Origin of the sequence: Streptomyces sp. NBC_00178 (assembly GCF_036206005.1) — a bacterium.
Lineage (GTDB): Bacteria > Actinomycetota > Actinomycetes > Streptomycetales > Streptomycetaceae > Streptomyces.
Map to the genome: position 1 here is coordinate 6949093 of NZ_CP108143.1, position 112746 is coordinate 7061838.

Below are 112746 nucleotides of genomic sequence, written 5' to 3' on the forward strand. Positions count from 1 at the left end.
ACGGACACCGGGCGCGTGGGCTCAGGTCCACGACGCGGAACAGGTGGCCGTCCGGGTCCGGGAGGACGCCGAAGCCGGGATCGGCAGGGCGGGAGTCCCGCTCGACCGCTCGCGCACCGAGCCGGACCAGCCGGGCGGCCTCGATCCGCTGCTCCGCCGTCGTGTCCGCGTACAGGTCCAGATGAATCCGGGGCCGGTCCTCCGGAGGCGACCTGTTGCGTGAACCTGTGCACCGTGCCGTCACGGCGCCTCACAGCCGTGCTCGCGACGGCCGTCGGCCACGCCTACGGACCGGGCGGCGATCGGACGGTGCCGGGGACGGATCCGGGCGGTCGCGCAGCCCGGCTGTTCCCGTCAGGGGTGCAGGCCGTCTCTCGGGCGCTGCGGGGAAGGGGCCGAGCGGACCGTGGTCCCACCCGGCCCGCGGAGCCTGTACCGGGTGGTCCGGAGCATCCCGCGCCGATCCGCCGCACCCATGTGAACCCGGCCGCGCCACTGCTTTTGCTCCGGCGAGGGGCACCGGCGCCTGAACGGACAGTGTGCGGGTGTGTTCCGAGGGCATCCGGGCACGAGGAACGGACGGCCTCACGGCAGACGGACGACACGCCGACAATCGCCGAAGGCTTGACGATGCCGCCTTCCGGTGCAGCGCAGCGGGGGGTGCGGTTGACGGTCCCTCAGATCGATGTGAGAGATTGTCAATCCTCTTGTGAAGAACCGATCGCCGGATCGGTTGCGAGAGGGGCGGCGGATGGCAATTGCGGGGCCGAAGGGGCATGTCAACCTGCGGCTGCGGCAGCTGTGTTGGCAGTGCGGGACGTCGTGACGGGCGTCCGGCGGGGCGAAGCTCCGGTGATAGCATCCCGGCATCTGTGATCTTGATCCACTTGACGCAGATGCTGATTTGCGATCGGCGGCACGCTCTCCGCGTAACAGCGGGTGAGCCGTGCCGATCGGCTGTGCTGCGGATCCTTGCGAGGTGTATCCGCAGCCGTCCGCATGCCATGCGCCGGGAAAGGTTTCCATGAATCGAGACGCACTTGTGTGGTGCTTGGTTGCGGTGGCGGCGATAGCCGTTGTCGTGATCGGGGCACTCGTCGCCCGCAACAGAGCACTGGGGGCGAAGAAGAAGCATACCGAGGCCGAACTCAGGCACCAGCTGCTCACGGCGGACAGCCACCTGCACGCCTCGCGCGCTGAGCTGCAGAGGTTCCGGAACGAGCAGGAAGCCACACTCCGCGAGGCCAAGGAGGCCGCGGAGGAGAACACCAAGTCCGTCCTCAAGGGTGCGGCGAGCTTCCTGCAGAGCCTCGCCGCCGAGCAGACGACACTGCTGGACGGCATTCAGCGCACGTACGGCGGACACGCGGTCCTCAGCGATCTCCTCGACGTCAACCACGCCAACGCGCAGATGGCGCGCAAGGCTCAGGGCATCGCGGTCATGTGCGGTGCGCCCCTCGGCCGCCGTAACCGGCCGGCCAGCGTCTACGACGTGGTGCGCAGCGCCCAGGGCCAGATCCGCAACTTCAACCGCGTCGCGATCATGCAGCAGACCGGTCTCGCCCTGAAGGCGTCCGCCGTCGCTCCGGTCGCGCTCGCCGTGGCCGAACTGCTCGACAACGCTGCCAGCTTCTCGCAGCAGGACGCACCGATCGAGGTGACGTTCCAGCGCGTGCAGAACAACCTGTGCATCGTCATCGACGACGCGGGTGTCAGCATGAACGACGAGGAGCGGCAGCGGGCCACCGCGCTGCTGTCCGGAGAGGTGGCCCCCCGCCTGTCCCAGCTCGGGACGCAGCCCAAGTTCGGTTTCCCGGTCGTCGGCCTGATCGCACGTCAGCACGGCTTCAAGGTCGATGTCACCGGAGTCTCCCGATACGGCGGCGTCAGGGCTGTCGTCCTCTTGCCCGAGGAGCTGTGGACCATGGAGGAGATACCGCCCGCCCAGGAGGCTCCGGTCAGCAACATCCGGCGCACCTCCGACAGCCGGCCCCAGAGCGCGACGTCGCGCACGATGCACGGCCTGCCCAAGCGCGGAGCGCGCCAGGCGCCCATCGCGAGCGTTCCCGATCCCGACGCCACCTCGCCGGCGCCGCGGGCCCAGGGGGAGACGGGCCGTACTTCCGGGCGCAGCCTGGGGGCCTTCCAGCGCGGCACCCTCTCCGGCCGCAACCTTGACGCCACCTCGCTCGAAGGGTCCGAAGACGCATGACCGCAGACCTGTCGTGGATGCTCGAGGACATCGTGCACAACGTGCCCCGCGCACGGCACGCGGTCCTGCTGTCCGCGGACGGCCTTCCCCGCGGTGCGACGGAAGGCCTGGCCGAGAAGGACGTGCGCACCATCTCCGCCGCCATGGCCGGGATGCAGTCGCTGAGCCGGGCGACGGCCCACTTCGCCGGACCGGAGGAGGACCGGCAGTGGAACCAGACCATCATCGAGTTCTCGCACGGCTGGAGTTTCCTCATCGGGGCGGGGCAGGGCGCCTACCTCGCCGCGGCGGCGGCACCCGACGTGGACATGCAGCAGATCTCCTTCCGGATGCACCGCCTCGTCGCCCGGCTCGGCAACAACCTCACCTCGCCGCCCAGGCTGAGCAACGAGGATGCCGGAGGGCCCCGGGAGAACGCCCCCGCGCGGCAGGGTTCGGGTGACACGGGATTCACCCTCGGCGAGCTCGACCAGGTGATGTCCGAGGTCAAGGGTGCCCGCCACGCGGTGCTGCTGGGCGCCGACGGTCTTCCCCGCGGCGCTACCAACGGAATGAGCCGTGACCTCGCGGACACGATCTCCGCGGCCATGACCGGCATCCACGCCTACAGCCGGGTCACCTCCCAGTTCGCGGGGGTCCTGGAGGACGCGGAGTGGCGTCAGACGGTCATCGAGTTCCAGCACGGATGGATCTTCCTGATGGCGGCCGGCCCCGGTGCCTTCCTCGCCGCAGCCGCCGAACACGACTGTGACATAGAGGAGTTCACCACGCGGCTGCACGAGGTGGTTCCGAAACTCACCGCGGCGACACCGGCGAAGGGGACAGGCCATGCCTGACGGGCCCGAGCAGGACGAGGAGCTGGAGCTGACGTCACCGTTAGTCCCGCTCTTCGTGATCACGAATGGACGAGCGCTCCCTCCGGACCACGAGTACGAGCACACGACGCTCGTGACGGCGGCCGCGGAGGACGGACCGGTCGCGGCGCACACGCTGTCCCCGGAGGCGGGGCAGGTCATGGACCTGGTCGCCGACGGCTTCCTGTCCGTGGCGGAGGTGGCGGGGCACACGCACCTGCCCCTGGGCATCGTCCGCATCCTGCTGGCGCAGTTGGAGGAGGACGGTCTCATCCTTGTGAGGAGGCCTATTCCACGCGCCGAACGTGTCGACAGAGAACTGGTCAGCGCCGTGCTCGAAGGCCTGAAGAATCGATTCGGAGCGTAACGCGTGTACCTGGATCCAGACGTCTCCCACGCGGTGAAGATCCTCATAGTGGGGCACTTCGGGGTCGGCAAGACCACCTGCATCGGCAGTCTCTCCGAGATCGAACCCCTGCGCACCGAGGAGGAGATCACCGAGGCCAGCGTGGGCTTCGATGACCTGTCGGGCGTGCCCGACAAGAAGACCACCACGGTTGCCATGGACTTCGGACGGCTCACCCTCAGCGACACCCTGGTCCTCTATCTCTTCGGCACGCCCGGCCAGGAGCGCTTCAAGGAGATGTGGGAAGAGCTCTCCCGGGGCGCCCTGGGCGCGCTGGTCCTCGTCGACCCGGAGCGTCTGCACGAGTCCTTCCCCGTCCTCGACCTCGTCGAGCGCTTCGGTCTGACGTACGCCATCGCCGTGAACCACTTCGAAGGCACCACGGACTACCCGCTCGAAGAGGTGAGTGAGGCCCTGAACCTCTCCGCCGACACCCCGGTCGTGAAATGCGACGTGCGGGACGAGACCTCCTCGGCGCAGGCCCTCATCACCCTCGTGCAACACCTCATGTCCCAACTCGCCTAGGAGCGCAGGAATGCAACAGCCACTCGACTCACAGATACCCCCCGGCTGCCCCGCGCACGGGAACGTCCAGATGTACGGTCCCTCGTTCGGAGCCGACCCCGAGGGCCACTACGCCCAGCTCCGGACGTTCGGTCCCAGTGCACCCGTGGACATCGCCCCCGACGTCCAGGCCGAGCTCGTCACCAGCTACGACGCCGCACTGTACGTCCTGCAGAACCCCGCCTCCTTCGTGCGCGACTCACGCCGCTGGAACGCCCTCAACGAGGGACGCGTCCCGGCCGACAGCCCCGCGCTGCCCATGATGGGTTACCGCCCCAACGCGCTCTTCAGCGACGGCGCGGCACACGCCCGTCTGCGCCAGGCCGTCACGGACAGTCTCGCCACGGTCAACGAGCACCAGCTCATCAGGCAGACCCAGCAGTCCGCCAACTACCTGATCAGCCAGTTCAGTACGGACATCCGCGGCCAGGCCGAGCTCATGGCCGAGTACGCGCAGCCGCTGCCCCTGCTGGTCTTCAGCGACCTGTTCGGCTGCCCGCCCGAGATCGGTGACCGCGTCATCGCCGGCATCAGCGGCATCTTCGAGGGCACGCCCGGGGCCGACGAGGTCCTCGGCGGAGCGCTCACCGAGCTGATCGCCCTCAAGCGGCGCAGGCCCGCGGCCGACCTGACGACACGTCTGATGGAGCACCCGGCGCAGCTGAGCGACGAGGAGGTGCTGCACCAGCTCGTGACCCTGCTCTCCGGCGGCACCGCACCGCTGGCCGCGGCCATCGGCACCAGCAGCGCGCTGTACCTCGGTGAGGACTGGCAGGTCGGCCTTCCGGTCGAGGACGCCGTCTCGCAGACCCTCTGGAACTACGCACCGATCGCCAACTACGCGGCGCACTACCCGACTCACGACGTCGAACTCGGCGGCAGGGTGGTCCGGGCCAACGACCCGATCCTGGTCTCGTTCGCCGCGGCCAACACCGATCCCAAGCTGACCGAGCACCGCGAACAGCTCAGCGCGAAGGCACACTTGGCATTCGGCGCCGGGCCGCACGCCTGCCCCGCCAAGGACCCTGCGTTCATGATCGCGGTGACCGCGGTCGAAGCGCTGCTCAACCGGCTTCCCGACGTCGAGATGCGCGTCCCGTTCAAGGCGCTCACCTGGGCACCCAGCCCGTGGAGCCGCACGCTGGTGACCCTGCCGATCCGCTTCTCCCCGCGGGCGGTTCCCCAGGCGGCCGAGCCGGCCGCACCGAACCCGGGCCCGGCGCCGCAGCAGCAGGCGACGCCCTCCTCACCCCCCGCCACCGGACCTTCGCGTACCGGCCGAAGCTCCGCATCGCAGTCCAAGGGCGGCCTCTTCACCCGCTTCCTCGCCTGGACCAGGGGCGAGTGAGGCAGGAGTGATATTAGTAACCTCCTGAGTACTCAGTGGTAGTGGATGCTTTAACGATCATGTGGGTATGCATGGCGGCTGGTTCTCAGAAAGGAGCCGCCATATGGGGGTTGCCACATCTCCTTCGTACGACCGCCGGGCGTCCGCCTCCCTCTTCTCCCGTCTGCGGACGGCCAGAGGGCAGGCAGACCCCTTCCCGATATACGCCGAACTCCTCGCGCGGGGAGAAGTGGTGCCAGCACCCTGGGGCGGCTCGCTGGTCACGGGCTACGCCGCCTGCGACCAGGTCCTGCGCAGCCGGCAGTGGCTGGAGCCCGACCGGAGCTGGCGTGAGCGCCAGGGGCCCGGGACCCGCTGGAACGCGCCCTCCTCGCGCGAGATGAGCAACACGCTCGCCGCGCTCAACCCGCCGGACCACACCAGGGTCCGACGGGCCGCGGGAACCTTCGACAGGGCCACCGTGGAGCGCATCGGCAGCACCGTGGGCCGGACCGCGAATCAACTGCTCGACGCCTTCACGGAGCGAATACGCACCGGCGAGGCGGACTTCTCGGAGCTGGTCTGCGAGGAGCTGCCGGTCGCCACCATAGGGGGCTGGCTCGGACTGCCGCGGGCCGACTGGCCCCGGCTGCGACAGCTGACCCACGATCAGGTGTTCACCCAGGAACTTCTGCCCTCGGCCAGCCAGCTGGCCCTGTCCGACGCGGCCACGGCCGAACTCCGCACCTACTTCACGGAGATGGTGCGGGACCGGCGCCTCCACCCGGGTGATGATCCCGTGACCCGGTGGATCCGGGCATGGGACGCGATCGAGCCCGACCGGGACAAGGCGGACGAGGCGGTCTACTTCCTGGTGCTGTTCGTCGTGCTGGCAGCCCTGGAGACCACCGCGACCCTCCTCTCGACGATGACGCTCCGGCTCGTCGAGAGCCCGGACCGATGGAACATGATCGCCGACAACCCCGGCCTCGTGGCCGGCTTCGTGGAGGAGACCCTCCGCCACGACCCGCCCACCCACGTGATCAGCAGGGTCGCCCCGCAGGACACCGTGCTGGGAGGCGTCGAGGTGCGCCGCGACGAGATGGTCCACCTCATGATCGGGGCGGCGCACCGGGACCCGGCCAGGCACGCCGACCCGGACCGGTTCGACCCCGCACGCCCCCCGGGCCACCTCGCGTTCAGCGGCGGAATCCACTACTGCCTCGGTGCTCCGCTGGCCCGTCTCGAAGCCCAGACCCTTCTCCGCCAGCTGATCCGGCGCCTTCCCCGCCTCACTCTCGTACGCCCCCCGTCGATGGCGCCCCGCGTGGCGTTCCGGCGCCTGCTGAACCTGGACGTAGCCCTCGCATGACCGAAACCGGCCCCACCCCCACGCCCGCACAGGACCCCACGCCCGCACACACCCCCACCCCCACACGCGCCCGGACCGTCCCCAAGGCGGTACTCGCCGAGCACGATGGTCCCGTGCTGCACGTCCGCCTCAACCCCTGGGGGCAGGACGACACACTGGACGCCGTGGTACTCGACGACCTCGTCGCCCTGCTCGACGACCTCCACGAGAGACCCGACATCCGGATCCTGACGCTGTCCTCACTGGGTACGGACTTCAGCCTCGGTGCCGACCGCGCCGAATACCAGGAGGCGCTGGCCGCCGATCCGTCCGGCGTGGCGCTGCGCCGCATCGCCGACAAGGCCCACCGCCTGTGCCAGGCGCTGGAGAACACGCACGCGGTCACCATCGCCCGGCTGCACGGGCGTGTCATCGGCGCCGGCCTCGCGCTCGCCTCCTTCTGCGATCTGCGCGCCGGTGCCGACACCAGCCGCTTCCGCATGCCGGAGGTCGGCATCGGCCTGCCGCCGGCATGGGGCGGTGCGATGGGACGCCTGGTCTCCGAGGCGGGCGCCGCGAGGATCCGCGAACTGATGCTCACCTGCGAGGTCTTCGACGCCGGCACGGCCCAGCGCATCGGTCTGCTGCACCGGACCGCGCCCTTGGACCAGTTGGACAAGGCGGTCGAATCCTGGATCAGACCCCTCGTCCGACGCTCGCCGGAAGCGCTCGTCCTGACCAAGCGCATGCTGGCGGGCTTCGCGCGGGCGGACCGGACGGCGGACGTCTCCCTGCTCGACTCCCACCTGCTGGCGGCCTCTCTCCACCAGCGCGCGAGAGGCTGATCGCGGACCGGCGTGGGCGTCCGGCGCGCGCGCCGGTCATCGAGGCGGGGGGCGCAGCCGAGGGCCCCGGCACATCCATCGGCACCGCGACGAGGCGCCCGACCGCGCAGGACGGGGCCGGGCGCCTCGCGCCGTGCTTCCGGCGGCTGCTAGCCGGCGTCCACGAGGAGGCGGCCGGCGGCCGGGGACCGCGAGGTGAGGCCGTTGGCGTAGGCGGACTCCACGCGGCTCTGCTCGGAGGCGTTGGGTACCGCGTTACGGCACGCGGTGCCTGCGCTGGAGCCCGACATCAGCTGGGAGCACGGTCCGGGTTTGGTGTCCGGCAGGCCGAGGCTGTGCCCGATCTCGTGAGCGGCGATGCGCGTCCTGTCGTATCCCTGTGACACCGCTTGGCTTCCCAGCTCGACGCGCACCTGGCCGCCCACGCGCACGGGACCGAGGGTCGCCTGCGGCCAGCCGCTGGTGGCGACGATCACGATCTCGGCCCGGGCGCCGGGCGCGGCCTCGACCAGCTTCACGTTGTCGACGTTCAGGTTCCACGACGCGACTCCGGCGCTGATCGCCGCTTCCCAGCCGGCGGCGCGGCTGTCGTCGTAGCGGAGCGTCACCACCGCCGCCGCATCCGAGGAGGCGGCCTGCTGGGGTGCCGGAGCGGCGTGTGACGCCGTTGCTGCGGCCAGGGTGAGTGCTGCGGCGGTACCGGCTGCCTTCAGCCATAAGGGGTGCGTCATTACTGTCCCTTCACTTGTGGGGGCCCGGTTCCAGGGAGCCGGGAGCGCGGGAGCCGGGCACACCGGTGGGGTCGGCCGGCGCCCGGTCTCCCGAGATCCCCCGAACTATGCCCGGGCCGCAGGGTTGGTCATGCCCCTGTCACCCAGAAGGGCCTGAAAAGGGCACTCCGCCGCCGGCGCCACCGCCACGCCCGGGGAGCCGGGACCCGGACGGCTCAGAGCCGCACCGCGACTCCGGGGCGGCTCGGCGCTCCTCGGTCGCCCGCGATGCCGGGCCCTCGGGCGTGACGATTCGCCTCCTGGATGGCAGTTGGGGTACCGGGTCACCCGACTGGACGCGTGCGTCGTGTTGTTGCTCCCTGGTGGGGGCCGGTTCCGCGATGTAGCGTCTCTGCCAGATGTCGTGGTCCGCTTCGCTTGCCCGCGCTTTGGTGCGGGCGTTTTGCTGTGTCGGCGCGGACCACGGCACCCCGGGACCGCGAGGTGCGGGTCCGGATATGAACAGGAAGGCACAAGCATGGCCAGCGGGACTGTGAAGTGGTTCAACGCCGAGAAGGGCTTCGGTTTCATCCAGCAGGACGGCGGTGGACCGGACGTCTTCGCGCACTACTCCGCCATCAACGCCACCGGCTTCCGGGAGCTCCAGGAAGGCCAGGCCGTCACCTTTGACATCGCGCAGGGCCAGAAGGGCCCGCAGGCGGAGAACATCACTTCTGCCTGACCTCGCCGGGCGCAGCACGCCCAGGGCCCCCCGGACGAGCGCCGGGGGGCCCGGTGACCGGATCCGGCCCGCGCCGCCGGTCCGCGAACCCGTACCTTCCGGCACGGGCCGGTACGCGCGTACCGGCCCGTACGGGCCATCGGGCCGTACCGCCGGGCCATCCAGTGAAGCCGCGGCGACCCGAGCGCACCCGTCGGCAGTGATCCGACCGGCCACAGGACCTCGGACACGGCCCCGCGGGGCGTCCGTCGGCGAAGCGGCAGCGCCGGCCCCACCGTGGCGCCTCGGGGTCCCGGTGCCAGGGCCGAGCAGCGCCGTAGCGTGTGCGTGACACGACCGTCAGGGCCTGTCCTCCTCGTCGCGCAGGGCGTCCGGCCTGTGCACGGCGGAGCGGCCGGCTTGTCGCTCTCACCTCGTACCGGGGGGCTCGTCGCGTGAGGCGTCGACGGTCCGGCCCGGCGCCTCCGGACCTCCTGGACCCTGCTCCCGGGGCCCGGCCTCGTCTCCCCAGCCGCAGGTTGCACCAGTCTTCAGCCGGGGGGATCGTGAGATGACGGGTCGGGCCCGAGGTAAGGGCCGCCGCGCTCCACGTCCGGATCACCGCGCGGCACGGGCCACGACGATGCCGGTCCGGGAAGGGCGCGCTCGCCATGGAAGAGCTAGGTCTGCCGGCTCGCATACAGGCTTGTCTTTTCGACATGGACGGTGTGATCACGAAAACCGCCGTGGTCCACGCCGCCGCATGGAAACAGGCCTTCGACGAATTCCTGGAGCGGCGCTACGGCGCCGGCTTCACACCGTTCGACTCCGAGCACGACTACAACGAGTACGTGGACGGCAAACCGCGGGCGGACGGCGTCCGGAGTTTCCTGGAGTCCCGGGACATCAGGCTCCCCGAAGGATCGCCGGAGGATACCGGCGAGCAGGAGACGGTCCAGGGCCTGGGGAACAGAAAGAACGCCCTGCTGCTCGAAAAGATACGTACGACCGGCGTCGAGGCCTACCCGAGCACCCTGCGCTACGTCAGGGCGGCGAGGCAGCGGGGGATCAGGACGGCGGTCGTGTCCTCCAGCGTCAACTGCCGGGCGATTCTCCAGTCCGTGCAGGCGGAGGACCTGTTCGACGTCCGCGTCGACGGGCTGATCGCCGCTGAACGCGGACTCGCCGGCAAACCGCATCCGGACACCTTCCTCGCAGCGGCCGACGAACTCGGTGTGAAGGCCTCCGCGTCAGCGGTCTTCGAGGACGCGCTGGCCGGCATGGACGCGGGGCGCTCGGGCCACTTCGGATACGTCGTGGGTCTGGACAGGGTCGGACAGGCAGACGCCCTGCGGGCGCACGGCGCGGACATCGTGGTGCCGGACCTGGCGGACCTTGGAGACCTGGCGGACCAGGGGGGCCGGACATGATCACCGCCAACTGCTTCGCGGTGGACCCCTGGATCCTGCGGGAGGCGCCGCTGAACATGGACCTGCTGCCGCAGAGCGAATCCGTCTTCGCCCTGTCCAACGGACACGTCGGCTGGCGCGGGAACCTCGACGAGGGCGAGCCGCACGGCCTGCCCGGCTCCTACCTCAACGGAGTGCACGAGGTGCACCCCCTGCCGTACGCGGAGGGAGCCTACGGCAACCCCGAGTCCGGCCAGACGGCGATCAACGTGACCAATGGGAAGGTCATCCGACTCCTCGTCGACGACGAGCCGTTCGACCTGCGCTACGGCCGCCTGCGCAGTCACGAGCGGGTCCTCGACCTCCGGGCCGGGGTGCTGAGGCGTACCTGTGAATGGACCTCGCCCGCGGGCTGCAGCGTGCGGGTCCGGTCGACCCGCATGGTCTCCTTCACGCAGCGCTCGATAGCCGCGATCGCCTACGAGGTCGAAGCGGTCGACACCACGGTGCGTGTCGTGGTGCAGTCGGAACTCATCGCCAACGAGCAACTGCCCACGCCCAAAGGGGATCCCCGCGCCGCCGTCGCCCTGCAGTCGCCGCTGGACGCCGAAGAGGCCGCGGCCTCGGGGACGCGCCTGAGGCTGATCCACTGCACCCACAACAGCGGGCTGAGGGTGGCGGCGGCGGCCGACCACACCGTGGACGGGCCCGCGATGACCCGCACCAGCAGTGAGAGCAACGCCGATGTCGCCCGGCTCACCGTCACGTCGGAACTCGCCCCGGGCGACAAGCTCCGCATAGAGAAGACGGTCGGCTACGGCTGGTCGGGCGTCAGGTCGCTTCCAGCCGTGCGGGACCAGGTCGAAGCCGCGCTCGCCGCGGCCGCCACCACGGGCTGGCAGGGGCTGATCGACGAACAGCGGGAGTACCTGGACGACTTCTGGGCCAGGTCGGATGTCGAAGTGCAGGGCGACGAGGAACTGCAACAGGCCGTGCGCTTCGCCCTGTTCCACGTACTCCAGGCCGGCGCTCGCGCCGAGCAGCGTGCCATTCCCAGCAAGGGACTGACCGGCACGGGGTACGACGGCCACTCCTTCTGGGACACCGAGACCTTCGTGCTGCCCCTGCTCACCTACACCTCGCCCAACGCGGTCGTCGAGGCGCTGAACTGGCGGCACAGTACCCTGCCCCAGGCGCGCGAGCGTGCACGGCAACTCGGCCTGCGCGGGGCGGCTTTCCCCTGGCGGACCATCGAGGGTTCGGAATGCAGCGCCTACTGGCCGGCGGGGACCGCCGCCTTCCACGTCAACGCCGACATCGCCGACGCCGTGATCCGCTACGTCTCCGCCACCGGTGACGCGGAGTTCGAGCGCGGATGCGGACTGGAACTCCTGGTGGAGACGGCCCGGCTGTGGATGTCCCTCGGTCACCACGACAGCGGGGGAACGTTCCACATCGACGGAGTGACCGGGCCGGACGAGTACAGTGCGATCGCCGACGACAACACCTATACGAACCTCATGGCGGCCAGGAACCTGCGCTGGGGTGCCGAGATCGCCGAACGCAACCCGCGGGAGGCGGCAGCCCTGGGGGTGGACCACGAGGAGACCGCGTCGTGGCGGGAGGCCGCCGCGGAGATGCACCTGCCGTACGACGACGAGCTGAAGGTGCACGAGCAGCACGCGGGGTTCACACGTCACCAGCCGTGGGACTTCGCCTCCACCCGCATCGACCAGTACCCCCTGCTGCTGCACTTCCCCTACTTCGACATCTACCGCAAGCAGGTGGTGAAGCAGGCTGACCTGGTGCTGGCGATGTACACGTGCGGTGAGTCCTTCGACGCGGAGCACAAGGCACGCAACTTCGCCTACTACGAGCCGTGCACGGTGCGCGACTCCTCGCTGTCCGCCTGCTGCCAGGCCGTGATCGCGGCGGAGGTCGGTCACGCGCAGCTCGCCTACGACTACGCCGTCGAAGCGGCGATGATGGACCTGAACGACCTGGAGAACAACACCCGCGACGGACTGCACATCGCGTCCCTCGCCGGCACCTGGATGGCCCTCGTCTGCGGGTTCGGCGGAATGCGCCATGACGGGGACCACCTGTCGTTCATGCCACGGCTGCCGGAGCGGCTCAGCCGGCTCGCCTTCCGCGTCAGGATCTGGGGCCGCAGTGTCCGCGTCGAGATCGATGCCCGGTCGGCCACCTACACGTTGCTCGACGGTGAGTCGATGACGATCCGTCACCACGGCGAGGAGCTCACCCTCACCAGCGGATCGGCCACGAGCCGGCCCGTGCCCGACGGTCACCGCCGCCGCGCACCCGAGCAGCCGCCGGGCCGCTATCCGGGGCGTCCCGGGCAGCAGCAGGCCGACGAAGAACCCTGACACGGCCGTCGGCGGCAGCGCACCGCCCTCGCCGCCCGTCGTTGCCGCCTCGTGCCTCGTGCCGCGCGCCATCGCCGCCCGCCCTCGTGCCGCCCGTCGTCGACGGCGGGCGGCACGAGGCGGCAACGCAGACAGCCGACAACGCAGACAGCCGACAGCGAAGCGGCAACGCAGACAGCCGACAGCACGGAGCGAGGCAGCCGACCCTGGCCCGGCCGACTGCCTCGCTCGCTCGAGGTCACCCCTGTCCCGCCCGACGTCACGCGTGGCGTCGGGTCACGGTGTCACCTGCCGGGGAGGCGCTCCGTGATCTCCTGCACCGTCCAGCCGTTGCCGTCCGGGTCGGTGAACGAGAGGAACGATCCGTAGCTCGCCCGCTCGGGTGCCGTGCCGGGCAGCCGGGCCTTCGTGCCCGCGTGGTGGAAGACTCCGCCGGCGTCGTGGAAGATCTCGCTGACCGCGACACCGTTCCCGGCCAGATCCGCACGTGCCGCCTCGATGTCCGATACGACGAGGTGCAGGCCCTCGACCGAGCCTGGTGCTGCGGTGCTGACGCCGTCGCCGAAGATCACCGAGCAGGGCGAGCCAGGAGGCGTCACCTGCACCACCCGGAAGCCGTCGTCGCCGGCGACGTCGGCGTCCAGCCGCCACCCCAGTCCTGAGTAGAAGCTCTTCGCCCGGTCGACGTCCGCAACCGGGATCACTACGACTTCGAGTTTCATGTCCACGGTGGAGCCTTTCTGTCCCGCCTGCGAGTATTCCCCCACGAGTATTCCCCCTGCGGTCGGCCGGACGCATCCGCACATCGCTGCGCGGCGCTCTGAAGCGCCGACCGTGCAATGGCGTCGGTCGACTGCGAATTACCACGATACTGCCCGGCCATAACCCCGCCACTCGTACGCCGAGTTACGGCAGCCCAGGTGAAAGAGCGTGATCCCGAGGAATTCTTTTCCCCTGCACCGGAAACGGATCCGTCAGGTCGACAGGAGCTGCTGGCCGCCGTCGATGTCGTAGGTGGCGCCCGTCAGTGCTTCGTTGCACATGAGGTGCACGGCGAGAGAGGCGACGTCCTGCGGGCCGACGACCCGGCGGATCGGGAGCGAGGCACGAAGCTCCGCCCGTCGAGCCTCGATCCGATCGCCGAGGAGTGAAGCTGACAAGGGTGTGTCGACGAAGCCGGCGGCGATGAGGTTGACCCGGACCGGTGCCAGCTCCAGCGCCAGGTTCGCGGTGAGGGCCGGCAGCGCCGCGGTCATGGCCGCGGTCACCGACCTGCCGATCCCCGGCCTCCGGCCGCCTGTGCCACCGACGAACAACAGCGTTCCGCCGTCGCGCACTTTGCCCCGGCCGTACTTCGCGATGGCGAGGGTCATGGCCAGACGCTCGCCGAAGTGCCGACTGGTATCGGTCACGTCCATGTCGTCCAGGGGGGCGTACGACGGTCCGCCCGCCGTCGACAGGACGTGGTCGACCGTATGGGGCAGATCTCCGAAGAACCGCTGGACACGGTCCGTGTCACCGGCGTCGAACGCTGCCGTGCTCAAGGGCCGGATCTCGGCCGCGGCCCTGTCCAGCCGTTGCCGGTCGCGTCCGACCATCACCACCTGGCCTCCGGCTGCCCGCACTTGGCGCGCGGTCTCGAGGCCCATCCCCGAACTCGCGCCGATCACCACGACGATCTGGTCGACGAGCTCCTGGGACCGGTCCGGCTTGCTGCCCATCAATGCCTCCGGATGATCGAGGCGGCAACGAGGTGGGGAGCCGATCCGGGTGGGACGGCGTCCCCGCGGGGGCCGTCACCGCAACCCTGTCGGGGCGGGCCGCCACCCGGCTGCCCTCCAGCCCTCGCATCCACCACCGGTGCAGCCGACTTGTCGAGCGTCGGCGGAACCCTCGCGAACCGCACTGCCGCCGGGCCCGCCACGGCGTGTCCGGCTTTCCTCGAACGTACCTCGCGAGGCGATGCGCCACCAGCGGGAGCGGTGTCACCTCGTACGCGCCGGGAGCCGAAATCGTCTACCCACCGCCGCCGCGCGGGACATGTCCGTCAACCCGGTCAGGGAATTCAGGGGTTGTCTTTGCCGGGGGGAACACGACCCTCGGGCCGTATCTGTTGCCCGCAGGATCATGCGGTGGTGGGATGGAGATGCTTTGTTTCGAAGCTCTCGTTCCGAAGCTCCGGTTTCGAATCCGAAGGACCGGGCGAGCCGAGGCGGTGGCCCGCACCGTATTCGCCGGTGGTCGAGAGCGACAGCGGCCGGATGAGAATCCGGACCGCCTTCCCATCATCGGCCTGCGGTCGCCCGTGGGTCGCCGCTCCGGGAGTTCGGAGACACTCATGAACACCTACCGGGCCGCGCAGGTCGCCACCCCGAACGGCAATTTCGAGGTCGTGGAGCGCGAAATTCCCCATCCAGGCCCCCGGCACGTGCGGCTGGCCGTCGAGGCCTGCGGGATCTGCCACAGCGACGACGTGTTCGTCACCGCCGGGCTCCCCGGCGTGCGGTTCCCGCTGGTCCCGGGGCACGAGGTCGCCGGTCGCATCGAGGAGCTGGGGGAGGGGGCGCAGGAACATCAGTGGAACGTGGGAGACCGCGTGACGGTGGGGTGGTTCGGAGGGAGCTGCGGATACTGCGTTCCGTGCCGACAGGGCGACTTCATGGTCTGCGAGAACATCAAGATCCCCGGATGGGCATACGACGGGGGGTACGCCGAGAGCATGATCGCGCCGATCGACGCCCTGGCGCGCATCCCCGACGCCCTGACGGCCGCCGAAGCGGGGCCCATGGCCTGCGCGGGCGTCACGACCTTCGACGGACTGCGGCGTAGTTCCGCCGGCCCCGGCGACCTGGTGGCGGTGCTGGGACTCGGCGGGCTCGGCCATCTCGGTGTGCAGTTCGCACGGGCCATGGGCTTCGAGACGGTGGCCATCGCCCGTGGTGCCGAGAAGGGTGAACTGGCCAGGGAACTGGGGGCCCATCACTACATCGACAGCACGGCCGGTACGCCCGTCGCCGAAGCGCTGCAGGCTCTGGGGGGCGCGAAGGCCGTCCTCGCCACTGCCGGCAGTTCGGAGGCCATCTCGGCGACGGTGGACGGCCTGCGCCCCCGAGGCGAACTCACGGTCATCGGAGTCTCGCCCGAGAACTTCGACATCAGTCCGCTGCAGATCATCCTGAGCGGACGCGTCCTGCGGGGACACCCCTCCGGGACCGCACGAGCGGTGCAGGACACCATGGAGTTCAGCGCACTGCACGGCATTCGCCCCGTGGTCGAGACGATGCCACTCGCCGAGACCGGCACGGCCTACCGCAAGATGCTCTCGGGTTCCGCCCGCTTCCGGATGGTCCTGACCACCGGCTGACCCTCTCCCTCGGACCCTCTTCCTTGCGAGGATGCCCCGTCAGTCCCGCGTCTGCGCCGGGAGCCGTGAGACGTGGTACTGACGGATCTTCCAGCCCTCGTCGTCTCGCTGTACCACCAGCGACATACGCATCCGCACCTCGGGTCGCGCTCCGCCGGTGACGGTGACATCGGCGAAACCGCAGGTGACGCCCGGCCCGATCGTGTAGCTGTGGAGAGGGACGACATCGGCACGCCGACCGTCCGCGACGGCCCGGTAGTACGAGCGCACAGCATCGCGGCCGGTGGTGACGGACGGCCCGAAGCCCTGGAACAGGGCGTCCTGGGTGAAGAGGTCCGCCATCTCGTCCGGCCGGTGGCTGTCGAAGGCGTGCTTCCAGCGTGCGAGGACTTCCTCGAGGGCATCGGTCACGGCCCGACTCCCGTCGGCCGCGCGGTGTACGCGCCTTCGTACAGGGTGGCGGTCGCCGTGTGCACGAGGAACTCCTCTGCGCGGTCCCACGACCAGCCGTTGTCGACCACCAGCGAGCGCCAGCCGCCGGGCCCGAACCAGAACCACAGGAGGTCCGCGGTCTCCTGCTCGGTGCCGGCCGGTGCGGGGGTGAGCGCGTGGAGGTGGCGCGCGCCGGCGCGGAGGGCGTCACGGTACGCGGCCGTGGCGCGCTGCCGCAGGGCGTCGCCGTTCTCGTGGACGGGCAGAGCCTTGTGGATCGCCTCGTGCACGCAGAAGTGCCCCTCGTTGCCGGCGCGGGTGCCGTGGGCCAGGGTCTCGATCACCGCCTTCGGCGAGCTTTGGCCGAGTACCTCCTGAACGGCGTCTTCGTACCCGGACGCCGCCACACCCTGATCGACGATCCGGTCCAGGATGTCGCCCTTGCTGCCCGTGCTCGCGAACACCGTCTTGGGGGAGACTCCGGCGGCGGAGGCGATGTCCGCGACGGTCACCAGGCCGTATCCGCGTTCTGCGAACAGCTCTGTGGCCCGCAGCAGAATCTGCTCGCGCGTACGTGCAGCCGCCTGTTCCCTCAGGGGAGAGGCGTAGGGGCGCTTGTGAGGCATTGGGGCATTCTATGCCGGGCCGCGCATTCCTCATCGGGCACGGGCTGACCGGCAATCCCGGGACGGAGGGCACCGGGCCTTCGGGTGCTGAGGACCGGACCGTAACGGAACGCCCCCCTGTGATGCTGCTCCGTCAGATGCCGGATCCGACGGGAATGCTCCAGATGAATATATTTGACTGGGCAAGCATGTCGCGTTACGTTTCACGCCGAAGCGCGTTGCACAATGCGTTTCTGCAATGATCCACGAAGGGATTTCGCATGGTCAAGATCGGTATCATCCTTGGTAGCACCCGCCCGGGCCGTAATGGTGAGGCGGTGGCGCGTTGGGTGTACGACGTCGCTTCGCAGCGCACGGACGTCGAGTTCGAGCTGGTTGATCTGCTGGACTACAACCTGCCGCACCTCGACGAGATGATGCCGCCGTCGATGGGTCAGTACGCGCAGCCGCACACGCAGGCGTGGGCGAGCAAGATCGCTTCGTTCGACGGTTTCGTCATGGTGACGCCGGAGTACAACCACTCGACGTCGGGTGCGCTGAAGAACGCGATCGACTTCCTGTACGGGGAGTGGAACAACAAGGCTGTCGGGTTCGTGGGTTACGGCTCGGTGGGTGGTACGCGTGCGGTGGAGCACCTGCGTCTGATCGCGGCGGAGCTGCAGATGGCGGACGTGCGTGCGCAGGTGGCGCTGTCGCTGTTCACGGACTTCGAGAACTTCAGCACGTTCAAGCCCGGTCAGCACCAGGTCGACTCGCTGAACGCGACGCTGGACCAGGTCCAGGCCTGGAGCGCGGCCCTCGCCCCGCTCCGCGCCGCCTGACGGCCCGACGTTCTGCCTCGTCTGTGGGGGCCGCCTCAGGCGGCCCCCACAGACGTGGACACCCCCCAATGAGCATGATTCGTGCGCGGCAGCAGGGCCCGGCCGAAGCGCGTGATTCAGAGGTTCGCGACCGATCATTTTCTTCGTTGAGCAAGTAAAGTGGGACCATGTCACATATCGCACAGCATTCGAACCCTGCTGAGCCGGAGCCCAAGCCCCTCAACGCCGAAGAAGAGGCCGTCGTACGCTCGCTGAACCGGGTCATCTATGCGCTCCCTCGTGCGATCGACGCCGACATGCTGCGGGAGCAGCGGATCTCGCTTGTTGAGTACCTGGCACTGGCGAACCTCTCCGAGGCTCCCGGAGAGCAGCTTCGGATGAGCGATCTCGCAGCCGCTGTCGAGATGTCGCTCAGCGGCATGACGCGGCTGGCGACCCGGCTGGAGAGCCAAGGGCTGCTCGAGCGTGTCAGAGCGACGAACGACGCCCGCGGGTGGAACGCCATCCTGACCCCTGTGGGCCGCGAACGCCTGGAGAGGGCCTGGCCCACCAATCTGGCCTCCTTGCGCCGGCACTTCCTCGATCATCTGACCGGCCTCGACCTCACGAAGCTCGCAGCGGCACTGAGCGAGATCGCCACCTGACGAAGTGGTGCGCCCTGGGCAGGGCTCCACCGCCGGCTCCCACGGCTGCGCAGGGATTGCGATCACTGCCGCGAGCGGCCGGGGACGGACGACCCCGGAGCACGGCCGACATGACGGCTCCGGGTGGCGGGACTAACCTGTTGGGGTGAACCGGCAGCCGGCGAGGCGGCGCCTCGCGGGCCGCAGGTCGCGATCGTGCCGCCGTCGAACAGTTCTGGACCGTCTCCGGAATCTTCCGGAACGGCTGCCGCACTCGGCGGTGGATGACTCGGGGTCGTGTGCATCCTCGGGGCCGTGTGACGCCTCCGCTTCACACTCCGCACGCGGGCGGGCGTCGAGCACCGGACGTGGGTGCTCCGCGCAGCGGGGCGGTCGGGCGTCGTGCCTGCTCATCGGCGTCGGGCGCGACCCTCGGGGCGGAATATTCGGCGCCTCCTGTGCTTTGAGTGAAGACGAGTCCGATCACGGCATTCCCTGGGCGATGCCGGTTCGGAGGGACTGGTCGCAGATGCCGTGCTCAGGAGGCCGCCGACGGAGTGCCCGGCGCGCCCTCCCGCCGGGAGAACACCCAGCGGGACGACGGGCCACCGGAGTGGGTGGCACAGGCGTGAACAGGGGGAGGAGGGGGCCGACGCCTCCCTGGTCCTCGCCTGGGCGGAGAGTGTGGCGTCGTTCGGCTACGGCCCCGGGGCCACGGCATTCGTCTCCGGAGCGTCGGCGGCCCACGACGCCACCCGGAGGCGGTGACCGCCGTCCGAGCGGATCCGGAGGGGTCCGCTCCTCGTGCCGTGCACCATTGATTTCCCGAGTTGAAAGAGAGACACAGGCTATGAGCGACGTTGAGCAGAAGGCATGGCTCGCCGGGGGCTGCTTCTGGGGAATGCAGGACCTGATTCGCGCGCTCCCCGGCGTCACCGCGACCCGAGTGGGGTACAGCGGTGGTGACGTGCCGAACGCGACGTACCGCAATCACGGGAATCACGCCGAGGCGATCGAGATCGCCTTCGACCCCGCGGTGACCGACTACCGCAACATCCTGGAGTACTTCTTCCAGATCCACGATCCGAGCACGAGGAACCGGCAGGGCGGCGACATCGGCGCGAGCTACCGTTCCGCCATCTTCTACCTCGACGACGAGCAGCGGCGCATCGCCGAGGACACCATCGCCGATGTGGACGCCTCGGGTCTGTGGCCCGGCAAGGTGGTGACCGAGGTCGCCCCGGCCGGTGACTTCTGGGAGGCCGAGACGGAGCACCAGGACTACCTGCAGAAGTACCCGGAGGGGTACACCTGCCACTTCCCGCGTCCCGGATGGAAGCTGCCGAAGCGCGCCGAAGCGTGATGCGGCACTGAGAAGCAGGAGGACGGGCCTCCCGCCCGGATCACCCCGGATTCGCGGGGTGTGATCCGGACGGGAGGCCCGGGCCGTCCGGACCGCCAGGGGCGGCCCGGGCGTCCGGCCGGTCGCCGTGGCCCGCCAGATAGCTGACCACCGTGTTGGCCACGGCCACGAGCGGCACTGCGACGACGGCGCCGCCGATGCCCGCCACGAAGCCACCGGCAGCCACCGAGAGGATGACCGCCAGCGGGTGCACACGCACCGCGTGCCCGAGGATGAATGGCTGGAGGATGTGCCCCTCGAGCTGCTGGACGGCGAGCACGATGAGCAGCACCAGGAGCGCCTTGAATACCCCCTCGGCCACGAGTGCCACGACGACGGCCAGCGCTCCCGACACCACGGCTCCCACCAGCGGGACGAACGCCGCGGCGAAGATGATGACGGCCAGGGGCAGGGCGAGCGGGACGCCGAGGATGTAGATTCCCAGACCGATGCAGGCCGCGTCGATGAACGCGATGGCGGCGGTGCCGTGGACGTACGCGGTCAGGGTGTGCCAGGCGCGCGGGCCGGCGCCGTGAAGCGCGGGGCGTGCGGCGGCGGGAGCGAGCCTGAGGGTCCAGGCCCAGATGCGCGCCCCGTCGTACAGCAGGAACAACGTCGAGAACAGGGTCAGCAGGACTCCGGCGATCAGTTCCACGACGAGGGTGAAGCCCTGGATGCCGGCGTCGGTGAGCTGCCCGGTTCGGGAACTGATGCTCTTGCCGATCCGGTCCGTGGCGCTGTCGATCTGCTTCTCCGTGATGTGGAAAGGACTTTCGACCAGCCAGCGCTTGATGTCGTCGACGCCGTCCTCGATACGACCGGACAGATCGTCGAAGTTGTTCATCACCTGCCAGACGACGAACCATCCGACCAGGCCCAGCAGCACGAACCCGCACAGTGCCGTCAGAACCGTGGCGAACCCCTGGGGCACGCCGTGCCGGTGGAGGCGGGCCACCGTCGGCTGGAGTAGCGCAGTGATGAGGATGGCCGCGACCAGCGCGAGCGCGATGACGTGGACAGCGCTGATCACCTGACCGAGCACGTACAGGCCGGCCGCGATGACGAGGAGGCGCCACCCGGCCTCCGCTGCCACGCGAAGACCCCACGGGATCACGGTCGCCGCGGGCTCCGGCCTGACACGGGCGCGAGGAGCGGGATACGGCGACTGCGCGGTGGCCCCCGGGGCGGCGGTCTGCGCGGCTTCCGGCCGTCGTCGCGCCTCTCTCCGCTCGGAACGGAGGCGCTCGAACCTTTTCCTGAACCGCACGGCCGCCCCTGTTTCTCAGATGAGGAGCTCTCTCGCGACAGGTGCTCCGCTCCTGCGGGTGGGTGACTCAGCTGTCTCCTGTAAGTAGGAAGAGATTCAATACCAGGCAGTGGCCGACATGCCCGCGCCCGGTGCCGTACGGGCGGTTGATCACTCGTTCGGGTCATGGGGGAACACGGCCCGATGTCCGTGACGCGCGTGCTACTCGAATCGCTCCCATGCCCGGTCGAGTTCGGCCTGCGCGATGATCCGCTCCCTCCTCTGTGCCTCCCACTCCTCCAGGACGCCGCGCAGGGCTGAGAGCACCGTGCTCACCGGCCTCCCGACAGCGGCACCGGGACTGTGTGTCTCGGCGCCGGGCATCCCGACAGCCTCGGTGAGCGCGCTCAGCACGGGTTCCGCCGACTGCCTGCGCTCCGTCGCGCGACGACGGCCGGGGGAGTCGGTCAGGGTGATCTCGCGGCGCCGGAACGGGTGTCCCGGGGGCCGCTGCCGGATGGTGAGACCACTCGGCTCAAGGGTCCCCGTGTAGGCGTCGGCCAGCGCGCGATCCCGGCGCCACAGCCAGTCGCCGACGAGTTCGAAGGGCTCGGACCCGGTCAACGACGAGGCTGCCTGCTACAGGAACCGGTCGCTGGGCACCGCTCCCCGCCCCGGCACTATGCGCCCCCCGTCCAGGTCGACGGCCCCCGCCCCGAGCAGATCGATCAGTTCCGCGGCCGCGAGCGCGAGGGCGAGCCTCTCCGGCTCCACGGGATGATCGGGCGCCTCGTCGATGGTGATCATGAGGAGGTCCATCGCTGTGCTCATCGGTCGTCACGTCCAAGCCGGGATCGACGCGTCGCGGCCCCGGATCCGACCGCCGGGAGGACACCGTTCCTGCGCATCGCCTTCCCTCCGGCACTGGAGCCGCCCCTACGAGCTTACGGAGACCGCTTCGCGCCTGCATGCCGCGTGATGGTGATCCGGCTGCGGTGGCGTCCGGTCGGCCGCCCCGGCCACCTCGAAACCTCGCGCAGCGTCACCTCCCGCCACGCTCCGCCCGAGACACGTCCCGACCGGCCTGTCCGACGGTCGTCGGGGTCCCCGTCAACGCGCCGATGGTTAGCTCGGCATCGCCAGGTGTGCCAGATCCGGGGGCGGAGGTGTCGTCTGCGGCCAGAGCGGGGCGGCGTCCCCGTCGGCCAGAGCCGCGGGAGCATCGGTCAGGTTCATCCGCTCGCGCAGACGCCCGTAGAAGTCCATCGGCCCCAGACGCACGGAGCGAAGCCGTTGAGGGGCGGCGTAGACGCCGATCCAGTCGCCCGGATCGAGGACACCGCGCAGCTGTCCGTCGACACTGACCGCGGCCTGGCCGGAGCGTTCGAGCAGCCGCAGGGCGATGGGCTCGTCCGGGGCAGCCACGACCGACCGGTTGAAGGTCATGTGCGGGGCGACCGGTGTGAAGATCAGGCCCTCTGCGCGGGGTGAGACGACGGGACCGCCGGCGGCGAAACTGTAGGCGGTGGAACCCGTCGGTGTGGCGACCAGCAGTGCGTCGGCGGAGTACGAGGCCAGGAGTCTTCCGGCCAGGTAGACACCCACCGAGACCTGCCTGTCCCGGGCCAGCTTCTCCACGACGACGTCGTTGAGTGCGGTGACGTTCAGCGCGACCCCCCATTCGTTGCCGGTCTCGCAGTCGTCACGAACCCGGGGCGGAGGCAGAAGGGGCCCGCGGCCGTAGCAGAGGAGCGTGTCCATCTCCGGGGGGATCTCAAGGGGCCGGGACGCCCGCAGCGTCAGCAGCATGCGCTCCTCGATCTCGAGATCACCGTCGCAGACCGCGTCGAGTGCGGAGCGCACGGCAGCGGCCGACACCTCCGTCAGGAAGCCGACGCGGCCCAGATCGATCCCCAGCACGAGCGCGTCGTTCTCGGAGGCCAGCCGCGCACCGCGCAGGAAGGTGCCGTCGCCCCCCAGGGTGACGATCAGGTCGGGATCGCCGGCGGCCTCGATCTCCTCCCGGGCGCTGTGCCGGCGGCTGTCCTGCCACACATCGATGTCGGTGCACTGCACGGCCAGCTCCGCGCACCAGGCGCGGACGCTCCGGGCGGCGTCCACGGCCTCCTCGCGTCCCGCGTGCACGACCATGCCGATACGGCCGACTGTCATAGTTTCCTCCATTGCCGACGGCGACGGGTCACCCTCTCCTCCGGGCGCTGCGTCTGTCAGGCGACGCGCGCGCACCAGGCCGAGGGCCACCCCATCAGCCCGACCGGGTGTCCGCTCCCTTCGAGCGCCGGGTGCGGCGATGCGGGCCGCGCACCGGCCCGGTCAGGGACGTCCGCCGGAGACACTCCTGCGGGCGCGGTCGGTCCTGGTCGCTGTGCGTCCGTCAGACTGGGAGGCAGGTACGGCCTGGACGAAATCGCGGACCGCACGCGTGCACGACGCCGTCTCCCCGATGGTCCCCCCGCGCGCGCCGTCCCGCAGTACCAGCAGCCTCGCGTCCGGTATGATCCCGGCGACCTCCCTGCCCCAGCCGAGGCCCGGGCCGGTGTCATCGCCGCTCACGATGACCAGTGCCGGAACGGTCAGGCCCTTCAGGGCGACGCGGTCGTCGGTGGTGTCCGGGCCGAGATCCTCGTCCAACCCCGAGACGCAGGAGGACGCTTCCGCGCCGCACGGCGGGACCGGTGCTCCCTCATGGAGCACCACGCCCGCCAACCGCTCGGGACGGTGCGCCGCGTGATGGGCGGCGACGAGCGCACCGTGTGCGTGGCCCAGGAGGTGGACCCGCCGGACGCCCAGATTGTTGATCAGCAGTTCCAGGAAACGGCTGTAGCGGTCCCGGGTGTATCCGTGGGGGTGGGACGGGAGGCGCCCCGAGGCTCCCGTTCCGATCGGCTCCACGTAGACCATGGTCAGGTGCTTCTCCAGGGCGGGAGCACGCAGATGGGTCCAGTCGACGCCGGGTACTCCCGGATGGAACACACACACCGGTCCGCTGCCGTGCACGTGATAGCGCTGAGTGATGCCACCCACTTCGAAGGAGTGGGTGCCGGGGGAGAGCGGGTCGGGAGACGCCAGAATCGCATCGGTGCTCATGGAGGGCTCCGCATCGTGTGTAGGGGCTTCTACAACGACACGAGACTGCCGGGGCGTGGAAGTTCGCCGTCCGGGCGTGATCCATGTCATGCGCGAAGAATTCGCGCCGTGCACCGGGCCGTTTTCCGGGAGGCGACGCGGAAGGTCTTTCCACGTGGTCGACGGACCGGAGACACCCCGCCCGGATCACACGAGGTCGGATGCGTGTGTGCAGTCGGCTCTGCTGCGCGGGCCTCCGCGCGATGCGGGTTCGAACCGCTCGATGCTGCCGTACGGCTCGGGGCCGCCGAACCGCTCCGCGCCGGGACGGTGCACGATTCTCGGGAACTCGGCCGCCCCCGGCGAGGCGAGATGTACACCCCGAACGCCGTGGCCGGCGGCGGCCGTCGCCTCAATCCGCAGGCAAATGCACGTGCGGCGTCAGCTCTTGTCCGCAGGCGGGTTCGCCGCGATCTTTCGCGGGGCCCGCTCGACGAGCGAATACATCACCGATCGCTTCTGCTTGTGACGCTGGATGCGGCCCTTGGCGACAAGGGACTCCAGGGTGTTGCGCACGACCTGAGGAGTCGGCGCACGATCCGGATGCTTCTCCAGGAGTTCGTCACGCAACTCCTTTGCCAGACGCGGTTCGTCGTGCGTCCCGAGGAGATCCATCAGGACACGTCCGAGAAGAGGCTGACGGGAATTTCCCCGCCCGGCAGCCTTTGGTGCGGCCTCACGCGGCCGGCTCTCCGCGCCCGTCGCGGGACGCGGCTCGGCGACCTCGGACACGGGCTCCGCTCCGGTGCGGGCGGGCTCCGCCTGCGCCTGTCCGGGCAACGAGGGTGCGTCCGACGCGCGCTCGAAACGCTTGGCCAGGTTCAGGATGTCGACCAGGAGACTCTCCTCCTGCTGCAACATCTTGATTTTCTCGCTCAGTTCCTGCTGTCGGCGGCGATTCTGCTCCAGGTCCGACGCGGCTTGTTCTACGTACCGCGAGCGGAGCGTGGCGGCTGATTGGCTGGGCACAACCGTTCACTCCCTATATATGTGGATGACGTTGCGCATGGTACCCACGTAGGTGGCGTGTACCGAAGCCCACTATCGCCTCCAAGCCGCTCAGCGGGGTGGAGCGTGCTGCTTTCATGTGAATTCCGTCGTGTGTCCGCCGGCGCGACGAGACATATGCACGAGGGCGAAACGGCTGCGGGTGTGCGAAGCGGATGTCCGCGCCGTCGGCGTTCGCCGCCGGGATCAATGCCTCGGGCGACCGATCGGATCGCATCCCCGGTGTGCCTGGTGCGGTCATCCCGACACCCATTTCCGGATACGTATTCTCCGCCTGACCATCGTACTCGCCGGGCGGTCCGGGTGGCCGGGACCGCTGTCCGTCCATCGGTCACACCACAGGGCTGTTACGTCATTCCCGGGGCGCGCGACGACGGCTGCGGCACCTCACCGATGCCCCGGCACATTCAGCGTGCGGACGTCCCTCGGCAGCGCTGTGCACCGCTTCCGACGCCGCACGCCGATCCGTCACGGACCGCGGACAGTACTCGGCGGGGAAACCGCTTTCGGCGGGCCACCGCAAGGGCGTCACTTCCGTCCGGAGATGGTCCCCACACTCCGCATGAACGGCTTCTTCACCACGCCTTCACAGGGCGGAACACGCGGCATCCCGGCGACACAAAAGCGGCAGTTTTCTGGCACCGGCGTCTGCCTAGGGTGCGGATGCGAGGGCTGCACCGGCCCCTTCGTTCGCGGCACGACAGAGAACCAGAATGGCTCAGACAATGGCTACACCCCCCACGCCGGCTGACCAGTCGGACCAGCTCGGGAGCATCATGCGAGAGCACCGGGACGGTCTGGTGTCCTACGCCGAGAGAATGCTCGGAGACCGCGGTCTCGCCGAGGACGTCGTACAGGAAACCGCCATCAGAGCCTGGCGGAACGTCGATCGTCTGCTCGGTACCGAGGGATCGGTCCGAGGATGGCTGTTCACCGTGACGCGGCACCTGGTGATCGACCTGGTGCGCAAACCCCACGCACGCAAGGAGGTCGTGGGCGGGACGTACAACGATCCGGCTTTCGTGCGCGACGGTACGGACGCCGTCCACAACTCACTCGTCGCGAAGCCGCTGCTGCTTCGGCTCTCACCGGAGCACCGCGCCGTGCTGGTGCACATATACCTGTGCGACCGCACCATCCAGGAGACCGCCGGGATCCTCGGAGTGCCGACGGGGACGGTGAAGTCACGCCAGCACAACGCGCTGCGCAAGCTGCGCAGCGTGGCCGGTGTCGAGGCCGCCTGAGCCGGACCCCGAGGGGCCCGGGCCGTCAGGGAGCGGACGTCAGTGGGATGCGGCGGCCTGGCCGCTCTTCTTGCGGGCGCGATAGGCGGCTGCCTTGATCTTGTTGCCGCAGGAGTCCATGCCGCACCACTGTCGCCGCACGCCCCGGGAGCGGTCGACGTAGATGCGGGTGCACTGGGGGTTTCCGCACTCCTTGAGCAGCGGCACATCCGGGCCGCTGAGCAGTTCGACCGTCTGCCGCGCGATCGTGGAGAGGGCTTCCTGCGGTGTCGCCTCTGTCCAGCGCCCGGCAGGGGTGAGCTGGGGTGCGGCGGCCGGCTTGCGAGCCGCCGCGTTGACCGAGGCCAGGGCCCCGGCGGGGAACTCCTCCTCCAGGCGGCGGGCGGTGACCAGTTCGTACACCGCCTCACGCAGTTCCTTGGCTCCCTCGACGTCCGCCTGCTCGGCCGGGGAGATCGCGTCCACGATGCCGGACTCCAGGAACCAGGCGTCCAGCCTGTCGGGCGCCACGAACATCTCGAAACGCAACGACCGGCGGGCGCGAAGCGTGGCGGCGAAGTCCAGGGCCGGGCTTCCGCAGACGAAGACATGGTCGAGATTCATATCACCATTTTGGCAGGTGATTTATCGGCTCGCAAGGAGCGTCATCGTGTAAAGGCGCGGGAGTTCCGGTGCCTCCTGCGGCGCGGACGAAGGGGCGGTGCGGGGGTCGGCGGGAGCCAAGCGGCATCCCGCTCGTACGAGGCCGATCGAGGCGTGGGGTCCGCCTCCGTCGAGGCTGCGCCGCGCGCCTGGGGTCGCCGGCCGCGGGTCACGTCGCGGCGCCGCCGCCCCGGGTGTGCGTCACCTTCTTGACTGGTAATCGATGACCATGCAACTATCGTCACCACTCAAAGAGGTGATGGTAGTGGCGCCGCGGTGCGGTCGTCCGCGAACTCCGCGGCCGTCGCACCCCGATCCGCCCTCGCCCCACTCCGCCCGGCCCACCGCCACGCCCGCACGGGGTGGCCGTCCTGCGGCCCCGCGGAGAGACCGGTCGAACGTCACCCCATCCGGAGAAGGGGCTGGACATGGCAAGGAAGGCGGACGAATCCGCTGGTGGTGCGCCTGTGGGCCGGAGGGCGGTGCTCGGCATGCTGGGTGCGGGAGCCGCGGCGCTGGCCACCGCGCCCTATCTGCAGCGGGGGTGGGAGGGGGCTCTCGCCAAGGCGTCCCAGGTGGACGCGACCGGGCTCACCGGTCTGCTGCCCAGTCCCGGAGGGTTCCGGTACTACAGCATCGTCGGTTCGGTGCCGCGCAAGGACGAGACGAACTACGAGCTGCGGATCGACGGCCTGGTGGACAGGCCCAGGACCTATTCACTGGCGGACCTGCGCGCACTGCCCCGCACGCGCGTCGTCCACGACGTGCTGTGCACGGACGGATGGCGTGTGGAGAACACCCCCTTCGACGGGGTGAAGCTGGCGGATCTCCTGGATGCGGCCGGTGTCCGCCCGGAAGGCAAGGCCATCCGGTTCACCTGCTTCGACGGGGCGTACTCGGAGAGTCTGACGCTGGAACAGGCGCGACGGTCCGACGTCATGGTGGCGCTGAACATGCAGGACAAGCCGATCAGTCATGAGCACGGCGGGCCGGTCCGCCTGTACGTGGCCCCCATGTACTTCTACAAGTCGGCCAAATGGCTCTCCGGCATATCGGTCACCGACAAGGTCGTACCCGGGTACTGGGAGGAACGCGGATACGCGGTGGACGGCTGGCTCGACGGAGAGGACCGGCGCGGTGGCCAGGCAGTCTGAGCACGATGCCAGGGTCGCGAGGTTCAGCGGTGCCGAACGACTGGTGCACCGGGCCACCGGATGGCTGATGCTGCTCTGCCTGGTCTCCGCGGCGTGCCTGTACCTCGGACCGGTCGCCCAACTGGTGGGCCGGCGGCATCTCATGATCACTGTCCACGAATGGTCGGGCATCCTGCTGCCGGCGCCCTTCCTCGTCGGCCTGCTCTCCCCGGCGTTCCGTGCGGACCTGCGCAGGATCAACCGCTGGGCCGCCTACGACGGACAGTGGTTCCGCGCGGTCCGCACGCGGCTCACCGCCCCGGCCTCCCGGCCGGCCGGAAAGTTCAACGCGGGCCAGAAGATCTACGCGGGATGGATCGCGGGGGCCGTGCTGGTCATGATGTTCACCGGTCTGCTGATGTGGTTCATGGGGCTGCTGCCCTTCGTGTCCCGGACCAGCGCGATCTTCGTGCACGACATCCTGGCCTGGGCGATCACGGCCGTCCTGATCGGTCACATCCGGCAGGCCTACCGGGATCCGATGGCCAGGGCGGGCATGCGTACGGGCTACGTCGACCGGAAGTGGGCGACGACGCACCACGCGAAGTGGCTCACGGAGGAAGGCCGGGAACGAAGCCGGGCCGGACGGGACAACGGCTGACCGCCGGTCGTGCGGGGTGGGTGACGTCAGGTCGGCGCCCGGGTGCCGACTGGAATGATGGGCCCCATGGACGATGCCATGGGGCCCGGCGCTTTCGATGTAAGCCGTGCGCGTGCGACGGAAGCGGAGGCGCTCGCCGGGACCGACCCGGCACGGGCCGGCCGGTCCGCTCGGCTACTGCGTGGTCGAGTACACCTTCTTCGAGCACGGCTTCGTCACCATGCTGATGGTGGCTCCCCCTGCCCGGGGCAGAGGTGTGGGCCGGCGGCTGTTGCGTGCCGCGACCGACTCGTGCACGACCCCGAAGCTCTTCACCTCGACCAACGTGTCCAACCAGCCGATGCAGCGGTTGCTCCGACGAGCCGGATGGAGCCCCGCGGGCCTTCTGCACGGCCTCGACGAGGGTGACCCCGAGCTGTTCTACGTCCGCCGGACGCCGACCGGGCGGACGCCCTTCTGACTCCGAACGCCTTTCCGGCTCCGGACGCCTTCCTGACGACGGACGGCAGGACACCGGCCGGTCATGCCAGTGCCGCCCTCCGGTCTGTATCACCGGGGGACGGCACGGGGCTTGGCTTGAACAGCGGCCGCCCTCGCGAGGCGGGGGACCAAGCGAGGGCGGCCGCCCAGTCCTGCCGCCAAGCCCAGCCAATACGCCAGGCGGCAGGAGTCTCTCATCAAGGGAACGGGCGGGGAGGTCCGCAGGGTTCACGTCCGGTGCGAAAAAGATCTGACGCGAGCGAAGTGCCGTGCGTCCTCCCTCCCGGCGCCGGTCGCACGTCGGTGCGGGCGGCGCCGGGAGGCGGAACTCAGAGGCCCAGATCCACGGCGAGGCAGGAGAAGAAGTTCCACGAACCCTCGGGGTTGTACGAACTTCCGGCCCTGCCGCCCGGCTCGGCGGGCTTCGCCTCGACCATGTCCTCGTAGCGCGTGCGCTCGGGCAGTTGGCCGAACCGGGCCTGTCGTACCGCCGCTGAGCTGTCCATCGTTCCTTCGGTGCTCACAGTCAACCTCCGCTGGTCAGTGGCGGAACGCGCCGTACTACTTGACTGGCACAACAATGCACGGTGAATCGTCACCAGTCAAGGTGGTGATGAAAATTGTCACCTTCTTGACCGGTGACGAAGGTCTGTGCGAGAGTCGTTGTCCGCGCAAGACCTGCGGCGCGGACCCGACCCGGCACTACTCCCGGAGGGCGGTCGCACCCGTCGCAGCGCGTCCTGAACCCGGCGTCCGACCGTCATGTGCCGTGTACGGGCCGCATGAAGTGCGGCCGGTGCAGCGGTGGCCCGACGGGCCGCTGAATCCGCCCAGGACGCCGAAACGCGACCTCGACCGGTCTGCTCGTACGCAGGAAAGGCGATGAGCGATGTACGTGGAAGAACAGCGTTCGTTGACGAGTAGCAACCCCGTGCTCTCGCGTCAGGAGTTCCGCCGGGAGCGCGGGCGGAAGGTGACGGCCAGGGGGCCGGTCGGCGAGATGTCGACCCGGCGCCTGGAGAAGGCCCGGTCCCATGCCGCGCCGGTACCGGGCCGCGAATCTTCGGCCGGTCTCCCGGCGCGGCCGGCCGGTGCTCTGATGACGATGGACGCCGTCATCGGACGTACCGCCCTGGCCTTGCTGACCGGGATGTTCACGGCAGTCCTGTCCTGGACGCTTCCACCGGTCCCCCCGACCAACCTGGGCGCGTCGTACGGCATCGTCGGCGCGGCCGCCCTGGTTGCCTGTGCCCTGGCACTCCTCCAGGCCCGTACCTCCCGGGTCTCGCCGGTCCTGGTCCTCGGCTACGCCGCCGTGCAGGGTTTCTTCCTCGGAGTCGTCTCCGACACCGTCTCCACACAACTGTCGGCCGGCGTCATCGTCCAGACCGTGCTCGGCACGATGACCGCCTCCGCCGGTGTGCTGGTCGCGTACCGGTTGCACTGGATCCGAGTGAACCGGCGTTTCCACGGGTTCGCGGGCGGCGCCGCTCTGGGCCTCGTCCTGCTCGCCGCGGCCGATCTCCTGTTCTCCGCCTGCACGAGTGCCGAGGGGCTCGGTCTCCGCAGCGGCGCCCTCGGCATCGCCCTCGGTGTCCTGGGCGTGATCATGGGAGCCTACTTCCTGGCCCTGCACGTCAGGCAGGTAGAGGGCGGTGTCACCTTCGGCGTCGACGCGGCGGAGTCCTGGCGTGCGGCCTTCGGCCTGACCCTGACCTTGACGTGGCTCTACGTGGAAGCCGTGCGTCTGCTCACGCTGGTGCGCGAGGACGACGTCTACTGAGGGGGTCCGCCGGTCGCCCGCTCCCGGCCTGCCGCGGCCGTACCGCGGCGATGGCAGAATGCACCGCCCTCCCGGTCCCTGCCCGTACGCCTGGTCGCGGATGTGTCCCCACACGGACTACAGGGGAGGGCGGTGGGACGCCGCGTACTCATCCGCGGTGGTGAAGACGGCAGCGCACCGCGGGCATTCCGCCCGGCCGAAGAGATGGGTGATTCCGTCGGCGAGCACGGTCTCGCCGTCCCGGACCGCCGTCTCGTACATCCGGCGACCGGCTCCGCGGAGCCCCTCGGGGGACGCCGGCCTCAGGGAGCGTCGCTCCACGTCGCCGAGGTCCCAGTCCCGGATCGCCGAGTACCGGCCGTGATCGCCGATGGCGATGGTGACCTCCACGGCACAGTGAGGGCAGGCCACCTCGTAGAAGTCGTCCGAGAAGTCGCCCATGGCCACACTCCAGTGGTAGTGCCCCTCGGTCGCGATGACGTCACGGAAGGCCGCGAGGTAGTCGTCCGGCCGCGACCGCAGATGCCGGTCGAGCAGCTCGCGGAGCTCCGAGATCGCCCCGGAACAGCCCTCCGGCAGATCGTCGCGGCCGTGGTCCCCCGCCGCGCACCGGACGATCGCTCCGGCGAGTTCACGCGCCCGCGCGCTCCGCGACGCCAAACGGACCAGGCGGGGAAGCGCTGCGAATCCGGCCGGGAACACCAGGTCGCACTCGAGAACAAGCCGGTATCCCAACTCCCGCCAGGCTTTTGGGTCGTCGTCGAGTTCGACGCGCGTCAGAAGTTCGGGGACGCGATCGACATCGCCGTAACAGTCCTGCGTCTGCGCCCAGTTCACCACCGGGGCATTCAACACCACGGGCGCCGCCCGGGCCGCATCCGTAACGAGGAAGCCGTCGCGCGAACCCGAGGATGATCCCCGTGCGGGCACAGGCCGCACCGGCCGGTTCGCGGTGCAGCCCGAGCATGCCGACGAGGTGTCCGGCGAACGGACTCCGGCGGCGCACACGAACAGGGCCGGGTGCAGGCCGCCCGGAGCGGGCGGCCTGCACCCGGCCCTGGGCGGATCGGCCCGTCGACCGGGCGGGCGCCGGGGCCTGACCGTCACGGCGGGCGCCTGCAGCACGGTGATGGGCCCGGCAGATCGTGGAGTCGATGGTGACCTCCCACGTGATCAGCCCGGCTGCGTCGACCCGCGCTTGCAGCCCGGTCAGCAGGGCGAATCAGGTGCCGTCACGCTGCCGGCGTCGAAAGTGACCGTAGACCGTCTGCCACGCCACCGGATGCCGTCGATCAGCCTCCGCCGGATCAACGGCGGCCGTTCCAGCTTCACCACCGGCAGCAACGGCTTCAGCCGACCACTGCTCGTCAGAAAGATCCCCTCGCCCCATGCCTCGATCATGACGAAGCGGGACTGGGGGACCGAGCCACTCTCCAAACACGGCTTAGGAGCGCCGCATCAGTTCGGCGGCTCGTTCGGCGATCGCGTAGACCGTGGCGTTGATGTTGTTGGACGGGATCGACGGCATCACGGAGGCGTCTGCCACCCGCAGGCCGTCGAGACCCCTGACGCGCAGTTCGGAATCCACCACCGAGACCTCGTCCTCACCCATCGCGCAGGTGCCGACCGGGTGGCAGTAGGAGCTGAAGTGGTTCCGCGCGTAGTCGCTGATCGACTGCTCGTCCACGGCGCCGAGTCCGGGACCGACCTCCTCGACGCCCCACTCGGCGAGCGACGACGACCGTGCGATGCCGCGCGCCGTGGCGATGCCGGACAGGACCGTGCGGACGTCCTCTTCCTCGGCGAAGTAGTTGGGGTCGATCAGGGGTGCGGCGTACGGGTCGGCGGAGGCGATCCGCAGGGAACCGCGGCTGACCGGCCGCATGGGCGACACGCCGATGGTGAAGCCGTTCTCCACCGGGGCGACGGGGTTGGGCACCGGCATGTCGATGAAGATGATCTGGAGATCGGGTCCGTCCGCGTCCGGGTTGCTGCGCAGCAGGCCGAGGATCTCGCCGTGGTTGTTGCGCGCAGGCGGTACCTGCCGGTGCGCGCGGTAGACGAGGTTGGCCCGCGGGTGGTCGTGGAGGTTCCGGCCCACGCCCGGCAGGGGGTGGAAGACGTCCACACCCGCCTGGCGCAGGTCGTCCTCGGGGCCGATGCCCGAACGCAGCAGCAGCTGGGCAGAACCTATGGTGCCAGCGGTGAGGACCACTTCGCGATCCGCCGTGGCGGTGCGGGTGCGCCCGTCCACGATGTACTCGACGCCGGTGCAGCGCTTGCCGCTGAACACCAGCCGGTGGGCGAGCGCGTCGGTGACGACGTGGAGGTTCGGGCGGTCGAGGGCCTGCGTCAGATAGGCGTCGGCCGCGCTCTGGCGGCGTCCGTCGACGATGTTGAGGTCCACGGCCGCGAAGCCCTCCTCGAGGCCGCCGCTGATGTCGTGGGCGTGCCGGTGCCCCGCTTCGACCGCACCGTCGAGGCAGGCGAGCAGGACGTCGTTCGGCCGCGAGGCGGGGCCGACGACCAGAGGGCCGGCCGTACCCCTGCCCTCGGCGCCGCTGACGGCGGTCTCGGTGCGCTGGAAGTAGGGCAGCAGGTCGTCGAACGCCCAGCCCTCGGCTCCGTGTTCGCTCCAGCTGTCATAGCCGGAGCGGTGTCCGCGCGCGAACACCATGGCGTTGATCGCCGACGAGCCGCCGATACCCCGGCCGCGGGGGAGGACGACCTGTGCGCCGGAGACACGCTGGGGCACTGTCCTGTCGCCCCAGCCGGCAGATGAGGCCGCGAGCCGGGGCCAGGCGGGGGGCTCCGTCACCGCGTCCGGCAGGGAGGAGGCCGATGTCCCGGCCTCCAGCAGCAGGACCTGCACCTCCCGGTCCTCGGAGAGGCGCGAAGCCAGCACGCAGCCGGCCGATCCGCCTCCGACGACGATCACGTCGTACGCCGCATGCTCACTGGTCATGTGATTCCCCTGTTCTTACGCGATTACTGGAATCAGTGATTCGCCGTTGAACCGGCGATTCGCCGTCGAACCGTACCACTGTGCGAATCAATGGTTCGTAAAAATCGATATCACTGAATCCAGAGGAGTTCCGGTCGATGCCATTGGATGTGCCACATGAATCCGTTCGGCCGCTGCACTTCTCTGACCTGCTGAGATGTGTGCGTCCGACGCGGTCGAGGTGTCGAAGGTCCCGTGTGGCGGCGTTTTTCGTAATTCCGGCTACGGTCGACTTGAGGATCATGTCTTGTGCGAAGCGATGCCTGACCGGGACGCTCTCCCATTGCCCCAGGGGGCTCGACGGCGGCGGCCATGGCACAGCCCTCCGTCGAGCCCCGCGAACCGTGCGGGACGCACGTCGCGGAAGGGGGCTCGGCGGAGGGTTCGTCAGCTCAGTCTGCTCCAGGTGAGTTCGGCCGTGCGTTCCGCGCCCCACAGGCGGACGGGCGTGGCGATGCCCAGCTTGAGGAGCGTGTCGGTGAAGGTCACCTTGCGCACCTGGGTGTGTCCCACCCAGTTGGGGAAGAGGCTGGTCGTGACGTGGTGTTCGACGGTCGTCGGATCGACGACCTCGAAGGGCCCGCCGTAGGCCAGGTAGCTGACCGAGGCCCGGGCGAGTTCGTCGGTCGCCGCGTCCTCCAGCCGTCCCGAGATCATGAGCGGACGGTCGCCGCGCCCCAGCTGGGCCGACATGTATCCCTGATCGGTGTACATGATCAGGCCCTGCGGCCGGGGACCGAGAGGGTGAATGACCTCTCCGTCCCTGCTCCTGGCGGTGTACGACACGAGCTGCCACGCTCCGAGCAGCCGCCGGCGCACCGCCTCGCGAGCCGCCTTTGCGTCCTTCGCGGGGGGATGGGCCGTGGTACCGATGTCCATGGGTCCGGCACTCCTTTCATGGGGCCGAGGGCTGTCCCGCCAGGGATGACGGGACAGCCCTCAGGACAGGTGGATGGAGCTTTCGTGCTGGGGGAAGCGGCCGTCAGTCCCGGGTGAGCTCTCCGTCCACGAGCCGCCACAGGTGCAGCTCGTTGGTCTCGCGCAGCGGCTGCGGCAGGAGTTCGTCGGGGAAGTTCTGGTAGGTGACCGGGCGTACGAACCGCTCGATCGCACCCATGCCGACAGACGTGAAGCGGCTGTCCGAGGTGGCGGGGAACGGGCCCCCGTGTGTGGAGGCGTAGCTGACCTCCTGCGGGATCGAGAACGCGTTGAACACGATCCGTCCCGTGCGGCGCTCCAGGACGGGCAGCAGCTGCTCGGCGACGGAGCGGTCGGTGCTCTCGGCGTGCATCGTGGCCGAGAGCTGCCCACGGAAGGCGCGGGCCACTTCGAGCATCTGCTCGGTACCGGTCAGCCTGACCAGCAGGAGCGTCGGGCCGAAGACCTCTTCGCGCAGGGCCGGTTCCGCCAGGATCTGCTCGCCGGTGACCTCCAGGAGGAGCGACTGGCCGTCGGCTGCACGGACCGGGGCCTCTCCGGAACCGAGGCGGGTGGCGCCGTGGTCCTGCATCCTCTGCACGTTGCGGGTGTAGGTGTCGTGGATACCCATCGTGAGCATGGGTCGTGCGTCCACCTTCTCCACCTCGGCGACGGCCGCGTCACGCAGCTCGGCGTAGCCGGGGCCGTCGACGGCGAAGAGGATGGCGGGCTTGAGGCAGGCCTGCCCGACGTTGTACATGCCGCGCTGGACCAGCCCCGTGCCGATCTCGGCGCCGCGGGCAGCCAGGGCGCCGGGCAGGACGAACGTCGGGTTGACGCTCGTCATCTCGGTGAACACCGGGATGGGGTCGGGGCGCTTCTGGGCACGGCGGTAGAGGGCCATGCCGCCGCCCTCGGAACCGGTGAAGGTGACCGCGCGCACCAGGGGGTGGTCAACCAGCGCCTCGCCGATCTCGTTGCCGTCGCCGCGGACGAGCGAGAAGACACCCTCGTGCAGTCCCGCCTCGGCCACGGCCTGCTGGATGATGCGGCCCTGGATCTCCGAGGCGCCGGGGTGAGCGTTGTGGGCCTTCAGGACGACGGGGCAGCCGGCGGCGAGTGCAGAGGCGGTGTCATTGCCCGCGACCGAGTAGGAGATGGGGAAGTTGCTTGCACCGAAGATCACCACGGGGCCGAGGGCCACCTTCTGCAGTCGGTGATCCATCCGGGGTGTGGGCAGGCGGTCCGGCTGGGCGGGGTCGATGGCGGTCTGCAGGAAGCGCCCCTGCCGGACCACGGTCGCGAACTTGCGGAACACCCCAGCGGCGCGGACCGTCTCGCCCTCGAACTGGGCGGCCGGCAGACCGGTCTCCAGCGCGGTACGAGCGGCTATCTCGTCCTTGGCCGCCTCCAGCTTGTCCGCGATGAGGTCGAGGAACGCCGCGCGCTCGGCCAGCCCGGTGTGGCTGTAGCTGTCGAAGGCGTCGTCGGCGAGGTGAAGTGCGCGGTCGACCTCGGCCCGGCCGCCGAAGGCGAACTCCGGCTCGATGAGCTCCCCGGTGGCAGGGTTGAAGGCCTTCATGACCCCCGCGGTGGCGGGCACCCGGCTCGCACCGATCAGCAGTTCTCCGGTCAACGTCACGACTGTGCTCCCTTGAGTGCGGTGGCGAACTCGTCCGTGGTGGTGATGGCGTGGGCGTACGTGGGGCCGTTCAGCTCGTGAGCGGCGTGCATCATCTCGGGGAGGAACGCGGCGGTGGCGTCGCGGACCAGCGTCACGTGATAGCCGAGCTCCATCGCGAATCGGCCCGTGGACTCGATGCAGGTGTTCGCCAGCAGACCCACGAGCACCACGTGGGTGATGCCGTGCTGCTTGAGCTGGAAGTCCAGGTCGGTGTTGGCGAACCCGCTCTGGGCCCAGTGCTCGGCGACGACGACGTCTCCGGATTGCGGCTGGAAGTCGGGGTGGAACTCCCCGCCCCAGGTCCCGCGTGCGAAGCTGTGCCGCTCCATGATGCCGAGCTGGGTGGGGTTGGGGTGGTTCCACGTCTCGTAGTCACCCGGCTCCCAGCGGCGGTGAGGGACATATGTGACGAGAGCGCCGGTGTCGCGTGCGGCGCCGACGACGGAGCGCAGGTGATCCAGCAGGCCGACCTCTTCCGCCAGGGGCTTCAGACGTGGCCAGATCTTCCCGCCCTCGGACAGGAAGTCGTTGTACGGGTCGACGAGCAGCACCGCGGTGTGGCGGGGGTCATACGACTGAGACATGGAATGCTCCGATCTGGATGACAGTGAACATCTACATTGAAGATTACTTGCGTCATCCAGAAAGTCAAGCGCCCGCCGTTCGGGTGGCAGGGAACGGCTATCCCGTATGATGGACGTCATCCAGCTTTCGCTGTGTGTACTGCTTGAAGGAGGTGGCCGGCATGGGACGCTCACAGGCCGAGAAGGTCTTGACCCACGAGCGCATCCTGCGCATCGCGGCCCGCAAGGTCCGCGAGGAGGGTGTGACCCGTCCTGGCGTGGCGGACCTCATGAAGGAGGCCGGTCTGACGCACGGCGGCTTCTACAAGCACTTCACCTCCCGCGACGACCTGATCACCCAGGCCTCGGCCGCGGCCCTGGCGGAGGGCTCGGCGAAGATGAAGCGCTCGGCGGGGAAGAACGAGCAGGACCCGCGCGCGGGGCTGATCGACGCCTACCTGGCGAAGCCGCACCGCGACACGCCTGCCACCGGCTGCGCGCTCGTGCCGCTGGGTGCCGACGCGGGGCGTGACCCGAGCCTTCAGGACGCGTACGAGAAGCAGGTCCGCACCTACCTCGAACTGCTGGAGGGGCTCGACGAGCCCGACGGTGACGCCCGCGCGGAGGCGATGCTCACGCTGAGCGCTCTGGTCGGTGCGGTGCTCATGTCGCGGGCCGTGGCCGACAAGGATCTGTCCGACGAACTGCTGGAGACGGTCACCGGCGAACTCAAGCGCTACGCGGCCGGTCCGGCATCTCCGACCGGCTGAACCGCCGCCGGCGAAGGGCTGTGAGTCGGGGACCCGCTTCGGGGTCCACGTTTCCGGGTGGCCGGCAGGTCGCGTCCGCGGAACACGCAGACGGAGTCGTCCTCGCGCACGAGCTGTGCTCCTGGCGGCCGGGGCAGCGCCGGAAGGCCACTTAGCAGGTGAAGGTCAGCCCTTAGGCGCACCCAGCGACCTCACGCGCGGGAGGAGTGGGCGTCGGGGCGGTCCGCCTCGCCGGCCGCCTGAGCATTCACGATCATGAGTACGTCGCCGTCCGGCACTTCGCGGCCCTCGTCGTCGAGGAACCCCACGTGGACGGGGCGGCCGTCGCGACGGGTGCGGCGGAGTGTGGAGGGACCCGACGGTCGCGTGCGGTGGTCGTCGCCCCACTGCTGGAGCGCGGCGAGGGTCACGCGGAGTTCGCGGCCCGCTTCCGTCAGGTGGTAGCTCTGCCGAGGCCTGTTGCCCGGCTCCTGATAGGTCTGTGTGCACAGCACGCCCGACTCGACCAGCAGCTTCAGGCGGGTGCTGAGCAGATTCGAGGCGATGCCCAGGGACGCCTGGATCTCGGCGAACCTGTGATGGCCTGCGAAGATCTCACGGAGTACGAGCAGGGTCCAGCGTTCGCCGAGGATCTGCAGACTCCGTTCGATGGAGCAGGCCGGGTCGTCGTCGCTCGCCCCGGACCACTGCCGCCTGTTCGACACCGCCCACCTCCTGTAGTCGCGGAGTCACCCGCCGCGTCCCGCCGTCATGGCCGCTCCGGCACGAGCGTACCTCTTGGCTTTCTCTTTGCAAGCGAGGATCGTCGATAACAGGCCAGTACAGGCCAGGTATCGGTCGAGTCGTCCAGGCGCGGAGCGCGATTGCGGGGCCCGTGCGCAGGGGAGAGTCTGATGGCGTGACGCATGAACCGCGAGCCCGCCTCCGGGTGACGCCGTACCGGTCGCTGCGGGGGCGGGGCCGCGGTCCGCGCAGGTGCGCCGCGACGACTTGCCTCGCCTGCTGACCGGACCCTGAATTGAAATATAAGAGTCAAGTGTCTAGCCTCGCCTCGTCGGGACGCGGTGACGGCAACTCGGACCCGTAGGAGCCTCCTTGGGGGGAGCCGCTTTGCCTGCGTATGGCGCCTTGCGGTTCACCGTCCGGACGGCATCCCCGGGGGTGTTCCCGCATCCGGCCTCGCTTCGGCGATCGGCAGCTCACACGCTTGGCGGGCATGACTCACCCCGATGCCCGCCGTGAAAGGAAAAACGCCATGGACATCAACGGATCGGTCGCCCTCGTGACGGGCGCCAACCGCGGCATCGGCCGCGCGTTCGCCCGCGAGCTGCTCAATCGGGGCGCCGCGAAGGTCTACGCCGGCGTCCGCGACCCGGCCACCGTGACGGATGCCGACCTCATCCCCCTCCGCCTCGATGTGACGGACGAGGAAAGCGTGGCCGCTGCCGCGGCGGTCGCGGGAGACGTTTCCATAGTGATCAACAACGCGGGCATCGGTGGCTCCGGCACGCAACTCCTGGAGGGGGCCTTCGACGGTGCCCGGCAGGCGATGGACGTGAACTACTTCGGTACCTGGGCCGTGTCGCGCGCCTTCGCGCCCGTTCTCGCCCGCAACGGCGGAGGGGCATTGGTCAACATGCTGTCGGTGGCGTCATGGGTGGGCCAGCCGCAGTTCGCCGGATACGCGGCGTCCAAGGCCGCGCAGTGGTCGCTGACGGATGCGCTGCGGAAGGGGCTGCGGGACCAGGGGACCCTCGTCGTCGGCGTGCACGCCGGATTCGTCGACACGGACCTCAGTGCCTGGACCGACGCGCCGAAGATCAGCGCGGCCACCGTCGCCGAACTCACCATGGACGCCGTGATCCGTGGCGAACTGGAGGTTCTGGCCGACGAGGGGACGCGCCTGGCCAAGGCGGCGCTGTCGGATCCGCCCAGTCTTCCGTCCGGCCTCTGAGGTACTCGCCTCGGGGCGCGACGCGGTAGCGACACGCGACGGTGCGGGAGGCCACACCTCCCGCATCGTTGGACTCTCCGCCCCGGTACGCGACGTGCGGCGCCCACCTGCTGTGCTCCTCGCTCCGCCCCGTACCGGGACGCGGCGACGGGCACAGGTGGCCGACCCGGTGACCATCGCCCGTTCGCCGCACGATAGGCGGGTGACACGTACCTTGGGGTACGTATGTGAAGGTGTGACGAGCCCGTGAAGGTGTGCACACCTCCACGGGCTCAGCGGGTCGTGGACACCCCTTCCATCCCGGTCGGTGCGTGCCCGCGCCGTAACCCTGTGGTGTGCAGGCCCTTCGCGTGGCACCCTTCGACGTCATGGACCCAGATGTGTGGACCCAGCAGGTGGCCCGGGCCTACGACGAGTCGTCCGCGCACATGTACGTGCCCGAAGTCCTGGACCCCGCCGTCGACTTCCTCGCCCGCCGGGCCGGAGGCGGCCCCGCCCTCGAATTCGCCGTGGGGACCGGACGGGTCGCGTTTCCGCTGAGCCGGCGGGGCATCCGCGTGGCGGGGATCGAGAAGTCGGAGCCCATGGCCGCCGAGTTCCGGAGGAAGCCCGGCGGTCGCGACATGGACCTCGTGGTGGGCGACATGACGGCGGTTCGCATACCCCGGCAGTTCAGCCTGGTCTACCTCGTCTACAACGCCATCACCTGTCTGCTGTCCCAGGACGAGCAGGTCGCGTGCTTCCGCAACGCCGCCGCCCATCTCGAACAGGGCGGACGCTTCGTGATCGAGGTGTTCGTTCCCGAACTCCAGCGCCTGCCGCCGGGGGAGACCGCCCGGCCCTTCCACATCGGCGCGGCACATGTCGGTTTCGACACGTACGACCTGGTCGACCAGCACGTGGTGTCACACCATCACACGATCGTCGACGGGCAGGGATCCACGTTCCTCTCGCCGCACCGGTACGTCTGGCCCGCCGAGCTCGACCTCATGGCAGCCCTCGCGGGGCTCCGCCTGACGGAGCGTCATGCCGACTGGAGCGGAACCCCCTTCACCGCGTCCAGCCGGTCCCACGTCTCCGTATGGCAGAAGCCGTGCGATCCACCGGTGTCCCACTGAGCGCGGGTCCGGCCGCGCGGGAGGGCCGCGTGCTCGTAGGCACAGCACACTTCGGCGCGCTCCCCCGGGAACCGTGTACGTCGACGCAGGGCGGTCCCGGACCGGTGACTACGCCCGGCTCCCGCCGCCCGTCCGCGCCGTGGCATGGCGCAGCGACCGGCCCGCCACGGCGATCCAGGCGGCGACGAGCACGGCGTAGAGGACAGCCGCGGCCCAGCCGAACAACTGGGAGCCGCTCCGCGCACCCACCGCGCCCGTGGCGGTGACGTAGGCGCCCAGGGGGAAGATGAACGACCACCAGGCGGGGGAGAAGGGCAGGCCCGCACGGAACTCCCGCACCGTGAGTGCCGAGGCGAGGGCCAGCCACAGCAGGGCGAAGCCCCACAGCCCCACCCCGCCCACCAGCGCGAGGACCGCCGCGCCCCGCGCGTACGAGGCCGACAGCACGCTCGGCACGGCGCCGGCCAGCAGGCTGAGCCCCGTCACGGCCTGGCTCAGGGCTCCGAGGCCGATCCACACCGTGGGCACCGTCGCCCCGGTGGGCGCCGCATGGTGCACCATGCTGCTGTAGACCATGCTCAGCACGAGCAGTACGGCGAGCAGCCCGAGCCCGAACATCGCGCAGCAGCCCAGCAGCAGTGCCAGTCGCGGCTCACCCGCGGGGGTGTGTGGGACGAGCAGCGCGCCCGTCGCGGCGGAGACCAGCGGCGGTACCACCGGCAGCAGCCAGCCGCCGAAAGCGGCGTCCGGTGCGAAGCTGTGCCTCGTGATCATCAGGTACGGCACGGTGCACGCGGTGACACATCCGAGTGCGGTGCCGAGCGACCACAGTGCCCAGCCCAGTGCCAGTGCGGCCCGGGCTCCGATCAACGGCGGTCCGAGCTGCAGTGCTCCGGCGGCCACCGTGAGCAGGGCCACGGCGGGGGCGCCGAAGAACTGCACCTGCATGGGATCGGCGGCGTGCAGCCGCAGCGCTCGCTGCCGCCCGTATCCGGTGGTCAGCGCCACGAGAAGCAGGGCGGCAACCACCCAGACCGCGGTGGCGCCGGCGCGCAGACCGGGTGGGCGGTGGGGCAGGGTGACCGCCGCGTTGGCGACGATGCCGGTGCCCATGACGGCCGCGAACCAGCTGGGTCCGAGGCCGGAGCGCGCGGGCCGGCCGGCCGTCGTGTGCGGAGATGGTGCGGAGACCGCGGGGACCGCTGGGTGCGCGCCGCCCTTGCTCGGTGCGGTGCGGGTACTGGCGGTGTGGGGTGTCACGGCGTGCAACGCCTCTTTCGTCGTCCGGGATACGCGACTGCCGGCCGGGCCGGTGCAGGGACGGACCCCGAAGACGCGGGGTGCGGCCGAGCCGGTCTGCCCACCGGCCGTTCCAGGCTAGGACGGCGGGGCGTCCGGACCGCATAGCCGCAGACGCCGCAACACCCTCGGATCGGGACGTGCGAGCCATGCCCCCGGGGCTCCGCGTGGCGTGGGACGGCCGCGCCGCCGCGACTGCGCAAAGCCGAGGGTCACGGCACGTGCACGGCGTCCCGGGCTCCCGATCCCGTGCTGCGGAAGCGTGTCCGGAACGCGCCCGGAGTCATCTGGAGATTCCTCAGGAACGCCCTGCGGAGGGACTCGGGGGAGCCGAAGCCCGTACGGCGGGCGATCGAGGCCATCGGATCGTCTCCGGTCTCCAGCATCCCCTGCGCGGCCTCCAGCCGGATCTGCTCGACGTACCGGGCGGGTGTCGTCCCCAGCTCGTCGCGGAACAAGCGGGTGATGTGGCGCGTACTGAGTCCGGCCCCGCGCGCCATGGCGGCCAGGGTGTGGTCGCTTCCCGGGTCCTCCGCGATGGTGTCGAGGACCCGGCGGAGCGCCTCCTGACGCGTGTGCGGCGCGCGGGTGCGGACGCTGAACTGGGACTGGCCGCCGGGCCGTTGCATGAAGACCACGAGGTCCTTGGCCACCGCCCGGGCGACCTCGGCCCCCGAGTGCTCCTCCACGACGGCCAGGGAGAGGTCGATGCCGGCGCTCACTCCGGCCGAGGTGGTCACCTTGCCGTCCCGTACGAAGATCGCGTCGTGGTCGACCCGCACGCCCGGGAAGAGCTGGGCGAGTCGGTCCGAGTGGCGCCAGTGCGTGGCGGCGCGACGGCCCTCCAGCAAGCCGGCCGCGGCCAGCAGGAAGGACCCGGTGCAGACGGAGACCGTGCGCCGGGCGCGGGCGTCGAGTGCGCGCACGGTGCACAGCAGCGACTCGTCCCTGATCATGCGGTCCCAGCCCGGGCCTCCGGGGATCACCAGCACGTCGCTGGTCCCGTGAGCGTCCGCCACGGCCGAGTCCACGCCGAGGCGGGTGCCCCCGGAGGTCCGCACCTCCTCGCCGTCGGCGGACACGACGTTCAGCCGGTAGCGCCCACCGAATTCGTTCGCCGAGGTGAACACCTCGATCGGACCGGTCACGTCCAGCAGTCGCACCCCCGGGAACACGAGGACCGTCACGAGGAGAGTGCCGGCATCGGAATCGGCGTGATCGTGCTTCATGGGGTGCCTTCGTACGTGCCACACGGATGAATATGATGCTAGGCCTAGTCGGTTTGTATAACAAACCGACTAGGCTACCGGTATGACCGAAGTCCAGCCGCGCGCGTGCCCCATCGCCGGAACCCTCGATCTCGTAGGAGAGCGCTGGTCGCTCCTCGTCCTGCGGGAGGTGTTCATGGGTGTCCGGCGGTACGCCGGCATCCACGCCAACACCGGGGCTCCGAGGGACGTCCTCACGAAGCGGCTCAGATCGCTGGAGGCCGCGGGAATCCTGGAGCGCCGCCGTTATCAGGACCGCCCTCCTCGTTTCGAGTACCACATGACCCCTGCGGGGCAGGACCTGGAACCCGTGCTGATCGGACTCCGCGGGTGGGGTCTGCGGCACCTGGAGAACCCGCCGCCCGCGCCCCGGTTCCTGCACACGTGCGGTGCCGACGTGGAGACGCGGGTCGTCTGTGCCGGGTGCGGCGACCCCTTGGAGGGAGGCGGCCTCGTGACCGTGACGGACGGCACGGAGGGACCCGCGATGCCCGCGCGGAGCGGGCAGCCGTGATGAGGAGCCGGAACGGGCGCCCCTGCCGTCGGCCGGGCACCGTCTGCGCGCCGCAGCCGGCAGGGCAGCCCCGTACACGCCGCAGGAGCGACGGGTGTACAGGAGCTAGACCAGTCCGCTCCGGTACACCAGAAGCGCGATCTGCACCCTGTTGTTCAGGTCCAGCTTCGTCAGGATGTGGGAGACGTGCGCCTTGACGGTGGGGACGCTCATGTAGAGCGCGGCGGCGATCGCCGCGTTCGTCCTGCCCTCCCCGATCGCGACGGCCACCTCCCGCTCCCGCGCCCCCAGACGGTCGAGCAGCGCCAGGGCGTTGTCCGTCCTGGCCTGATCCGGGTGCGGGGCGTCCGAGCCGGGCATCGAGGGGGCGGTCGTGGTCACGACGTCGATGAGCCGGCGCAGCGCGTCGGGGGAGAGCACCGCCTCGCCGGCGGCCGCCCTGCGCAGCGCGGACACGATGTCCTCCGGCACCGTGTGCTTCAGCAGGAAGCCGGTCGCGCCGGCCTGCAGGGCCCGCAGCACGTACGTGTCGGTGGTGAACGTCGTGAGCATGATGACGTCGGGCGGATTGGCACGTGCCCGGAGCAGGCGGGTGGCCTCGATGCCGTCCATGGTGGGCATGCGGATGTCCATGAGGACCAGGTCGGGCGCGTGGGCGTCGACCAGCGCGGGAACCTCCTGGCCGTCGGACGCCTCGGCCACCACCAGGATGTCCTCGGCGGCCCCCAGCATCATGCGGAGTCCGGCACGGACCAGCGCATCGTCGTCGGCCAGGAGTACGCGGATCACACTGTTCTCCGTCATCTCTCACCTGCTCCACGGCAGGCTGGCCGTGACCACGTGTGATCCCGAGCCGCTCCCGTAGGTCAGCCGTCCACCGGCCAGGGCCGCGCGCTCCGCCAGCCCGATGAGGCCCAGCCCGGCTCCGGGGGGCGGCACACGGGGCGGGGGATCCGGAAGCGCGTTGGCCACCTCCAGGCGAACCCCGCTGTCGGGCGACCCGGTGAGAACGACCCGTACGTCCTCCCGCGGGGCGTGTTTCCGGGCGTTCGTCAGTGCCTCCTGAACGATCCGGTACACGGTGCGGCTGGTGAAGTCGTCCAGCGACTGCGCCTGGGCGAGCCGCATCTCCATGGCGATGTCCATACCGGCAGCACGGTTCTCCGCTATCAGCGAGTTCAGGTCGCGGAGCGTGGGCTGGGGCGGTTCCGTCCCGGCGCCGTCCGGGGTGAGCGGGGTGCGCAGTACGCCGAGCACCTGCCGCAGGTCCTCCATGGCCTGGCGGGCGCTGTGCGCGACCACCTCGGCCGCCTGCTTGATCTCATCGGCAGGTGCGTGCGGGTTGAACACCAGAGCGCCGGCGTGCAGGCTCAGGAGGGAGAGCCTGTGGGCCAGTACGTCGTGCATCTCGCGGGCGATGACCTCGCGCTCACGGCGGCGGGCCTCCTCCGCGCCGAGGTGCTTCTCCCGTTCGGCCCGTGCGGCGCGTTCGCGCAGTCCCCGTACGAAGAGTCCCCAGCCGGCCGATCCCGTCACCAGCAGGGTGCCCGTCACCGCGGCGGTGACATGTGCGGAGTCGAACCTTCCCGGCACCGCCAGGCACAGCGGAACGGGCACGAGGCCCACGGCGATCACCCGCCGCGTCGCGCGGGTGTCGCAGAGGGCCGCGACGGTGAAGAGCGCGATCGCGGCGGCGGGAGCCACGGGGAGAAGGGTGCACAGGAGGGTCAGCGTCACCGCGACCCCCACCGGCCGGGCGCGTCGCCACCACAGCAGCAGGCACGCCGCCACGGGCAGCAGCAGCCCGTCGAGGTCGACGATCGACAGGCCGGGTGTCACACTGCGGCGGTCGGTGAGCCGGGGATACAGCCACAGTCCCGATCGCTGCGCGTACACGGAGCCGACCACGGTCAACGCGGCCGCGATGCCGACGGCCGCCGCGTCGCGCAGCAGGGTCCGGCTGTCGCGGCCCCGGGTCGTCTCGTTCACAAGTACGCAACCTACGCCGCGGGAGGGCACGGGAGCCACTCCCGGCGTACCCTCCGCCGCAGTCCTAGACCAAGGTATATACGCCCCCTCCGCCGAGCCCCCGCACGGCCGAGCCCCCGCACCGGCCCGGCATCGGCCTTCGGCCGAATCGGGGCGCGGGGCCGGGCAGGTACGGAGAGGCGCCCACTCAGCTCTCCCGGACGCGGGTGAAGTCATGTGCGGCGGCATGCCGTACGGGACGCCGGGGGCCGCCCGACGCGACGATCGCCGATTCGCCGGGCAGGGTCCGGCTCCGGCGGCGCGCCACGGCCTTCCCGACGATCAGCGCAGGAACGCCCACCGCCGCGAGCGCGGCGGCGCCGGCCAGCCCGGTCGAGTGGACGAACCCGGTCGCGGCCGCTCCCGCGTAGTAGCCGAGGAGCACGCTCCCCGTGCCCCACACCACCGATGCCGCGGTGCTGTAGAGGACGTAACGGCGGTAGGGCATGCCCGAGAAGCCCGCCGCATACGGCAGGAACGTGCGCACGAAGCCGACGAACTTGCCGGTGAACACCGCGGCTCCGCCGTGACGCCGCAGGAAGGCCGAGGTGCGGCCGCTCCGGGCGCCGCCCGGGAACGCCCGGCCCCGTGACCGACGGGGCCGCCGCGCACAGCGGCGTCCCAGCGCGAAGCCCAGGTTGTCGCCCGTCATGGCCCCGGCGACGACGACGACCGCCAGGAGCGGGCCGTTCAGATCCCCCCGCCCGGCGATCGCGGCGGCGATGAGCACAGCGGTCTCGCCGGGAATCAGCAGCCCCACGAAGGCACTGGTCTCGGCGGCGGTCAGGGCGAACACCACCGCATACGACCACCATCCGGCGGCCTCGATCAAGCTGTTCGGCTGCACGGCCGTCATCCCGCCTGTCGGAGCGGTACGAGCGCGCGGGCGGAACGTTCCCCTGCCGCCTGAGGGGCGGGCCGTGACGGCACCGCCTGCTCCGGCGCATCCCAGGGACCCGGAGCGGGCAGGGGCCAGAGGCTCCTGCGCTGGAGGCATCCCGCCACGAACCAGCTGCACAGCGGGACGACCGCACCCCACACGGCGGCGAGCTCATGGTGGGGGAGGACCAGGACGGACGCGGCGACACCGATCAGTGCGCCGACGGCGACGGCGATGCGCGGGCGTACCGCCCGGATGCAGGCCACCGCTGCCAGGGCCATCAGCAGGTACCAGCCCGTCAGGACACCCGGCAGTGCGACGTACTCGTGGAGCAGCCTCCCCTCCCTCGCCGGTAGATCCTGCATGGCGGCGGAGCCCGCGTAGACCAGCCCGGCCGCGCACGACAACAGCAGGGCGACCGCCGCACGGGCGTACACGGACGGACGCCGGCGGGCGAGCCACAGGAGGGTCGTCGCGACGACGGGCCAGGGAGCGACGGCCGCTATCTCGTTCATCGCGCACTCCGTGCCGGCCGGGCCGCCGGTGTGGCGGGAGGGAGTTCGGCGCCGAGGGCGACGCGCGCCGTTCGCGGGGGCGTCATCGCGGCTCCCGCCACTCGTGGAGTCCGGCGTGCGACCCCTCCGTACCCCTCGCGCGCGACGGCGGCGGAGCACCGGTCCTGGAGCCCGGGCTCGTACACGGACGCCCGTGCCTGTGTGACGTGGTTTCCCACGGCTGATCACCCCACTTGGTTGATGCCTCAACCATACGCTATTTGCTTGACGAGGCAAATACCTGTGGCCCGTGTCGCCACGGTCGCCGGGGTGGCTGACCGGGTCAGTCCGCTTCAGAGCCCCGAGTGTGCGTCGAGGGATGCGCGAAGTGTCGCGGTGACGTTTCTGACGGCAGTGGTCTGCTCGGGGGAGAGGGGGGTGAGGAACAGCTCCCGTACGGCCCGCAGGTGGGACGGCGTGGCTTCGCTCAGCGCCTCGGCCCCCGCTTCGGTGAGTACGACCTCTGCGCCACGGCTGTCGGCGACGCATTCGTCGCGCCAGACCAGCCCGCGGCTCTCCATGCGCCGGAGGTGATGGGACAGCCGGCTACGCTCCCATCCGACGGCCGCGGCGAGGTCGGACGACCGCAGCCGTCGGCCGTGCTCCTCGCTCAGCGCGAGCAGCACGGAGTAGTCGCCCGGAGACAGGGCGGAGTCGTTCTGGAGTCGCGACGCGATCTCGGAGCGCAGCGCCTCGGCGGTCTCGATGTAGTCCCGCCAGATCCGGATTTCCCCTGCGGTGGGGTACTTCCCGCCCTGCGCCATCACGGCCGCCTCTCTAGTTGACGTGTCAATCATATGATGCATACTTGCGGTGGCAATTAGTTTACGTCCCGGGTTCCACTGCCCGGAGGTCCGCAGAGGAGCAGATCATGACGGTCAGTACCTTCGAGTTCGGACTGAACTCGTTCGGGGACATCGCCACGGACGGTGGCAGTCGGGTGCTCAGCGATGCCGAGACGGTGCGGCTGCTCGTCCAGGAGGCCAGGCTCGCCGAGAACTCGGGAGTGGACGTCTTCAGCCTCGGGGAGCACTACAGGCCCGGGCACGTGGACAGCGCCGCCCCCGTACTGCTCTCCGCCATGGCCGTGGCGACCGAGCGCATACGCCTCGGAACCTCGGTGACCGTTCTGAGCACCAACGACCCCGTCCGGCTCTACCACGACTTCGCCACGCTCGACGCGGTGTCGGACGGCCGCGCACAACTCGTGCTCGGCCGTGCCTCGGCGACGGAGTCGTTCCCCCTGTTCGGCTACGACCTCGCCGACTACGAGGAACTCTTTGAGGAGAAGCTCGAACTGTTCACGCGTCTGCAGAGGGAGGAAGCCGTCACGTGGACGGGTACCACGCGCAGCCCCCTCGTCGAGCAGCTTTTGCGTCCCCGGATGCGGCCCGGCGGCATTCCCACCTGGATAGGAGTGGGCGGCAGTCCTCATTCCGTCGTCCGCGCCGGCCGCTACGGCCTGCCCCTGATGCTCGCCATCATCGGTGGACGCCCCCAGCGCTTCGCCGGACACGTCGACCTCTTCCAGAAGACGCTCCAGCAGGCCGGGCACGCCCCGCAGCCGGTCGGTCAGCACTCACTGGGGCTCATCGCCGACACCGACGAGGAGGCGGCCGAGACCTGGTGGACCTACTGGGAACCCGTCTCACGGGCGCTCGCGGAGGAGCGGGGCTTCTACCGGCCGACCCGTGACCGCTTCGAATCCGAGCGCAAGACCGGTGCGCTCTTCGTGGGCTCTCCCGACACCGTCGCCCGCAAGATCGCCACGGCGGCCCGCGACCTGAACCTCAGCCGGTTCGACCTCAAGTACGACATCATGCACCTCCCGCTCCAGGCCCGCGCTCGCACGATCGAGCTGCTGGGACAGGAAGTGGCGCCCAGGGTGCGTGCCATTCTCAGCAAGGAGTCCGCACATGTCTGATCTGGTCATCGGCCTGGACACATTCGGTGACGTGCCCGTCGACGACAACGGCGTGCCCGTCACCCACGCGAGATCGATCCGTCAGACCGTCGAGGAGGCCGTCCTCGCGGACGACATCGGCGTCGACGTCCTGGCGCTCGGCGAGCACCACCGTCCCGAGTACTCGGTGTCCTCGCCGGAGACCGTCCTCGCCGGAATCGCCACCCGCACCAAGCGCATGCGCCTCTCCTCCGGCGTGACCGTGCTCAGCTCCGACGACCCGGTCCGGGTGTTCCAGCGCTTCGCCACGGTCGACGCGCTCTCCGAGGGGCGGGCCGAGGTCATCCTCGGCCGGGGCTCCTTCACCGAGTCCTTCCCCCTGTTCGGCTACGACCTCGCCGACTACGACGTGCTCTTCGAGGAGAAGCTCGACCTTTTCGTGAGGCTGCTCGACGAGAAGCCCGTCACGTGGGAGGGTACCGTCCGGGCGGCTCTGGACAACGTGGAGGTGTTCCCGCCGACCGAGTCCGGCCACCTGTCCACCTGGGTCGGTGTGGGCGGTTCCCCGCAGTCGGTCGTCCGCACCGCGCGCCACGGACTCCCGCTCATGCTCGCCATCATCGGCGGATCCCCCGAGCGCTTCGCCCCCTACATCGACCTGTACCAGCGGGCCGCCGCGCAGTTCGGGACCACCGCGCACCCGGTCGGGATGCACTCGCCCGGGTTCGTGGCCGACACGGACGAACAGGCCCGGGAGGTGCACTGGCCTGCCTACCGTGCCATTCGCGACCGCATCGGCGCGCTCCGCGGCTGGCCCCCGGTGCGTCGTGAGGAGTACGAAGCGGAGATCGAGCACGGCTCCCTGTACGTCGGCTCGCCGGAGACGGTCGCACGAAAGATCGCCAACGCGGTCCGCGGGCTCGGCGTCGGCAGGTTCGACCTCATCTACGCCGCCGGAGCCCAGCCGATCAGCGCCCGCCTCCGGGCCGTCGAGCTCTACGGCACCAAGGTCATCCCCATGGTCCGCGACATCCTCGCCGACTGAATTCCTGACTGGAGACGTCATGGACATCGAAAGCGTCCGCACCATCGGCATCCTCGGAGCGGGAAAAGTGGGGACCGTGCTGGCCAGGCTCGCCCTGTCCGCCGGCTACCGGGTACTCGTCGCGGGGTCGGGCTCACCCGACGACATCGCTCTGACCGTCGACGTCCTGGCCACGGGCGCGGTGGCGGTCACGGCGGCGGAGGCCGCCGGGGCGGACGCCGTGATCCTTGCGCTCCCCCTCGGGAAGTACAAGAGCATTCCCGGCGAGCACCTGCGGGACAAGCTGGTCATCGACGCGATGAACTACTGGTGGGAAGTCGACGGCATACGCGACGACTTCACCGGCCCCGACGTCTCGACCAGTGAGATCGTCCAGAGGTTCCTGCCGGAGTCCCGAGTGGTCAAGGCGTTCAACCACATGGGCTACCACGACCTGGAGGACGAGGCCCGTTCCGCCGGTGTGCCCGGACGCAAGGCGATCGCCGTGGCGGGTGACGACCTGGACGACAGGGTCGTCGCATCCCTGATCGTGAACAACCTGGGCTTCGATCCGGTCACCGCCGGCTCCCTCGCCGCCGGCAGGGCGCTGCAGCCGGGAACCGAGGCATTCGGTGCCAACGTCAGTGCGGAGGAACTGCGCGGCATGCTCGACCGTTTCGCCGAGGCGGAGCACGGCCGGGCCGGTCTCGGCGATGCCGGAACCGCCGTGCGCGTGGGCGACTGACCTCACGGGTCGCGGCTTCCCCCTGCCGGGTGGCGGCCGTCGTGGCGCGCCCGGCGACGCGGTGCGCGCCCGCTCAGGGGGACCTGGGCGGGCAGAGGATTCGCACGGCTGCCCGTGCCCGAACCGTGCTTCACCGGGCGTTCGGATTCTCGCCGAAGCTGTTGTGCCGGACCGGCACCACCGCCCGTGCACCGCGCGGGAAAGGCCCGGAATTCGCCGGTGCCCGGGTCAGCCTGCCGCGTCCACAGCCGGTCGTGGCGTCAGGGAGCGGATGCGGGGTATCGGTGACGGCAGCAGCCAGAGCAGGGACAGGGCCCCGCCCAGTGCGGCGACGAGGAGGGTGGCCCTCAGCCCGATGACCGTGGCCAGGACGCCGCCCGCGACGGCGCCCACGGGCCGCACCCCGTAGTTGATGGTGCTGAACGCACCCGCGGTACGACTGCGCAGGCCGTCGGGGACCACCGTCGTCTGCAGGGCATTGAGGTTGACGTCGAACAGCATGACCCCGACGCCGGACAGGAACTCGGAAGCGGCCAGAACTCCGGCACGGAGCCACAAGGGTCCGCCCGCGGCGGCGGCGATGGCGATCGGCGCGGGGAAGGCCACCGCTCCCACGGCAATGGTGCGTCCCACTCCGATGCGTCGTGACACCCCAGGAGCGACCAGGGCACCGACCAGGGATCCCGTGGCGCCGACGCCGAACGCGAGGCCGATGACGCCAGGGGAGAGCCCGAGGTCCCGGCTGGCGAAGAGCACGACCAGCCCACCGCCTGCGAGGAACGTGAAGAAGTTGACGGTCGCGGCGCACCCGAGGCAGGCCCGGAGCACCGGGTGACGGACGACGAGAACAAGTCCCTCCCTCGCCCGCCGCAGAAGCGAGGGTGCCGAGCTGCCGGCCGCCACCGGCGGCTCGTCGACCGACACCCGGCTGATCAGGATCGCCGATGCCAGGAACGTCAGGGCATCGACGACCAGGGTCACGGGAGCGGTGAGCAACTGGATCAGGGCGCCGCCGATGGCCGGGCCGGCTACGTGCGACGCGGATCGGCCGGCACTGAGTCCGCTGTTCGCTTCGACGTAGGACGCGCGGGGGACGAGGCTCACGAAGAACGGCGGATAGGCCGTGTTGAACAGCACCCCGGCCGCGCCCGTGAGCAGCGCGACGGCGTAGAGCTGAACGAGCGTCACCGCTCCCCACGCGTAGGCCGCCGGCACGCTGAGCAGGGCGGCGGCGCGGACCAGGTCGGCGAGGATCATCAGACGGCGTCTGCGGGGCCGGTGATCGACCCACGCCCCCAGAAGGATCGCGAGCAGGCTCGGGGTCCAGACGAGCGCGGTCAGCCATGCGACCTGGCCTGCCGAGGCGTGCAGGGCGCCCACGGCGATCAGGGGCAGGGCCAGCTCGGTGATCCGGTCGCCGAACTGGGAGATCACGTTTCCGGTCCAGAAGCGGCGGAACCGCTGATCCCGCCACAGTGATATCGCCCCGGGAGCCCGCCCCTTCACGGGGCCTGCCCGGGTTGTTCCGCCGCGGCTTCGGGCAGCACGTAGCGCAGCATGTGGACGCCGCGCGCGTCGGGCTGCCGCTCAGCGGGGTCCCGGGTGACGTACGGCGCGAGCACGCGCTCGATCCCGTCCTCGATCGCGGCGAGTTCCTCGGGGGACACGACGAGGCGGGTGCTCGCCAGTCCGGCCGAGTTGCGCCACGCCGGATCGAGTTGGGGCTCCACCTCGGCGGCCCACCGGCCCGGCAGGTCCGCATGGCGCAGGAACATCTGCTGGGACAGCACCCGCGCGGCGGACCGGCCCTCCTCGTCCGCCGGATCCCGGGGCGTCTCGAACCGGAAGCCGCGCGCCACCGCTTCCCACCTGCGTTGCCGGCGGTCCGAGCCCTGCTCGCTGTCGCGGACCAGCCCGAAGCCGGCCAGATGACGCAGATGCCAGCTGGTGACCGACGGCGTCGCTCCCACGTCGGGAGCGAGCTCGGTCGCGGTCGCCGGACCGTGCCGCCCCAGCCGGTCGAGGATCGCGAGCCGTACCGGATGCGCCAACGCCCGCATCGCCTGCGGGTCACTGATCTCGATATCGCCCAGGTGATTGCGGGATTCCATGACGTGAGAGTGTTCTCTCACGATGTGCGGGAGTCAAGTCCCCTGTCGCGGTGCGTGCGCGGCACCCGGCGCCTCGCCGGTGACGGACCACGAATCGAGACACATGTTTTTGACTAGGCAAATATGTATTTCACGGTCTTCGGTTTCCGGAACCGGAAGCCGGAATCAGAAGGGCCGCTGCTGGTCGGCCGGCCGGAAGGCTGTGACCGCGGCACCGGGGGTGGAGCCTCCCGGTGCCGAACGCCAACTGCCCAGTGGAGTTGAAGATCATGAGTTTCTCGCTGACGGACGTGGACGCCGACGATCCCATCTGGACGAGGCGTGGCGCGGTCCACGTCCCGTCGGGCCGCGGTCCGACGGTGTGGGGCGCCAACGACGTCTACACCATCAAGATCACGGGTGAGCAGACCCAGGGGCGGCTGGGGCTGGTCGAGGCGACCGTTCCCGCGGGGGGCGGTCCCGACGCGCACGCCCACACGCGGGAGGACGAGTCGTTCTACCTGATCGACGGTGAACTCGAGTTCGTGGACGGTGACCACGTTTTCACCGCGGTCGCGGGAGATTTCATCCACGTGCCCCCGGGGATCCGCCACGGCTTCAAGAACCGGGGCAACCACGCGGCGAAGCTGCTGTTCATGTACACGCCTGCCGGTCTGGAACAGCTCATGCTCGACCACAGCACGCCCGCGCGCCCGGGGGAGACGCCGCCTCCGACCGACGACGACATGACCGCCCGGGCCATACAGGTGATCTGCAAGTCGGAGACCATCAGGCCGGCGCAGCCCTGACGGGCGCACCCGTACACCCCTCCCGCTCCCGCCGTGACCGCCTCATGTGGCGCACGGCGGGTCGGTCGTTTCATGGACCCGGGCCACGCGTACGCCCGGGCCCGACGCGGCGGCGCTCGCGCGTCCACGCGCGGCTGTCCCTCTGCGGTCCGCGCGGGCGCCGGCTGTCCCCCCTGCGCGTCCATGCGGACCCCCTTGTGCCGTCGACCCACTGCCCGCCCGCGGACGCGGGCGAGCCTTCGCCCGTCACGCGTCGATGTGACCCAGCAGCTTCTTCATGGTGGGCACCGCCAGGGTTCTGCTCTTCAGCGTCGCCGTCGCCCTGTTGCCGAGCACGACCACATCGCGTCCGAGCGTCGGCAGGAGTGTGGTGCCGGCCTCGGATCCGAAGGGCACGGAGAAGATGCGCATCGGCGCCGGCTTGTAGGGGCGGGGACTGCTGCCGTGCTTGCTGTTGTCCAGATACGTACGGATGTTGTGCGCCGCCGCCTCGCCCTGAGCGATGGCGGACGGGCTGAGCTTGGCCTCGGACACGTCGTTGACGTCGCCGATCGCGAAGACGTCCCGCTGTCCCCGCACCCGGAGGTGGGTGTCCACCATGATGTGGCCGCTTTCGTCGAGCCAGGCCCCCAGCCCCCCGAGCCGGAGCCACAGAGTGTTGGGGGTGGTGCCCGTCGTCCAGTACACGACGTCGGCGCCGAGCGGGCCGCCGGCCTGGTCGCGCAACCGCGTGCCGACTCCGCCCGCGGAGGAGACGACGGTGTCCAGCAGGATGTTCACGTCGTGCTGTTCCAGCCAGGCCTTCGCCCGGCGCCCCATCCGGCCGGTGCCGTGCCTGGACAGCAGCCGGCGGCCGGAATGCGCGAGGGTCACGGTGGCGCCGGGGTTGGCCTTACGCAGCTCCGCGGCCAGCTCCACGCCTGAGGGCCCGCCCCCGACGACCAGCATGCTGCGCGCCTGGGCGACGCGGTGCTGGTGGTTCCGGAAGGAGGCGGCCGCCTCCTCGACGCTGTATCCGGTGAAGCGCGCGGGCTCCTGGTAATCGGCCCCCGTCGCGATCACCAGTACGTCGTACGGCACCCGGTGCCCCGTCGCGAGGACGACCTGGCGTTCGGCCGTCGACACACCGACGGCCTTGTTCCGTACGACACGGCCGTTGGCCAGGAGCGAGTCGTACGGGATGAAGGGGGCGTAGGTCCAGTCCTCGTCCGTGCTCGCGCGAAGTGAGGCGACGCGGTGGAAGAACGCCTCCTTCAGGTCGATCAGGGTGACGTCGGCGTCCGCGTCCAGTTGGCGGGCCAGGCGGACTCCCGCGTACCCCCCGCCGATGATGACGGCCCGTCGCGTGGTCGTGGCCATGGCCATGATCAGGTCACTTCTTTCCGTTGGTGCTGACTGCTCGTGATCCGGAGTGCGGTGCCGCCCGTGTGCCGATGGCGCCCCTCATTGCACGCCTGACGAGGGCTTTCAGGTTCAAGGCCGGGGCTTCGGCGGCTCCGAACCCGCACCGCGTGGGGGATGCGTGGACATTCCGTGTGTGCCGGGCACGGCGGGTCGGTGCGGCAGATCCGACGAGGGTGCGCATCCGGTGGACGCGTCCGCGGAATGGATGGGGCACCCGGGGCGTTCTCGAACAAGACGGCCGGTCGTCTATTATTCGGACCAGGTCGTCGACAGACCGGCCGTACGGCGGGAGTCACTCGCCGCCGTCGTGCGGCAGGGCGACTCACCCAGCAGCGGATTCCGCAGGGACCGCACCCCCGAAGACCAGGAGATCAGATCATGCGCGTCGAAATGTGGACCGATATCGCCTGCCCGTGGTGCTACGTCGGCCGGGAACACTTCAACAAGGGGCTTGCCGACTTCGCGCATCGTGACCAGGTGGAAGTGGTCCACCGGTCGTTCGAACTCAACCCCAAGGCGAAGAACGGCACCGTGCCGATTATCGACGCGGTCGCGGCGCAGTACGGGCGCACCCACCAGCAGCAGGTCGACCGCGAGCACCAGGCCGCCTCCATGGCGAACGCGGTGGGGCTGGAGTTCCGCGTGGGCGGACGTGTCTTCGGCAACACCTTCGACCTGCACCGGCTCAGCCACTTCGCCAAGACCCGCGGCCTGCAGGGCGAGTTCCTGGACCGCGCGTTCCAGGCCAACTTCGCCGAAAAGCGCTCCGTCTACGACACGGAGACCGTGGTGGCTCTGGCCGTCGAGGCGGGACTGGAGGAGACCGAGGTACGAGAGGTGCTCGCCGACCCCAAGAAGTTCGCCGACGAGGTGCGGTCCGATGAGCGGCGCGCCTCCGAGATCGGTGTGAGCGGAGTGCCCTTCTTCGTGCTGGGCGGACGCTACGGCGTGAACGGCGTCCAGGCGCCCGCGGCCTTCACCCGGGCGCTGGAGCAGGCCTGGGCGGACCAGTCGGCCGCCTGAGGTCCCGGGGGCGGGTGAGCCGCAGCGCACCTGCCCCCGCTCCGGCCCTCGGACGCCACGCGCCACGGCCGCCGACCGCGCACGTTCCCCTCGCCGGCCGTGCGAGGGACCGGTGCCGCCGTGCCTCACCCGAAGCTCGGGTGGAGCGACATCTTCATCGTCGAGGTGAGCTGCCTCTGGAAGGCCGCGGCACGGGGATAGTGGTCCAGGGCTCTGACGAGCGCCGGCAGGAGATGACGCTCGGCGCTCACCCACTCCGCGGCCTCGGCACTCCCGTGGAACTCCTGGGGATGGACGCCGGGACGCGGCGGAGGCAGGATCAGCGTCCTGAGGTGCGGCGCGAGCAGCGCCGTCGCCGCGTCGGCGCTGTACACGTAGTGCTCGAACATCCTGGCGCGGGCCTCGGAGCGGGCAGGACCCGGATCCAGGGCGGAGCTCAGCTCTTCCGCGAACGCGCGCAGCAGCTCGTGACAGGTGTACCTGCCCGAGACGTGCTCGACGAGCAGGTGATGGTCGGCGAGTTCGGCCAGGTTCCTGCGCGTGATGTGCAGGTCGGTGTCGGCGAGGCTGGCCGCGGCCCTCAGGGTGATCTCCGGTGAGGGGTGCTGACTCAGGGACCGGAACAGGTGGGCGCCACCCACACTGAGCGTCTCGTACGAGCGCTGGAACACACTCCGGGCGTCCGTACGGGGGTCGCCGCTGAACAGGGCGAGAAGACCGTGCCTCAGCTCGGCCGCGAGCGTGGCGAGGGCGGGCCGCGGTCCCGTGAGCGCGCGGGTGCCCACCACGGCCAGCGCCAGCGGCAGCCCCCCGCACAGTTCGACTATCTCGTCGGCGTGGGCCGTCTCGCTCCTGATCCGGGCGGAGCCGAGACGACGCTCGAGCAGTTGAAGGCTCTCCCGCGGGGGCATGGGGTCGAGGGTGAGGACTTCGGCGTCGTGGGTGACGGCGAGCCCCTCCAGTTTTCTGCGGCTGGTGACGATCACCAGGGAACCCGGAGTCACCGGGAGCAGAGGCCTAACCTGCTCGCAGTGCGCCGCGTCGTCGAGCACCAGGAGCAGACGGCGCCCCGCGAGGGCGGTCCGGTAGACGGAGCCGAGCGAGGCGGCATCGAGATCGCCTCCGCTCCGGCCCTCGCCCAGCGCGTCCAGCACCGCGGTCATCGCCTGGGCCGGGTCGAGGCGCGCCCGGTCGGGGTGGTGCCCGCGCAGATCCACGTAGACCTGTCCGTCGGGGAAACGCTCCGCGGCCAGATGGGCACAGTGCACGGCCAGTGTCGTCTTCCCGACTCCGGCCATACCGCTGATCGCGACCGCCGCCGCCGGCGGTTCGGTCCCGCCGCCCCTGGTGGCGAGGTCCAGGATCCGGTTCGCCACCTCGTGGCGGCCGACGAACGCGACGGGGTTCGCCGGCAGATGCGGTGGAACCCGCGGTTGTGTCGCCCGTGGCGTCAGTTCCTTGGCGGCACGCTGCGCGCAGCCGCGCTGCAGGAAGTGCCGCCTCGCCGCGCGCAGACCGGGACCGGGCTCGACGCCGAGTTCGTCGGCGAGTGTGCGGCGGATGCCCTCGAACTGCTTCAGTGCTTCGGCCTGGCGGCCGGTGGCGGCAAGGGCGGCGATGATGCGGGAGTGGATCGCCTCGTCGAACGGGTGGTCCTCCACGGCGCAGCGCAGGACGGACAGGATCTCCTCCGTCAGTGCGGGGGCGGCGCCCAGGACGACGTCGGCCGCCTCCTTGGCCGTGGCGACGAACTCGTGCCCGACGGACGTGAAGACGGGATGCCACGCGACGGGTGTGCCGTCGGCGACTACGGGGCTGCGCCACAGGCGAAGAGCCTCGATGAAGTCCGTCGCCGCCTGCGCGGGGTCGCCGCTGTCCAGAGCGAGCCGGGCTCGTGCGCGCAGGTCGCGGAAGCGCAGGAGGTCGGAGGTCGAGGCGTCGGCCAGGAGGCGGTAGCCGTCGGCGGCCCGTGACAGGTGTTCGGCGTCGGTCCGGCTGCGCAGGCCGGGTTCCAGCAGTTTCCGCAGCGCACCGATGTGGCGGTGCACGACGTTGACGGCGCTGGCCGGCGGCTCGTCGTCCCACAGGACGTCGACGGCGTCGCTCAGCGAGACGGGGCCGGGCGCGCGCAGCAGCAGGAGCGACAGCAGAGCCAGCCGTTTGGGGGGCCCGACGTCGAGCTCGGTGTCCCCGCGCACGGCCCGTACCGTGCCGAGGATGGAATAGCGCACCGGCGCATCCGTGGGTTTTCCGCTGTCGTTCACCTGGCACCGCCTTCCGCCTGCACGGCGTGGGGGCCGCCGTCGCCCAAGGCCGATGACGGCGGGGAAAACGGCGCCCACGGGCACGGGGAGCCGCGCTCACCCGGCGGCACGGGTGCGGTCGCGGACCTGCGCGCCGGGCACGCGGGGCCCGCGCGTTCGGTCGGCCCGTGAGCGCGCCCGTGCGGCGGCCGGGCCCGGACGCCGTGCCTCACGGAGTCGTCGGCTTCCGGGCTCAAGGGGCCACCTCCCTGCCGTAGAGCTCCGTGCCGGGCACGCGGGACTCGCGCGGACGCCCCTGCCTCCTGCACTCCGGATCGGGAAGACCCACGGTGACGTCACCGGAAGCGCCGAGACCGAGCGTGATCGGGTGCTTGCCCGCAGGTCGGGGGCCCTGACTGGTCATTGAGAGGTTTCTCGTTCGAACTGACAGCTGAGGGGTCCGGCCGATACCAGGCCGGCGGCAGGCTGAATGCTGAATGACAAGTCAAGTAAAGGACAGTACTAATTGTTCTGTCAAGGAGGGTTCTGTGGGCATCGCATCGGACGTGACGAAGGGCCGGGCTGCGTCAGGAGGGCAGATCCACCCAGGTTCCGTGCGCCACCACGCGGAGGAGTGACGACAGGCCGGCCTCGTCGAAGGCCAGCTCCAGATCGGACAGCCCCTCCGAGAAGTGTGTCCAGCCGTCGTAGTGGGCGGGCACCACGAGCTTCGTGTCGAGGACGGCCGCCGCGGCGGCCGTCCGCCTGCTGTCCATGGACAGTGGGCGCCCGCCGAACTTCGCCGCCACCCGCGCCGCCCCCGCGTGCAGCAGAGCCGCGTCGATGGCCGGGACCCGCCGTGACACCTCCGCCACCGTGCGGATGGACGCGTTGTCGCCGCTGATGTAGAGCGTCGGCAGCCCTTGACCGGACAGGACGAACCCGGTGACCTCGCAGTTGACGAAGCCGTCGGCGTCCCGCTCGCCGTCCTCCGGGCCGTGCACCGCGGGCACCGCGAGGATCTCGAGGTCCCCGCCCCCGTCCTGCCGCCGCACGGAGTGACTGGACCACGGTGCCAGGCCGATCGCCGGCGGGCCGATCCGTCCGGCGGAGAGGGGCCCGGAGACGACCAGTGGTGCCGACCCTGCGAAGGCGCGCCCCCGGTCGTCGAAGTTGTCGGGGTGGAGGTCATGGCTGACCAGCACCAGGTCGACGGGCCCCAGGGCGCTCTCGGTCACAGCCGGGCCCGATGTCTTGGTGAGATAGCCGTGCGGACCGGGCTCGTCGAACGTCGGATCGCTGACGATGCGCAGGCCCCCCATGTCGATGACGGCCGTCGGGCCGCCCAGCACGGTCACCGCGCACGTCCGGCGGGCCAGTTCGGTGGTCGTCATGTGCAACCTCACCCTCGGTTTCTCGACCGCTTCGTGTGTGCGCCGTACGCCGTTCCTGTCCGGACGGCGGGCGGGATCCTCCCGTGCCGGTCCGGCGCACGATCGGCACCCTACTGCCGAGATCACCCGAGAGGTTCGCAGGCGCGTCGTCGCCGGCCCGGCGGCCGGCAGGAACAAGGTGTTCCGGCTCGGCTGCCGGAACACCTGCCTGCGTGGCGGGACGGGTGGAGGCGGTCCCGGGCGGCAGAGCCACCCGGCAGCCCCGCCGTCCCGGGCGACGCCGTCTCAGGCCGCTGCGTCTCAGGCCGCGGCGTCGAGCACGACGCGGAAGCGGGCCTCACCCGACAGCATGCGCTCGTAGGCCTCGGGTGCCTTGGCGAAGGGCATGACCTCGACGCTGGGGCGGATGCCGTGGGCGAGGCTGAAGGCGAGGTTGTCCTCGTTCTCGATGGAGGATCCCGTCAGGCTGCCGACGACCGAGTGCGTACCGAAGATCAGGTCGGGGGTGGCGATGGTGATGGGGTCGGGGGCCGCGCCGACGACGACCAGCTTGCCGTTCGGGGCGAGACCGCGGACCAGCGGGTTCATGGAGGCACCGCTGGTGGCCGTCGCGACGATGATGGAGGCACCGCCCAGCTCGGCCAGTGCCGCCCCGGGGTCCGTGCTGTTGCTGTCGATGTAGACGTGGGCGCCGAGCTGCCGTGCGTAGGACTCCTTGTCCTTGCCCCGGGCTATGGCCGCGACCCGGTAGCCGAGGCTGCGTGCGTACTGCACGGCGACGTGGCCGAGCCCGCCGATGCCCTGCACCGCTACGAGCGCACCGGCCCTGGTGGGGCCCTGCTGGAGCGCGATGAAGGTGGTCAGGCCGGCGCAGAGGAGGGGCGCCGCGTCGATCGCCGATATGCCGTCGGGGATACGGACCAGGCCGCTGGCGCGGGCGTAGGCGACCTCCGCGTAGCCGCCGTCGACGGTGGTGCCCGTCTGCTCCTGGGCGGTGCAGTTCACGAAGTCACCGCGGCGGCACGACTCGCACTCCCCGCACTGTCCGTTCAGGAAGCCGACGCCGACGCGCTCACCGGGCTGCCAGGCGGTGACGCCGGCGCCGACGGCATCGATCACACCGACGATCTCGTGACCGGGAACCAGCGGCTGGGACGGGTCGGCGCGCAGGCCCTCGATGGCCAGCACGTCGGTGTGGCAGATTCCGCAGGCCTCCACACGGAGGCGTACGTGCCCGGGTGCGGGCTCGACCAGCTCGCGCTCCACCAGCTGGAGGTTGTGGACGCCGGTTGCCTCGAAGGCTCGGTAGGTGGACATGACTTCTCCTGGGGGTCGTTCGGCGCACGAATGCGGGGGAGTGAAGGGCCGGTGCGGAAGCGATGGCCTTGGTGCGCACCGGGTCCGCAACGGGATCGACGGTCGGTGAGGAGCGAGGTCCGCCATCAAAATGACCGGTCGACTTAAACAAGCGTAACCCATCGCGGGTGCGGTGCGCCCCGGGTGCTCACATGTGTCGCGTTGGTTTGGGTGGGGTGCAGTGGAAAAGAGACGAATCCCGATCGAGAGGTTCGCGCCGCCGCGTCCGTGTGCCACGCGGCTCGTCCGCGTAGGGACGGGCACTACCCGGGGAGGGGGCGCCTCGTGTGCGCGCCCGGCGGGAGCCGCGGTCGGTGGACCTGTGGCCGGCCGGGCCGCGGGGGCGTACCCGTCGTGAGCCCGCACGAAGGGGACACGACCGGTATAATATGGTCAGTCGTCTTGCTGTGCCGCAACCTCAGGGCTCCCACTGTGCAGACACCCGTTCCGCCGTGTGGAGCGTGCTGGTGCGGTGGACCGACACAGGGCGGCCGTCGGCGTACGAGGAGGCGAGTGAGTTGGGGCGAGCATCGAAGCGCGAGCAGATCGCGCAGGCGGCCTTCGAGCAATTCCATGAGCGCGGCTTCAACGCCACGGGCATCAGTGACATCACCACGGCCGCCGGCGTACCCAAGGGCTCGTTCTACAACCACTTCCCCAGCAAGGAGGCGGGCGCCCTGGAGGCGCTGAGCCGGTACGCCGACACCTTGCGCTTCGATCTGCTCACGACACCGGGCCAGGCTCCGCTCGAGCGCCTCCGGGCGCACTTCGAGTACCTGAGCAGGGACACCGTGGACAACGGGTTCGTCCGGGGCTGCCTGGTCGGCAATTTCGGGGCCGAGGTCGCCGACCACAACGACGAGATCCGGTCCGCGGTCAGTAGCGGCTTCGCACAGTGGGCCTCCCGGCTCGGACAGGTGCTCACCGAGGCGAAGGAGTCCGGTGACGTGGACGGCTCCCTGGATGTGGACGCCACCGCACTGTTCATCCTCAGCGCCTGGGAGGGAACGCTGATCGCGGCGCGGGCCGACAAGTCGGCGGCGCCCGTGGACGCGTTCTTCCGCACCGTCTTCGATGTGGTGCTGCGCTGAGGGTTCAGCGGCTCGCCTTGCCCGATCTCGTCCGGCACCGGAACCGTCCTCCGAGGGTCTCCGGGTCGGGGCCGGCTGTCTGACTGCCCTGGGGCGGGGCCGGCCGCCCGGGAAGGCGACGGTGCGGTGTGGCCCCGGCTCCCCTTAGCGGTCCGTGCTTCTGTGCCGGCGAGGGGCGGGGACCATCCGTATGCGGTGAAGGCCGCGCCGCGACCGGGTCGCAGGTCCGCCCGCGCCGCGCGGCGTCTCCTGCCGTAGCGGCTGCGCGCGCGGCAGTGTCGCCCGGAGCTCCGGTGATGTGCCGCCCCCGGTCTCGTCCTCGTCCTGCGTGAACGGCCGGTCGGCCAGCCGGCCGGAGTCATGGCAGGTCCTGTCGGCGCCACCGGACACCTTCGGACACACGTGTGTCGCGCATCACGGTCGGGTGTTGATTGACGCAAGACGACCGGTCGTCTATATTCGAATCCGGGTCGGCAGATCAGCCTTCGCCCGAAACCCCCCTTCGAATGGAGCACCCCGTGGCTACTCCCATCAAGCTCGCTGTCGTCTACTACTCGTCCACCGGCACGATCACCGAGATCGCCAAGGAGCTGCACGACGCGGGCGTCAAGGCCGGCGCCGAGGTCCGTCTCCTCAAGGTCGCCGAGCTCGCCCCCCGGGAAGCCATCGAGTCCAACCCGGCCTGGGCCGCGAACCACGCTGCCACCGCACACATCGCCGAGGCCACCCCCGCGGACATCGACTGGGCCGACGCCGTCATCTTCGGCACGCCGACCCGCTTCGGCAACGTGTCCGCGCAGCTGAAGCAGTTCATCGACACGCTGGGCGGACTGTGGGCCGAGGGCAAGCTCGCCGACAAGGTCTACAGCGGCTTCGTCTCCTCCGCCACGGCTCACGCCGGCCAGGAGGGCACGCTCCTCGCGCTCTACAACTCGGTGCACCACTTCGGTGGCCTCACCGTGACGCCCGGCTTCACCCAGCCGCACAAGTTCGTGGACGGCAACCCCTACGGCACCTCGCACGTCGACGGCCAGGGCAGCAAGCCGGTCGACGACGTCACCCGTACCGCCGCTCAGATCCAGGCCGAGCGCGTCATCCGGATAGCTGCCGCGATCCAGGCTGCCGCCTGATCGCAGGTATCTCGGCGCGGCCAGGCCGCCCGCCTTCCCCGGGCCGAGGCCCGGACGGGGGCGGAGCCGGAGCCGGCCGGTTCCCCGACGACGCCGGGCGCGTCCCGCTGCCGACGCCGCGGGACGCGCCCGCCTAGCAGGCTGACGGCGGCGGGATGACGATATGTACATCGGCCGGGCCGGTATCCGCGGCAACGAAAGGTGTTCCCCCGGTGAGCGGGCGGGTGCGTCACGCCACCGGGGGAAGCAAGAGAGGGAGAGATCATGAAGGAATTCCTGGTCGAGCTGACCACCACGGTGCCCGAGGGCACCGACCCGGCAGAGGTCGACCGCCGTCGCGCCGTCGAGTCCACGCGCGCGGCGGAGCTCGCGTCCCAGGGGCGCCTGTTCCGTCTGTGGCGTCCTGTGGGTGAGCTGCGCAGTATCGGCGTCTGGCGCGCGGACGACGAGTCGGAGTTGCGTGAGCAGGTCCTCGGGAGCCTTCCCCTGTGGCCCTGGATGACTGCTGTGATCACCCCCCTCCAGTCGCACCCCAACGATCCGGGCCAGACCGTCTGAGCAAGGCCGCGCGGCGCTGTTCCGCGCCGTGACCCCAGCTACGGCGATGCCGTGGGCAGAGTGAACCTGAGCGAGATGAGGAACTCCTGATGGAGAGTGCAGAAGCACAGCGAACCGCCCTGCGCGGAGTCATGGACGGATGGAAAGCAGCGGTCGACGCGCACGAGCCGGAGAAGGTCGCCTCGTACTTCACCGACGACGCCATCTTTCAGGGACTGCGCCCCTACAGCGTCGGCCGTGAGGGTGTAGCCCAGTATTACGACTCGCAGCCCATGGGGCTCAAAGCGGAATACGAGGTACTCGAAACCCGGTCGCTTTCCGAGGACGTCCTGCTCGGTTATCTGAGTGTCGACTTCTCATTCGTGGACCGGCCGACGATCGGCGTCGTCCTCGCCGTCGTGCTCACGCGCGCCGAAGGCGAGTGGCGCATCGCGCACTACCAGGTGTCCAAGAACGACTGACGAATACGTCGATCGGCGCCGGTAATGCGATGGGGCGGGGTTGGATATCCAACCCCGCCCCATCGCATTACCGGCAGGCCTCGTGCCGACGCGTGTCGTCGGTCCGCCGCCGAGCACACAGGGACGGCCCGGGGCCCCGCCGGATCCGGCGGGGCCCCGGGCCGTCCCTATGTGTGGGTGCGGCCGCCTCGGCGTGAACGCGCGGGAGGCGGGCGCGAGGCGTCTCAGGAGTTCTCAGAAGTGGTCGACGTCCACGACCGCCTGAGCGAAGGCGGTGGGTGCCTCCTGCGGCAGGTTGTGGCCGATGCCGGCGAGCGTGCGGTGGGCGTACGCGCCCGTGAAGCGGTCGCGGTAGGAGGCCCCGTCACCAGGTGCGGTGAAGGGGTCCAGCTCGGCGTCGAGCGTGATGGTGGGTACGCCGATGACGGGCCGGGTGGCCAGCCGCCGCTCGTACCTGTCGAAGCGCGACTCGCCGTCGGCCAGGCCCAGCCGCCAGCGGTAGTTGTGGATGACGACCGCGGCGTAGTCGGGGTTCTCGAACGCGGCGGCCGTGCGCTCGAACGTGGCGTCGTCGAAGTCCCAGGTGGGGGACACCGTGTCCCACACCAGCCGGCCCATGTCGTGGCGGCCCGCCTTGTCCTCCATCGCGAGACGGCCGCGCTCCGTGGCGAAGTAGTACTGGTACCACCAGGCGTGCTCCGCCTTCGGGGGCAGCGGCATCTTCTGTGCCTCGACGTTGGTGATGAGGTATCCGCTCACCGAGACCAGAGCCTTGACGCGCTCCGGCCAGAGCGCGGCGACGATGTCCGCGGTGCGGGAGCCCCAGTCGAAGCCGGCCAGGAGAGCCTTCTCGATCTTGAGGGCGTCCATGAGGGCGATCACGTCGAGGGCGACCGCGGACTGCTGCGCGTTGCGGAACGTGCGGGAGGAGAGGAAGCGGGTCGAACCGTGGCCCCGGAGGTACGGCACGATGACCCGGTACCCCTGGTCGGCCAGCAGGGGGGCGACGTCGACGAAGCTGTGGATGTCGTACGGCCAGCCGTGGAGGCAGATGACGACGGGCCCGTGCGCGGGCCCGGCCTCGGCGTATCCCACGTCCAGCACCCCGGCCCGCACCTGCTTGAGCTTGGAGAACGAGGTGTGGGTGCCGGGTGTCAGAGCGGGCACCGTCGGCGCCCCGGCGCCACCCCGGGTGGTGGCCGTCGACGCTGCCGATACACCCTGCAATCCCGTCAGTGACACCGCGGCCGCTCCGGTGCCGAGGCCCACGACCTGGGTGAAAGTACGCCTGTTGATCATGTGACATCTCCGTCGTGCGGTTCTCAAGTGTGTGTGCAGGCGCCGGCGATGACTGACCGTTCAGTCTTCGCGGTGCGACTGGACGATGACTGTTCCACACCGAACGTCACCAGTCAAACAGGTGACGTTGGGCGTGTCGGTGCGTCGGAAAGGGGGGCGACACACCGGTGACCGGAGGAGCGCACTGCGCACTCGACATATGTGTCGGCCCTTCATATGTATGTCGAGTCAACCATCTGTGTGTCTTCACTTCACAGGAGGGTGGCCGAGTCGTCCGGCGGTGGGCGCCGCGCCCGCCCTCGGCACCTGCCGGGAATCCATGGCAGGTGGGCCGCGCTCGGGCGGGCGGTTCTCGCCGGGGCCGCCACCGTCCGACGTATGCCACCGGTGGGTCGCCGTCGGTGGGAGGTTCGAGGTCCCACCAGGGAGGATGCCGGTCCTGGTGCCGTCGGGTGCTGCGACCACAGACTTGTCGCCATGGGAAGTGTGCGGAACAACGACCTCGTGATCCCCGGCGCCGGCTCGGGAAACGTCACCGGCCCCGCGTCGGGCGTGGCCTCCGGTCCTGTGGAGACATCGCGATCGGCCTGGATGCACGTCTCCCAGGCCGCGGCGGCACTCGCCACGGGAATGGGAGTCGGCCGCTTCGTCTACACCCCCATCCTCCCGCTGATGCACGCGCAGGCAGGGCTGTCGGCCGGAGCGGGAGCCGACCTGGCGACCGCGAACTACGTCGGATACCTGATCGGGGCCCTGGCCGGAACCTTCGTTCCGCGACTCGGCCGCTCGTCGGCCGTCCTGCGGGGCTGCCTGCTCGCGCTGGTCGCCTCCCTGGCCGCGATGCCGCTGACCCACAGCACTGTTCTCTGGGTGCTCCTGCGCTTCGGCGCGGGAGCCTTCAGTGCGATGATCTTCGTGATCGCCGCCAGTTCCCTGCTGAGCCGCCTGCGCGACCATCCGGCCCACCTGCCGGGCTGGGCGTTCGGCGGCGTCGGGGCCGGCATCGCGCTGTCCGGCCTGCTGGTCCTGCTGCTCCGCGATGTCGGTGACTGGCGGACCGCCTGGTGGGCCTCCGCCGCGCTCGCCGCGGTGCTCACGGTTCCCGCCTGGGGCCTGCGCCCCGAACCCGCTCCTTCGGTGCCCCGTGCCGGCTCGACGCGGGAGGAGCCCACCGGCGGGCCGCGTACGCACCGGTGGTTCACCGCGCTGTTCGCGTCCTACACCCTGGAAGGAATCGGCTACATCATCGCGGGCACCTTCCTCGTCGCGGCGATCGAGCAGAGCTCTCCCGGCTGGATCGGCAGCGGTGCGTGGGTCCTGGTCGGTCTTGCGGCCGTGCCCTCGGCGGCGTTGTGGTCGTGGCTGGGACGCCGGTGGTCCCGCCCCGATCTGCTGCTGGCCGCGCTGGTCGTGCAGGCCGTGGGCATTGCGCTGCCCGCCCTGGTGGGCGGGGTCTCCGCGGCGCTCATCAGCGCGGTGCTGTTCGGAGCCACCTTCATCGGAGTCAGCACCCTGGCACTCGCCACGGGAACGCACCTGCGGGTGCCGCGCGCCGTGGCCATGCTGACCGCCGGATATTCGGTCGGCCAGATCCTCGGGCCGCTGGTGGCCACGCCTCTCCTGCGCCACAGTTACCACCAGGCCCTCTTCCTGGCGGCGGTCGTCGTACTCGGGGCGGCCCTGACCGCGTTCCTTCTCCGCATCGGGTTCCCGCACAGCATGCCGCCCACCGGTCCCGCCGCTCATGCGGCGACCGCGGCCGGCCGCGGCCCGGCCTCCGCCGGGTCCGCGGGGAGGGAAGAGGAATAGTGGTTGTCGCGGCGTGATCTCCCGCGTTCCGGAGCCGGACGGAAAGGCGGCTCGAGGTGACCGGATAATCCGGTCGTCGGCAGAGGACGGGGCGCGGCCGAGGGGCCTTCGTATTGCTCCGCCGCGATTCCCGGCATCCCATGGGCGTGCGGGAGAATGCATGCGCGTGACCTACTCCATCGCGCCGCCCTCTACACTGCGCTTATGGCAGACGCGACGACGATCGAACCCCTCAACCCGGACGAGGAGGCCTTCCTCCGGGCTCTTGGCAAAGTGATGGCCTTTTTGCCTCGAACTGTCGACGCGGACATGTTCGACGAACATCCGATCTCCAGCACCGAGTACATGGTCCTGGTGCATCTTTCGGAGGCGCGGGACAACCAGATGCGGATGAGCGAGCTGGCCAATATGTGCGGCCTCTCGCTGAGCGGCATGACCAGGGTCGTCAAGCGGCTGGAACTGCAGTCACTGGTCATCCGGGAGAAGTGCCCGGACGACGGGAGGGCGTGGCTCGCGAGCCTCACCACCGACGGGTGGGCGCAGCTCAAGGCGGCCTGGCCGTCGAACCTGGCGAGTGTCCGGCGTCACGTCTTCTCCCGCATGGAGGGATGCAACATCGCCGCGGCCGCTGAAGCACTGGAGCGCATAGTCGCACCGTGACACCTCGGCGTACCGAGGTGTGAGGAGACGGCCGCCGGAAGGCGGACCGGTACGAGGCGCCCCGCCCGACAGATCGTCGGGCGGGGCGCCTCGCGTTGTGCGAGGACTTCCGTCGCGTATCGCCTTCCTGCGTCATGCGCGGGTCGGGTGCCTCTGCCGCCGCCATCGCGTCACCTGTTTGACAGGTGACGACCGGAACTGTCAGACTGTCACCTGTTCAAGCGGTGACGTGCCGCTCGATGTCAGTTCATCTCCGAGGGAGTGCGGACGATCATGGATCTGAAGCTTGAAGTCGTGGTTCTGCCCGTTTCCGACGTCGACCGGGCCAAGGCCTTCTACGAGGAGGCCGGCTTCCGTCTCGACGTCGACTATGTCGCCGACGAGAACTACCGGGTGGTCCACCTGACGCCTCCGGGGTCCCAGGCATCCATCCTGTTCGGCACCGGCGTCACGACCGCCGCGCCGGGATCGGTGCAGGGGCTGCACCTCATCGTCTCCGACATCGAGGAGGCTCACGCCGAGCTGTCCGCACGCGGCGTCCCGATGGGCGAGATCTTCCACGACGCGGGCGGCGTCTTCCACCGGGGTACGGACGAGGCGCGCGTATCCGGCCCGCACCCCGAGCGTGCGAGCTACGGATCGTTCGTTGCGTTCACCGACCCCGACGGCAACGGCTGGGTGCTCCAGGAAGTGACGACACGGCTGCCCGGCCGCTGACCCGCCACCGCGGAGAGACGGGCGTGCCTGCTGTTGCGTGAGCTGCGGCGCGGACGCCCGCGTGCGACAGCCGACGCGCAGCCGGCCGGCCCTCCGCCACCGGTCCTGAGGGGATGTCACCCGAGGGAACAGCTGAAGGTGACGGACGGTCCACCCGCGTCCGGTCCAGGAGTGGGCCGCGACCGGTCACTTGGTCGGCGGCCCGTCCGTGCCTCGCCGGTGCCGCGTGCGTGGTCACGCGGATGCGGACGTCGGGCACGGATATGCGCCGGGGCGGCCGGGTAGCATGGCGCACGTGGAGTTGCGTCAATTGCGGTATTTCGTGGCCGTCGCCGAGGAGCTGAACTTCGGCCGGGCCGCCGAGCGCCTGCTGATCGCCGGCCCTTCGCTGTCGCAGCAGATCAAGGCGCTCGAACGCGACTTGGGCGTCCGGCTCTTCGACCGGGACCGCCGCTCGGTGTCGCTGACATCTGCGGGCACGGCGCTGCTGCCGCACGTCCGCGCCCTGCTGGAACGCGCCGAGGACCTGAGGGTACGCGCCGGGCGGATGTCCGGATCCGAACCGGTCAGGCTCGGTCACGTCAGCTGGCTCCCGCCCCATCTCACCGCCCGCACCGCGGCGGTGGCGCAGCTTCACATCGACCCCTGGGTCGCCCCTTCCCACACCCAGGCGGCCCGAGTGGCCGACGGGAGCCTGGACCTCGCCGTGTGCTGGGTGCGGACCGACGACCTGGAGCAGCACGGCCTGAGCGCCAGGCTGCTAGGCGCCGACCGACTGTACGCCGTCGCCGCGGGCGACGACCCGAGCGCCGTGCGGGCCCGGGACACCGTCGTCCTGCTCGACGACGACACCACGTCGTGGTCGTCCTGGAACACCTACGCCGAACTGCTCGCCCGTGACACCGGGGCCCGGCTGGTGCGTGTGGCGCCCGGTGGCACGAGCGGAGCGGCGTTCTTCGACCACGTCCGCGGCAGCGGCCGGCCGGTCGTCAACAATCCGAAGGGCCAGAACGGCGTCATACCGCCCGGCCTCATCCAACGGCCCGTCGTGTCACCGGAGATCTTCTGGACCTGGTCGCTGGTCTGGCGCCGGAGCGACACCCGCCCCGAGGTCCTCGCCGTCGTCGACGCACTGTGCCACGACGTGGGAGACCTCGGACTCGGTGACGCCGGGACATGGATACCCGACGGGGACCCGTACAAGCGATAGCGATGCGCGGTCCGCCCCCGGAGACCGGGCGCCTCAGGCGACCGCTCGCTCCACAGGGCCACGCCCGTGCCCGCCGCAACGGGGGTGCTCCGTCGTGTCCGCGGCTCCGGTGACGCCCGGAGGCCGCTGACACGTGCCGGGCCGGACGGTCGCGTCCGCCGCCATCCCGGGTCAGGCGTTCTTCCCGCCCCTGTCGCGGTAGGTCTCGAGGATGCGCAGCCAGACCTCGCTGATCGTCGGGAAGGCGGGGACGGCGTGCCACAGGCGGTCGATCTTCACCTCACTGGTGATCGCGACGGTCGCCGAGTACAGGAGTTCCTGGGTTCCCGGGCCGACGAAGGTCGCACCGACGACGTTGCCGTGCTCGGCGTCGATCAGCACACGGGCCATGCCGCGGTAGCCGTCGGCGTACTGCACCGCGCCGGCGATGCGGCCCATGTCGTAGTCCACGACGTCGACCCGGCGACCCGCGCTCTCCGCCTCCTTCGCCGTCAGGCCCACGCTCGTCACCTCCGGTTCGGAGAAGACGACTTGCGGCACGGCGTCGATGTCGGCCGTCGAGGCGTGCGTCCCCCACCTGCCGTCGTCGAGCTTCTCGTCCTTGGCGCGCGCTCCGATGATGCCGCCGGCGATCCGCGCCTGGTACTTCCCCTGGTGCGTCATCAACGCCCGGTGGTTGACGTCGCCCACCGCGTACAGCCACCCCTCGGGTACGTCTGTCACCCGGTAGGAGTCGTCCACGTTCAGCCAGTCGCCTGGGGTCAGACCGACGGTCTCCAGGCCGATGTCCGCGGTGTGCGGCGAGCGGCCCGTCGCGAACAGGATCTCGTCCGCCGTCAGGGAGTCCCCGTCAGCCAGCGTGATCCGTACGGGACCTGACGGCCCGTCCTCCCGGACGACGCCGCTGACGGACGTGCCGAAGCGCACATCCACGCCGGAGGCACGAAGGGACTCCGCCACCATCTCCCCGGCGAACGGCTCCATCCGGTGCAGAAGCCCCTTGTCGCCCCGTACCAGCATGGTCACCTGGGAACCGAGCGCCTGGAACGCCGTGGCCATCTCCACGGCCACCACGCCACCCCCCACCACCGCGAGCCGGTCGGGCACGTGCCGGGCCGCGGTGGCATCACGGTTGGTCCACGGACGAGCCTCCGCCAGGCCCGGGAGGTCCGGGAAGGCGGTGACCGTCCCGGTGGCCACGGCCACGACGTGCCGCGCGGTCAGCCGCACCGTCTCACCGTCAGCGGTCGTCACGACCACCTGGCGCGGACCTTCCAGCCGGCCGTGACCGCGCACCAGATCCACGGACACGGAGTTCAGCCACTCGACCTGATCCTCGTCCTGCCAGTAGGCGGACATCTTGTCGCGGTGGGCGAAGACCGCGGCGACGTCCAGTGGACCCTGGACCGCGGCCCGGATTCCGGGCACCCGGCGGGCGTCGGCACGCGCCACGACCGGCCGGAGCAGTGCCTTGCTGGGTTCGCACGCCCAGAACGAGCACTCACCGCCGAGCAACTCGTTCTCGACGATCACCGATGTGAGTCCGGCGGCACGAGTGCGGTCCGCCAGGTTCTCGCCGGCGGGCCCGGCTCCGAGAACCACCACATCGTAGACGCGAGAAGTGCTGTTCATTCCCCAGCTCCGTCCTTCGTTCGAGTCGTGGCCGCTGCGCCGCGCCCGGTGACCAGGGCTCGGCGCGAGTCGGCCGGCAGCAGGTGACGCAGCGCTACTCCATCTTGCTCCAGTTGCGGGGACATCGCCTGGTGGGTAGCGGCAGATCCAGGAAGGGGCGCTGCGAGGTGTGCCGGGCTCCGGTGGGTACACCCGTGATCAAACCTACGTGACCGAGAGGTGTGACCGGATACGGGGATGTCCGCACATGCCTGCGAGCCGCCACCGGAGGACCGGTGGCGGCTCGCAGAGTCGGTGCTGCCCGTCAGAGCACGGAGGCCAGCTCCTGAAGGATCCGGGCCGTCGGCTCGTCGCGGGTGTGTCGGTAACCGGTGCCGGCCCACAGATGGATCCGCTCCGGGTCCTGGGCGGCGGTCGCCGCTTTGCGCATCGGGCTCGTCAGGTGGTGCAGGGCGGGATAGCCGTGCGGCGCGACGTCGCTGTAGGTGTCGGTGAACCGGTTGCGCAGCGCCCTTGCCGGTCTGCCCGTGAAGGCCCGGGTGACGGTGGTGCCCCGGCTGTCCGGGGCGGTGAGCGCGGTCCGGTGGGGGAGGGAGGTCCCTGCTTCGTCGGCACGCAGAAGAGCGGTCCCGACCATCACCGCACCGGCTCCGGCCCGGACCGCCTCGGCGACCTGGTCCGGTGTCGCGAGCCCTCCCGCACCGATGAGGGGAAGGCCCACGCTCTGCCGCACCTCGGCCAGGAGCTGGGGGAGGGGGACGGCAGCCGGTGTGTGCTTCGGGGTGAAGGTACCGGAGTGACCTCCCGCTGCCGAGGCCTGGACGATGAGCATGTCGACACCGGCCTCGGCGGCGGCCGCCGCCTCCGCGGGTGAGGTGACCGTCTGCAGGACGAGGGTCCCGGCCGCGCGCAGCGACCTGATGACCTGGGCGTCGGGCAGGGCGAAGGTGAAGCTGACCGCCGGGACGGGCTGTGACAGCAGCAGATCGATCTTCTCGTGCCAGTGGTCGTCGTCCTCGATGATCCCGAGGCTGCCGAGGTCGAGACCGTGTGCCTGGGCCTCGGGCATGATCGCCCGGATGTATTCCTCGAAGGCCGCCGGGTCGACCGGGTGGGAGCCGGGTGCGAAGAGGTTGACGCCGAACGTGCCGCCACTGGCGCGCACCTCGTCGATCTGCCCGGTCAGCGCGGCGATGTCCTTGTAGCCGGCCGCGACGAAACCCAGACTGTCCGCACGCGCCGCGGCGACGACCAGTGCCGGCGTGCCGGGGCCACCGGCCATCGGCGCGGCGAGAACGGGGTTACTCACTCCGAGATCGGCCAGTGGCGCGTTCATGTCTGTCTACTCTCCTGACGGTGGCAGAGGTGGCAGCGAAGGCCGCTCCTCGGAGCGGCCACGCTCCTCGTGGTCAGTGCCCGGCGGTCTGGCCACCGTCGACGGGCAGGATGACGCCGGTGACGAACGGGGCGGTCTCCAGGTAGATCGCCGCTTCGCTGATGTCACTGATCTCACCGATGCGGCCCACCGGGTGCAGCTCACCCAGCGCGTCGTGGGTCTCCTCGGCGTGCATCGGGGTCTTGATCGTACCCGCGGCGATCGCGTTCGAGCGGATTCCCTGGGACGCGTATTCGATCGCCAGCGCCTTCGTGACGGCCTGCAGCCCGCCCTTGGACAGGGAGGCCAGGACGGCGGGCACGTTGGAGTTGGGGTGCTCGACGAGGCTGGTGGTGATCTGCACGACGTGACCGCCGCCCTGCTTGAGCATTTCCGCGATCGCGAGCTGGCTCACCCGGAAGAAGCCGGCGACGTTGACCGCGAGGACAGCCTCGTAGTCCTCTTCGGTGTACTCGGTGAACGGCTTGGAGATGAAGATCCCCGCGTTGTTCACGAGGGAGTCGATGCGGCCGAAGCGCTCCACGCCTGCCGCGATCACGCGCTCGGCGGTGGCGCGGTCGGAGATGTCGCCCTGGATGGTCAGGATGTCCGGGTCCTGCGACTCGGCGATGTTGCGCGAGGTGGCTACGACGGCGTAGCCGAGCTTCCGGTAAGCGCTGACGATACCCGCGCCAATGCCCTGCGACGCACCGGTGACGACGACTACCTTCTGGTCCTTGTTGCTCATGACGACCTCCCGCGACTGTGATGGAACCGGTCGCTAGCCGACCGGTCTTCTAAATGTAGACGATCGGTCGTCTAAGGTCAATCACCTGCTCGGGGTGTGTCGCGGGGCGGTGTGGGGTTCGGCGGCCTGCTCGACCGGCCCGCTCGCCGGCCCGCATTGGCCGGAAGGTGTGTCCGGGTGTGCGGCGCCGTCCGCCCCTCCTGTCCGCCCTCATCGGCGCGGAGTCGCGCACGGGGGTGACGGTGGACTCGGACTCCGTTTTTAGCGCCGGGGTACGGGTGTCGTGGTCCGCGCGCAAGGACATGGGCGTGTCGCCGCATAACGGTTGGGTGAACGAACGGAGGTTACTAGTCGAATGGTCGTATACTAACTGCATGGGCCGTACGAGCGATGCCAGAAGCAAGATCCTCACCGCTGCGCAGTCTCTCATCGAACTGCGCGGATACTCGGCGCTGGGCGTGGCGGAGATCTGCAAGACCGCCGGTGTGCCCAAGGGTAGTTTCTATTACTTCTTCGAGTCCAAGGAAGTCCTGGCGCTCGCCGTGATCGACGAGCACTGGGCCGCGCAGCAGCGGGACTGGGACCGCATCCTGCTCAGTGACCAGGAGCCCCTCCAGAAGCTCCGGCAGCTGTTCGAGGAGACCAAGGCCGCTCAGCACGCCGGTCAGGCCACCTGCGGATCGGTTTCCGGGTGCATGTTCGGCAACCTCACGCTCGAGATGAGCACGCAGACCGAAGCGATCCGCCTGCGGCTGCAGCAGATCTTCGAGGCTCAGGTCGACATGGTCGAGGCCACCATCCTGGAAGCGCTGGGGCGCGAGGATGTGGTGGTGGCGGATGCCCGTGAGGCCGCTCGTTCCGTCGTGGCGCAGTTGGAGGGCCAGGTGCTCCTCGCGAAGCTGTACAACAACACCTCCCAGCTCGACGCGCTCTGGCTGAACTGCCAGGCGCTGCTGGGGGCGCGGTCCGAGCAGGAGATCCCGGCGGCGTGACTCACCGGTGACGGCGTGACTCACCGGTGACCGCTGTGACTCGGGCCTTCAGAGGGACTCGGGCCTTCAGAGGGACTCGGGCCTTCAGAGGGACTCGGGCCTTCAGAGGGACTCGGGCCTTCGGAGGAACCCGGGCCGACGCCGCCGACGCCTCCCCGTGAGCGGACGGCCGGCGACTCGGCACCCACGCCGGGTGCTGTCCATTCGCCGCGGTCGCTGCCTTCATGCATGGGTGCTGACCGGCCGGGTGCCTCGGCGGGTGAGGGCCCGGCAGCTCGAGCGGTCTCGCTGTCATGTAGAGGGTCAGACCCAGGGCGTGCCGATGCCGTCGACCGGTCGCGCCGGCGAAGTGCGTGCGACCCGGCGGTGCCGTCCGTGGCCGGCGACCGTCGCGTCGCCTGAGCATCGCTGATCGTCCTCGGCCTCCGGGCCCCGGTGCCGGCCGGTTCCGTAGACGGTGAAGGTCGTGCCAGGCCGGACGAGCTCGGTCTGTACGTCGACGACGGTGGAGTGAGCCATGGGATTTTCCCCTCCGGATGGGTCGGTTCTCGTCTGCTGGCGAGAGGTCGAATGGTGGTTCGGAGTCGTCGGGCCGCAAGGCCGCGCCCACAAGGGGCGCGCACGGCGGGTGACCGGGGCAGCCGTAGGATGCCGGTCGTGCGGAGCCGACTCCTCGTAGCGGTGGGTGGTGTCGGGGCATGATCGACGTCGTCGCTCGAGCGATGATCATTCGACACTCGAACCACTGGGCCGTTACATACTAGTTGCTACGCGAAGCAACTATAGGGATGTTTCTGCGTGCGAGCAAGCGGCGCCCCTCGCGGGGTTTCTCCGGCGCCGGCACCGTCGACGGGTGTGCTGCCCGCGCCCCGGTGCTGCTTGCATTCCGGAGCCGTGGTGGCGACTGTGGGTGTGTGGCGACGCGCCGCTCTTTGAGTGCTCCGCGCCGCACGTGCATACGTGTCTCCGGGCAGTGAGCCCGTTGGCCCTCCGCATGCCCAGAGGGTTTAGGTCCTATTGATTAGGTACTCTGTAACCTCAATTACTCGGCATCCGCCCCACGTGGATGCAGTGACGAGAGGTAAGACTCATGGGAACCGACGCCGTCGAACTGGCCCGAGGGCTGTTCCGCATCCTCGAAACCGGTGACGCGGCTCTCGCCGCTCAGGTGGTGGCCGACGACTTCCACAACCGTGAGGCTGCCGTCGCACCTGCGGCCTGCTCGATCCCCGGGCCTGCCGGTGTGCTCGCCTCGGGTGCGTGGATGCGCTCGGCGTTCAGCGACCTGCGCTTCCCGATCCTGGAGGCGGTGGAGGGTGACGGGCAGGTCTGGGTCCGGCTGCGTATGCAGGGCCGCCACACCGGGGCCTTCGTGCGGTTCGACGAGGGTTCGCTGGACCAGGCCATCCCCCCGACGGGGCACGAGATCGACTTCGAGCAGATCCACGTGCTCGATCTGCGTGACGGCAAGGTGGTCCGGCACGAGGCCGTGCGCGACGACATCACGATGCTGGGGCAGCTCGGCGTCTTCCCGCCCGCTCCGGCGACGGCGATGCGGATGGTCGGCTGGAAGGTGAGCGGACGCGCGTCCCGGGCGGCGGCGCAGGTCACGGCCCAGGCGGCCGAGGCGGCCGCCCTCGTGAACCGCCCCGTCTGAACCTGAGGCGGATGGGCGCTGGTGGAGGGCTGACAGCCCTCCACCAGCGCCCATCCGCCTTTTCTGCGCCCGCGCGCCCGGGACTCGCTGCCTCCACCCTCCGGGTTCGTGGCACGTCTGCCGTGCGCGGAGTGGGCCAACGGTCCGCCGAGCAGGTGTCGGGTCTTCGCGTCCCCGGTCCGCAGGTCCAGAGGTCCGGGGCGTCCGCCCCCTGTGCCCGTCCGCAGCACCTGTCCCCACGGTTGCGCCTGCCCCCGCAGTGCCCGTCGGTGATGTCGTGTGCGCCTTGTGGCACCTGCCCCGTCGTGTACGTCGCGCGCCGCCTCGCCGGCCGGGCGTCGGTGTGTGCTCCGGCCGCGGTCGCGCCCATCTCGTCGCCCTCGACGTCGTCGACCGGGTCGAAGATGGGTGTACTCCCTATGGCCTGCGCGGCCGGGGCTCGCGCGCCCGGCATTTCGGTTCGCCTCGACGTGAGGCACCAGTCAGTTCCCTAATGCTTGACGAAGCAATTGTTCGTGTTATGTTGCTTGTCGAGGCAAGGTTCTGCTTGCTTCGGGAGTGTCTCCACGAAGGGTTTTCGCATGGTCAAGATCGGTATCATCCTTGGTAGCACCCGCCCGGGCCGTAATGGTGAGGCGGTGGCGCGTTGGGTGTACGACGTCGCTTCGCAGCGCACGGACGTCGAGTTCGAGCTGGTTGATCTGCTGGACTACAACCTGCCGCACCTCGACGAGATGATGCCGCCGTCGATGGGTCAGTACGCGCAGCCGCACACGCAGGCGTGGGCGAGCAAGATCGCTTCGTTCGACGGTTTCGTCATGGTGACGCCGGAGTACAACCACTCGACGTCGGGTGCGCTGAAGAACGCGATCGACTTCCTGTACGGGGAGTGGAACAACAAGGCTGTCGGGTTCGTGGGTTACGGCTCGGTGGGTGGTACGCGTGCGGTGGAGCACCTGCGTCTGATCGCGGGGGAGCTGCAGATGGCGGACGTGCGTGCGCAGGTGGCGCTGTCGCTGTTCACGGACTTCGAGAACTTCAGCACGTTCAAGCCCGGTCAGCACCAGGTCGACTCGCTGAACGCGACGCTGGACCAGGTCCAGGCCTGGAGCGCGGCCCTCGCCCCGCTCCGCGCCGCCTGACGCCCCACACGTCGGCCCGACGTTCTGCCTCGTCTGTGGGGGCCGCCTCAGGCGGCCCCCACAGGTGAACCGCCCCGTCGCGGGCGGACCCGGCGCGACGGACGGCCCTCGGCGTCAATGGCGCCGCCGAGCGGCCGTCGGTCCGCCCGGGCCACGCCTCGGCCTCGTACGCATTCGAGGCGGGCCCACCCCTCTTACTCGGCGACTTCTGTACGTCACGCAGCCTGGGCGCACTCGATCCGCGTGCCCACGCCGCGCAGACCGCGCGCACGGCACGAAGCGCGTCGGGCCACCGGCGCCGACTGTGGCACGGCGGTCCGGTACGGGCGGCCGCGTTTCCGAGAACCCCTGATCCGGTCGGCCGGCGGCCCTGGTCGAGCGTCGTGCTCCCATGGGCCCGCACGGCTTATGACCTGTGGGGTCCGTGCGCCCGCGCGGCGAGTGACCCGCGGAACTCCCGGCCTCCCCAGGCACGGGTCACCGGTGGCGGGGTACACGAGGCTGATGGTCCACCAGAAGGTTCCGGGCCGTCGGCTCCCGGCGCGAAGCGGCCCGGCCGGCCCGTCCCGGCCCGGTGCCGGCGTCCGCCCATTGAACCGCCGAGCCGCGCCACGCGTACCGACATCTGCCGGACCAGGACGTGCGTCCGAGGTTTCAGCACGTCAGGATGGTCGGGTGGCCCTTCTCGGCGGGAACCCATCAGCACCAAGGACAGCAGGACACTAGGAGCCAATCGCATGAGTACTTCAGCTCAGATCGGTGTGACCGGCCTCGCAGTCATGGGGCGCAACCTCGCCCGGAACTTCGCCCGCAACGGCTACACGGTCGCGCTGCACAACCGGACCGTGGCCCGGACGAAGGCCCTCGCGGAGGAGTTCGGCCACGAGGGCGACTTCATCGTGGCCACGTCCGCGGAGGAGTTCGTCGCGGCGCTGGAGCGGCCGCGCCGCCTGGTGATCATGGTCAAGGCGGGAGACCCCACCGACGCGGTCATCCAGGAATTCGCCCCGCTCCTCGAACCCGGCGACATGATCATCGACGGTGGCAACGCGCACTTCGCCGACACCCGCCGGCGTGAGCACGCACTGCGTGAACAGGGCATCCACTTCGTCGGGACCGGCGTCTCGGGTGGTGAGGAGGGCGCCCTCAACGGGCCGAGCATCATGCCCGGTGGTTCGAAGGAGTCGTACGAGTCCCTGGGCCCCATGCTGGAGAAGATCTCCGCGAAGGCCAAGGACGGCTCTCCCTGCGTGACGCACGTGGGACCGGACGGCGCCGGGCACTTCGTGAAGATGGTGCACAACGGCATCGAGTACGCCGACATGCAGCTGATCGGTGAGGCGTACGAACTGCTGCGCGACGTCGCGGGATATTCGCCCGCGCAGATCGCGGACATCTTCCGCACCTGGAACACCGGCCGCCTCGACTCCTATCTCATCGAGATCACCGCCGAGGTCCTGTCGCACGTCGACGAGGCGACGGGCAAGCCGTTCGTGGACGTGGTCCAGGACCGTGCCGAGCAGAAGGGCACCGGCCGCTGGACCGTGCAGATCGCGCTCGACCTCGGCGTCCCGGTGTCGGGCATCGCGGAGGCCGTCTTCGCGCGCTCGCTGTCGGGGCACGCCGACCTGCGCGAGGCTTCGCGGGGGCTCGCCGGACCGAAGGCACGACAGCTCGGCGAGTCGGAGGCCGCTGCATTCGCCGACCGTGTCGAGCAGGCGCTGTACGCGTCGAAGATCGTGTCGTACACGCAGGGATTCCACGAGATCGCCGCGGGCAGCGACGAGTACGGCTGGGACGTCGACCTCGGCTCCGTCGCGTCGATCTGGCGCGGCGGATGCATCATCCGCGCGGCCTTCCTCGACCGGATCCGCGCCGCCTACGACGGCCGTCCCGATCTGCCGAGCCTGCTCTCCGACGACACGTTCGGCCAGGAGATCGCCGACGCCCAGGACGACTGGCGTGAGGTGCTGGTCGCGGCGACCCGTCAGGGCGTCCCCGCGCCCGGCTTCGCGGCGGCCCTCGCCTACTACGACGCCCTGCGCGCGGAGCGGCTCCCCGCCGCACTCACGCAGGCGCAGCGGGACTTCTTCGGCGCGCACACCTACCGGCGCACGGACCGCGACGGTTCGTTCCACACATTGTGGGGCGGCGACCGGTCCGAGGTATCGGCGTAGGCGGGCGCCCCTGGTGCCATTGCCCCAAGGTCCACCCGGCTGTGCCCATCGGTGCGGCCGGGTGGTGCCGTCCCGGTCCGTCCGACGCGGGCGGGTGGTGGCGCTCCGGCCCGTTCGACGCGGCTCGCCGGACGAGGCGACGGGATCGGCCCGTCGCCATGCCGGTCTCCCGGTGGTTCGGCTACGGGGCTGAAGGCCGCGCTGCCGCGGGGGAGAGCGGAGCCGCGTCCAGCAGAACGCTCGCCGCGGCGCGCGCGGTGGTGGCGGCCGCGGGGTCGTGGTCCATCCGCGCGGACTGCGAGGCTCCGTCGTACAGGAAGTGCAGCATGCGGGCCACCTCCTCGGGCGCCGCATAGCCGGCCTCCGTGGCCAGTGCCGTGAGCAGGTCGCTCAGCCACGTCCTGTTGCTCTCGGCGGCCCGCCTGATCGAGCTGTTCTCCGGTGCCTCGGCAGTGGCCCGGGCGAACGCGCAGCCGTTGTACCCGGCCTCGGTGAACGCCTCGCCCTGGGCGTCGAATACTCCCAGCAACTGCTCGCGCGGGGTCCGGAAGCGGGTCAGCGTGCGGGTGATCCGGTCCCGGAGGCGCACGCTCCGGTGGTCCAGATAGGCGCAGACAAGACCTTCCTTGTTGCCGAAGGTGTTGTAGAGGGACGCCTTGGCGACGCCTGCGTGCTCGATCACCCGGTCGATGCCGACGGTCTGAACTCCCTCACGGTAGAAGAGCTCGTCGGCGGCTCCGAGCAGACGCTCGCGCGCCGACAGCTTCGTACCGGTTCTGGGCGCCATGACCATCACTCCCTCAGACAGTTCTGTCTACTCTACCTCTGCGGCGACCGTGAGTCGACGGTCCTCGACTGCCGGAACGCTCTCCGCGTGGACACCGGCGGGGGCCGCCGTCCCTGCCGCCGGCTCCGCCCGGCGGCCGCTGCGCAGCAGCCCGGGAAGCGCCACGAGCGCGAGCACGATGACCGCCGCACCGTACTCCCTCGCGGTCTGCACCAGACCGCCGTGCACCACGAGGACGCCGCCGATCACGGCCGGCAGGCCCAGACCCAGGTAGCACACCACGTAGAGGAGGGACAGCACCCCGGCGCGTTCGTGCAGTTCGACCTGCGGCATCACGAGCCGGATGCCGCCCTGGAATCCGCCGCCGAAGCCGAAGCCGGAGACCGCGGCGCCGATGAAGAAGCCGACCACGGAGGGTGTGCCGCCGTGCCCGGCGGCTATCGAGACCACGGTGATCACCACGCCGATGACCAGGGTGCTCACTCCGATCAGCATGACCTGTCGCGTCTCCCTGGTCCGCAGGACCAGCACGGACAGCCCGGCGGACCCGGCGAGTACGAACAGCGGCAGGCCGCCCCACACCACGGAGGTGGAGTGCACCAGGGTCCGGGTGATGGCCGGCCCCAGCGCTCCGTAGAGACCGGTCAGCGCCCAGACCGCGAACAGGACGGGCGCCGCGATCACCACGGACGCGCGCGCGGACCTGGGCAGCTTGATCTCGGGCACCAGGCTGGCCAGCGCACCCGGCTTACGGCTCGCGGTCTCACGCAGTCGCAGGACGGCGAGCGCCTGGAGCACGAACACCCCGAGCAGGACGAAGTACACGAGACGGGTCGGCCCGGGCAGGTACTGAACGATCAGCCCGGACACCAGGGCGCCGCTGGCCGTGCCCATCGTGGGCGCCAGGGAGTTCAGGAAGCCCCCCTTGCGGGGGTTGATGTCGAGCATGCCGGCGCCGAGGGCACCGACCGCGGCGCCCGTGCTCACGCCTTGGACGACACGGGCGACGAGGAGGGAGCCCACCCCGTCGGCGGTGGCGAACACGATCATCGCGAGGGCCTGCCCGATGAGGCTGACCAGCAGTACGGGCCGTCGGCCCACGTGGTCGGAGAACTTGCCGAAGACCAGGAGCGATGCCAGCACGGCGACCGCGTAGACACCGAACACGACGGTGATGGTGATCGGCGAGAAGCCCCAGTGGGCCTGGTAGATCGCGTAGAGCGGCGTGGGCGCGCTCGACGCGGCCAGCAGCGACACGAGGATCGAGGCGAGCAGGGCCAGCGACGCGGCGGGCCCCATGGCCCTCCCGCGCGGCGCGGCGTGCGCCGGCGTGCGCCCGGCCGTGTTGATGGAAGGGGCCGCTCGGCGAGCGACGGACGCGGTTCTCATGGATCACCCTCGGTGCTCGGCGGATAGGATGACCCCATACTAGACAGGTCTGTCTAGTTGACGGGCGCCTTCGAGCTGTGAGCCGCGTCGCACGGTGATCCACCCCCTCACATCCGTCGCTCCCCGCGTCCGGCCCCACCCGTTCCGTCACCTCGCTTCGGCGGCGGGGAGCGCCTGCCGTGCGACCGGTCACCGCCGGTGCACCGGTGGTGCGGAACGGGTTGCGTTCCGATGTGCGTGCCTGCCGGAGACACCTGGCACAGGAACGCCCGTGGGCGCGGCACACGGATGGTGTGCCGCGCCCACGGGCCGCTCCCGCACCCATTCGCGACGTCGGCGGGTGCCGGTCCTGCGCCGCTTACGGCCGGACCGAGGCGGCCTTGCGGGACCTGCCGCTGAACCCGTTGCGTACCCACCAGGCGGAGACGGCGACGAGCACGACCGCGAGCAACACGCAGATGCCCGTCGTCGCCCACTGCAGGGGCCAGAGGTCCGAGACGGGGTGGAACTCGGCCCAGCGCCCCGAGATGCCGTGGGAGCCGAGACACGGCCCGGGGTCCTTGGCGGCGAAGCACTCCCAGGCTTCGGGTACGCGCCTGCCGTCCGGCGACAGCGGCCCGTCGGCCACGAGCCACGCGTTGTCGGGGACCGGAGGTGTGACGGTGTGCTGGGCGGTGGCCGTGTGCCGGGGCGGGAGATGGGGGCGGGCCCACTCGATCACCGCGAAGAGGCCGCCCCCGAGCGCGAGTGTGGCACCCATGGCGAGGACCGTACGGCGCAGGTAGAGACCCAGGGTCACTCCCAGCAGGTAGATCAGGACACCCAGACCGACGACGACGGGCCCCACCCCGTAGAAGGGGTACCAGTACTGCCACTGACGGTATCCGGCCGTCTCGGCGATCGGGTGCCACCACCAGGTCATCGCCGCCGCCATCACACCGCTGATGACCACGACCATGGCGAGGGGCACGCACAGCTTCGCCATGAACCAGCGCATGCGGGTGACGGACTGCGTGGCCACCGTGCGGTACGTCCCGGACTCCAGTTCCTGCGCGAGCTGCGGCCCGCCGAGGAACAGGCCGAACAGGAACGGAAGCAGGAGCATGGCCTGCAGCGGGCGCCGGATCGGGTTCTGGTAGTCGTTCTGGAACGCCACCAGCTTCCGTACGCAGTCGATGGAGTCCGCGTGCGCGTGACAGTCCTGCAGGTGCTGCGCGCCGGCCGCCGCGGCCACGTTCTGGTGCTGCACGACGGCATACACCGCGAGTGCTGCCGCGGCTGCGAGCCCGAGCCAGAAGGCGGTGCGGTTCTGCCGCCAGATCAACCAGGTCAGCCCGCTCAGCCGCGGGCGGCGGGAGCGCTCTCGTGTCCGTGGGGCGTTGGTGCTCATGCCGCCACCTCGCTGCCGTCGGCGACCCGCGCGCTCGGAGCGAGCAGAGCCGGTGCGTCGGGTGCGCGCAGGTATCCGATCACGAGTTCCTCGAGCGTGGGAGGGGGGAGGCCAGGGTCGTGCGACGCTGCCGGACCGGTCCGGACCAGTGAGGTGATCCGGCCGTCCCCGCCGGACGTCGCTATCACCGTGTGTCCTTCGAGATCCTTCCGGTGGCGCTCGTGATCGGGGGAGTCGGTGGTGAGCCGGCGGTGCTGGGCGAGGAGGGTGTCCACCTCACCGGCCAGACGCACGGTGCCGCTGTTGACCAGCACGAGGTAGTCGCAGGCGCTCTCCAACTCGGAGACCAGGTGCGAGGACATCACGACGGTCGAGCCGTTCTTCCGGGCCTCCGCCTGCAGGAGATCCGTCATCTGATGGCGCACCAGGGGGTCCAGATCGGCCATGGGCTCGTCCAGGAGCATCAGCCGGGGCCGCTTGCCCAGGGCCAGGGCGAAGGCGACTCGGGTGGACTGCCCGCCCGAGAGCGTGCCGACGCGGGCACTCATGGGGATGTTGCCGGCTTCGATGACCGCCTCGGCCGTCTCCTGGTGCCACGTGGGATTGAGCTCTCGCCCCATCCGGAGGATCTCGTGCACCCGGAAGCGGGGGTAGAGGGCCTTCTGCTGGCTGAGGAAGGCGGTACCCTCGCGCGCTTCGGCGCTGCCCGGATGGTGCCCGGAGACCGTGATCGCGCCGTCGGTGGGCTCGATCAGGTTCGCGGCCATGGACAGAAGGGTGGTCTTTCCGGCGCCGTTGGGGCCGACCAGCGCGCAGATGCGTCCGGCGGGGAGGCGGAAGGAGGTGTCGCGCAGCGCCCACCCGCGCCGGTAGCGCCGTCCGAGGCCGACGGCCTCGATCGCTGGGACGCGGAGGGCCCCTTGGCCCCTGGGTGAATCGGTCATGACGTACTGGCCTGTGGTCTTTCCGTAGGTGATGGCGCGGGGGAGGCCGGGGGCATCCCGTGGATGCGGCTCGCCGGACGGGGCCGGGGCCGGTGCTGTTGTGCTCGGACGGCCCGCGCCCGCCGGGGACTTAGGGACAGCCCTCGGTTCGCGTGCATGCGACGAGGCCGCGGAGCAGGCGCGGATATCGCGGATGCCGATCAGGAGAAGGCCGCGATCCGTGCCGTGGCCGCGAGACGACCGGTCCGGAGTTCCGGTCGGGACCGGTGAAAGGCCACGGCTCGTGCCGGAGGCTGTCCGTTCGGCGGCCACTGGTACGTGTCCATGTGCGGGCGACACTCGTGGGTGTCCGAGTGCGGGCGCCGCTCATGCGTGTCCGGGTGCGGGCGCCCGCACCCGGACACGCATGAGCGGCGCCCCAACTCCTCGCCTCAGCCGCGTGTTTGCGTACGGCCGGCCGACGCGTGCCGCTGGACCAGTGCCGCCACGGCGAGGAAGGCTCCGCCGACGGCCAGCCCGGCCACCGCGCCGAGCCCGGGAACGTTCAGCAGGTGCAGTGCCACGTGGGCCCAGGCCCGCTCCAGGATGTGCACAGCCGCGAACACGGTGACGAACAGTCCCGTGACGGCCAGCAGGACCGCGGGGATTCCGGCCCGCATGAAATCTTCGGAAAGCTTCTTGAGGTTCATGTCCGTCACGCTAATGATCTGGTGAGGTGGCGGACTTCGGCCATTGGTACGCGCAGTTCGCAGACCAAGGGCGCATGGGTGTGCGGGATTTCTATACTTTGGTAGGCGGAGGCTGCGCCGATTTCCTCATCGGAGCGGTGCGGGACCGCGGCCCCGGGCTCGTGAGCGGGGCGGTACCGGTGGCAGGTCGCCCCTGCGGGCGGCTGCACGGCCCCTCCGCCGCCCGCGCCCGCCCAGCACGGTGGGTGGCTCGCCGGCCGGTGACCGCAGCCGGGCCGAGGGGCTGTGCATGACGCGTCGGCCCATCCATGTGCTTGACAAAGCAAATATATACAGATTTACTTTCCCGGACAAGCATTGCCGACGGGGTGCGGTCACCGACCGGTGACCGCAGCCCAGCGGCCAATCCGGCGGCCGCGCGGCCACCACCAGGCGGAGGAGTGAAGGTGGCTGAATCGCCCGTCGCCGTGTTCGACCGGCTGGTCCGGCAGGACGCGTCGGGTTCCACGCCGGTCCTGTTCGACACGGCCTGCGTGCTCGGTGGGAGTGTCGCCGGTCTTCTGGCCGCCCGGATCCTCGCCGACCACGCCACCGAGGTGCTGGTCATCGAGCGGGACGAGGCCGACGTGACCGGGCGGGCGCGGGCAGGTGTTCCGCACGACCGGCAGGCCCACGTGGTGATGCCGGGCGGGCTCGCACTGATGGAACGCTGGCTGCCCGGCATCACGGAGGAGATGCGCGAGAACGGCGGAGTCCTCGTCACCCCGGACGGGATGGACCTCTTCGTCGACGGAGTCGAGCAGGTGCGCACCGGCGAAGGGCGCATGCTTCTCTCCAGCCGCCCCTTCCTGGAATCGGCTTTGCGCCGCCGCGTACTCGGCCTGCCCAACGTCTCGGCCGTCACGGCACAGGTGACGGGTCTCGTGTACCGGGGCGACGCGGTGAGCGCCGTCCGGTACGTGGAGGCCGACAGCGAGGACATCCTGCCCGTCGACTTCACCGTGGACGCGATGGGCCGTTCCAGCAGTCTCTCGGACTGGCTGGACGAAGCGGGCTACAGTCGGCCGTACCAGCAGCGCACGGAGACCGGCATCCACTACGCGACCGCCGTGTTCGGCGGAACCGCAACGGACACGGACCGGCGACTCACGTCACTCCAGTACCCCCGGTTCGCGGGTCCGGGAGGACTGGCCGCAGGCATGGTCGTGCCGATCGAGGACGACCTGCGGATGGTCGGCCTGCTCGTCTACGGAGGCAACAGGCCTCCCGGGTCGATCGAGGAATTCCGTGCGCTCTGTGACAGGCTTCCGGCGCCCTTCGGCAGGGCCGCCGCCGGTGTCGTCGTCCGCGACGTACTGAGATTTCGTCAGGCCACCAGCATACGAAGGGACTTCGGCGGCCTCACGCGCTTCCCGGCCCGCGTCGTCAGCGTCGGGGACGCGGCGGTGTCCCTCAACGCGAGGTACGCGCAGGGCGTCTCCTCGGCCGCTCTGCACGCGGCCTGCCTGGCCGACTACCTCGCTCACGACCCCGACCCCGCCCTTCCGGCGGAGCGCTTCTTCGCTTCGCAGAAGGTCGCGACGGACGCGGTATGGGACCCTTCCACGAGCGCCGACGCCGTACGCACGGACATCCTCCGGGGAGTCGCCGCGGACGAAGAAAGCGAGCAGCAACGGTCCGCGATGGAGCAGCTCGCGCAGGCCGCTCTGACCGACCGTACGACAGCCGACGCGTGCCAGGCGGTCCGGTTCGTGTTGGCCCACCCCGACACCCTGGCCGACCCGGCGCTGATCGAGCGGGCCGTGGCCGTGAACCAGCGGGCGAGCACGCCTTCATGAAGCGCGAACCGCACGGCCCGCCATGAGACCTGCGCCGGCACGGACGGCATGAGCCGACGCGCCGGCGAGGCAGAACCCACCCTGGCCCGACCCTCAACCGGGACAGGCCCGGTGGGCTTGCGCACAACCCCAGTAACGCATCATTCGCATCCGTCTCACGACACTCCGAGAAAGAACCATCATGTATATAGCAGCCGTTATCCTCAGCATCCTGCTCGCCCTCGCCGTCCTCGCCGGTGGCGCCCCCAAGGTGCAGCTCAAGGGTGACGTGCCCGACGGCCTGATCCAGAAGGGCCTCGGCGCCGCCATGGTCCGGTTCATCGGCATGGCCGAGGTCGCTGCCGGCATCGGCCTCGTCGTGGGCATCTGGTGGCAGCCGCTGGGCATCGCGGCGGCTGCCGGCCTGGCAGTAGTGTTCGTCGGTGCGATCTGCTTCCACGCGAAGTGGGGCGACTACCGGGACAGTGCCACCCGCAACGCGGCCATGGCGCCGTTCGTGTTCCTGGTCCTCGCCGCAGCCACCATCGTCACCTTGGCCGCATCGATCTGACGGCACGCCCGTTGGACGCCGGTGCGGACCGGTGAGTCGTCGAGCGAGAAGGAAGACCTGTGAAGGAACAACAGATCAGCATCGCCGGGCAGCGGATCACCTACACCGCATCGGCGGGCACGGGCCGGACGGTCGTCCTGGTGCACGGGAACTCCTCCTCCAGCCGTGTCTGGCGACACCTGCTCGACGGCCCCTTCGGAGAGCGGTACCGCTGTCTCGCACCGGATCTGCCCGGTCACGGCGGTTCGGCGCACACCGGGAAGGCCGACGACTACTCGCTGCGGTCCTACGCTTCGACGCTCACCGGCTTCGTCCGTGAACTGCGCGCCGAGGACGCGGTGGTGGTCGGCTGGAGCCTGGGCGGACACATCGCCCTCGAAGCAGCCTCCGCGTTGCCCGAGGCCGTGGGGTTCGTCCTCTTCGGAACCCCGCCCGTCGGCAGCCCTGCCGATGTCGGCAGGGCCTTCCTGCCGAACCCGGCCATGAACGTGGGATTCACCCCGGACGTGGACGCCGAGGCGGCCGCGGCCTACGCCAGGAGTTTCCTGGCTCCCGGATCGGCACTGCCGACCGACGAGCTCGTCGCGGACGTGCTCGCCACCGACGGGGCGGCTCGCGCCGGTCTCCTGGCGAGCCTCCAGGCCGGGGCCTTCGCCGACGAGAGGGCCGTCGTGGAACACCTGACGCGGCCCCTGGCGGTGTTGCACGGTGAGGGTGAACAACTGGTCAGCTCGGAGTACCTGAACGACATCAGGATGCCGACGCTCTGGGGCGGTACCGTGCACATGCTGCCCGGCGTCGGACACGCCCCGCACCTGGAGGCGCCGGAGGACTTCGCGGACGTCCTCACCCGGTTCATCTCCGACCTGGACTGACCCACGGCATGCGCGACGGCAGGGCGTCGGTGATCCGGCCGGACCACTCGGCCGGGGCACCGAGCACCCGAGCCCGGCCCGGGCTCCGCCGGACCGCCTGCCGCGAGGTGTGCCGGAGGCGGGACCACGCACCGAAGGCCGACGAGTATCAGCTCGTCGGCTTCGGTGTTTCCACGGGTGCACCCCGTGCGTCAGGCTGCTGCTCCGGAGTCGTGCGGTTCAGGAGCTCCGGACCCCTCCGGCGTCCCGGCCGCGCCGGAGCGGCCTCCCAGGAAGCCGGCCCACCCTTCCGCAGGCTGCTCGCCGACATCCAGCCCACGCAGTGCGGCCAGCGCATCGGGCCGCTGTACGTCGAGCCAGTCGGTGAACTGGCGGAAGGAGACGAGACGTACGTCGCCGCCGTTGTCCCTCTCCCGGGCGATGTGCTCGAGAGCCTTCTCCACGGCGTCCATGTAGATGCCGCCGTTCCACTGCTCGAAATGGTTGCCGATGAAGAACGGAGCCCGGTTCGACTCGTACGCCCGCTGGAAGCCGGAGATGTAGGCCTGGGTGGCCTGATCCCGCCAGCCCGGGTAGTTGTAGGCCGGAGCCTGCGTCGAGTTGACCGACTGGTTGGCCAGCATGTTGTAGTCCATCGACAGGACCTCGAAGGAGTGTCCGGGGAAGGGAATCTGCTGCAACGGGAAGTCCCACACACCCTCCCTCTTCACGGGCCAGACCTGACGGCCCCCGGGTGAGGAGGCGTCGTAGCGCCAGCCGAGCGCGCGTGCCGTGGGAAGCAGGCTGTCCTGACCGAGCAGGCACGGGGTCCGGGCGCCCACCAGTTCCTTGTCGTAGTCGAAGGGCAGGGGCGGTTCGTCGGTCCAGCCGGTATTGGTCCGCCACTCCTTCACGAACGACTTGGCCTGGTCTATCTCCGAACGCCACTGCTGGGGCGTCCAGTTGCCGACACTGCCATGTCCGCCACAGAAGTGGCCGTTGAAGTGCGTGCCGATCTCATGGCCCTCCAGCCAGGCCCGGCGCACGTTCGACAGGGTGGCCCGGACGTGCTCGTCGGTGAGATAGCCGATGTCCGAGGCACCGAGCGGGTTGTTCGGAGGGTCGTACAGCCGCTTCTTCGACTCGGGGAGCAGATACAGGCCCGAGAGGAAGAACGTCATGTACGCGCCGTGCTGCTGGGCAAGGTCGAGGAAGCGGGGGAAGAGACCGGTGCCCACCTCGCCCGCACCGTCCCAGGAGAAGACCACGAACTGGGGAGGGGTCTGTCCGGGCTCCAGCGGCACGGGTGCGGCCGGCTGATGCGGCTGCTTTCCGGTGAAGGAGGTCGAACCGTCGCCGATGAGCCGGGCGGTGGGTTCGGCGGGTCCTGGGGTGCCGGGGGCCGCGGGAGTGTCACTCGGGCCCGCGGCCGCGTGCGCACTCTTTGGGGATGTCACGGAGCGGCACGCCGCGAGTCCTACGGCGGCCGCTGCTCCCGCGCTCAGGCCGAGTATCCCCCTGCGAGTGAAAGTGCGCATGAACGCCCCATTCGTCTGTTCTCCTGCATGTACATCTTGCTTGACATATCAAGGTACGACAGTGTCGGCATATTCGTGTATCCAGCATGAGTAATGTCACGGGCGCCTCTGCCGAACCTGCGCCGGGGGCCGGCGGGCGGCAAGGCCCGGGACGCCACCAGGTGTGGCGTCCGGGCCTTTCGACTCCACTGCGTCCTCGTGTCACGACGGTGCGTCTTCCGCTGCTCCCGGCTCCCCGCGGACCGGCTGTGCACGCGGCTCGGCGGCAGTGGCGTGCCGGCCGCGTGGAGCGCCCGGCGGTTCACACACGGAAGGCGCCCGAACGCCACCGCACATGAAGGACGGCGGGAGTCCCCACCGCTCGGTGCGGTGCAGGGCCCCGCCGTACCGGACGGCCGGGACGTGGACGCGCCGCTGACCGCCGGCAGGTGTCACCCGCGCCCGGCAGCCCGCGCACCCCGCGCACCCCTGTTCCGCACCCGCTCCATGTGGTAGTCCGTCATCCTGACCTGCCGGGTGCGGCGGCGGAACGACAGCGCGGTGCCGGGCCACAGGACCGTGTTCCGGCCCGACCGCGGGTCCTGGTACCAGCTGCGGCAACCTCCGGACTGCCATACGGTGCCGGCCATACGCTCGCCCATCCAGCCGTTGAACGCCTCCTGGACTTCCGGACGCACCTCGAGCGAGTCCGTACGGCTGCGGCGCATCCGGCGCATGAGGGTGACGACGTGACGGGCCTGCGCCTCGATCATGAAGATCTGCGAGTTGTGCCCGAGCCCGGTGTTCGGCCCGACCATCAGGAACATGTTGGGGAACCCGGCGACGGTGGTGCCGAGATAGGCCTGATTGCCTTCCCCCCACGCTTCGGCGAGCGTCACGCCGTCCCGGCCCGTGATGTCGATCCGGACGGTGTTCCGGGAGTCGAATCCGGTTCCGAAGACCAGGACGTCGGCCGGCACCTCGACTCCGTCGTCACCGACCACGGCACCGGGCCGCACCTCACCGACCCCACCGCGCCGCACCTGGACGTGGGGCTGGACCAGAGCGGGATACCAGTCGCTGGAGACCAGGAGCCGCTTGCAGCCGAGGGCGTAGTCCGGTGTGACCGTGGTCCGCATGCCGGGGTCCGGAACCTGCCTCTCGATCAGCCTGCGCGCCAGGGCCTCCGTCTTCGCCATGCCCCGCGGGTCACCGAGGAATCCGGCGGCACGCTCCTCGTGGATCCGGAACAGCCGCTCGCGCACCCACCAGCGGTAGGGAGGGAACCACCGGGCGAGCAGACGGTGGCGTCCGTCGAAGGGGCGGTCCGCCTTGGGGACCACCCACGGCGCGGTGCGCTGGAAGACGGTGAGTTCCGCGACCGTGTCCACGATCGCCGGCACGAACTGGATCGCGCTGGCGCCCGCGCCGATGACCGCCACCCGCTTGCCGCTGAGGTCGACGTCGTGCCGCCAGGCCGCGGAGTGGAAGACCGGCCCGCCGAAGGAATCGACCCCGGGCAGATCCGGGTACGCGGGATGATGCAGCGGGCCCACCGCGGAGACGAGGAAGCGCGCCCGGTAGGTCTCGCCGACCGAGGTCGTCACCTCCCACCGTGCCTCCGCCCCGATCCACCGGGCGCTGTCGACCCGCCGGCCGAACCGGGCGCGGCCGACGAGCCGTCGCCGGTGCGCGACATCACGCAGATAGCCCAGGATCTCCGGCTGCCTGGCGAAGAGCCTGCTCCAGTCGGCCTTCTGATCGAAGGAGTACGAGTACAGAGGGGAGGGGATGTCACATCCGCACCCCGGATACGTGTTGTCCCGCCAGGCGCCGCCGAGGTCGTCGGCGGCCTCGAGAATCACGAACGACGAGAAACCCGCCCTGTCGAGCATGGCCGCGACGCCCAGCCCGCTGAACCCGGCGCCCACGATCACGACGTCGACGGCGGTGGGCGACGGGAGTTCTCCGGTGACCGGTTCAGCGGGGGAGTGCATCGGTCTCCTCGCCGGCGCCGCCCGCAAGCGGCAGGACGTCGTCCGGGGCGGTGAGCGCGATCTCCACGAGACTGCGCTTGAGGACCTTGCCGGACGCGTTGCGCGGCAGTTCCTCCACGAAGAGGTACTCGGAGGGCACCTTGTAGTCGGCCAGCGAGGCCGCGGCGTGCTCGCGCAGCGACTCGATGTCGAGGGAGCCGCCGGAGCGGGGCACGACCACCGCGCGCACCCGTTCGTCCAGAATCGGGTCGCTCACGCCGACCACGGCGACATCGGCGACGTCGGGATGCGTGTTCAGCGCGTTCTCGACCTCCAGGCAGTAGACGTTCTCCCCGCCACGGATGATCATGTCCTTGAGCCGGTCGAGCACACGCACGAAGCCCTCGCCGTCCACGCTGCCGACGTCTCCCGTGTGCAGCCACCCGTCCACGAAGGCCGCCGCGGTGGCGTCCGGGTTGTTCCAGTACCCTGCCGTCACCGCGGGGCCGCGCATGCACAACTCGCCGACCGTGTCCCGCAGATCCTCCGGCCGGCCACCGCCGACCGAGACGGCGACCTCGAGACCCGCCACGGGGCGGCCCACCGTTCCGGCATGCCCGGCGTACTCCTCGCCCTCGGTGTAGGTGGTGATCGAGGTGCCCTCGGTCAGCCCCCACACGTTGGCGAGGGTGAGACCGGGCAGGCGCCTGGCGACCTCGCCCGGGAAGTCTTCGGGGACCGGTGAGCCACCCATGACGAAGAGCCGCAGGCTCGACAGATCGGGGGCGGTGTGTTCGGCTTCGAGGAGGATCAGGCGGAGCATCGCGGCGACGCCGGCGAAGAACGTGATCCGCTCCCGGGCCATCAGCTCCACCACGGTCTTCGCCTTGAACTCCGGCGTGAAGATGCAGCAGCCGCCGGCCGTGATGAATCCGACGAACTGGGACACCACGCCGACCGCGTGGAACATCGGAGCGGCGATGAGCGTCCGTTCGCCGGGCCTGGCACCGAGGCGCTCGCGCACGGTGCCCGCGTTGAAGAGCAGGTTCGCGTGCGTGTGCATCGCACCCTTCGGCCTGCCCGTGGTGCCCGAGGTGTACAGCAGGTGAGCCACGTCGGAGGCGTCCCGCTCGCAACCGGGCAGCGTACTCGGGTCGACGTCCGCGGTTCCCGGCTCCGGAGCGGCCACCACCGCCTCCACCGGGACGATGCGCTCGGCGAACTCTCCCGGGACGCGGGAGCCCAGCCTCCCTTCCGTGGCGTCCGTGACGATCACCCCGGCAGCGCTGTCGCTGAAGACATGGGTGAGCTCGGGACCGGCGAGCCGGGTGTTCACCAGGACGGCGATGGCCCCGGCCAGCTGAACCCCGATGTAAGTGACGGCGTACTCCCAGCAGTTCGGGAGGAGGATCGCCACCCGGTCGCCCGGCCCGACTCCCAGGTGCCTCAACCGGACCGCGACGGCGGTGGCTCGTCGCAGCACCTCGTCGTGCCGCAGACGGACGGGCCCGTCCACCACTGCCTCACGCCCACCGTGCTCGGTACCGATCTCGATGAATCCGCGAGCAAGAGTCTTCGCGCGCATCACAGCTCCCTGGCGTGTGTCGGAAGGAGGAAGGAGAGGGGCTGTTGCCGGATCAGGACACCATCGGCCTCGTACATCCCGGGAAACGGCCCCTACGTGTTCGCACACACTCGGCGCAACAACCGGAAGCGGCACACGTATCTCCGTGATCGTACAACGACCCGTCAGCCATGCGGTCGCGCGGCGGTGATCGCTGCGGGGGCGAACACCACGGACTCCGGTCGATGGCGGAGGGCGGCGCGAACAAGTTGCTTGACCAGGCAATTGATGCGTTAGGCTGGCGCCCGAAGCGGACGTGGCGCGGACCCCGGACCGTCTGCTCTCCGGCGGGCGCGATGTCGGGCGGGTCATGGTGCTTGCGTGCGACTCGGGGCCGCAATGGCAGTGGCCCGGGCCCGTCGACCGGTTCGGGAATCGCGTGACGGAATGAGGGCAAGGCGCTCGCGTGCTTTGCGAACCCCTTTCTGTGTATCGGGTGGCAGCGGATTCCAGAAGTTCGGTTTGGGCTGCAATGAATCTGCCGCTCGGTGGTCCCGGCTTATGCGGACTTTCGCCTTCGGTGAATCGAGGGTGCCCGGGTTGCTGTACGCGAAGCAGCGGAATGCGCGTGATCATGGGGAATCTTGTGTGCGACCTGCCGGTCCGGCTTTACGGCCGGTCCGTCACTCCGAGTGCTTTTCTCGCGTCGCGTCGAATCGGTCTGCCGCCACAGGCGGCACCGTCTGTGACGGCGGGCTGTGCGACCGCGGCGCGGTGACGCGGGCGGCGCCCGGGACCAGCTTTTGGTGGTCCCGGGCGCCTGGCGTGGGCGGGTTCCGTCCCCACGAACTCCCGCCCAGTCCCCTGATGCCATGACTTCATCAGGGGAGTCTCTGTGGTTGTGCCGCCTTGGGGCGCCGGCGATGCGGAGCCGAGTGGCGCGGTCGGCGCGAGGAAAGCAGGCGTCCCCTGTTCCGTCTCTCCGCGTGACCATGCGCGGAACGGGCGTGAAGTCCGTTCTCGGGCTTTCGGCGTCGCCGCGTTGGGTGGGGCGGCGACCCGAAGCCGGCCTCGCGGTGGGAGGCCTGTGTGAGTCGTGGATTCGGCAGCTCTTTGAAGCGGTCGACGGCGCGAACTCGTCAGGCGTCGACTGTTCGGCCGACACCTGAATAAGTGCACTGTAACAGGATCCCGTGGGGCTGGATATTGTCGGCCGTTATCGGTGATCGCACCGACTGGAGTGCCGATGGTTCACGGTCGGCGCAATGTGTGACCGGTATCACCAGGCCGCGAGCGGAGGTGTCGGTCGAAATACCGGAGGTGAGCAGCGTCATATCGACGGTATCCGCTTTTTGTTTTCAGGGGTTCGCGCCGACAGTAGGGTGACTTGTGGATGACGCTGCGCTGGTCGTCCGGTTTCGATCCGAAGCCACGCGGGACCGTGCATGAGCGGCGCCGGCGAGGCGCATCCTTGCGGGCAACTCGGGAGCTGAGGTGGCGGTGTCATGAGTCGGACCTCCACGACGGCTCCCCGGAAACGGGATCTTCCCCTGGGTTCCCGGGCTCCCCGCGTGGTGAGACGTACTCCCCTCCTTCACCTGCTGTGGAAGGCCGGCGTCTTCGTCGTCGGTGCGGTGGTCGTCGCGACCGGCATCGTCCTGTTGCCGTTGCCCGGGCCGGGATGGCTCGTGATCTTCGGTGGTATGGCTGTCTGGGCGACCGAGTTCGTGTGGGCACAGCGCGTGCTGCGCTGGACCCGGCGGAAGGTCACCGAGGTGACCCGCCGTGCACTCGACCCAAGGGTGCGGCGGCGAAACTCGGTCATCGTGGTGATCGGGCTCGTGCTTGCGGCCGGTGGGGTGGGCGCATATGTCTGGAGGTTCGGTGTCTTCACGCTCTGAACGGCACGGATACCGGCGTAGCCTCGCCCGGGCCCGCGCGGTTGACGGGCCGACGGGCGAGGTCCGTCCGGCCTGCGGCCCGTCGGCTCACGGCTCGGGCACAGGAGGTGTCCGCTTACGGCTCGTGGGGTCCCTCGCGGCTTGTCGGGTTGCTGATCGAGGCCGGTCACTCGAATATGGTGCCTGTCTGTCGCAGCTGTCCTGCAAGTGCCGGGAAGGTGGGTACACGAGGTGCTCGATCCCTGGCTGGTGCGCGACGTGGGCCGGGCTGCCGCCGGAGCCGACGGCTTGTGCCGGCGGTCACCCTTGAAGGTGACGCGTGGGCGGATAGGCGCCCGAGGCTGAACTCCGGCCCCGCCGGCACGGGGAGCCCGTATGCCTGCGGGTCGATCGCGAAGCGGCCCCCAGCCCCGCGCGGAGGCCCTTCCGATTCTCCGCAGGTGCTCTTCCATGCGTGCGGCGCTCCGCTTCGCGCTCACAAGAACAGAACGACGGTCCTCCTCGACGCGCACGCGGTTCCCGACCGCCGTGGTGGCCGGGAGCACCAGGAGGCGGTGGACGCCGGATGCCGTGTGCGGCTCCGGTGCCGCGGTCCTCATTTGAGAAGTGACCTCTGACGCGCCGGCGCGGGGGCGAAGGAGGAACCATTGCTAAGCGCGTTCGCTCGGGTGTTCAAGAGCCCTGATCTGAGAAAGAAGCTGCTGTTCACGCTCGGTCTGATCATCATCTACCGACTGGGATCGCACGTTCCGATCCCCGGCGTGAGCTACCAGAACGTCCAGACCTGCGTTGATTCCGCCTCGGACAGTGGAGGCCTGCTGGGTCTGGTCAACCTGTTCAGCGGCGGCGCTCTCCTCCAGATCACCGTATTCGCGCTCGGCATCCTGCCCTACATCACGGCGAGCATCATCCTTCAGCTGCTGACGGTGGTCATCCCGAGGCTCGACGCGCTCAAGAAGGAGGGTGCGTCGGGGCAGGCGAAGATCACTCAGTACACGCGGTACCTCACCGTGGCGCTGGCCGTACTGCAGGGCACGGGCCTGGTCGCGACGGCGCGCAGCGGCTCCCTCTTCCCGAACTGCTCGGTCGCCTCCGAGATCGTCCCCAACGACTCGATCCTGACCACCGCGGTGATGGTCCTGACGGTCACCGCGGGGACGGCGTGCGTGATGTGGATGGGTGAGTTGATCACCGACCGGGGAATCGGCAACGGCATGTCGATGCTCATCTTCATCTCCATCGCGTCCACGCTGCCGGGCGCCCTCTGGGCGGTGAAGCAGGAGGGCAAGATCGCCGACGGATGGCTCGCCTTCTTCAGCGTCATCCTCATCGGGTTCGTGATGGTCGCGCTGGTCGTCTTCGTCGAGCAGGCGCAGCGCCGTGTCCCGGTCCAGTACGCGAAGCGGGTGATCGGGCGTAAGTCGTACGGCGGTACGGCGACCTACATTCCGCTCAAGATCAACCAGGCGGGTGTGGTGCCGGTCATCTTCGCCTCGTCCATCCTCTACGTACCGGCGCTGATCGCCCAGTTCGCGGACCCGACGGCCCCGTGGGCGGTGTGGATCACACAGAACCTGGTCAAGGGCGACCATCCTTACTACGTCGCCGCGTACTTCCTGCTGACGGTGTTCTTCGCGTTCTTCTACGTGGCGATCACCTTCAACCCGGACGAGGTCGCGGACAACATCAAGCAGGCCGGCGGCTTCATCCCCGGCATCCGCGCGGGCAGGCCGACCGCCGACTACCTGCGGTACGTGCTCAACCGGCTGACGTGGCCCGGGTCGCTGTACCTGGGCCTGATCGCACTCGTGCCGACCGTGGCGTTCGCGAGCTACGGCAGTTCCAACCAGCTCACGGGCACGAGCATCCTGATCATCGTGAGCGTCGGCCTGGAGACGGTGAAGCAGATCAACAGCCAGATCGAACAGCAGAGCTACGAGGGTTTCCTCCGCTGACGGCTCCGTACCCCTGAACGGGGACGTGCCCGATGGCCGGCCGGGCTTCCGGCCGGCCATCGGGCGCTGTGAGTCCCTTGCGGGAGAGCCGTGAAGGGGACGGCCAGGCGGTCGCATCCGGCTCGGGAGACACGAGGGGAACGCGCGGCCCCGCCCACGGTCACCCCGTGTCCGTATCCGCCAGGCGTTTGAGCCACTCGGTCAGCAGGATCCGTTCACCGTCGCTGAGCGCGGACGCACCGGAGCCCTGCAGGGCCTCCCGCAGGGCGGTCGCGCGGTGGCCGACGCCGCCGGCGGGTCGCTCCGCCTGGCGAACGCCGCCCGTGACAGCGGCGAGCACGTTGTCCCGCGCCGTCGCGGAGAGGCCGGGGTCCCGCTCCTGCGGTGGCATCCCGAGCAGCATGAAGACGACGCCCGTGCCGTTGGCGTGCATCAGTGCGGTGGCGCGTTCCACGCTCATCCGGAGGAGGCCGGCGTCGGCCGCGCGCCGCATGATCTGCTGAAGCCCCGCAACGGCCTCGCGCCCGGCGGCGGTCACGTGCCCTGGCCGCGACTGACCGAATGCGAGGGTGTAGAAGACCGGCTGGCAGAGGCCGAACCGGACATGCAGATCCCATGCCCTGGCGAGGTCGGCGAGCGGATCATCCGTGGCCTCGAGCAGTTCCTTGGCCGGGAGGTACTTGCTCAGGCCGAAGGCCGCCACCGCTTCCATCAGGCCGTCCTTGTCGCCGAACAAGCGGAAGATCGTCGGCGGTTGGATGCCGGCGGCGGCGGCTACGGCCCGGGTGGAGACGGCGTCCGGACCCTCTCGCGAGAGAAGGGCGGCGGCCGCCCGGACGACCCGGTCCCGTGCCCCCTCGCGTGACTGTTGTCCTGCGCCTGTCACCATGCACCGATGATATCAGCAGTGAGTGAACGAGCGTTCACTCACTGCCGTTCCCGTGGTCCGGGGGGAGCGCCGACCCGGCCGATGCCGGGGCCCCTCATGGCCGGGGCCGCGGCCGGCGTTCCGCGAGCGTCCGTGAGGTCCCGCCCGACGATCATCACGCCTCCGATGACCTGGCAAGATGATCCGGTGCCGTCCACGGAAGCGATGAGAGGAAGGGCCGCGATGACCTCGGAAAGCCACCCCACCGAGCGTGTGCTCCTCGGGACTTGGCCCACCCCCTTGGAGCCCATGCCGCGACTGGGCCGGGCCCTCGGGCTGGGGGCCGACGACCTCTGGATCAAGCGGGACGACCTCGCGGGCCTCGGTGGCGGCGGGAACAAGGTCCGGAAACTCGAGTGGACCTGCGGCGCCGCACGCGCCGAAGGGGCAACGGTCCTCGTCACCACCGGTGCGCCGCAGAGCAACCACGCGCGACTGACCGCCGCCGCCGGAGCGCGGCTGGGGCTGGACGTGGTGCTCGTGCTCGCCGGAACACCCGGGTCCTCGTCGTCCGGGAACCTGGCGCTCGACGGTCTTTTCGGTGCCACCGTCGTCTGGGCCGGGGACGTGGGCGACCGTGAACTGTCCGCCGCCGCACAGGACGTGGTCGGGCGGCTCCGCCTGGAGGGGGCCGTGCCCGCACTGATTCCGTTCGGCGGCTCCAACGTGTCCGGCGCGCGTGGGTACGAGGAGTGCGGACGTGAACTCCTCGTGCAGGCCCCCGACCTGTCGGCCGTCGTCGTGGCCGTGGGGTCCGGCGGTACGATGGCCGGCCTCGTCGCCTCCCTCGGCGAGACACGTGTGATCGGAGTCCACTGCGGCGCCGTCACGGACCCCGGCGGAACCGTCGCCAAGCTGGCCACCGGCCTCCTGGGCAGGGACTGCCCGGCCGATTCCTTGCGCATTCGCCTCGATCAGGTGGGCGAGGGGTACGGGTCACTGACTCGCGCCGCCCTTGCCGCACTCACCATGACGGCCCGCACCGAAGGCATCGTGCTGGATCCGGTCTACACCGGACGGGCGATGGCCGGCCTCGTCGCGGCCGTCGAGGAGGGCGTCATCGTGCCGGGACGCCGCACGGTCTTCCTGCACTCGGGCGGGATGGCCGGTCTCTTCGGCCACCAGGCCACGATCGCCTCGCTGGAAGCGGCGTTGACACCCTCGGCGTAGAACGCCGCTGTCCGAGGGCCTCGGCGGGCCGGGGCGAGCGGGCGGCCCGCGGCCGCGTACGGCGCGTGCCCGGGCGAGCGTGACTCCCGGGCGCGTCCGTGCGGCCCGGAGTCACGCATCCTCCGCCGCCTCGGCAACAGGGTGGTGCTCAGGAGGGCGGAGGCGCCGTCCATCGTCCGGGGCGTCACGCTGCCCGCCCCGGACGGACATCGGTCAGCGCAGGGACCTGAAGGCCTGGCGGATCTCCTGTGACAGCAGCTGCGGCTGCTCCCAGGCTGCGAAGTGGCCGCCCTTGTCGACCTCGTTCCAGTGGACGAGGTTGCCGAACGCGCGCTCGCCCCAGCTCCGTGGTGCGCGGTAGATCTCGCCCGGGAACACGGTGACCGCCACGGGGAGGGAGGGGATGTCGAAGGCGTCGAACGGGCCGCCGCCGGCCTGGGCGCCTTCCCAGTACAGCCGGGATGAGGAGGTCCCGGTCCGGGTGAACCAGTAGAGGGAGATGGCGTCGAGCATCTCGTCGTAGGTGAGCACCTTCTCCGGCGTGCCGTCGGAATCGGTCCACTCGGCGAACTTGTCGTAGTAGTAGGCGGCCATCGCCACCGGCGAGTCGGCCAGTGCGTAACCGATGGTCTGCGGGCTCTGGTTCATCATCGCCGCGTAGCCGAAGCCGTCCCGGTAGAAGTGCAGCAGCCGGTCGTACGCCGCCTTCTCGCGGGCGGACAGGCTCGCGGGTGCGGGGTCGGAATTGCGCAGGTGGCGCAAGACGTCCGGCGGCACGGTGCCGGGCATGTTGATGTGGATGCCGAGGAGTCCGTCCGGGCGCTGGGTCGCCAGGAGTTCCGAGATGATGGCACCCCAGTCACCGCCCTGGGAGACGTATTGCCGGTAACCCAGGCGATGCATGAGCTCGTGGAAGGCCTTGGCGACCCTGGCGGGGTTCCACCCCGCCGCGGTCGGCTTGTCCGAGAAGCCGTATCCGGGCAGCGTCGGGAGCACGAGGTGGAAGGCGTCCTCGGCGCGGCCGCCGTGGGCGGTCGGGTTGGTGAGAGGCCCGATGACCTTCAGCAGCTCGATGATCGATCCCGGCCAGCCATGGGTCATCAGCAGCGGCATCGCGTTCGGGTGCGGCGAGCGGATATGCGCGAACTGGATGTCCAGGCCGTCGAGTTCGGTGATGAACTGCGGCAGTGAGTTGAGCTTCTCCTCGACCTTGCGCCAGTTGTAGCCGCTGCCCCAGTACTCGACGAGCGGCCGGAGCTTCGCCAGTTGCGCGCCCTGCGACCGGTCGCCCACCGTTTCCCGGTCGGGCCAGCGGGTCGCCCGCACGCGGCGGCGGAGCTCGTTGATGTCGCGCTGCGGGATCTTGATGCGGAACGGCCGGACCCCGGGGACCGGCTTCGCGGGGTCGAACGTCGTCGTGCCGGGCTGCGCCACGACGGCCTCTGCCGCCTGCGCCTGGCCGGGCAGGCCGATCCGGGTAGCGGCGACGGCGCCTGCGGCGAGGCCCAGGAACCGGCGGCGGCCGGTGCCGTGCGGCTGACCCGCGTCTTCGGTGGTGGTCATCGTGAACTCCGTTTCTCGACCGCGAGCGTGGCTCGCGTCAGGGTGGGGGTGATGCGGGGGGGCATGAGGGTGCGGGCCGGGCGTCGCCCCGGTGCGTCCGGCGGTGGAGTCTGCGAGTTGACTCCTGGGCCCGGGCCTGCGGATCGCAGAACGTGACCCGAGGCTTCCCGGCGCACCTGTCGGTCCGCTGCCTCGTGCCCCTCGGGCAAGGCCGACTTCGGGGGATCGCGCGCCTTTTGTGCGTCTCGTCATTGCTGCGGGCTTCCCTCCTCCCTCGGCATCTCGGCTTCCGCGAAGGGCATCGTCCTGAACGCCGCGAAGACGTCACCGGTCTGTACAGTGACGATCATGGCGACAAATACGTCACCGGTCAAGTGGGTGACTGTGCTGGTGTTTGCAGGTGGACCGACGCGCTCGCGAGGGAACCCGTGGGTGCGCCAATCCGCCTGACGGGAAGTCAATCAGATGCATGCTTGACGAAGCAAGTATATCTCCCGTGTGGTGTTCCGCGTCATCCGGTGTTCAGTAGCGTCGCGCGCTGTGAAGCGGGTCGGGGCGCGCGTGGAGGCGTGTGAGGATCCGTCCGTGGAGTGCGATGTGAGTGGACGTGCGATGTGGCGATGGCCGACACTGCCGACAGCCTGGGAAGAGGAGGTCTGGTCCTGTTCCTGGTGCTACGCCTCCACCCATGTGGGTGGCGAGTACTTCGAGGTCGTGCGGCCGCCGTACTCGCCCGTGGACATGCGTTGGGAGCGGGCCGTCGCGGACGGCCTCACCGCCACCGTCTCCCATGCTTTCGGCATCTTCGACAGGACGCTGTGCGGAATCCAGGTGGCCGGCATGTCACCGTCGGATTACTGGTGGCTGCCAGAGCGGGAGAACGCCTGCAACCCCTGCCGGTACATGGCGGGTGTCATCGATGGTCGCTGGCCGCAGGCGTTGAGGGGCGAGGACGTGCGGGTCAGCGTGGCTCGGCGGCTATGAGTCCTTCCGACCCTCGTGTGAGCCTGCGGCTCATCAGGTCGATCACCGCTCCGAAGCCATGAGCAAGGTCGCTATGGTCGACCTCACGCGCCGACGGCTCACCCATGAGTCCACCCCCGAACCGGCGCGACTCCTGATCAAGTCAGGAGTCGTAACCTCGAACAGGGCAATGCCGGTCGGCCGAGTCGACGAAGTTCCCATCCATGTCGCTGAGGTGGAAGCAGTCGCCGTTGACCCACACCGTGACCGATTCGGGCCGATGGCCGACCTGGAACGGTTCGTCCCCGCGCAGAGTCCCGGACCATGATCCATCTGCTTCAGGCGAGTGGGTGACAACCGCCCACGTTTGCTTCGGCGGAATCTTTTGCGTTTCCGCCCAGGGCTCCACGGTCAGCTCGAGCGCGGCCTCACCATCGTTACTGAGCAGGAGCCGCGCTATCCCCCTGGCGACCATGCTCCGCGCCCTACCTTGCCTCCACGGACAATCCCGCCTTCAACCGCAGTCCCTACGGGCCCGCGAACACCAGGCCAAGGCTACTTCGTCGCCCTAGGTCATCAAACAGACTCGCCCGGATAAGACGCCCTCAGAAGCCGAGGTCGCTCAGACCCGGGTGATCGTCGGGCCGGCGCCCGAGCGGCCAGCGGAACGCGCGTTCCGACTCCTCGATCGGGACGTCGTTGATGCACGCATGCCGCACGGTCATCAGGCCTGCCTCGTCGAACTCCCAGTTCTCGTTGCCGAAGGAGCGCCACCACTTCCCCTCGGGGTCGTGGGATTCGTACGCGAACCGCACCGCGATCCTGCTGCCGTCGAAGGCCCAGAGTTCCTTGATCAAACGGTAGTCCAGTTCTCTGGACCACTTGCGGGTCAGGAAGCCGACGATCTCCGTCCGGCCGGTGACCCACTCGCTGCGGTTCCGCCAGCGCGAGTCCTCCGCGTACACCAGCGACACCTTGTGGGGATCCCTGCTGTTCCAGCCGTCCTCGGCCAGGCGGACCTTCGCCGTCGCGGACTCCCGGGTGAAGGGAGGGACGGGAGGGGGAACTGCCACTGCTGCTCCTCGGGGTTCGGACGATCTCGCTGCGGAGCCGGACGCTCCGGCCGGACTGACGGGCCTCGTCGCCCCCCGAACGGTATAGCGGAGCCAGGGGGCTTGCCAGACGCCGCCCGGTTCCGGCCGGGGTGATGTCCGGTTGAAGCGCCGTGCCAGTGCGGCGCTCGGGTGACGTCGAGGGGGACGGGAGCGATCCGCTCGCCGTGTTCCGCGACGAGGTCGTCCAGCACTTCGGGTCTGCGCGCGCCCGCCACGACCTGGTGGCCCGCTGGCGCCCCCGCGGACGATCTCACGCCCCAAGCCCCGGGACGGCCCACTGACGAGGAAGACGGACGACATGGAGACCCCTGTTCATCGTCCGGCCGCGGCGACTCTCGCGTGCGAGGCACACCCGGGCCCGCGATGTTGTCGTGCTCCGGTCGGCGCGGCCGGGAGTGCCGGGCCGCCGGCCTGCGAGAGGCGCGAAGCCATCGGGCAGGCGCGGCCTTCGGCCACGGCAACCGGCCATCAGGCCCCCGGCGCGCCCGGCGGCAGGTCCGCCGCGCGGGGGAGGCCCGCCGCGTCCTTGGCCGACGTCATACCGCGATCCGCGTACGTATGTCGGTCAACGACCGGCGCTGACGGCCGTCGTCATCGAAGTTGGCGGGATCGAGCCAGGCGTCGAACGCCCGACGGAGCGCGGGCCACTCACCGCCGATGATCGAGAACCACGCCGTGTCACGACTGCGTCCCTTGTACACGACCGCCTGGCGGAAGGTGCCCTCGTAGTCGAATCCGAGGCGCTCCGCGGCTCTGCGCGAGGGGGCGTTGCGGCTGTCGCACTTCCACTCGTAGCGCCGGTAGCCGAGGTCGTCGAAGGCGTGGGCCATGAGGAGGAACTGGGCCTCCGTAGCGACGGTGGTGCGCTTCAGCAGAGGGGAGAACATCACGTTGCCGACCTCGATGACCCCGTTCGCGGGGTTCTGCCGCATCAGCGAGAGGGTGCCGACGGCGTTCCCGGACCGCTGGTCGACCACGGCGTAGTGCCGAGGGTCCGTGCTCGACGCGGCTTCGCGGGTCCAGGCGCCGAATTCCACCTCGGAGGCGAAGGGGCCGACGGACATGTACGTCCAGTCGCGGTCGTCCCGGGCCGAGCCGAGCGCGGCGAACAGCTCGTGGGTGTGCCGGGCGGGATCCAGGGCCTCCAGCCGGCAGTAGCGGCCGGAAAGCGTGGCGCCGGAAGGCAGCGGACGGGGGCCCCAGCCGGGCACCGGCTCACCGATGGGCTGACCGAATTCGTTGGTGTACTCAGGCATGGCTCTCTCCGTACGTGACGTCGCCCGGCAACGGTACGTCGGCACGGATCCCCGGGAACGGTCACCCCGCCCCTTCCCGTCCCCGGCCGCTGCCGTCCGGCTGCTCCCGGCGACAGCGGAAGGCCCCGTCCCGGTGGGGGCGGGGCCTTCACGCGGGGCTCAGCCCTGGCGTGCCTTGGAACGGGGCGTCTTCTTGTTGAGTACGAAGGTCACGCCACGGCGGCGCACCACCTGCGCTCCGGGCTGTGACTTCAGCGAGCGCAGAGATCCACGCACCTTCATCGTTGTCTCCTTCCCGGACCGGCACCATGGGTGAGAGGTCCATGACAATGTCGACGGGTTCAACCCGCTGACCGGCCGGAACATTCCCGGGATGCGGCGGGCCGGCAGGTGGCGGGTGCATGCGTGCGGGGATCGTGCGGGTGGCGTGCGCACGGGCTCACGGCCGCAGGGGCGGCGCCCGCCGTTCACAGGTGCCACCCCTCCGGGCGCTTTCGCGGGCCTCACCGGCCCCCGGCCGAACGCGTCAGGCGTGCTGCCTGGCCTGCGCCATCTCGTGCACCCGTCCCCGGACCAGGAACCACCCGCCGACGAGCGCCGCCGCGATCAGAGGCAGGAACATCACCGTCGTCCGGCCCACGCCGCCGCCCCACCACATCAGGAAGGCCACACCCGCGAGGAAGAGGAGTGTGACGATCTGCGTGTACGGCGCCCAGGGCAGACGGTAGGCGGGCCTCGTGACCCGGCCGTCCTGCGAGCGGTGCCAGAACACCAGGGAGCAGAGCATGATCATGCCCCAGGTCCCGAGGATCCCGATCGATGCCAGGTTCAGCACGATCTCGAATGCCTGACCCGGCACCACGTAGTTCAGCCCGACGCCCAGGACGCCGAAGCCCGCCGTCAGCAGGATGCCGCCGTAGGGCACCTGCCCCTTGTTCATCAGGCCCGTGAACCGGGGTGCCGATCCCGACAGGGCCATGGACCGCAGGATGCGGCCGGTCGAGTAGAGGCCGGAGTTCAGGCTGGACAGCGCAGCGGTCAGGACGACGAGATTCATCACGCCGGCGGCACCGGGCACGCCCAGCTTGTCCATGACCGTGACGAAGGGGCTCTGATCCCCGGAGTAGGCCGTGTACGGCAGCAGCAGGGCGAGGAGCACCACCGAGCCGACGTAGAACAGTCCGACCCGCCACATGATGGAGTTGATCGCACGCGGCATGATCTTCTCGGGGTTCTCGGTCTCACCGGCGGCGACCCCGCACAGTTCCACGGACGCGTAGGCGAAGACGACGCCCTGGATCACGAGCAGCATGGGAAGTGTGCCGACGGGGAAGACGCCGCTGTCCGACACGGTCGACAGACCGGGTGTGTGGCCGTCCACCGGGTGCTGGGTGAGTACGAGGAAGATGCCGATCAGCATGAAGGCGACCAGCGCCGCGACCTTGATGATCGCGAACCAGAACTCCATCTCGCCGAAGTACCTCACCGAGATGAGGTTGGCCGTGAGGACCACGGCGAGGGCGATCAACGCGAGGATCCACTGCGGGATGTCGCTGAAGACGCCCCAGAAGTGCGCATACGTCGCGGCCGCCGTGATGTCCGCGATCGCGGTGGTCGACCAGTTGAGGAAGTACAGCCAGCCTGCCGCGAACGCGCCCTTCTCGCCCATGAACTCACGGGCGTAGGAGACGAAGGCACCGGAGGAGGGCCGGTAGAGGATCAGCTCGCCCAGGGCTCGTACGACGAAGAACGCGAAGACGCCGCAGACCGCGTAGGCGATGGCGAGCGAAGGCCCCGCGTCGGCCAGGCGTCCGCCGGCGCCGAGGAAGAGGCCGGTGCCGATCGCGCCACCGATGGCGATCATGTTGATGTGGCGGGACTTGAGGTCCTTGCTGTATCCGGCGTCGCCGGCGTCCACGTGGGGGGAGTTCGCCGCCGGTGCGTCGGCGGCGCGCCTACCGGCTGCCGAGATGCTGCCGTCACTCATGGAGGGGGGTCGCCTTTGTGAGGGGAAGGTGGGTCGTTCCCGGCCGGGCCCCGTGGGGGAGGCGTCCGGCGATGGCTCGAAGGCTCATGATCAGGAACCCTGTGATTCTGGCAGTGTGCCCAGCCCGACGAAAACAAATCTGAGGTGTTTCAGAGCTTCCGGCGCAGGAAGGAAAGTGACCGAGGAGCAGGGCCGCCCTCTCCCTGGATTTCAGCGGTCGCTTCGCGTGAGCCCCGGGGGCCAGTGCGCGGCATGCCCGCAGGCGAGGGCTCATCGTGTGTCGGCGGAATTCAATCGTGTTGCCCTCGGGACTGGACGGACTGCATCCTGTCCGTCGGCACCGCCCGGAGAGTCGTCCGTCCCCCCGTCCCGCATGCTCATGGGCCCCGGGCACGGGCCCTCCCCGGGCGCCGAGCGGGACGGCCGCACGGGCTCCGCGCCCGTGACCGAGCGAAGAGGTGGACGGCGTGAACGACATGTGGACCGGCGAGCGGATTCGGCTGAGGGGTGTGGAACCCGACGACTGGCGAGGCTTCCGGGACCTGTCCCAGAACGCCGTCGACGTACGGAACGCCGACATGATCGAACCCCCGCGCTCCGAGGAGAGCTTCCGTTCCTGGACCGCCGAACGCGCGGGACGGTCGCCGCAGGCCGGATCGTACTGTCTGGTGATCGAGACCCTCGGGGAGCGGGCCTTCGCGGGCGCCGTGACGGTCGGGGAGACCGACAGCCGTGCGGGGCGGTTCAGGACGGGCACAGAGATCTCCCGCGACCACCGCAGGAAGGGGTACGCGAGGGAGGCCACCGAGCTGGTCCTCACCTACATGTTCGCGGAGCAGCGCCACAACAAGTGCGAGGTGGAGGTGTACGCCTTCAACGAGGCGTCTCTCGGTCTCTACCGCGGGCTGGGCTTCGTCGAGGAAGGGCGGCTCCGGCAGCACGAGTACTTCGGCGGTGAGTACCACGACGTGGTGCTGCTCGGCGCGACCGCGGCCGAGCACTGGACCCGGCACCGGCGCCCTTCGGTGCGCTGAGCGCCCCGTATGCGGACCGCCCGCGCGTCAAGCGGACTCGGCGGCCCCCTCGGTCGCGGGAACACCCAGCCGGTCGGCCACGGCGAGCAGCGCCGGTCCCAGCGAGAGGGCGACACGGGTGCGGGCGTGCCGGTCGCCCCGGGTCGGGTCGCGGTTGATGATGAGCACCGGCTTTCCGCCCTCGGCCGCCTGCCGGACGAAGCGGAGCCCGGACATCACCGTGAGCGAGGACCCCAGGACCAGCAGCGAGGAGGCCGCGCGGACCAGCTCGCGGCAGTGCTCGACCCGCTGCGGGGGCACCGCCTCGCCGAAGAACACCACGTCCGGTTTGAGGATCCCGCCGCAGACCATGCAGGGCACCACGCGGAAGTCCCCGACCTGCTCGTCGGTCAGGTCGGCGTCGCCGTCCGGGTTGATCGCGGCGGCCACCGGCGCGAAGCCCGCGTTGGCCTCCTCCAGCCGCCGCGCGAGTTCACGGCGCGGGCTGAGATCGCCGCACGACAGGCACACGACGCGATCCAGGCTCCCGTGGAGTTCCACGACCGTCTCGGCGCCGGCGGCCTGGTGCAGTCCGTCGACGTTCTGGGTGATCACACCGGAGAGCAGACCGTGCTGCTCGAAGGCGGCCACGGCACGGTGGCCGTCGTTGGGGCGGGCGTGGCGGAACGTGCGCCAGCCGAGATGGCTCCGCGCCCAGTAACGGCGCCGGGCCTGGGCCTCGGCGGTGAAGTCCTGGTACGTCATCGGGGTGTGCCGGCTCAGGCTCCCGCCCTCGCCCCGGTAGTCGGGAATGCCCGACTCGGTCGAGATGCCGGCTCCGCTGAGGACCAGCACACCGCCGGTGCTCAGCGCCTCCTCCACCGGCCGCAGGTCGGTGGTGCCCGGCGACAGGCTCTCGGTGGGGGTCCAGCTCAGTGTGGGGCGCATCCGCATCCTCCCAGGGTACGGAACAGGCTCACCTCCGGCGCCGCCGCACCGTCGGGACCGCTCGGCGGACGGGACAGCTTCAGCCGGTGCCCTCGGTGCCCTCGGTGCCCTCTGCCTCGTCCGCGCCCTGTGCGTCGTCCGCGGTGAGCGGCAGCAGTACCTGGAAGCGGGTGTCCCCCGGTTCGGACCGCACCTGGAGTGTGCCGTGGTGCTTGTCCACCACGATCCGCCAGGAGATGTCGAGGCCGAGACCCGTACCTTCGCCCACCGGCTTGGTGGTGAAGAACGGGTCGAAGACCCGTCCCCGGATCTCCTCGGGGATGCCGGTCCCGGTGTCGCGGAACTCCACCAGCAGCCGGTCGTGCTGGAGCGCGGTCCGGACGGTCAGCGTCGCCGGCCCGTCCGCGTCGCGCATGGCGGCGACCGCGTTGTCGATCAGGTTGGTCCACACCTGGTTGAGCTCCGCCGGGTACGCCGGGATGCCGGGCGCCGTGCGGTCGTAGTCCTTGACGACCGAGACATGTGATCCGATCTTGGCCGAGAGCATCACCAGCGTGCTGTCGAGGAGTTCGTGGACGTCGACGGTGCGATAGGGCGCCCTGTCCAGCTGGGCGTACTGCTTGGCGGCGTCGACGAGGTGGGAGACCCGGGCCGTGGAGTCCGCGATCTCGTTCATCAGCAGCTCTGTCTCGACGGTGTAGTTCAGCCACCCCACAGCCCCCGGGAGGATCTCCTCGTCCACGGTGAGCGCGATCTGATCCAGCCATTCGGTGTCCAGCCCCGCCTGCACGAAGGTGGGTGCGATCTGCCAGCTCTGGTCGATGCCGTGATCGTCGAGCCAGTCCGCCAGGGCGTCCTCGCGGTCGGACGCCTCCATCGCGCTGAGCGAGGGGGCTTTGGCGATCCGCTCGGCCGTGCGTTCCTGGATGTCGATCAGGCCGGCGAGGGTGTCGCGGGAGAACGACCCCTCCGCTATGACTCCTAGCTTGCGGCGCATTTTCGCCACCCGCTCCCGCAACGCGGAGGTCGCGCGGACGGCCGCGGCGGCCGGGTTGTTGAGCTCGTGGGTGAGTCCTGCGGACAGCGAGCCGAGTGCCAGCAGCCGTTCCCGCTGTCCGACGGCCCGTTGGGTGGTCTTGGAACCGAAGAAGAGCCCCTCCAGCAAATGCACGGCCATCGGGAACCACTCGCGCATGACGTTCGCGAAGGTCTCCGCGGGCAGGACGAAGAAGCGCGACGGCTCGGTGACGCGCATGGAGTTGTTGTAGACCTGCGGAACACGGTCGCCGACGTACGCCTGCATGGCTCCGGCGTACACACCCGGCTGGGAGGTGCGGGTGACCTCGACGTCGTCCCCGCCGACCCGGCGGGAGAGCACGACCGTGCCGTCGAGCATGACGTAGAAGCAGGTCGCCGGCTCTCCCTCGGCATAGACGGGGCCCGGCTGGAACAGTTCCACCCCGCCCTCGGAGCACAGTCGGCCGACCTGGTCGGGGCGGAGTTTCTCGAAGAGGAACAGTTTCGCTATCTCGTCGGCGTTGCATGTCAGTGGCGTGCCACTCATGTCTGCTCCAGGTAGCGGTGGACGAGCATCACGGCCATGGCTCCCTCTCCGACGGCGGACGCGACCCGCTTCGCGGACTCGGCGCGTGCGTCGCCCGCCACGAACACCCCGGGAACACTGGTCTCCAGGTGGTAGGGCGGCCGTTCCAGCTCCCAGTCCGCCGGCGGCCGCCCGTCGGGCGTCATGTCGGGACCGGCCAGGATGAACCCCCGCCTGTCGCGGAGCACCGTGCCGTCCAGCCAGTCGGTCAGCGGGGCGGCACCGATGAAGACGAACAGCCATTGTGCGTCCACGAGTTCGTTCGCCCCGCTCTGTACCTCACGCAAGGTCAGGTGTTCCAGGTGGCCGTCGCCGTGCGCGGTGTCGACGACGGTGCCGCACCGCACCCTGATGTTCGGCGTCTCCTCGATCTGCTGGATCAGGTAGTACGACATCGACGCGGCGATCGACTCACCGCGCACCAGCAGCGTCACCGACTCGGCCGTCCGCGAGAGGTACATCGCCGCCTGCCCGGCAGAGTTGGCGCCGCCGACGACGTACACGTCGTGGCCCTGGCAGGAAGCCGCCTCCGTCAGCGCCGAGCCGTAGAACACACCACGGCCCGTCAGCTCGTCCGCGCCGCCGGAGGGGAGCTGGCGGTACGACACGCCGGTGGCCAGGATGACACTGTGCGCGGCGATCTCCGAGCCGTCCGAGAACCGCACGATCCGCGCCGACCCGTGGGCCTCCAGGCCGGTCACCTCGCGTGTGGTGAGGACCTCGGCGCCGAACCGTCCCGCCTGCCGCATAGCCCGCTCCGTGAGCTGCCCGCCCGAGACGCCGTCCGGGAAGCCGAGGTAGTTCTCGATCCGGGAGCTCTGTCCCGCCTGTCCGCCCGTCGCGGACCGCTCCACCAGCACCGTCCGCAGCCCCTCCGACGCGCCGTACACGGCGGCGCCCAGCCCGGCCGGACCGCCGCCGACCACCACCAGGTCGTAGAAGTCCGCCGTCGGCGTGGTCGCGAGCCCCACGTGGACGGCGAGTTCGCCGGCCTCCGGCTCGACCAGCGGCGTTCCGTCCGGGGTGATCACCACGGGCAGCCGCAACCCGTCCTGCCCGGCTGCGGAGAGCAGCCGCTGCCCTTCCGGCTCGTCCGACGAGTACCAGCGGTACGGGACCTGATTGCGTGCCAGGAACTCCCGGGTCTCCGAGGAGCGTGCCGACCAGCGGTGCCCGACCACCTTGGTGCTCGGGTGGGCCCGGTGATGACCGGCCCGCCACGCCTGGAGCAGGTCGTCCAGGACCGGGTAGAGCTTCTCCTCCGGAGGGTCCCACGGCTTCAGCAGGTAGTGGTCGAGGTCCACGACGTTGATCGCGTCGATCGCCGCCCCGGTGTCCGCGTACGCGGTCAGCAGGACCCGACGGGCCTCGGGGTAGACGTCCAGGGCCTGTTCGAGGAACTCGATGCCGTTCATCTGCGGCATCCGGTAGTCGGCGAGGATCACCGCGACCAGATCGCCGCGCAGTTTCAGTTCCCGCAGTGCCTGGAGTGCCGAGTCACCGGACTCCGCGCGGATCACGCGACAGGTGGCGCCGTAGCGTCGCCTGAGGTCGCGGGCGACGGCGCGGGACACCCCCGGGTCGTCATCCACGGTCATGATGACGGTCCGCTTCCGGTCTGCGGCCTCTGCCATACGTCCCCTACGGTCCGGAGGCCGGAACCACGGCAGGGCGGGCCCCGCTACCGCTACGGCCTCTGCCCATCGTAGGAGCCATCGTGCCGAGGCGCTCAGTCGGCGGACGGCCCCCCGCGTCGTCCGCATCGCCTCGGCGCGAGTGCGACCGCACGCGGGCCGCTTCTCGTGCGTCCCGGCATCTTGACGGGCACTGGTTCAGACCTTTAGGTTCACCGACCAAAGCCCCCTCATGCATGCAACCCGTATTCATCAGTGTGAACACGGATGTGTGTGGGCCGACGTACGGCGCACCCCCACCCCGACCCGCCGAGTACGAAAGGCCGTGACACCTATGGCCGCAATCCCCCACCTCGATCGCATCCGGCGGTCCCGACTGCTGCGCACCGCCCTCACGGTCGGCGTACTCACCACCGCCGCGGGAGCGCTCGCGGTGACCCCCGCGTCCGCGGCCTCCGGGCAGATCACCGGCCTGGGCGGAAAGTGCATGGACGTCGCCGGCGCGAGCAGCGCCAACGGAGCGGCCGTCCAGCTCTACGACTGCAACGCCACCGGTGCCCAGCAATGGACGGTCGGCTCCGACGGCAGCGTCGGCGCGCTGGGAAAGTGTC

The 112746-nt window shown here is 70.1% G+C and carries 106 protein-coding genes (2 of these 106 cut by a window edge); 49 read left to right on the forward strand and 57 right to left on the reverse strand.

The window, feature by feature from the left end; all coding sequences use genetic code 11:
- On the reverse strand, nt 1-244 hold the 5' portion of the coding sequence (locus OHT61_RS30580) for a VOC family protein (RefSeq protein ID WP_329042645.1). The gene continues 230 nt to the left of window position 1, outside the view; 244 of the gene's 474 nt are visible here — the first part of the coding sequence; the start codon lies at nt 242-244; its stop codon lies beyond the left edge, outside the window.
- Nucleotides 245-1024: 780 nt separating this feature from the next.
- Here OHT61_RS30580 and OHT61_RS30585 point away from each other — a divergent pair.
- The 7 genes from OHT61_RS30585 to OHT61_RS30615 all read left to right on the forward strand — a co-directional run bounded on the left by OHT61_RS30585 (nt 1025) and on the right by OHT61_RS30615 (nt 7559).
- Nucleotides 1025-2212 carry an ATP-binding protein gene (locus OHT61_RS30585; RefSeq protein ID WP_329042647.1) on the forward strand — a complete coding sequence of 396 codons (1188 nt, stop codon included), beginning with the start codon at nt 1025-1027 and terminating at the stop codon, nt 2210-2212.
- Complete coding sequence (locus OHT61_RS30590; protein ID WP_329042648.1) at nt 2209-3048, forward strand: roadblock/LC7 domain-containing protein; 840 nt, start codon at nt 2209-2211, stop codon at nt 3046-3048. Before OHT61_RS30585 ends, OHT61_RS30590 begins: the two co-directional genes overlap by 4 nt.
- A complete protein-coding gene (locus OHT61_RS30595) occupies nt 3041-3433 on the forward strand; it encodes a DUF742 domain-containing protein (RefSeq protein WP_329042649.1) in 393 nt (130 codons plus the stop codon). Before OHT61_RS30590 ends, OHT61_RS30595 begins: the two co-directional genes overlap by 8 nt.
- Nucleotides 3434-3436: 3 nt before the next feature.
- A complete protein-coding gene (locus OHT61_RS30600; protein ID WP_329042650.1) occupies nt 3437-3997 on the forward strand; it encodes a GTP-binding protein in 561 nt (186 codons plus the stop codon).
- 10 nt (nt 3998-4007) lie between these two features.
- On the forward strand, nt 4008-5384 hold the full coding sequence (locus OHT61_RS30605; RefSeq protein WP_329042651.1) for a cytochrome P450: 1377 nt from the start codon (nt 4008-4010) through the stop codon (nt 5382-5384).
- Nucleotides 5385-5487: 103 nt separating this feature from the next.
- Nucleotides 5488-6735, forward strand: coding sequence for a cytochrome P450 (locus tag OHT61_RS30610; RefSeq protein WP_329042652.1), 1248 nt, complete (start codon nt 5488-5490; stop codon nt 6733-6735).
- On the forward strand, nt 6732-7559 hold the full coding sequence (locus tag OHT61_RS30615; protein ID WP_329042653.1) for an enoyl-CoA hydratase/isomerase family protein: 828 nt from the start codon (nt 6732-6734) through the stop codon (nt 7557-7559). Before OHT61_RS30610 ends, OHT61_RS30615 begins: the two co-directional genes overlap by 4 nt.
- A 149-nt stretch (nt 7560-7708) precedes the next feature.
- Here OHT61_RS30615 and OHT61_RS30620 read toward each other — a convergent pair whose 3' ends face one another.
- Nucleotides 7709-8290 (reverse strand): snapalysin family zinc-dependent metalloprotease, encoded by a 582-nt coding sequence (locus OHT61_RS30620; protein ID WP_329042654.1) that lies wholly within the window; start codon nt 8288-8290, stop codon nt 7709-7711.
- A 517-nt stretch (nt 8291-8807) separates the two neighbouring features.
- Here OHT61_RS30620 and OHT61_RS30625 point away from each other — a divergent pair.
- The 3 genes from OHT61_RS30625 (at nt 8808) to OHT61_RS30635 (ending at nt 12786) form a co-directional block, all read left to right on the forward strand.
- Complete coding sequence (locus tag OHT61_RS30625) at nt 8808-9011, forward strand: cold-shock protein (RefSeq protein ID WP_329042655.1); 204 nt, start codon at nt 8808-8810, stop codon at nt 9009-9011.
- Between the two features lie 650 nt (nt 9012-9661).
- On the forward strand, nt 9662-10420 hold the full coding sequence (locus OHT61_RS30630) for an HAD family hydrolase (RefSeq protein ID WP_329042656.1): 759 nt from the start codon (nt 9662-9664) through the stop codon (nt 10418-10420).
- Nucleotides 10417-12786, forward strand: coding sequence for a glycoside hydrolase family 65 protein (locus tag OHT61_RS30635; RefSeq protein ID WP_329042657.1), 2370 nt, complete (start codon nt 10417-10419; stop codon nt 12784-12786). The genes OHT61_RS30630 and OHT61_RS30635 overlap by 4 nt, the downstream gene beginning before the upstream one ends.
- 284 nt (nt 12787-13070) lie before the next feature.
- Here OHT61_RS30635 and OHT61_RS30640 read toward each other — a convergent pair whose 3' ends face one another.
- Nucleotides 13071-13514 (reverse strand): VOC family protein, encoded by a 444-nt coding sequence (locus OHT61_RS30640; protein ID WP_329042658.1) that lies wholly within the window; start codon nt 13512-13514, stop codon nt 13071-13073.
- Between the two features lie 246 nt (nt 13515-13760).
- On the reverse strand, nt 13761-14507 hold the full coding sequence (locus OHT61_RS30645; RefSeq protein ID WP_329042659.1) for an SDR family oxidoreductase: 747 nt from the start codon (nt 14505-14507) through the stop codon (nt 13761-13763).
- Between the two features lie 617 nt (nt 14508-15124).
- Between OHT61_RS30645 and OHT61_RS30650 the strand changes: the two genes are divergently transcribed.
- Nucleotides 15125-16150: an alcohol dehydrogenase catalytic domain-containing protein gene (locus tag OHT61_RS30650; RefSeq protein ID WP_329042661.1), complete on the forward strand. Its 1026-nt coding sequence runs from the start codon at nt 15125-15127 to the stop codon at nt 16148-16150.
- Between the two features lie 39 nt (nt 16151-16189).
- Here the strand turns inward: OHT61_RS30650 and OHT61_RS30655 are convergent, their stop codons facing one another.
- Together OHT61_RS30655 and OHT61_RS30660 are read right to left on the reverse strand one after the other, a co-directional pair.
- Nucleotides 16190-16561, reverse strand: coding sequence for a YybH family protein (locus OHT61_RS30655; RefSeq protein WP_329042662.1), 372 nt, complete (start codon nt 16559-16561; stop codon nt 16190-16192).
- Nucleotides 16558-17208 carry a TetR/AcrR family transcriptional regulator gene (locus tag OHT61_RS30660; protein WP_329042663.1) on the reverse strand — a complete coding sequence of 217 codons (651 nt, stop codon included), beginning with the start codon at nt 17206-17208 and terminating at the stop codon, nt 16558-16560. Before OHT61_RS30660 ends, OHT61_RS30655 begins: the two co-directional genes overlap by 4 nt.
- A gap of 260 nt (nt 17209-17468) precedes the next feature.
- Between OHT61_RS30660 and OHT61_RS30665 the strand changes: the two genes are divergently transcribed.
- The 3 genes from OHT61_RS30665 (at nt 17469) to msrA (ending at nt 20015) form a co-directional block, all read left to right on the forward strand.
- On the forward strand, nt 17469-18029 hold the full coding sequence (locus OHT61_RS30665) for an NADPH-dependent FMN reductase (protein WP_329042665.1): 561 nt from the start codon (nt 17469-17471) through the stop codon (nt 18027-18029).
- 167 nt (nt 18030-18196) lie between these two features.
- A complete protein-coding gene (locus OHT61_RS30670) occupies nt 18197-18673 on the forward strand; it encodes a MarR family winged helix-turn-helix transcriptional regulator (RefSeq protein WP_329042666.1) in 477 nt (158 codons plus the stop codon).
- An 829-nt stretch (nt 18674-19502) separates the two neighbouring features.
- Nucleotides 19503-20015, forward strand: coding sequence for a peptide-methionine (S)-S-oxide reductase MsrA (gene msrA, locus OHT61_RS30675; protein ID WP_329042668.1), 513 nt, complete (start codon nt 19503-19505; stop codon nt 20013-20015).
- Nucleotides 20016-20055: 40 nt separating this feature from the next.
- Here msrA and OHT61_RS30680 read toward each other — a convergent pair whose 3' ends face one another.
- From OHT61_RS30680 to OHT61_RS30705, 6 genes are all read right to left on the reverse strand, one after another.
- On the reverse strand, nt 20056-21321 hold the full coding sequence (locus OHT61_RS30680) for an AI-2E family transporter (protein WP_443049589.1): 1266 nt from the start codon (nt 21319-21321) through the stop codon (nt 20056-20058).
- Between the two features lie 201 nt (nt 21322-21522).
- A complete protein-coding gene (locus tag OHT61_RS30685) occupies nt 21523-21924 on the reverse strand; it encodes a hypothetical protein (protein ID WP_329042669.1) in 402 nt (133 codons plus the stop codon).
- Between the two features lie 15 nt (nt 21925-21939).
- Entirely contained in the window at nt 21940-22131 is a 192-nt protein-coding gene (locus tag OHT61_RS30690; RefSeq protein WP_329042670.1) for a GPP34 family phosphoprotein, read from the reverse strand.
- A gap of 294 nt (nt 22132-22425) precedes the next feature.
- Entirely contained in the window at nt 22426-23472 is a 1047-nt protein-coding gene (locus tag OHT61_RS30695; RefSeq protein ID WP_329042671.1) for an NAD(+)/NADH kinase, read from the reverse strand.
- Nucleotides 23473-23634: 162 nt separating this feature from the next.
- Nucleotides 23635-24408: an alpha/beta fold hydrolase gene (locus OHT61_RS30700; RefSeq protein WP_329042673.1), complete on the reverse strand. Its 774-nt coding sequence runs from the start codon at nt 24406-24408 to the stop codon at nt 23635-23637.
- A gap of 420 nt (nt 24409-24828) precedes the next feature.
- Complete coding sequence (locus OHT61_RS30705; RefSeq protein WP_329042675.1) at nt 24829-25416, reverse strand: hypothetical protein; 588 nt, start codon at nt 25414-25416, stop codon at nt 24829-24831.
- Nucleotides 25417-26231: 815 nt separating this feature from the next.
- Here OHT61_RS30705 and OHT61_RS30710 point away from each other — a divergent pair.
- Nucleotides 26232-26699 carry a sigma-70 family RNA polymerase sigma factor gene (locus OHT61_RS30710; protein ID WP_327111494.1) on the forward strand — a complete coding sequence of 156 codons (468 nt, stop codon included), beginning with the start codon at nt 26232-26234 and terminating at the stop codon, nt 26697-26699.
- A 39-nt stretch (nt 26700-26738) separates the two neighbouring features.
- On the opposite strand, the gene OHT61_RS30715 is transcribed toward OHT61_RS30710, so the two are convergent.
- Nucleotides 26739-27302 carry a CGNR zinc finger domain-containing protein gene (locus OHT61_RS30715; protein ID WP_329042676.1) on the reverse strand — a complete coding sequence of 188 codons (564 nt, stop codon included), beginning with the start codon at nt 27300-27302 and terminating at the stop codon, nt 26739-26741.
- Nucleotides 27303-27769: 467 nt separating this feature from the next.
- Here OHT61_RS30715 and OHT61_RS30720 point away from each other — a divergent pair, with 467 nt between their 5' ends.
- The 3 genes from OHT61_RS30720 to OHT61_RS30730 all read left to right on the forward strand — a co-directional run bounded on the left by OHT61_RS30720 (nt 27770) and on the right by OHT61_RS30730 (nt 29595).
- Nucleotides 27770-28495, forward strand: a complete 726-nt coding sequence (locus tag OHT61_RS30720; protein WP_329042678.1) for a molybdopterin-dependent oxidoreductase — start codon at nt 27770-27772, stop codon at nt 28493-28495.
- 40 nt (nt 28496-28535) lie between these two features.
- Nucleotides 28536-29135: a cytochrome b/b6 domain-containing protein gene (locus tag OHT61_RS30725; protein WP_443049642.1), complete on the forward strand. Its 600-nt coding sequence runs from the start codon at nt 28536-28538 to the stop codon at nt 29133-29135.
- 112 nt (nt 29136-29247) lie between these two features.
- Nucleotides 29248-29595, forward strand: coding sequence for a GNAT family N-acetyltransferase (locus tag OHT61_RS30730; protein WP_329042681.1), 348 nt, complete (start codon nt 29248-29250; stop codon nt 29593-29595).
- A gap of 349 nt (nt 29596-29944) precedes the next feature.
- On the opposite strand, the gene OHT61_RS30735 is transcribed toward OHT61_RS30730, so the two are convergent.
- Nucleotides 29945-30121 carry a hypothetical protein gene (locus OHT61_RS30735; RefSeq protein WP_329042682.1) on the reverse strand — a complete coding sequence of 59 codons (177 nt, stop codon included), beginning with the start codon at nt 30119-30121 and terminating at the stop codon, nt 29945-29947.
- A gap of 407 nt (nt 30122-30528) precedes the next feature.
- Here OHT61_RS30735 and OHT61_RS30740 point away from each other — a divergent pair, with 407 nt between their 5' ends.
- Nucleotides 30529-31398, forward strand: a complete 870-nt coding sequence (locus OHT61_RS30740) for a Bax inhibitor-1/YccA family membrane protein (RefSeq protein ID WP_443049643.1) — start codon at nt 30529-30531, stop codon at nt 31396-31398.
- A gap of 117 nt (nt 31399-31515) precedes the next feature.
- Here the strand turns inward: OHT61_RS30740 and OHT61_RS30745 are convergent, their stop codons facing one another.
- From OHT61_RS30745 to OHT61_RS30765, 5 genes are all read right to left on the reverse strand, one after another.
- Entirely contained in the window at nt 31516-32238 is a 723-nt protein-coding gene (locus tag OHT61_RS30745; protein ID WP_329042684.1) for a hypothetical protein, read from the reverse strand.
- Nucleotides 32239-32842: 604 nt separating this feature from the next.
- Entirely contained in the window at nt 32843-34363 is a 1521-nt protein-coding gene (locus tag OHT61_RS30750) for a GMC family oxidoreductase (protein ID WP_329042686.1), read from the reverse strand.
- Between the two features lie 426 nt (nt 34364-34789).
- Nucleotides 34790-35281 carry a lipocalin-like domain-containing protein gene (locus OHT61_RS30755; RefSeq protein ID WP_329042688.1) on the reverse strand — a complete coding sequence of 164 codons (492 nt, stop codon included), beginning with the start codon at nt 35279-35281 and terminating at the stop codon, nt 34790-34792.
- 103 nt (nt 35282-35384) lie between these two features.
- Nucleotides 35385-36962 carry an aldehyde dehydrogenase (NADP(+)) gene (locus OHT61_RS30760; RefSeq protein WP_329042689.1) on the reverse strand — a complete coding sequence of 526 codons (1578 nt, stop codon included), beginning with the start codon at nt 36960-36962 and terminating at the stop codon, nt 35385-35387.
- Nucleotides 36959-37588: an isochorismatase family cysteine hydrolase gene (locus tag OHT61_RS30765; RefSeq protein ID WP_329042690.1), complete on the reverse strand. Its 630-nt coding sequence runs from the start codon at nt 37586-37588 to the stop codon at nt 36959-36961. The genes OHT61_RS30760 and OHT61_RS30765 overlap by 4 nt, the downstream gene beginning before the upstream one ends.
- A gap of 161 nt (nt 37589-37749) precedes the next feature.
- Between OHT61_RS30765 and OHT61_RS30770 the strand changes: the two genes are divergently transcribed.
- Entirely contained in the window at nt 37750-38337 is a 588-nt protein-coding gene (locus tag OHT61_RS30770; protein WP_329042691.1) for a TetR/AcrR family transcriptional regulator, read from the forward strand.
- 191 nt (nt 38338-38528) lie between these two features.
- Here the strand turns inward: OHT61_RS30770 and OHT61_RS30775 are convergent, their stop codons facing one another.
- Nucleotides 38529-39041: a winged helix-turn-helix transcriptional regulator gene (locus OHT61_RS30775; RefSeq protein ID WP_329042692.1), complete on the reverse strand. Its 513-nt coding sequence runs from the start codon at nt 39039-39041 to the stop codon at nt 38529-38531.
- A 551-nt stretch (nt 39042-39592) separates the two neighbouring features.
- Here OHT61_RS30775 and OHT61_RS30780 point away from each other — a divergent pair.
- Both OHT61_RS30780 and OHT61_RS30785 read left to right on the forward strand, forming a co-directional pair.
- Nucleotides 39593-40291 (forward strand): SDR family oxidoreductase, encoded by a 699-nt coding sequence (locus OHT61_RS30780; RefSeq protein WP_329042693.1) that lies wholly within the window; start codon nt 39593-39595, stop codon nt 40289-40291.
- A gap of 368 nt (nt 40292-40659) precedes the next feature.
- The gene (locus OHT61_RS30785) at nt 40660-41409 is read left to right on the forward strand and encodes a class I SAM-dependent DNA methyltransferase (protein ID WP_329042694.1); all 750 of its coding nucleotides are present in this window, start codon (nt 40660-40662) and stop codon (nt 41407-41409) included.
- 108 nt (nt 41410-41517) lie between these two features.
- On the opposite strand, the gene OHT61_RS30790 is transcribed toward OHT61_RS30785, so the two are convergent.
- Nucleotides 41518-42669 (reverse strand): C4-dicarboxylate ABC transporter, encoded by a 1152-nt coding sequence (locus tag OHT61_RS30790; RefSeq protein WP_329042695.1) that lies wholly within the window; start codon nt 42667-42669, stop codon nt 41518-41520.
- 251 nt (nt 42670-42920) lie between these two features.
- A complete protein-coding gene (locus OHT61_RS30795; RefSeq protein ID WP_329042696.1) occupies nt 42921-43937 on the reverse strand; it encodes a GlxA family transcriptional regulator in 1017 nt (338 codons plus the stop codon).
- An 82-nt stretch (nt 43938-44019) separates the two neighbouring features.
- On the opposite strand from OHT61_RS30795, the gene OHT61_RS30800 reads away from it, so the two are divergent.
- Nucleotides 44020-44490: a winged helix-turn-helix transcriptional regulator gene (locus OHT61_RS30800; protein ID WP_329042697.1), complete on the forward strand. Its 471-nt coding sequence runs from the start codon at nt 44020-44022 to the stop codon at nt 44488-44490.
- 105 nt (nt 44491-44595) lie between these two features.
- Here the strand turns inward: OHT61_RS30800 and OHT61_RS30805 are convergent, their stop codons facing one another.
- The 5 genes from OHT61_RS30805 to OHT61_RS30825 form a co-directional block, all read right to left on the reverse strand.
- Entirely contained in the window at nt 44596-45294 is a 699-nt protein-coding gene (locus OHT61_RS30805) for a response regulator transcription factor (protein ID WP_329042698.1), read from the reverse strand.
- Between the two features lie 3 nt (nt 45295-45297).
- Nucleotides 45298-46479 carry a sensor histidine kinase gene (locus OHT61_RS30810; protein ID WP_329042699.1) on the reverse strand — a complete coding sequence of 394 codons (1182 nt, stop codon included), beginning with the start codon at nt 46477-46479 and terminating at the stop codon, nt 45298-45300.
- A gap of 187 nt (nt 46480-46666) precedes the next feature.
- Entirely contained in the window at nt 46667-47365 is a 699-nt protein-coding gene (locus OHT61_RS30815; protein WP_329042700.1) for a DedA family protein, read from the reverse strand.
- A 5-nt stretch (nt 47366-47370) separates the two neighbouring features.
- Entirely contained in the window at nt 47371-47913 is a 543-nt protein-coding gene (locus tag OHT61_RS30820) for a hypothetical protein (RefSeq protein WP_329042702.1), read from the reverse strand.
- A gap of 332 nt (nt 47914-48245) precedes the next feature.
- Nucleotides 48246-48758, reverse strand: a complete 513-nt coding sequence (locus tag OHT61_RS30825; protein ID WP_329042703.1) for a MarR family winged helix-turn-helix transcriptional regulator — start codon at nt 48756-48758, stop codon at nt 48246-48248.
- Between the two features lie 65 nt (nt 48759-48823).
- On the opposite strand from OHT61_RS30825, the gene OHT61_RS30830 reads away from it, so the two are divergent.
- From OHT61_RS30830 to OHT61_RS30840, 3 genes are read left to right on the forward strand one after another with little or no spacing between them, the layout of a single operon-like run.
- Nucleotides 48824-49876 carry an LLM class flavin-dependent oxidoreductase gene (locus OHT61_RS30830; RefSeq protein ID WP_329042704.1) on the forward strand — a complete coding sequence of 351 codons (1053 nt, stop codon included), beginning with the start codon at nt 48824-48826 and terminating at the stop codon, nt 49874-49876.
- A complete protein-coding gene (locus OHT61_RS30835; protein ID WP_329042706.1) occupies nt 49869-50900 on the forward strand; it encodes an LLM class flavin-dependent oxidoreductase in 1032 nt (343 codons plus the stop codon). The genes OHT61_RS30830 and OHT61_RS30835 overlap by 8 nt, the downstream gene beginning before the upstream one ends.
- 19 nt (nt 50901-50919) lie before the next feature.
- Nucleotides 50920-51624, forward strand: coding sequence for an NADPH-dependent F420 reductase (locus OHT61_RS30840; RefSeq protein ID WP_329042708.1), 705 nt, complete (start codon nt 50920-50922; stop codon nt 51622-51624).
- Nucleotides 51625-51852: 228 nt separating this feature from the next.
- Here the strand turns inward: OHT61_RS30840 and OHT61_RS30845 are convergent, their stop codons facing one another.
- Nucleotides 51853-53130, reverse strand: a complete 1278-nt coding sequence (locus tag OHT61_RS30845) for an MFS transporter (protein ID WP_329042710.1) — start codon at nt 53128-53130, stop codon at nt 51853-51855.
- A complete protein-coding gene (locus OHT61_RS30850) occupies nt 53127-53735 on the reverse strand; it encodes an ArsR/SmtB family transcription factor (RefSeq protein WP_329042712.1) in 609 nt (202 codons plus the stop codon). Before OHT61_RS30850 ends, OHT61_RS30845 begins: the two co-directional genes overlap by 4 nt.
- 269 nt (nt 53736-54004) lie before the next feature.
- Between OHT61_RS30850 and OHT61_RS30855 the strand changes: the two genes are divergently transcribed.
- Nucleotides 54005-54523, forward strand: coding sequence for a cupin domain-containing protein (locus OHT61_RS30855; RefSeq protein ID WP_329042715.1), 519 nt, complete (start codon nt 54005-54007; stop codon nt 54521-54523).
- 246 nt (nt 54524-54769) lie between these two features.
- Here the strand turns inward: OHT61_RS30855 and OHT61_RS30860 are convergent, their stop codons facing one another.
- Nucleotides 54770-55888 carry an NAD(P)/FAD-dependent oxidoreductase gene (locus OHT61_RS30860; RefSeq protein ID WP_329042717.1) on the reverse strand — a complete coding sequence of 373 codons (1119 nt, stop codon included), beginning with the start codon at nt 55886-55888 and terminating at the stop codon, nt 54770-54772.
- A gap of 417 nt (nt 55889-56305) precedes the next feature.
- Here OHT61_RS30860 and OHT61_RS30865 point away from each other — a divergent pair, with 417 nt between their 5' ends.
- The gene (locus tag OHT61_RS30865) at nt 56306-56950 is read left to right on the forward strand and encodes a DsbA family oxidoreductase (RefSeq protein ID WP_329042719.1); all 645 of its coding nucleotides are present in this window, start codon (nt 56306-56308) and stop codon (nt 56948-56950) included.
- Nucleotides 56951-57075: 125 nt separating this feature from the next.
- Here the strand turns inward: OHT61_RS30865 and OHT61_RS30870 are convergent, their stop codons facing one another.
- The 3 genes from OHT61_RS30870 to OHT61_RS30880 form a co-directional block, all read right to left on the reverse strand.
- Nucleotides 57076-59181, reverse strand: coding sequence for an AfsR/SARP family transcriptional regulator (locus OHT61_RS30870; RefSeq protein ID WP_329042720.1), 2106 nt, complete (start codon nt 59179-59181; stop codon nt 57076-57078).
- 599 nt (nt 59182-59780) lie between these two features.
- Nucleotides 59781-60587 carry an MBL fold metallo-hydrolase gene (locus OHT61_RS30875; RefSeq protein ID WP_329042722.1) on the reverse strand — a complete coding sequence of 269 codons (807 nt, stop codon included), beginning with the start codon at nt 60585-60587 and terminating at the stop codon, nt 59781-59783.
- A 300-nt stretch (nt 60588-60887) separates the two neighbouring features.
- The gene (locus tag OHT61_RS30880; RefSeq protein WP_329042723.1) at nt 60888-61904 is read right to left on the reverse strand and encodes an alcohol dehydrogenase catalytic domain-containing protein; all 1017 of its coding nucleotides are present in this window, start codon (nt 61902-61904) and stop codon (nt 60888-60890) included.
- A 557-nt stretch (nt 61905-62461) separates the two neighbouring features.
- Between OHT61_RS30880 and OHT61_RS30885 the strand changes: the two genes are divergently transcribed.
- The 4 genes from OHT61_RS30885 to OHT61_RS30900 all read left to right on the forward strand — a co-directional run bounded on the left by OHT61_RS30885 (nt 62462) and on the right by OHT61_RS30900 (nt 65183).
- Nucleotides 62462-63034, forward strand: coding sequence for a TetR/AcrR family transcriptional regulator (locus OHT61_RS30885; RefSeq protein WP_329042724.1), 573 nt, complete (start codon nt 62462-62464; stop codon nt 63032-63034).
- Nucleotides 63035-63552: 518 nt separating this feature from the next.
- The gene (wrbA, locus tag OHT61_RS30890; protein ID WP_329042725.1) at nt 63553-64164 is read left to right on the forward strand and encodes an NAD(P)H:quinone oxidoreductase; all 612 of its coding nucleotides are present in this window, start codon (nt 63553-63555) and stop codon (nt 64162-64164) included.
- A gap of 264 nt (nt 64165-64428) precedes the next feature.
- Nucleotides 64429-64722 (forward strand): muconolactone Delta-isomerase family protein, encoded by a 294-nt coding sequence (locus OHT61_RS30895; protein ID WP_329042726.1) that lies wholly within the window; start codon nt 64429-64431, stop codon nt 64720-64722.
- A gap of 89 nt (nt 64723-64811) precedes the next feature.
- Nucleotides 64812-65183, forward strand: coding sequence for an SgcJ/EcaC family oxidoreductase (locus OHT61_RS30900; RefSeq protein ID WP_329042727.1), 372 nt, complete (start codon nt 64812-64814; stop codon nt 65181-65183).
- A 234-nt stretch (nt 65184-65417) separates the two neighbouring features.
- Here OHT61_RS30900 and OHT61_RS30905 read toward each other — a convergent pair whose 3' ends face one another.
- Complete coding sequence (locus OHT61_RS30905; RefSeq protein ID WP_329042728.1) at nt 65418-66482, reverse strand: alpha/beta fold hydrolase; 1065 nt, start codon at nt 66480-66482, stop codon at nt 65418-65420.
- 630 nt (nt 66483-67112) lie between these two features.
- Between OHT61_RS30905 and OHT61_RS30910 the strand changes: the two genes are divergently transcribed.
- From OHT61_RS30910 to OHT61_RS30925, 4 genes are all read left to right on the forward strand, one after another.
- Nucleotides 67113-68291 (forward strand): YbfB/YjiJ family MFS transporter, encoded by a 1179-nt coding sequence (locus OHT61_RS30910; RefSeq protein ID WP_329043443.1) that lies wholly within the window; start codon nt 67113-67115, stop codon nt 68289-68291.
- Nucleotides 68292-68495: 204 nt separating this feature from the next.
- Nucleotides 68496-68951: a MarR family winged helix-turn-helix transcriptional regulator gene (locus OHT61_RS30915; RefSeq protein ID WP_329042729.1), complete on the forward strand. Its 456-nt coding sequence runs from the start codon at nt 68496-68498 to the stop codon at nt 68949-68951.
- Nucleotides 68952-69224: 273 nt separating this feature from the next.
- Complete coding sequence (locus tag OHT61_RS30920; RefSeq protein WP_329042730.1) at nt 69225-69668, forward strand: VOC family protein; 444 nt, start codon at nt 69225-69227, stop codon at nt 69666-69668.
- A 286-nt stretch (nt 69669-69954) separates the two neighbouring features.
- Nucleotides 69955-70878, forward strand: a complete 924-nt coding sequence (locus OHT61_RS30925) for a LysR family transcriptional regulator (RefSeq protein ID WP_329042731.1) — start codon at nt 69955-69957, stop codon at nt 70876-70878.
- 171 nt (nt 70879-71049) lie between these two features.
- Here OHT61_RS30925 and OHT61_RS30930 read toward each other — a convergent pair whose 3' ends face one another.
- From OHT61_RS30930 to OHT61_RS30940, 3 genes are all read right to left on the reverse strand, one after another.
- On the reverse strand, nt 71050-72510 hold the full coding sequence (locus tag OHT61_RS30930) for a dihydrolipoyl dehydrogenase family protein (protein WP_329042733.1): 1461 nt from the start codon (nt 72508-72510) through the stop codon (nt 71050-71052).
- A 304-nt stretch (nt 72511-72814) separates the two neighbouring features.
- Nucleotides 72815-73846: a nitronate monooxygenase gene (locus OHT61_RS30935; RefSeq protein WP_329042735.1), complete on the reverse strand. Its 1032-nt coding sequence runs from the start codon at nt 73844-73846 to the stop codon at nt 72815-72817.
- 73 nt (nt 73847-73919) lie between these two features.
- Nucleotides 73920-74633, reverse strand: a complete 714-nt coding sequence (locus tag OHT61_RS30940; protein ID WP_329042736.1) for an SDR family NAD(P)-dependent oxidoreductase — start codon at nt 74631-74633, stop codon at nt 73920-73922.
- Between the two features lie 374 nt (nt 74634-75007).
- On the opposite strand from OHT61_RS30940, the gene OHT61_RS30945 reads away from it, so the two are divergent.
- A complete protein-coding gene (locus OHT61_RS30945) occupies nt 75008-75625 on the forward strand; it encodes a TetR/AcrR family transcriptional regulator (RefSeq protein ID WP_329042738.1) in 618 nt (205 codons plus the stop codon).
- A gap of 303 nt (nt 75626-75928) precedes the next feature.
- Here OHT61_RS30945 and OHT61_RS30950 read toward each other — a convergent pair whose 3' ends face one another.
- Nucleotides 75929-76144 (reverse strand): hypothetical protein, encoded by a 216-nt coding sequence (locus OHT61_RS30950; protein WP_329042739.1) that lies wholly within the window; start codon nt 76142-76144, stop codon nt 75929-75931.
- A gap of 571 nt (nt 76145-76715) precedes the next feature.
- On the opposite strand from OHT61_RS30950, the gene OHT61_RS30955 reads away from it, so the two are divergent.
- The 3 genes from OHT61_RS30955 to gndA all read left to right on the forward strand — a co-directional run bounded on the left by OHT61_RS30955 (nt 76716) and on the right by gndA (nt 80601).
- Entirely contained in the window at nt 76716-77282 is a 567-nt protein-coding gene (locus OHT61_RS30955; RefSeq protein ID WP_329042741.1) for an ester cyclase, read from the forward strand.
- Between the two features lie 581 nt (nt 77283-77863).
- Nucleotides 77864-78424, forward strand: coding sequence for an NADPH-dependent FMN reductase (locus tag OHT61_RS30960; protein WP_329042743.1), 561 nt, complete (start codon nt 77864-77866; stop codon nt 78422-78424).
- A 737-nt stretch (nt 78425-79161) separates the two neighbouring features.
- The gene (gene gndA, locus OHT61_RS30965) at nt 79162-80601 is read left to right on the forward strand and encodes an NADP-dependent phosphogluconate dehydrogenase (protein ID WP_329042744.1); all 1440 of its coding nucleotides are present in this window, start codon (nt 79162-79164) and stop codon (nt 80599-80601) included.
- A 181-nt stretch (nt 80602-80782) separates the two neighbouring features.
- Here the strand turns inward: gndA and OHT61_RS30970 are convergent, their stop codons facing one another.
- The 5 genes from OHT61_RS30970 to OHT61_RS30990 all read right to left on the reverse strand — a co-directional run bounded on the left by OHT61_RS30970 (nt 80783) and on the right by OHT61_RS30990 (nt 85800).
- Nucleotides 80783-81388 carry a TetR/AcrR family transcriptional regulator gene (locus tag OHT61_RS30970; RefSeq protein WP_329042746.1) on the reverse strand — a complete coding sequence of 202 codons (606 nt, stop codon included), beginning with the start codon at nt 81386-81388 and terminating at the stop codon, nt 80783-80785.
- Nucleotides 81389-81415: 27 nt separating this feature from the next.
- Complete coding sequence (locus OHT61_RS30975; protein ID WP_329042747.1) at nt 81416-82687, reverse strand: MFS transporter; 1272 nt, start codon at nt 82685-82687, stop codon at nt 81416-81418.
- Nucleotides 82688-83135: 448 nt separating this feature from the next.
- Complete coding sequence (locus OHT61_RS30980; protein WP_329042748.1) at nt 83136-84167, reverse strand: ABC transporter permease; 1032 nt, start codon at nt 84165-84167, stop codon at nt 83136-83138.
- Entirely contained in the window at nt 84164-85111 is a 948-nt protein-coding gene (locus OHT61_RS30985; protein ID WP_329042749.1) for an ABC transporter ATP-binding protein, read from the reverse strand. The genes OHT61_RS30980 and OHT61_RS30985 overlap by 4 nt, the downstream gene beginning before the upstream one ends.
- A gap of 431 nt (nt 85112-85542) precedes the next feature.
- Nucleotides 85543-85800, reverse strand: a complete 258-nt coding sequence (locus OHT61_RS30990) for a hypothetical protein (protein WP_329042751.1) — start codon at nt 85798-85800, stop codon at nt 85543-85545.
- A 446-nt stretch (nt 85801-86246) separates the two neighbouring features.
- Here OHT61_RS30990 and OHT61_RS30995 point away from each other — a divergent pair, with 446 nt between their 5' ends.
- The 3 genes from OHT61_RS30995 to OHT61_RS31005 all read left to right on the forward strand — a co-directional run bounded on the left by OHT61_RS30995 (nt 86247) and on the right by OHT61_RS31005 (nt 89063).
- Entirely contained in the window at nt 86247-87638 is a 1392-nt protein-coding gene (locus OHT61_RS30995; protein ID WP_329042753.1) for an FAD-dependent oxidoreductase, read from the forward strand.
- A 181-nt stretch (nt 87639-87819) separates the two neighbouring features.
- The gene (locus OHT61_RS31000) at nt 87820-88188 is read left to right on the forward strand and encodes a DoxX family protein (protein WP_329042754.1); all 369 of its coding nucleotides are present in this window, start codon (nt 87820-87822) and stop codon (nt 88186-88188) included.
- Nucleotides 88189-88247: 59 nt separating this feature from the next.
- Nucleotides 88248-89063 (forward strand): alpha/beta fold hydrolase, encoded by an 816-nt coding sequence (locus tag OHT61_RS31005; protein ID WP_329042755.1) that lies wholly within the window; start codon nt 88248-88250, stop codon nt 89061-89063.
- A 191-nt stretch (nt 89064-89254) separates the two neighbouring features.
- Here OHT61_RS31005 and OHT61_RS31010 read toward each other — a convergent pair whose 3' ends face one another.
- The 3 genes from OHT61_RS31010 to OHT61_RS31020 all read right to left on the reverse strand — a co-directional run bounded on the left by OHT61_RS31010 (nt 89255) and on the right by OHT61_RS31020 (nt 94120).
- On the reverse strand, nt 89255-90580 hold the full coding sequence (locus OHT61_RS31010; RefSeq protein WP_329042757.1) for a hypothetical protein: 1326 nt from the start codon (nt 90578-90580) through the stop codon (nt 89255-89257).
- Nucleotides 90581-91011: 431 nt separating this feature from the next.
- The gene (locus tag OHT61_RS31015; protein WP_329042758.1) at nt 91012-92556 is read right to left on the reverse strand and encodes a flavin-containing monooxygenase; all 1545 of its coding nucleotides are present in this window, start codon (nt 92554-92556) and stop codon (nt 91012-91014) included.
- Nucleotides 92540-94120: a class I adenylate-forming enzyme family protein gene (locus OHT61_RS31020; protein ID WP_329042760.1), complete on the reverse strand. Its 1581-nt coding sequence runs from the start codon at nt 94118-94120 to the stop codon at nt 92540-92542. Before OHT61_RS31020 ends, OHT61_RS31015 begins: the two co-directional genes overlap by 17 nt.
- A 1484-nt stretch (nt 94121-95604) precedes the next feature.
- Here OHT61_RS31020 and OHT61_RS31025 point away from each other — a divergent pair.
- The gene (locus OHT61_RS31025) at nt 95605-96000 is read left to right on the forward strand and encodes a TIGR02611 family protein (protein ID WP_329042761.1); all 396 of its coding nucleotides are present in this window, start codon (nt 95605-95607) and stop codon (nt 95998-96000) included.
- 647 nt (nt 96001-96647) lie between these two features.
- Complete coding sequence (gene secY / locus OHT61_RS31030; RefSeq protein WP_329042762.1) at nt 96648-97955, forward strand: preprotein translocase subunit SecY; 1308 nt, start codon at nt 96648-96650, stop codon at nt 97953-97955.
- 160 nt (nt 97956-98115) lie between these two features.
- Here secY and OHT61_RS31035 read toward each other — a convergent pair whose 3' ends face one another.
- The gene (locus OHT61_RS31035) at nt 98116-98844 is read right to left on the reverse strand and encodes a TetR/AcrR family transcriptional regulator (RefSeq protein ID WP_329042763.1); all 729 of its coding nucleotides are present in this window, start codon (nt 98842-98844) and stop codon (nt 98116-98118) included.
- A 222-nt stretch (nt 98845-99066) separates the two neighbouring features.
- On the opposite strand from OHT61_RS31035, the gene OHT61_RS31040 reads away from it, so the two are divergent.
- Complete coding sequence (locus tag OHT61_RS31040; protein ID WP_329042765.1) at nt 99067-100053, forward strand: D-cysteine desulfhydrase family protein; 987 nt, start codon at nt 99067-99069, stop codon at nt 100051-100053.
- A gap of 213 nt (nt 100054-100266) precedes the next feature.
- Here OHT61_RS31040 and OHT61_RS31045 read toward each other — a convergent pair whose 3' ends face one another.
- Nucleotides 100267-101616, reverse strand: a complete 1350-nt coding sequence (locus OHT61_RS31045; protein ID WP_329042767.1) for an epoxide hydrolase family protein — start codon at nt 101614-101616, stop codon at nt 100267-100269.
- A gap of 248 nt (nt 101617-101864) precedes the next feature.
- The gene (locus tag OHT61_RS31050; protein ID WP_329042769.1) at nt 101865-101990 is read right to left on the reverse strand and encodes a hypothetical protein; all 126 of its coding nucleotides are present in this window, start codon (nt 101988-101990) and stop codon (nt 101865-101867) included.
- Between the two features lie 223 nt (nt 101991-102213).
- On the opposite strand from OHT61_RS31050, the gene OHT61_RS31055 reads away from it, so the two are divergent.
- Nucleotides 102214-102600, forward strand: a complete 387-nt coding sequence (locus OHT61_RS31055; protein WP_329042771.1) for a hypothetical protein — start codon at nt 102214-102216, stop codon at nt 102598-102600.
- A gap of 142 nt (nt 102601-102742) precedes the next feature.
- Here OHT61_RS31055 and OHT61_RS31060 read toward each other — a convergent pair whose 3' ends face one another.
- From OHT61_RS31060 to OHT61_RS31080, 5 genes are all read right to left on the reverse strand, one after another.
- Entirely contained in the window at nt 102743-103054 is a 312-nt protein-coding gene (locus OHT61_RS31060) for a hypothetical protein (RefSeq protein ID WP_329042773.1), read from the reverse strand.
- 130 nt (nt 103055-103184) lie between these two features.
- Nucleotides 103185-103652, reverse strand: a complete 468-nt coding sequence (locus OHT61_RS31065) for a nuclear transport factor 2 family protein (protein WP_329042774.1) — start codon at nt 103650-103652, stop codon at nt 103185-103187.
- Between the two features lie 578 nt (nt 103653-104230).
- Nucleotides 104231-104950 (reverse strand): GNAT family N-acetyltransferase, encoded by a 720-nt coding sequence (locus OHT61_RS31070; protein WP_329042776.1) that lies wholly within the window; start codon nt 104948-104950, stop codon nt 104231-104233.
- A gap of 159 nt (nt 104951-105109) precedes the next feature.
- Complete coding sequence (locus OHT61_RS31075; RefSeq protein ID WP_329042778.1) at nt 105110-105232, reverse strand: ribosomal protein bL36; 123 nt, start codon at nt 105230-105232, stop codon at nt 105110-105112.
- A gap of 244 nt (nt 105233-105476) precedes the next feature.
- Nucleotides 105477-106937 carry an amino acid permease gene (locus OHT61_RS31080; RefSeq protein ID WP_329042779.1) on the reverse strand — a complete coding sequence of 487 codons (1461 nt, stop codon included), beginning with the start codon at nt 106935-106937 and terminating at the stop codon, nt 105477-105479.
- A gap of 467 nt (nt 106938-107404) precedes the next feature.
- On the opposite strand from OHT61_RS31080, the gene OHT61_RS31085 reads away from it, so the two are divergent.
- Nucleotides 107405-107971 carry a GNAT family N-acetyltransferase gene (locus OHT61_RS31085; protein WP_329042781.1) on the forward strand — a complete coding sequence of 189 codons (567 nt, stop codon included), beginning with the start codon at nt 107405-107407 and terminating at the stop codon, nt 107969-107971.
- A 27-nt stretch (nt 107972-107998) separates the two neighbouring features.
- Here OHT61_RS31085 and OHT61_RS31090 read toward each other — a convergent pair whose 3' ends face one another.
- The 3 genes from OHT61_RS31090 to OHT61_RS31100 all read right to left on the reverse strand — a co-directional run bounded on the left by OHT61_RS31090 (nt 107999) and on the right by OHT61_RS31100 (nt 112135).
- A complete protein-coding gene (locus OHT61_RS31090; protein WP_329042782.1) occupies nt 107999-108904 on the reverse strand; it encodes an NAD-dependent protein deacetylase in 906 nt (301 codons plus the stop codon).
- A 73-nt stretch (nt 108905-108977) separates the two neighbouring features.
- On the reverse strand, nt 108978-110462 hold the full coding sequence (locus OHT61_RS31095) for an ATP-binding protein (protein WP_329042783.1): 1485 nt from the start codon (nt 110460-110462) through the stop codon (nt 108978-108980).
- Nucleotides 110459-112135, reverse strand: coding sequence for an FAD-dependent oxidoreductase (locus tag OHT61_RS31100; protein ID WP_329042784.1), 1677 nt, complete (start codon nt 112133-112135; stop codon nt 110459-110461). The genes OHT61_RS31095 and OHT61_RS31100 overlap by 4 nt, the downstream gene beginning before the upstream one ends.
- Before the next feature lie 334 nt (nt 112136-112469).
- Here OHT61_RS31100 and OHT61_RS31105 point away from each other — a divergent pair, with 334 nt between their 5' ends.
- Nucleotides 112470-112746 carry the beginning of a ricin-type beta-trefoil lectin domain protein gene (locus tag OHT61_RS31105; RefSeq protein ID WP_329042785.1) on the forward strand. Its footprint extends 1115 nt past the window's final position, so only the first 277 of its 1392 coding nucleotides appear in the window; its start codon is at nt 112470-112472; the stop codon falls past the right edge of the window.

Bases quoted from the DNA above. Each gene is read 5' to 3' on its own strand.
- OHT61_RS30585 (WP_329042647.1), top strand. From the start codon at position 1,025: ATGAATCGAGACGCACTTGTGTGGTGCTTGGTTGCGGTGGCGGCGATA.
- OHT61_RS30590 (WP_329042648.1), top strand. From the start codon at position 2,209: ATGACCGCAGACCTGTCGTGGATGCTCGAGGACATCGTGCACAACGTG.
- OHT61_RS30595 (WP_329042649.1), top strand. From the start codon at position 3,041: ATGCCTGACGGGCCCGAGCAGGACGAGGAGCTGGAGCTGACGTCACCG.
- OHT61_RS30605 (WP_329042651.1), top strand. From the start codon at position 4,008: ATGCAACAGCCACTCGACTCACAGATACCCCCCGGCTGCCCCGCGCAC.
- OHT61_RS30610 (WP_329042652.1), top strand. From the start codon at position 5,488: ATGGGGGTTGCCACATCTCCTTCGTACGACCGCCGGGCGTCCGCCTCC.
- OHT61_RS30615 (WP_329042653.1), top strand. From the start codon at position 6,732: ATGACCGAAACCGGCCCCACCCCCACGCCCGCACAGGACCCCACGCCC.
- OHT61_RS30620 (WP_329042654.1), bottom strand. From the start codon at position 8,290: ATGACGCACCCCTTATGGCTGAAGGCAGCCGGTACCGCCGCAGCACTC.
- OHT61_RS30625 (WP_329042655.1), top strand. From the start codon at position 8,808: ATGGCCAGCGGGACTGTGAAGTGGTTCAACGCCGAGAAGGGCTTCGGT.
- OHT61_RS30630 (WP_329042656.1), top strand. From the start codon at position 9,662: ATGGAAGAGCTAGGTCTGCCGGCTCGCATACAGGCTTGTCTTTTCGAC.
- OHT61_RS30635 (WP_329042657.1), top strand. From the start codon at position 10,417: ATGATCACCGCCAACTGCTTCGCGGTGGACCCCTGGATCCTGCGGGAG.
- OHT61_RS30645 (WP_329042659.1), bottom strand. From the start codon at position 14,507: ATGGGCAGCAAGCCGGACCGGTCCCAGGAGCTCGTCGACCAGATCGTC.
- OHT61_RS30650 (WP_329042661.1), top strand. From the start codon at position 15,125: ATGAACACCTACCGGGCCGCGCAGGTCGCCACCCCGAACGGCAATTTC.
- OHT61_RS30660 (WP_329042663.1), bottom strand. From the start codon at position 17,208: ATGCCTCACAAGCGCCCCTACGCCTCTCCCCTGAGGGAACAGGCGGCT.
- OHT61_RS30665 (WP_329042665.1), top strand. From the start codon at position 17,469: ATGGTCAAGATCGGTATCATCCTTGGTAGCACCCGCCCGGGCCGTAAT.
- OHT61_RS30670 (WP_329042666.1), top strand. From the start codon at position 18,197: ATGTCACATATCGCACAGCATTCGAACCCTGCTGAGCCGGAGCCCAAG.
- msrA (WP_329042668.1), top strand. From the start codon at position 19,503: ATGAGCGACGTTGAGCAGAAGGCATGGCTCGCCGGGGGCTGCTTCTGG.
- OHT61_RS30690 (WP_329042670.1), bottom strand. From the start codon at position 22,131: ATGAGCACAGCGATGGACCTCCTCATGATCACCATCGACGAGGCGCCC.
- OHT61_RS30695 (WP_329042671.1), bottom strand. From the start codon at position 23,472: ATGACAGTCGGCCGTATCGGCATGGTCGTGCACGCGGGACGCGAGGAG.
- OHT61_RS30700 (WP_329042673.1), bottom strand. From the start codon at position 24,408: ATGAGCACCGATGCGATTCTGGCGTCTCCCGACCCGCTCTCCCCCGGC.
- OHT61_RS30710 (WP_327111494.1), top strand. From the start codon at position 26,232: ATGCGAGAGCACCGGGACGGTCTGGTGTCCTACGCCGAGAGAATGCTC.
- OHT61_RS30715 (WP_329042676.1), bottom strand. From the start codon at position 27,302: ATGAATCTCGACCATGTCTTCGTCTGCGGAAGCCCGGCCCTGGACTTC.
- OHT61_RS30720 (WP_329042678.1), top strand. From the start codon at position 27,770: ATGGCAAGGAAGGCGGACGAATCCGCTGGTGGTGCGCCTGTGGGCCGG.
- OHT61_RS30735 (WP_329042682.1), bottom strand. From the start codon at position 30,121: ATGGACAGCTCAGCGGCGGTACGACAGGCCCGGTTCGGCCAACTGCCC.
- OHT61_RS30750 (WP_329042686.1), bottom strand. From the start codon at position 34,363: ATGACCAGTGAGCATGCGGCGTACGACGTGATCGTCGTCGGAGGCGGA.
- OHT61_RS30755 (WP_329042688.1), bottom strand. From the start codon at position 35,281: ATGGACATCGGTACCACGGCCCATCCCCCCGCGAAGGACGCAAAGGCG.
- OHT61_RS30765 (WP_329042690.1), bottom strand. From the start codon at position 37,588: ATGTCTCAGTCGTATGACCCCCGCCACACCGCGGTGCTGCTCGTCGAC.
- OHT61_RS30770 (WP_329042691.1), top strand. From the start codon at position 37,750: ATGGGACGCTCACAGGCCGAGAAGGTCTTGACCCACGAGCGCATCCTG.
- OHT61_RS30780 (WP_329042693.1), top strand. From the start codon at position 39,593: ATGGACATCAACGGATCGGTCGCCCTCGTGACGGGCGCCAACCGCGGC.
- OHT61_RS30785 (WP_329042694.1), top strand. From the start codon at position 40,660: ATGGACCCAGATGTGTGGACCCAGCAGGTGGCCCGGGCCTACGACGAG.
- OHT61_RS30795 (WP_329042696.1), bottom strand. From the start codon at position 43,937: ATGAAGCACGATCACGCCGATTCCGATGCCGGCACTCTCCTCGTGACG.
- OHT61_RS30800 (WP_329042697.1), top strand. From the start codon at position 44,020: ATGACCGAAGTCCAGCCGCGCGCGTGCCCCATCGCCGGAACCCTCGAT.
- OHT61_RS30805 (WP_329042698.1), bottom strand. From the start codon at position 45,294: ATGACGGAGAACAGTGTGATCCGCGTACTCCTGGCCGACGACGATGCG.
- OHT61_RS30820 (WP_329042702.1), bottom strand. From the start codon at position 47,913: ATGAACGAGATAGCGGCCGTCGCTCCCTGGCCCGTCGTCGCGACGACC.
- OHT61_RS30825 (WP_329042703.1), bottom strand. From the start codon at position 48,758: ATGCATCATATGATTGACACGTCAACTAGAGAGGCGGCCGTGATGGCG.
- OHT61_RS30830 (WP_329042704.1), top strand. From the start codon at position 48,824: ATGACGGTCAGTACCTTCGAGTTCGGACTGAACTCGTTCGGGGACATC.
- OHT61_RS30835 (WP_329042706.1), top strand. From the start codon at position 49,869: ATGTCTGATCTGGTCATCGGCCTGGACACATTCGGTGACGTGCCCGTC.
- OHT61_RS30840 (WP_329042708.1), top strand. From the start codon at position 50,920: ATGGACATCGAAAGCGTCCGCACCATCGGCATCCTCGGAGCGGGAAAA.
- OHT61_RS30850 (WP_329042712.1), bottom strand. From the start codon at position 53,735: ATGGAATCCCGCAATCACCTGGGCGATATCGAGATCAGTGACCCGCAG.
- OHT61_RS30855 (WP_329042715.1), top strand. From the start codon at position 54,005: ATGAGTTTCTCGCTGACGGACGTGGACGCCGACGATCCCATCTGGACG.
- OHT61_RS30860 (WP_329042717.1), bottom strand. From the start codon at position 55,888: ATGGCCATGGCCACGACCACGCGACGGGCCGTCATCATCGGCGGGGGG.
- OHT61_RS30865 (WP_329042719.1), top strand. From the start codon at position 56,306: ATGCGCGTCGAAATGTGGACCGATATCGCCTGCCCGTGGTGCTACGTC.
- OHT61_RS30875 (WP_329042722.1), bottom strand. From the start codon at position 60,587: ATGACGACCACCGAACTGGCCCGCCGGACGTGCGCGGTGACCGTGCTG.
- OHT61_RS30880 (WP_329042723.1), bottom strand. From the start codon at position 61,904: ATGTCCACCTACCGAGCCTTCGAGGCAACCGGCGTCCACAACCTCCAG.
- OHT61_RS30895 (WP_329042726.1), top strand. From the start codon at position 64,429: ATGAAGGAATTCCTGGTCGAGCTGACCACCACGGTGCCCGAGGGCACC.
- OHT61_RS30900 (WP_329042727.1), top strand. From the start codon at position 64,812: ATGGAGAGTGCAGAAGCACAGCGAACCGCCCTGCGCGGAGTCATGGAC.
- OHT61_RS30905 (WP_329042728.1), bottom strand. From the start codon at position 66,482: ATGATCAACAGGCGTACTTTCACCCAGGTCGTGGGCCTCGGCACCGGA.
- OHT61_RS30910 (WP_329043443.1), top strand. From the start codon at position 67,113: ATGGGAGTCGGCCGCTTCGTCTACACCCCCATCCTCCCGCTGATGCAC.
- OHT61_RS30915 (WP_329042729.1), top strand. From the start codon at position 68,496: ATGGCAGACGCGACGACGATCGAACCCCTCAACCCGGACGAGGAGGCC.
- OHT61_RS30920 (WP_329042730.1), top strand. From the start codon at position 69,225: ATGGATCTGAAGCTTGAAGTCGTGGTTCTGCCCGTTTCCGACGTCGAC.
- OHT61_RS30925 (WP_329042731.1), top strand. From the start codon at position 69,955: ATGGCGCACGTGGAGTTGCGTCAATTGCGGTATTTCGTGGCCGTCGCC.
- OHT61_RS30930 (WP_329042733.1), bottom strand. From the start codon at position 72,510: ATGAACAGCACTTCTCGCGTCTACGATGTGGTGGTTCTCGGAGCCGGG.
- OHT61_RS30935 (WP_329042735.1), bottom strand. From the start codon at position 73,846: ATGAACGCGCCACTGGCCGATCTCGGAGTGAGTAACCCCGTTCTCGCC.
- OHT61_RS30940 (WP_329042736.1), bottom strand. From the start codon at position 74,633: ATGAGCAACAAGGACCAGAAGGTAGTCGTCGTCACCGGTGCGTCGCAG.
- OHT61_RS30945 (WP_329042738.1), top strand. From the start codon at position 75,008: ATGGGCCGTACGAGCGATGCCAGAAGCAAGATCCTCACCGCTGCGCAG.
- OHT61_RS30950 (WP_329042739.1), bottom strand. From the start codon at position 76,144: ATGGCTCACTCCACCGTCGTCGACGTACAGACCGAGCTCGTCCGGCCT.
- OHT61_RS30955 (WP_329042741.1), top strand. From the start codon at position 76,716: ATGGGAACCGACGCCGTCGAACTGGCCCGAGGGCTGTTCCGCATCCTC.
- OHT61_RS30960 (WP_329042743.1), top strand. From the start codon at position 77,864: ATGGTCAAGATCGGTATCATCCTTGGTAGCACCCGCCCGGGCCGTAAT.
- gndA (WP_329042744.1), top strand. From the start codon at position 79,162: ATGAGTACTTCAGCTCAGATCGGTGTGACCGGCCTCGCAGTCATGGGG.
- OHT61_RS30970 (WP_329042746.1), bottom strand. From the start codon at position 81,388: ATGGCGCCCAGAACCGGTACGAAGCTGTCGGCGCGCGAGCGTCTGCTC.
- OHT61_RS30975 (WP_329042747.1), bottom strand. From the start codon at position 82,687: ATGGGGCCCGCCGCGTCGCTGGCCCTGCTCGCCTCGATCCTCGTGTCG.
- OHT61_RS30980 (WP_329042748.1), bottom strand. From the start codon at position 84,167: ATGAGCACCAACGCCCCACGGACACGAGAGCGCTCCCGCCGCCCGCGG.
- OHT61_RS30985 (WP_329042749.1), bottom strand. From the start codon at position 85,111: ATGACCGATTCACCCAGGGGCCAAGGGGCCCTCCGCGTCCCAGCGATC.
- OHT61_RS30990 (WP_329042751.1), bottom strand. From the start codon at position 85,800: ATGAACCTCAAGAAGCTTTCCGAAGATTTCATGCGGGCCGGAATCCCC.
- OHT61_RS31000 (WP_329042754.1), top strand. From the start codon at position 87,820: ATGTATATAGCAGCCGTTATCCTCAGCATCCTGCTCGCCCTCGCCGTC.
- OHT61_RS31010 (WP_329042757.1), bottom strand. From the start codon at position 90,580: ATGCGCACTTTCACTCGCAGGGGGATACTCGGCCTGAGCGCGGGAGCA.
- OHT61_RS31015 (WP_329042758.1), bottom strand. From the start codon at position 92,556: ATGCACTCCCCCGCTGAACCGGTCACCGGAGAACTCCCGTCGCCCACC.
- OHT61_RS31020 (WP_329042760.1), bottom strand. From the start codon at position 94,120: ATGCGCGCGAAGACTCTTGCTCGCGGATTCATCGAGATCGGTACCGAG.
- OHT61_RS31025 (WP_329042761.1), top strand. From the start codon at position 95,605: ATGAGTCGGACCTCCACGACGGCTCCCCGGAAACGGGATCTTCCCCTG.
- OHT61_RS31035 (WP_329042763.1), bottom strand. From the start codon at position 98,844: ATGGTGACAGGCGCAGGACAACAGTCACGCGAGGGGGCACGGGACCGG.
- OHT61_RS31040 (WP_329042765.1), top strand. From the start codon at position 99,067: ATGACCTCGGAAAGCCACCCCACCGAGCGTGTGCTCCTCGGGACTTGG.
- OHT61_RS31045 (WP_329042767.1), bottom strand. From the start codon at position 101,616: ATGACCACCACCGAAGACGCGGGTCAGCCGCACGGCACCGGCCGCCGC.
- OHT61_RS31060 (WP_329042773.1), bottom strand. From the start codon at position 103,054: ATGGTCGCCAGGGGGATAGCGCGGCTCCTGCTCAGTAACGATGGTGAG.
- OHT61_RS31070 (WP_329042776.1), bottom strand. From the start codon at position 104,950: ATGCCTGAGTACACCAACGAATTCGGTCAGCCCATCGGTGAGCCGGTG.
- OHT61_RS31075 (WP_329042778.1), bottom strand. From the start codon at position 105,232: ATGAAGGTGCGTGGATCTCTGCGCTCGCTGAAGTCACAGCCCGGAGCG.
- OHT61_RS31080 (WP_329042779.1), bottom strand. From the start codon at position 106,937: ATGAGTGACGGCAGCATCTCGGCAGCCGGTAGGCGCGCCGCCGACGCA.
- OHT61_RS31090 (WP_329042782.1), bottom strand. From the start codon at position 108,904: ATGCGGATGCGCCCCACACTGAGCTGGACCCCCACCGAGAGCCTGTCG.
- OHT61_RS31095 (WP_329042783.1), bottom strand. From the start codon at position 110,462: ATGAGTGGCACGCCACTGACATGCAACGCCGACGAGATAGCGAAACTG.
- OHT61_RS31100 (WP_329042784.1), bottom strand. From the start codon at position 112,135: ATGGCAGAGGCCGCAGACCGGAAGCGGACCGTCATCATGACCGTGGAT.